This is a genomic window from Staphylococcus sp. Z5-21, from assembly GCF_056529615.1.
In genome coordinates, this window is the sequence record NZ_CP096462.1 from 2,479,304 (window position 1) to 2,594,646 (window position 115,343).

The following is a 115,343-nucleotide window of genomic DNA, read 5'->3' on the forward strand; positions in this document are numbered from 1 at the left end:
GACAAACTCAACCTATATTTCATAAAATATCTCCTTTGTTTTGACCATAGCCATATTAGAAGTGCCACTGTATATTCAAACACCTATATTTTTAGTTTATAATATTATTCAAACATTCACAAAAATTTTTATTATTTTATACTACTTATTATTTTTGGTGATTTCACTATAAATTTATTTTGAAAATTAAAAACCACCATCTTCAAAGATGGTGGCTTCATTATATATCAGTGAACACACTAGATAATATTGCGATTAATGCAATGACTAATACAAATACGAGCAATGCATCAATTCTTTTTTGATTACGACTTTTAGGCGGTTTCCTAAATTCTTTTAATGCCACAATACCTGCTACTATTACAAGCACTAAACAAATCAAGTGGAAGATTAATACAAACGTAGCCATGTTCATCACCCCTAATATGATCAATATAAATTCAAACGCAAGTGTTTATAATTAAGCATTCATGAACTTATTAACTTAAAAGCATAATGAATTTCATCGTATAAAGGTTAGTCTGCGCGTAGTCTTTGTATTAAAATACCCCTTTCATAACAATCAGAAACGAAATTCTAGAATTCACTTAGCATTAGATCATCTTTCTCTTAAGATTGTCTATGGTCTTTTATAACATCTGCCAGTTGTTGCTCAGATTCGTCATCACTTTCAGCTAAATGTTCCACAATCGTTGTGTAATCTTTTTCAGATTTATTCTGACTTAATTTATATGCAGCTTGTATGTCATTCACTTTAATTTTGAAACCAACAATACCCTTGATTTGCTGTTTGGTATTATCCAACAAATTATTCCAAGTTGCACCATCTTCTCGATGTCCCTCGTATTGATCTAATAGTTTTGCTAAATCTGCCTCAAGCGCTTCATGCGTTAATAACTGTCCTTCTCCATAAATATGAACACTTTGATAATCCCAAGTTGGGACATCTTCATTTTCATACCATGTAGATGAGACATAGCCATGTGGTCCTTGGAAAATGACTAAGATTGACTTATTGTTATTCAATGTTCGCCATTGCTGATTACCTTTTGCCAGATGTCCAGAAACATACAGCTGCTTATCATCCTCATAAATATTCACTGGCACATGCGTGGCAACAGGTTGCTCCCCATCAATCGAAACGACTGTCGCAAAATTATACGCATTGATAAAACGTTTAATTTCCTCATAATCTTTCATTTCATAATATTTAGGAATATACATCATTCCCACCCCTTTAATCAGTAAATACAATAATGCAAAATTTATATACTGGCTAAGCCTTGTACATCATGGTGATATGCTTTAGTCAACTCACGACATGAAGTGACTTTACCAGACTCATTAAATTTAAATATCGCATAGACTTCAATATTGCCTTTCGAACTATCTTTTTTCTCTACCCTAACATCATATCTTAAAAATATAGTTTGTTGTTGTTCGTCTATCAACATATCTTTAAATTGCTCTATTGTTAAAGTCTTTACCACTTCTTTTAATTTTTGAAGATGCAACTTAAATTCCGTTAAATTTAACGTATCATGCTCTGTTTCTTGGATATACTCAGCTGCAAAATAATGTTCTATTTTTTCAGTATCCAAATTAATCAGGATATCTTGGTAGAAATTTTCAATTTGTGTTTTTAATAATTGATTATCTAACATATGTCTTATGCCTCCATCTTTTATTATTGAAAACGAATTTTCAAAGCTGTTGTATAGTCGCTATTTTAAAATCTGAAGCGTACTTTAATCCATAACCAAGCGTCCGATCCATACTTATATGCGCGAACCAAATAAGCGCAATTTGGAGTAATATGGGTTATTTTAACAATAAATATAATATCGTTACTAAACTTGGCAACACATACGTAAGTCCAACATTATAGACCGTGCTACCTATCCGTTTATTAAATACATAGCCAATGGCAGTTAAATCTGGCGCTAATAAAAATATTAAAAAGAGCCAAAAAGAAAAATCAAACATAAAATATAAACTAATGACTAGAATTAAAACAAAGACATTTTCCACTTTTATTAAATTGCGCATGTAACATCTCCTAATCATAAAAACTGATACGTATCAATTTATAATTATAGTTTATGGCAACAACTAAAGATATACAACTATGTATAATCTTTAATAAATTTACATAAAATTTATATATGACTTACAATGTTGTCACTTGAGCAATGTATTGTTTATTACATTATTTTTTTGTGTTTTACTTGTTTTATCGGAGGTGAAATATCTTGGATCATGATAACAATCAAAACGTACTTTCATCATTAAATTATTTTAGTGTATTTTTTGCGCCAATCTTATTTCCTATAATTGTTTGGATATTCACTCAAAAACCAGTAACCACACATGCCAAAAAGGCACTATTAAACCATATAGGTGTGGCAATTTTTTATTTTTTAAGTAGTATCGTTTTTATATTTTCTAAAGAAGTCTATGAGAAACCCTTTGATAACCCTATGACGATTTCCTATACCTCTATCACTCTAGGTTTACATTTTGCAATTATCGTCGTTATGCTATTTATCTTTAATTTAATTCGAGGTATCAAGCTTTTATCAAAATAATTACAAAGCATCCAAATAAACATATCAAAAATGAATTTCAGAGGAGTTTCTATTATGACCCGTTCTAAAAAATTCATCATTATGATCACTACAGTCATTGTTATCATTGCATTCATCTTCCTTGCTTTATTTGCTTGGAAAATTTATGCAGAACGCAATTATCATAATACTAATATACGAGAGGCTGCTCAATTCAATCCTTTGATTAGAGAAACGGACTATTATGTACAAGTAAGTGATCCACTTAAGAAAAATGGTAAAAATCAAATCGGAGCATATACTTATATGACTGATGGTTTCGATAAAGATGGAGTAGCTCATACAGTTACTTTTAATGGAATGAAGAAACTAAAAAAAGGAGCTTATTTAAAAGTTTCTTTATTCTTAGGAGAAGCGAAATCATACAATGAAGTATCTAAAGATAAAGTCCCTCATAAGCCATTAAAAAAATTAGAAATGCAACAGTAATAATAGAATGAGGTTATCAATCTTACTTGGGTTTGATATGATTGATAGCCTCATTTTATTAATAGATAAAGTTGCTAAATTTTGTTTTCTACTGGGTATACTATAATATAAGTAAAAAATGCCATATACTTTCAATTGATTAAAAGTGACATTGTACGAAAAGATTCAAAAGTAATTAGAAAAGGACTGATTTACTATGAAATTTATTTGTTTTAATACAATGACTGAAAAGGGATTAAACAAAAAGGTGAATGATTTTTTACAAGAAAATCCATATATTGAAATCGTTCAATTTGATTATCAATTGGGTAGTAGCGGCTGTGGTGTAGGTATTTTATATAGCGAAACGAAAAGACAGTAGTTTATGTCTATATACAAGTAAATAATAACCCTATAGCTAAATAGCTACAGGGTTATTATACTCAATTGATAGAAGCCTATGTTTCTAATTCAATATAATTATTTCAGTTGTGCTCTCGCTTTTTTCGGTATATCAGAGAAGCTGACTTCCTCGAAACTCTTCACTTCTCCTACTTTATATTTTATTTCTAAATAGCGCTCTTGTTTTAATTTTTTAGTAGCCGTATATTCCAGATTTTTCTTTTTTCCATCTTCGTCATATGCTTTTGCTTGATATTTATAAAGCGTACCTTCTCCTAAATCTTTAGCACTTTTAGGTGCACTTGTTTCAACATAATACTTTTCAGATTTAATTAAAGGATTAAAATCAGCTAAATCTCTGACATTTTGACTGTCCGTATGTGATTCGGCGTAAAATTTCCACCCCAATAACGCCAAAAAGATTACTATAATGATCGACAATATCGTATATATGATTTTCATGACTTACCCTCCTTTTGTATGTAATGAAATCATAACACTTCATTGCATACTGTTTCGTTTGATATACATGACATATATCCTAAATCATATGACAAAGTTGTCATCTATAGAAAAAACCCACTATCTAATAGCAAGATAGCAGGCTAATTTAATATTATTTAAAGCCTTTACGCTTAATTTGTCTATAAGTAAAAATTACAAAAACTAAGATAAACAACCCTTGTGTGCATTTGATTAACATTGATCTAAAATCTAATGCATCTACATTAAACATTGCGCCCACAACAGGAATGATGATATTAAATACAAAGAGGATCAACGTTAATCCCAATAAATATTGTTGTGATTTTGGCATAAAAAGCACCTCACCTTTTTATCAGTCACGATTTTTACGTGTAAATTATAATATCAATTACAACGCTCGTTAAATAAACATTATTTGAAATTGTTATTCCTCTTTAAATTCTTTAGACTTATTATTTTTGGAGAAGCAAACCCTAATATAAAGGCAATCATTCCTAATATTACGCCTAAAATAAGTAATCCATTTAATGCTTTATCTTCAAATATATTAATCACATTTAAATTGCCAAAACTACCTCAAAGCCTATTATGACCAAATTGTATCCCTGTATAATTAAAGAAAAGTGCAATGAGTACAACACCAATAAATACAAAAAGTCCATCTTTAAGTCCACTCATTACTCTATATTTCACTGCAAAACGCCCCCTTTGATTATTTTCTATATTTAAAATCAACTAATATTCTTCCAATTATTCATTAGTTTTTCCTTTATTGATTTTATAGATAACAAATATGATTACTACAATTATGGTAAGAAAATCAAAAGAATATGTAAAAGCATCTCCAAAAGATTGACCTTTCCAAAAATAACGTATATTAAATAAAAGGATTGAATGAATGAAAAGTGCAATAAACAGATAAATAACTGATTTATCAAGTATTAAACCGAAAACCAATACAATATAAATAATAATGCCATTATTGTTAGGATTAGCATGATTGTATCAGGATAAAACATACTCGAACTCCATTCATCATCTATTAATTTTTTAAAATGTCAGCAGAAGCCAAAATTATGTATGCATTATTAAAAGATCGTTTTGAATTATCCATCCAAAATGAATGGGTAGATAAAAATAATAACATTTACTTTATTTTCAGTAATAAACATTTGTGCGAGTACTTAGGTTATGCAGAACAAAAAATCATAAAATTGAAAAAAGAATTAGTAAATTTTAATTTACTAACTCAAGAACGTGTAGGCCTTAATAAACCCAATAGATTATATTTATTAAAACCAAATTATGATATTGAAGCCAGTCGTACCAAGGAACTTCCAAATTCACAGTCTAATGATACTGATTTAAATAACACTGATTATATAGAGACTGAGAATAATGATACGCATGATATGAATGATACATATAACAATTCAACAAACCACAATCATTCGAATCATACAAATCATCAACAAACTGAATTTAATAATGATGCACTTAAATTCCAAGTTCTCGAAGAATTGCCACAACAACTTCAAGATTATTTAAATAAATTTGAAATTAGAGAAATCCGAATTATTAAAAGTGTATTACTCAAAGGAAAAAAATCATTTAATAATGCACATGATACCTATTATCGTTTAGAAGATGTTGAATTTGAAATTGTAAGTGTGTTGAAACGTTTTAAAGCGATGCTGCTACAGAAAAATGAAACGATTGAAGCTATGCAGGGTTATTTGATGCAATCGATTAAAGCTGAACTTGAAGAAATACACGCACTTAATATGCGTCGTCAAAACATGAAACAACATAATATCTTTAACCAATAATTCAGATAATCTTATAGCAATCAAAGAAACCTCAAAATATTCGGTTAAGTCATCTTTTTTTAACTGATGATGATGAAAAAAATCAAGAAATCGTGAATGATTTGGAAAAAGGTTTATACTGAAAACGTATGTTGAGTTATGGTGGATTGCTTAAACAAAAATATAAAATTTTAAATTTAGACGATGCCGAAGATGGCAATTTAATTCATACAAGTGACGAAGATAAAACAACAGACGAAGAAGAAAAAGCACATTCAATTACTGCGATTTGGCATTTTGAAAAACAAAATTATTACTTAAATGACTTGAAACGTTAGCTTAAAAGCTAGCGTTTTTTTTATGCTTTTTTGCCCCTGCGGGAACTATATCGTTCAACCTGCATGGTTGACCAGTTTTACTATGCAAATTTTAATTTGCATGTAACTGGGCAGTGTCTTAAAAATCGACACTGGATTTGCTCAAATTTTTGTTTATGAAATGAGAATATATTTATTTGGCTCATATTTGCGTTTTAAGAGCTTATATACGTTTTTAGGCATAAAACTATATGATTTACCTCTAAATCTTTAAAATGACCTTTTAAAATTCAAAATAAAGGTATTTAAATTTTAAATCGTTCTTGTGATAGAGTTTACTTAAAAAGGAGCGTTTTCTATGTCTATTTTAATGTGGATTGGGATTTTTGTTGCAGTTTTTATTGGTGGTATTGGAGTTTTTTTATCTTACTATTTTGGAGAGAAGAAAAATAAATAGAATACACATTTATGCCGAGAAAATTTATTGACCAACTTTGACCTTTATGTTATATATATAGTGAAAATAGTTATATGCTTTATAGGGAGGGGTTGATATGAGTTTAGATAAAAATTCAAAAAAACTAATACCTTTTAAGAATATGTCTAATTTTGATGGTGTATTTGAATTTAGCCCTTTTGTTGAATTCGAATTCAACAGTAATTGGGAAGAGTATTTAAATGATTTGGATTATGTCAAAAATATGAATCAAAAAATAGGTTAAATATGATAAGGAGTGATTGTTATGACTTATGATTTAAAACCATTTGGAAGAGATTATTTTGATATGACACCTAGTGAATTATTTAGAGATTTTGGAAGACAATTTTTTAGTAATTTCCCTGATGAACAAAGTATAAAAACTGATATTAGTGAAAAAGACGATAGATATGAATTAAAAGCAGAGCTTCCAGGATTTTCAAAAGACCAAATAGATATTTCTTATGAAAATGGGATGCTAATAATTTCTGCTGAAAATAATCAGGTAAATGAAGAAAAAGATGATGAAGGTAAAGTCATTCAAAAAGAAAGATCTTATAGTAACGTGAAGAGAATGTATTCACTTAATAATATAGATGAAGATAATATTGAGGCTAAATTTGAAGATGGTATTTTATCTGTAGATTTACCAAAAACAGAAAATAGTCAAAGAAAAGTCATAGATATCAATTAATATAAAAAAAGAGATGTGAAAATATTTTCACATCTCTTTTTTAGGGTTTTAAGCAACGAGTTGAAAACGAGTTTCTTCTTGTATCGATAATCATTGGAGGCGAAATTAATATCATTTTCCCATCTACAGGTATATCTTTACCATGAATGGATTCAATAGATTTAATCTCTCCATATAAACCTTCTTCTTGTAATTTTTAAAATCACTTTGTAAGGTTATTCTACTTTTTCTTTCAGCTCATTATATCCAGAGTCGATTTCAAATCCCAAATCTTCTATCATCTTATAATCTAATTTATTAGGCTGTCCTCCAGTAATTAAGTAGTCTCCTACAAATATTGAATTTGCTGCCTTTAAGGCCAAAGGTTGTAGTGAACGCAAATTAACTTCTCTACCGCCAGCAATTCTAATTTCTTTAGATGGATTGACAATCCTAAATAGAGATATAAGTCGCAAGCACTTCATGGGTGTCAATTCATCCATTTCTCCAAACTTTGTACCTTTAATAGGATGTAAAAAATTAATAGGAATACTATCTGCATCTATTTCTTTTAAGGCAAAAGCCATATCTATGATATCTTGATTTGATTCTCCCATCCCACAAATCACACCAGAACATGGTGAAATATTGTTTTCTTTCATAATTTCTAAAGTGTTTGTTCTGTCCTTATAAGTATGGGTAGTTACAACTTCTTCATGATAGTTTTCACTCGTATTTATATTATGGTTATATCTATCAACGCCAGATGATTTGAGCTTCTTAGCTTGTTCATCATTAGTTAAACCAAGGCACGCACATATTTTCAGTTGAGGATGGTTTGATTTAATTTCTTCTACTGTTCTACTTATATGATCAATTTCCTTGTTACTAGGTCCTCGGCCGCTCATGACAATGCAATATGTACCTATGTTATTCTCGTGAGCTACTTTGGCTCCGCTAACAATTTGTTCTTCTGGCACTAGAGCGTATCTTTGCTTTTGTTTCATATCTCTAGATTGACCGCAATAACCACAGTTCTCCGGACATATACCACTCTTAGCATTTAAAATCATATTTAATTTCACTTTTTTTCCATAATAATGTTTTCTTAATATATAGGCTTCGTTCAATAAATCTAATGTATCTATATTAGGATTTTCATATATTTTCAATAACCTCTCTTTAGTTAAGGTTTCTCCTTTTAAAATCTTTTCAGCTAAATTCATATTAATCATCCTCATCTAATATATTGTGTAGTGCTTTTTCAAAAATATTAACCATTTTTTAAATTTCTTTATTTAATATGCTTAAAATTGGAACAAAAGTAACAATATTTTCTAAAGCAATGGAACATACTATTTGGTTACCGGGGTAAGTATAGCTATGTAAAAATGTATTAACGCTATGATTATCGCTTAAAAATGTTTTATAAATCTATTGAGAATTTAAAGTAGCAGCTAAAGGTAAATCCCCCCGTAATCGTCTTACCTAGACACATGATATCTAGCGCACATTTTCATGATTACAAGCAAACATTTCACCACTCTTTCCTATATCTGTATTAGTACTGATAATAAAACTAAGCGTTCTAAATGTAAACTAAAAAAATAAAAAAGTTTACATTTGAGGTGAAGCACTCCCATTAAATACAAAAATAAATCTGACATTTATCTAAAAAAGAGAGGCCTTAATTACTAATATTCCAAAAAAGTTCCTAGAAACTCTTGAAGTTATCGTCAGACTTCTGGTTTGCATTTAACCCTACGTTTAAATAATGGTATGACCAAGAAGGGAAAATATACTTTATATATACTGTTGATGATTTTAGACAAATTTTAAATTAATGAATAATAATTTACTGACTTAAAGTTAAAAATTGAATTTTCTAAAGGTAGTAAGGTATATCTAATGTTCTTCTTAGCAGTACATTTTCTATACGTTTATTTGCTGTAAACAGCTAAATAAAGTTACTCTTACGTTCTTTTGATCACGTATCGTAACATCTTTTAATTAAAAAGATAAACTTGAGTGATTTGGTACGAAAAGAATGAGTCATTATGATAGCGAAAAAATCATTTTTATTCATTTAACTTTTGTACAAATCATTTATTTTTTATGCTGAAAGCAGAATAAAAAATAAGAGCATAAGGAAATACAATGCCACTGACGTGTCAATCAGCATAGCTGATGTATTTTATTACCATTCTTTCGTCATTTGATATTGCTATAAATACTGTTATAACAGTATTTATAGCACATTTATATTAGACAAAAATGCAGTGAGTATTTTTTATTCTATAAATTACGAATGGCATTGTTAATGTGATTCCCAATCCTATAAATAAAGCCTATTTAAAGGGCTTCAGATACCCTTTTATTCTAATAGAATAAAGAATTTTGAAGTTTTATTCTAATAGAATAAGCCATTTTTGAAAAAATGAAATATCAAAAACGAAATTTAAGTAGTGATAGAAAACGAATTTGTGTTATTCATTGATACTTAAAATTTCAAAAGTAATAAAGGAAACCGCAAATTTTTTATGTTGAATTTTACGTTTTTTAAATTTATAAGGAGCTGTTTCGGTATAAAAAATTAGAAGTTTATTCATTTTTAATTTTTTAATCTCTTCTTTTTTAAAATCATTCTTGATATTTGATGATAAGAAAATGTGTTATAATTTACATAGATTGAAGAAAGAGCAAAGACTCCTCCTTCAGAAATCATTAATTTATGATTTCTTTTATTAAGCGTAATAAAGCTCTTAGCAGATTAATTAGTTCTGTTAAGAATTTTATTTTTCATTTTCAGACAGGCAATCATTGTTTTCATTTAAAGAGATTGATACCAAACCAATTTGGATTTGGTATCTTTTTTTATGAATTATTTACTGTTATAACAGAGAGTATTTATAAAAATAGATAATAAAATCATATTGACTTCCAAAAGTGGAAGTACTGACAAATTGATAATAAATAGTAGAAGGAAAGCTATATTATGTGATGTAATTAGAAATTTTTAGGGGCATTTTCTTATTGTCCTAACTATGTAAAATATCCCTGTAGATATTTATATGGTGACTAGTGGATGAAGGGTTATTTTTTACTTAACATTAACTTTTTCTTTATTGAGTTTTATTGGTTCTGTTGCAAAGTAAAAAATATAGCTAACCACTAATTTATCATGTCAGTGTTCGCTTAACTTGCTAGCATGATGCTAATTTCGTGGCATGGCGAAAATCCGTAGATCTGAAGAGACCTGCGGTTCTTTTTATATAGAGCGTAAATACATTCAATACCTTTTAAAGTATTCTTTGCTGTATTGATAATTTGATACCTTGTCTTTCTTACTTTAATATGACGGTGATCTTGCTCAATGAGGTTATTCAGATATTTCGATGTACAATGACAGTCAGGTTTAAGTTTAAAAGCTTTAATTACTTTAGCCATTGCTACCTTCGTTGAAGGTGCCTGATCTGTAATTACCTTTTGAGGTTTACCAAATTGTTTAATGAGACGTTTGATAAACGCATATGCTGAATGATTATCTCGTTGCTTACGCAACCAAATATCTAATGTATGTCCCTCTGCATCAATGGCACGATATAAATAACTCCATTTTCCTTTTATTTTGATGTACGTCTCATCAATACGCCATTTGTAATAAGCTTTTTTATGCTTTTTCTTCCAAATTTGATATAAAATTGGGGCATATTCTTGAACCCAACGGTAGACCGTTGAATGATGAACGTTTACACCACGTTCCCTTAATATTTCAGATATATCACGATAACTCAATGCATATCTTAGATAGTAGCCAACGGCTACAGTGATAACATCCTTGTTAAATTGTTTATATCTGAAATAGTTCATACAGAAGACTCCTTTTTGTTAAAATTATACTATAAATTCAACTTTGCAACAGAACCATTAAAAACAATATTCATAGATATTAACATAAGCGCTCGTTATCAGAAATTAGTCTAATAAAAAAGGCATGACAATTTTAATAAATTGCCATGCCTTTTTTATTAAAATTAGTTACTAAATAAGAGATTCTAAATTATAAACTTTGGCTACTAGGACGAATGATAAATTCATTTACAGAAGATTCTTCCGGCTCATTAATTGCGTAATTAATAGCTCTAGCAATAGCATCTGGTTTAATTGCATTTTTATATAATTCATCTATATCTTGTTTCATATCTTTGTCACTAATATGATCTGTTAATTCGGTGCTGACAGCCCCCGGAGATAGAATTGTTGTTCTAATATTTGAACCCACTATAGCTTCTTCTTGTCTTAATCCCTCAGTTATCGCTCTCACTGCATATTTGGTACCACAATAAACAGCACTACCTGGGAAAACAACATGTCCCGCCACAGAAGCCAAATTAATAATATGGCCTGATTTTTGTTTTCTCATATAAGGTAATACTGCACCAATGCCGTATAATACACCTTTAATATTCACATCTATCATTTGATTCCATTCATCTTGCTTATTCTTTTCTAAAAAGGATTGAGGCATAAGACCTGCGTTATTAATTAAAACATCTATACGGCCAAAATCATTATAAGCTGTTTCAATTAATGCATTTACTTCATCGGCCTTTGTTACATCAGTTTTTTTAATACTTACACTATCACGACCTACTTTTTGTTGTATTTTTTCTAATCTATCTAAACGTCTCGCACCTAAAACAAGCTTGGCACCATTTTCAGATAACAAATTCACAGTTTCCTCACCAATACCACTAGATGCACCTGTTATCACAACTACTTTATCTTTTACATTATTCATTTTCTTACCTCCTAAATTATCATAATTATATACTTCACTATTTTATCGTTATCGAAACATCATTAATACTTTTTTTTAAAATATTTCAATTTCAATCTAGTATAACGACAAAAAGAGGATTGTGTATTAATCAATTTATATTTCTATACTATTATAAAATGTTCAATATAATAAGCTAGCGTTATGCTCATAATCTATTTTTATTTCAATAAAACACTATACTCAATTAATAATTTACTATGAAATTGTCTATAAAACTTATTCTAGATTATCAAATACCATTAAGTGAATTACAAAACAAACTTCCTAATATCAATCAACGTATGTTAATAAGACAACTCAGAGAATTAGAGCAAGACAAAATCATTGAAAGGACAGCCTACCCGCTAGTACCTCCTAAAGTAGAATATAAGTTGACCAAAATAGGATTAAAGCTTGATAAAGTAGTTTTTTCAATTTGTAATTGGGGAGATGAATTTCTAGATACACTTAAAAATAAGAAGCTAAAATATTAACATAATTACTGATTATCAGATATAGTTTAAATTTAATACTTTACGGGAATTAGACCCAAGGAGGTGTAGTTAATGACGAATCAACTATTTATTAATAATGAATTTGTAGAAAGTACATCTGAAGAAACATTGGATGTGATTAACCCAGCAACGGGAGAAACAATCGATACGATTACATTTGCTACTGAAGAAGAGGTAAACGACGCAATTGATAAATCTAAACGCGCTCAACTTGAATGGGAAAAAATACCGGCTCCTACACGTGCTGAGCGTGCAAAATCATTAATTCCTTTACTTAAACAACATAAAGATGATATCGCTCATTTATACGTCAAAGAACAAGGTAAAATAATAGCACAAGCTAAAGGTGAAATTGATAAATCAATAGAATACATTGATTATATGGCAAGTTTAAGTATGAGTAACAAAGGTGAAGTATTACAAAATACTATAGTAAACGAAACCATTCAACTGACAAAAAAACCAATCGGCGTTACTGCTGGTATTGTACCTTGGAATGCTCCGATTTTGGTGCTTATGCGTAAAGTGATTCCAGCTATTGTAACTGGCTGTTCTGTCGTTATCAAACCAAGTGAAGAAACAACATTATTAACATTAAAAATTGCTGAACTTTTCCGTGATTCAACTATTCCTGCTGGACTCATCCAAATTGTCCCAGGTACTGGCGAAACAGTTGGAACACAATTGGCGACACATAAAGATATTCAGCTTGTTTCACTAACGGGTAGCATGGGAGCAGGTAAAGCTGTATTTAAAAATGCGGCTGATAGCATAAAAAAACTCAACTTAGAACTAGGTGGAAATGCCCCTGTTCTTGTCACACAACACGCTGACTTAGATAAGGCTGTTGATTATATCGTTACTGCACGTATTAATAATGCTGGCCAAGTATGTACATGTCCAGAACGAATCTTTGTTCATGAAGATGTACATGACGACTTTATTAACAAGGTTAAAGATAAAATGGATGCTCTTCAAGTTGGAGATCCATATGATGAAAACACTGACTATGGTGCAATTATGAATCAAAAACAATTAGATAGTATTGATGATAAAGTTCAAGAAGCAATTAAGAATGGAGCAGATTTAGTGTTAGGTGGTCATAAATTAGACCGTGAAGGATTCTTCTATGCACCTACTATTTTAGATCATGTAAAAGCAACTGATAATGCTTTTAAAGAAGAAATTTTCGGTCCTGTTCTTGCTATAACCACATATACAAACTTTGATGACGTTATTGATATGGCAAATGATACTAATGCAGGTCTATCATCTTATATTTTCTCTGAAAGCTTAAAAGAAATTATGACAGCTACTGAATGTTTAAAATTTGGAGAAGTTTATGCGAACTGCGAGGCTGAAGAAGCAATCAATGGTTATCACGCAGGTTGGAGAGAATCTGGTCTTGGTGGTGCAGATGGTATTCATGGTTTTGAAGAATATTACAATACAACTGTAAGTTATATTAGATGGTAAACTAATAATTAAAAAGAGTCAGGGACATAATTACTAGAAAAAGAGTCAGGGACATAATTACTAGAAAAAGAGTCAGGGACATAATTACTAGAAAAAGAGTCAGGGACATAATTACTAGAAAAAGAGTCAGGGACATAATTACTAGAAAAACAGCCAGTAAATGAATTTATTATAAATTCATTTACTGGCTGTTTTATTTACAATACTTCGTATTGTTGGCTCGCTTTCTTAGAGGACAGATTCAGCCTGTAGTCTTCAGCTTATCCCGTTCCTTCAAGTGTCTCGCCAAAACACTCTGTATTTTCTATTAGAAAAATTGCTTAATGATAGTATTCGAATGATATAGCTTTCATAAAACCAAAAACCCTCGATTTTGCAGAAACATTAAATACTTATCGTTTGAAATTCACTATGGTTTATGAATTAAAAGTATCAAAAGTCATTTCATACAAATCTTTATCATCTAAATTAACAAACTCCTCAATATTTACTCTATATGTGATACTGTTTTGCTTTTTAGAGATTTGGCTAAAATATTTTATATTTATATACATATTAGTTGTATAGCCATTATTTTTAATTGTATCTTCAAACTCTTCAAACGCCTTTTTATTAATAGGCATTAAATAAAATTTATTACTAGGCAAAATATTTATATGTTTTTCCTGTAAAACTTTATTTTCATCTTTATCTAAATAAACTTTTATATCAATATTTTTAGCAGTCCCTCCACCTAAATTTTGTAGTTTAAAAGCAGTATTTACATAGTCAGTATCAGATTCAGTTATATTCTTCAATTTCAAACGGTCAGTTTGCTCAATAATAATCTGATCGAAGGCCAAGAATGGTATAAAAGAAATCTTGATTTGTCTTATTTGTACCATTACTGAAACGAAATATAAAATCGCCATAATAAATGTTCCAATTGAACCAATTGCTTGTAAAATACTTAACATTAAATTCCTCCTTATAATAACTTAGTTTTACTCTATCTATATTATACAAGCTATAGTTAATAGTATAAAATAAATGAAGATTATCAATTTTTTCACTTTAACTTTTCCATCTCTTAAATTTATTAGAAGCTATTTTGGTATAAAAAATTAGAAGGTTATTTATGATTTTTCTAATCTTTTCTTTGTATGAATTATTTTCGCTTATCTTTAAACAACCTTGAATATACAAGAATTTGTTTACTCTTAAGTGATTTATAAAAAGCGGCAAAAACATTTTAATTGATAAATAGAAAACGCCAGCAAGATAATTTTCAATTCGAAACTATCTTGCTGGCGTTTTTTGTATTCACGTGCCAGACTCTTTTTTAATATAGATTCCTGTGCTTAGTGTAACAGTTTATTTACCTTTAACTATGACTTCATCATTTTCAAGTACGATATCTACATGTTTTACTTCTGTATGATCTAAGTAGTAATCTGTGATTTTGTCGCGTACTTCTTGTTCAACAACACGACGTAACGGACGCGCACCCATTTCTTTGTCGTAGCCTTTGTCAATCAGCCAATCTTTGACATCTTGTGTAACGTTTATTGTGATTCCCTTTTTATCTAATGTTTTTTGAACATCTTCTAATAATAAGTTCACGATGTCTTGTAATGCATCTTTATCTAAATGTTCGAATTTAACGATACCATTGAAACGGTTGAGGAATTCAGGGCGGAAGAATTTTTTCATTTCATCCATAATATCATTAAATTCTTCATTTCCGTCACCAAAGCCAGCATTAGAAGTACAAATAATAATTGTGTTTTTAAAGTTAATGACATTACCTTGACCATCTGTTAAGTGACCATCATCCATAACTTGTAATAATAAAGTTAAGATTTGTGGATTGGCTTTTTCAATTTCATCAAATAAGATAACTGAATATGGATTACGTCTAACTTTCTCTGTTAATGTGTTTGAATTATCATCATAACCTACATAACCAGCAGTTGTTCCGATCATTTTAGATACGGCAGTTTGGTCACTATATTCACTCATATCTAAGCGAATTAACGTCTCTTTGTTACCGAACAAATCAATCGCTAACTGCTTTGCAAGTTCTGACTTACCTACACCTGTAGGGCCTACGAAAAGGAAGCTACCAATTGGGCGGTTTCCTTCATCGAATCCAGCACGATTACGACGAATTGCACGAGAAACAAGGTCAACAGCTTTATCTTGACCAATAATTTTATCTTTTAAGCGCTTATTGATTTTTTTCAATCTTTCGATATCACTTGCATCCATTTGAGATACAGGAATACCAGTTAAACGTTCTATTGAGTCAGACACGTCTTTTACAGTAGCTTTAGTATTGTTTTTGCCATTGTTGTTTTCTAGTTTATCTTCTAGTTCTTTAATTTCTTTTTGGAATTTGTCAGCTTCTTTATACTCTTCGTTACTCACGGCTTTACTTTTATCATCTTGTAATTGTGTAATGCGGTTTTCAATTTCTACTTTATCTACTGCAGGACTTTGTGCTGACAAGTGAGCTGCAGTAATATCTAGTACGTCAATAGCTTTATCTGGCAATAAACGTTGTGGAATATATTGAATTGATAAATCTACACAAGCTTTTAATACGTCATCTGGTAATTCAACATGGTGGTGTTCTTCAAATTTTTCACGGAGACCTTTTAAAATATTAAAAGTGTCATCAGGACTTGGTTCATTAACAAGTACTTCATTAAAACGACGTGCTAATGCAGCATCTTTTAAAATATTATTCCGATATTCATCTTGTGTAGTTGCACCAATAATTGAAAATTCACCACGGCTTAATGCAGGTTTAATTATATCTGATAACCCTTTACTACCAGAATCACCGCCAGTTGAACCTGAACCAATAATTTGATGAATTTCGTCAAAGAATAATACAACATTTTTCGCTTCTTTAACAGCTTCAACTAATTTTTGGATATTTTCTTCAAAAGCGCCACGATATTGTGTGCCAGCTTCTAAGGAAGAAATATCTACTGAGATGACTTCACTATCTTTAATAGATGCTGGTACGTTACCTTTAACAATGGCTTGTGCTAAACCTTCAACAATAGCTGTTTTACCTACACCAGCTTCACCAACTAAAATAGGGTTGTTTTTAGTACGTCTACTTAAGACTTCAGCAGTTTCTTGAATTTCTTTATCACGACCAATTACTGGATCTAATAAATCATCACGTGCTTCTTGTGTTAAATTGCGCCCAATTTGTTCCAAATAATTACTTTCATCATTTTGTCCTTGAGTGCTAGATTGTTGAAATGCACGCGCACTTTGCTCAGCAAAATTTCCGCCTTGTTGTTGCTGTTGTCGTAATTGGGCTAATTGTTCGGGAGAAACCTCTTTACCATTGATATAATATTTTTTATTACCATTATTAACAGATTCTTGCATATCTTGGAATATTTTTCTGAAAATTGAATCAAAATCATCATTGAAAAATCCATTACTCATACATATCACCTCTAAGAAATTTTAGAAATACTTAAGACAACAATTAAATCATGAATGCTTCGAATCAATAATAAATGAATTAATTAATTAATTTATTATATGTGTAAAGATAATTCTTTAATGCCAATTGCTAATTAAATTTAAATCCCTACATGTATTATTCCGCTTATAGTATATTGTTAAACATATTAAAAAAATTACTTTTTATAACTGTCTAGATTAAAGAATCAAAATTGTTCATTAATGAAACAAAATTTTTAAACCATCTCTTTTTAAAAGAGTTGGTTTTCATAAACAGTGAAAATGAGATGACGAAACCCCCAATCTACAACCATAGATTGGGGGTTTTTAATACTTTTGTTAATTCAAAATTTATTATCTATCCCAATATCTGACTTTTTTAAATGCTTGAATAATAACCTGAGGTTTATCTGAAATGAAAACACCAGGTGCTTCTAAATTTATTTTAGCGTCAGATAGGCCTTTTGCAACAGCTGAATTAACAACTAGAGGTTTACCATGCTTGTAATTGAGTTCCGCGAAAGCCTCGGCATTTGGATTTATATCAGTGCCATCTGACAATACAATTAAACTATCAAATAATGTTGGATGAGCAGTATTATACGTTTCTGTTATACCAAAGTCTTCTGATATTTTTTTAGGATGTTGCCCCACAAATGCGTAGTTTAATTTGTTTTCGATAAATGTTTCAGCATATGCTTTTAACGTATCCTCACTAATATTTCCGTTTATTACAACTGCTACAGAATGCCCTTGTAATGGTATATCATATTTTTCCATTGTCAATTGACTATCTTTAGCTTCAGATGATACTTCTTCATTTTCAGAAGGTACATCTACACCCACATTTTTAGCAACACGTTCAGCTAATGTGCGATCTACTTTGTTTAACTGGTTAACAGCATTTTGTTTAACCATAATTGAATCACACATACCTATTTCAAATGAAAACCCATCAACTGTGTGATTAAACTCATCTTGAGTTAGACTATTTAAATAGAGCTTAGCTTGACTGTAATAATCTTTAAAGCTTTCACTACGTTTTTGAATTTTACGTCCTTCTACTTTTTCTTGGTAATGTTCATAACCGCCTTCTTCTTTCGATGTCGTATGAGGCTCGTTATTATTAAGCCCATTTTTATGATAAGCAACTTGACCTTTGTTAACGTTCATTTGATGCATCGCATCTCTTTGGTTATTGTGTACTTCATTTACAGGTCGGTTAATTGGAATTTGATTAAAGTTTGGACCACCTAATCTAGAAATTTGAGTATCAGTATATGAGAATAAACGACCTTGTAATAATGGATCATTAGAGAAATCAATACCAGGCACAATATGTCCTGGGTGGAATGCAGCTTGTTCGGTTTCATCAAAAACGTTGGTTACATTTTGATTAAGTGTCATTTTACCAACTTTTTTAATTGGAACTTGATCTTCTGGCCAGATTTTAGTTGGATCTAAAATGTCGAAATCAAAATCAAATTCTTGTTCTGGTCGAATGATTTGTAAAGCTAATTCCCATTCAGGATAGTCTCCTTTTTCAATAGATTCATAAAGGTCCTTACGATGGAAGTCAATATCTTTACCATGTAATATTTGCGCTTCATCCCATACTAAGCTTTCTAAGCCTTGAAGTGGTTTCCAATGGAATTTTACAAAATATGATTGTCCTTCACTATTTACTAGACGGAATGTATGAATACCGAAACCTTCAATTTGTCTGAAGTTTTTAGGTATACCTCGATCACTCATTGCCCAGACTGTTGTATGCGTAGATTCAGGGTTCTGTGCGAAAAAGTCCCAAAATGTATCATGTGCTGTACCACCTTGAGGCATTTCGTTATGTGGTTCTGGTTTAACTGCATGAATTAAATCTGGAAATTTAATCGCATCTTGGATAAAGAATACTGGAATGTCATTACCTACTAAATCAAAAATACCATCCTCTGTATAAAATTTAGTCGCAAATCCGCGTACATCTCTTACAGTATCAGGAGAACCTTTTGAACCTTGAACAGTGGAAAATCTAACGAATACGGGAGTTGTTTTTTCGGGATGAGTTAAAAAATCTGCTGAAGTGTATTCTGATAAGTCTTCATATACTTGGAATTCGCCATGTGCACCAAAGCCCCGAGCATGTACAATACGTTCTGGAATACGTTCATGGTCAAAGTGCATTATTTTTTCTCTAAAATGAAAATCTTCTAATAAGCTAGGACCACGCTCCCCAACAGTTAACGTATTTTCGTCTTCACTCACTTTTACCCCGTTATTTGTCGTCATCGCTCTGCCATCATTATCTTTTTTTACTTCATTTAATTGCTCTTGCTTTTTATTACTCAATTTTTATTCCTCCTTAGCCTTACGTTTACTTTTTACCACAAATGAGGAAAATAAAAACTAAGTGTAAAGTTTTTAGAAGTATTCTAACCATACACCTGATATGTAATATCAAAAATTATCAATTGAATAATATGATTTTATATTAAGTAAAATACGCAACTGTGCAGCTATCTATGATTGATGTAATGATGTGAACGAAGATCATAAGCATATTGAGCGCCTACTTCTGTCAAAAATACATAATGCATGTGAAAATACTTGAAAACGTAATGTATGAAGAAATATATAAAGAATAAAAGTCATATATGGGCTCCAAATGAATATAACAATATATTAAAGATAAGGACACATACATCTAATGTATGTGTCCTTGATTACTTTTGTAAAATGTCATGTATTAGATTATTTCTGCAATTTATTGACCAATACGTATATGAGTTAAATAACCATCTTTATCAAAGAAAGCTTTGTAAGCACCGTCATTAGTACTATAAGGTATAAATGTACCACCTTCCTCCGATTCTCCTTCTTCTGTGCTATTATTTGATGCATGCGTTTTTTTAAATTGTGCTTTAGTGACTGTGTGGGATTTAGCATTGAATTCCATTTGGATGGCTTCATCGTTTTCATTAAAATCTATTTTAGAACCATAAGAATCTATAGTATAAGCATGAGTTTGATGAGCTTTTGGATTGGCTTTATAGCCATTGAGCGTAAAATTATCATATTTCATTGCGCGTACAAAATTATAATCTAGGGTAAATGTTGGATCATATGTCGTATATCCTTCATAGTTATACCATGGTTTTTGTGATTGTGAATCTTTTGTACTTTGTGTACTGACGCCGTTCCCACCTTCACCATGACCCCATTTTTGAACTTGTTCTGCTGCTTGTGCATCACTCGTCGTAATGTATGTTGCTGATGATCCTGCAACCAATGTAGATACAACAACTGTTGCTGAAAATATTTTCCCAAATTTACGCATAACCAATCACTCCTTAAATTTTGAACACCTTTGATTAAAGTTGCTTTAAATTCATATCCGGATGTATCAAGCTTTAAACAAGTAACTCAAGTACGATGCGACTACGACAAATGTTAGTAATTATCACTCCTCAAATTTAGCATACGCTATCGGCAAAGTGTATATTTTCACTTTCATCTTACACCAAATCTTTTATATTTCAATTATATGTATAGTTGCTTCACATCGCACAATTGAAAGGATGAATTTATTATCAAGGGAAACTCGACTCTTTTTTCTTGTTCTTTTATTAAAATTTCAATTCAATCATATAATATGAGTTTCGAGACGCTGTGAAAGTCTCTCATTTGCATTGACAATCAATTTATCAAGATAATCCCTTATCATGTTTAATTCTATAAACTGTTTGTCTTGTAATATTAACTTCTTTGGCAATTTTACTAATTGCTCGCCCTTCTTCTAACATTTCCACCACGCGATGATAAATAACACGTTTCTGAGGGTCTTTCGCGTTCGGCGAATAGAGTAAAGGTCGGCCTTTATATATTCCTTTGTCTTTCGCGACTTGAATCCCTTGTGCTTGTCGACGTTTACTTTCATTTCTTTCTTGTTCTGAAACCATTGCTAAAATTTGAAGGATTAAATCTTTCATAAACTTATCCAGTAATGGATTACCAATAACTTCATTCATCATAGGTAAACTTGTAATCATTAACTGAACGTCTTTTTCTTTTAAGTAATTCACAGTTTCAATAATTTCATCATAATTACGTCCTAAACGATCAATTGACTCCACAACGAATCGATCTCCCATTCTTACAAAATTAAGAACTTCTTGAAGTACGGGTCTGTTTTCTATAGATTTCCCAGACTGTTTTTCTGTAAATATTTTTTCAGCACCAAACGTTTTTAAATTTTCCAACTGTCTTTCTAAATTTTGATCTATCGAAGATACTCTCGCATAACCTATAATCATTTATTTTCACTCCATAATTAATATACACCCTAATCATACGTTTTAGTTGCGATAATTTCAACAACTTACTTTGTATGATTAGGGTGTACCTTAAAAATACATAAACACAATTTCTCAATTAATTATCTCATTTTAATTGCTCTATGAGAATTATATTACCTGATAAATTAGACAATTTTAATATTAAAAAATCCTTCTTTTATATAAAGGAAGTATTACATAAAATAATTATTAATATAGAAAACAGGGGCTATTTATTAAAATCTATAACAATTTTACCAAACGCGCCTTCCATTTGATGTTCATATGCTTCTTTTGCTTGGTCAAATGAATAAACCGTATCAATTACAGGATCTATATTTATTTGATCTAAAGCTTTATTGAAATCTTCAAATGCTCTATGGTGTCCTAGATTGATACCTTGGATTCTTGCTTGTTTAGCAAGTAATGCGAATAAATTAACATTTGCTTCCATATTTTCAAGAAATCCAATAACATATATATGCCCTTGAAAAGCTAAAGCATCTATAGATTTAGCAATACTTGACCCACCGACCACTTCTACAATATGTTCTACACCTTTACCATTTGTTAATTTTTGCACTTCTTTTTCCCAATCAGGGTGCGTTTTGTAGTTGATTACTTTAGAAGCGCCAAGTTCTTTGGCTTTTTCTAATTTTTCGTCACTGCTACTTGTTGCAATAACTTCTGCTCCTAATGCTGATGCTATTTGAATTGCAAATATAGAAACGCCACCTGTGCCTTGCACAAGAACTTTATCACCTGCTTTAATATTTCCATACTCAACTAATGAGAACCAATTCACAAATGCTGCTACTGGCAAAGTTGACGATTGATTATCTGTAAGTGTTTCAGGAGAGAATACAGCTGCATTTGCATTCAATACCATGTATTCTGAAAGTCCACCATCTACTGTAGCACCTAAGGCATGTGATTGTTCATCGCTTTTAGGTTTTCCATCTAGCCATTTGGCAAACATATGTGAGGTAACACGGTCACCTTTTTTAAATTTGGTAACTTTTGAGCCGATTTCTACAACTATTCCTGAAGCATCTGAAACAGGAATAAACGGAAATTTTAATAATTCAGGCGTATATATACCTTCGACAATTGCAGTATCTCGATAATTAAGTGATACAGAGTTAACTTTAATTAAAATTTGATCTTCTGTAATTTCGGGTTTCTCTAGTTCAACTTGTTTAAGGTTATCTAAACCAAAATTTTCTAATTGCCATGCTTTCACTATTAAAACTCCTTTTTATTAGTATTATGGAAAAATTTACAAAACACTCAAATCATCATATCGTTAAACGACGATATATAAGTATGAAAAAAGAACTAAATTATATTTCTTTTTTCAATTATTTTACGTATATTTTTAATGACTTGTTCATTCCTCTTTTGAACAATACCCTGAAGCCATAAGTTTTACGCACTATTTTTAAAATCGAAATCAATTAAACAAAAGTATGTGGTTCATTGCAAGTTTTTTAATTGATTAATCGTTTGCGATTGATTATTCTTTAATGAGAATAGGAGTGATTAAATTGATTGATGATGAAATGAAATTGACACATCAGCTATGCTTTTCTGCTTATAATGTTAACAAATTATTCAACAAATTTTATGAAAAGCAATTAAGTCAATTCGGTTTAACTTTTTCTCAATATCTAGTGCTATTAACCTTATGGGAAGAAAACCCTCAAACTTTATTATCCATTGGTAAAAAGTTGAATCTAGCAAGCAATACCCTAAGCCCATTACTAAAAAGACTTGAGCAAGCTGGCTGGGTTCAAAGAAATAGAGATGAAAGCGATAAACGTAACCTTATCATAACTTTAACGATAAAAGGTCTAAATGAGCAAGAAGCAGTACATGAAGCTATTGCTAAATGTGTTTCTTCACAATTTGATGTAGATGAATATATGAAAGCCAAAAGTATTATGGATAATTTAGAAGAAACGTTGAAAACTATTACAAAGGATGATTCAAATGAAACAATATGATGTCGTATTTTTAGGTAGTGGACACGCAGCTTGGCATGGTGCGCTGACTTTAAACAAAGCGGGGAAATCGGTTGCTATTGTCGAAAAAGATCGTATAGCAGGTACTTGTACAAACTATGGGTGCAATGCCAAAATTTTATTGGAAAACCCTTATGAAGTACTAGAGCAAGCTTCACACTATCCCAACATAATAAATACTGAAGCATTATCAGTGAATTGGGAAAACCTTATGTCTTATAAACATAAAATCATTGACCCTATGGCAAATACTTTGAAAGGTTTATTTGAACAACAAGGTATAGATATTATTGAAGGGGCAGGAAAATTATTAGATGAGCATCACCTCTTAGTAGATGGCGAACAATATTATGTTGAAAACATAGTTATTGCAACAGGTCAACACAGCAATAAGTTAGATATTGAAGGGTCTGAATATACGCACGATAGTAGAGACTTCTTATCCTTAAAGCAAATGCCAAATAGTATCACATTTATAGGTGTAGGTATTATTAGTATTGAATTTGCTAGCATAACCATTAAATCTGGTGTAGAAACTCATATGATTCATGTTGACGATGAACCGCTCAAAGGTTTTTATTCAGCACATATTGCTAAATTAATGGACAAATTGGCAGCAGAAGGAGTTCAATTCCATATGAATGAAAATACTACTGTAATTAAAGAGCAAGGTGACAATTATACTGTATCAACAGAATCAGGATTAGAGATTACTACTAACTATGTGTTAGATGCTACTGGACGTAGACCAAATGTCAACGGTATTGGCCTTGAAGAAGCTGGCGTTAATTTCACTACTCGAGGTATACAGGTAGATGAATATTTACGTACAAATATCCCTAATATTTATGCTAGTGGTGATGTGTTAGATAAAGTAATTCCTAAATTAACACCTACTGCAACATTTGAATCTAACTATATTGCTGCGCATATTTTGGGTATGAATAAAAATCCTATTAACTATCCTGCAATACCTTCAGTTTTATATACACTACCAAGATTGTCTAATATTGGAGTTTCTGTAGATGAAGCTAATACTAGTGAGGACTATAAAGTGATAGATATTCCTTTTGGTAAACAAATGGTGTTTGAATACAAAAATGAAACTGAAGCTGAAATGACAATTGTATTAAATAATGATAAACAATTAGTAGGAGCTGCTATATATGCTGATGATGCACCAGATTTAGTTAATTTATTAACTTTCATTGTAAACCAAAAATTAACGGCTCAAGATTTAAATGAAATGATCTTTGCTTTTCCTGGATCATCAAGTGGCGTTATAGATCAATTAAAATTAGCAATGTTATAAAAGGAGTGCTATAAAATAACTAATAATATTTATGGTTCTGTTGCAAAGTAAAAAATATAGCTAACCACTAATTTATCATGTCAGTGTTCGCTTAACTTGCTAGCATGATGCTAATTTCGTGGCATGGCGAAAATCCGTAGATCTGAAGAGACCTGCGGTTCTTTTTATATAGAGCGTAAATACATTCAATACCTTTTAAAGTATTCTTTGCTGTATTGATACTTTGATACCTTGTCTTTCTTACTTTAATATGACGGTGATCTTGCTCAATGAGGTTATTCAGATATTTCGATGTACAATGACAGTCAGGTTTAAGTTTAAAAGCTTTAATTACTTTAGCCATTGCTACCTTCGTTGAAGGTGCCTGATCTGTAATTACCTTTTGAGGTTTACCAAATTGTTTAATGAGATGTTTGATAAACGCATATGCTGAATGATTATCTCGTTGCTTACGCAACCAAATATCTAACGTATGTCCCTCTGCATCAATGGCACGATATAAATAGCTCCATTTTCCTTTTATTTTGATGTACGTCTCATCAATACGCCATTTGTAATAAGCTTTTTTATACTTTTTCTTCCAAATTCGATATAAAATTGGGGCATATTCTTGAACCCAACGGTAGACCGTTGAATGATGAACGTTTACACCACGTTCCCTTAATATTTCAGATATATCACGATAACTCAATGCATATCTTAGATAGTAGCCAACGGCTACAGTGATAACATCCTTGTTAAATTGTTTATATCTGAAATAGTTCATACAGAAGACTCCTTTTTGTTAAAATTATACTATAAATTCAACTTTGCAACAGAACCGAAAATGATAAAGATAAGGTTAAAGTGATGAGATATGTAAGAAGTTTAAAAAATAAATATATTTAGCACTTAAATATGTAATTATAACGGAAATATTCTACATTTAATAGTTCATTATTAATGTAGAAATGATGGATATAATGACTAAATTTAGAAGCAGATTTATTTTTTGAAATTTTATTACTATTAACGCCTATAACTTTATTGTTTTTTAATAAAATGAAAGACAGAGAAGTGGCCAATTTAATGAACTATAAATCTCTTTTTTTCCATTTTTGGGTGGATTAATATATAAATTTAAACTTAGGATTAGTATATGTTGCTTACTACACCCCAATTATTGAGGCTGTTATTAGTTTAATAGGTTTAGGCTTTTTAATTGCTGGAATTTTCAATATTTTAATTGCAACACTTATATCTTTACTATTAATCAATATAATTCAACTTATCTGAAGTTTATGTATATCGTTGGTTAAACAAATATAAAACATTGAATAATCAAAATATTAGTATGTGAATCACATACTTCATAAACTATTATTAAGTTAATAATGTATACTTTAAATACTAAAAAGGAATGATTATTTGAAAATACTATTATTATTATTAAAATTTTGCTACCCTTTGTTTGCTATATTCCAAATTTCTAATTTTTCTATAAAAAATAACGAAGAAAAATACGAACGTTTAGAAAAAAATAAATATATTATTAATAGTCTGTTTCTTCCTTTAATATGGATAATAGTTAATATGATTTCGAGTGTTACTCTTACACTTTCACATTCATACTATAAAAAAAATTTCTTTTTAGCTTATAATGCCCAATTAATAGCACAGAGCTTTTGGTATTTAATCTTTTTCAAACATCAATCCTTTTTTCTTTCACTTGTAATAAAAATAGTTCAATTTCTAGTTATGATAGTGAGTATTAAGTCAGTCATCAAAAAGAAAAATTTTATCCGTTTACTTTTAGGAATACATTTATCTTGGATTATCTATGAAATATATTTAAATATATATTTTTGGTTATTAAATAAAAGACTATATAAAGGGTGATTATATGAAAAAATTCGTTCTAGCTGTAGCTATTTTTACTACAATCTATTCATTTAAAAAAAAGAAAAAAGAAAAATGTAATACTATTGTGAAAAGGAATGGCGCATATTATGTGAATAATCATATTATTGTAAATAGAGATTATAAAGTTTGTCCATTTTATATACCTTTTCCAAAATTAAAGGCAAAAAACGCTTTGAAATTTATGATTAAAGACGCACGAAAACAAGGGTTTCAACTAATTATTATTAGTGGTTTTCGATCATATTTAAAACAAATACGGTTATTCAATATGTACGTTCGTCGTGATGGTTTGAAAAAAGCGAAAACTTATAGCGCTGAGCCAGGATATTCTGAACATCAAACCGGTTTAGCTTTTGACGTTGCCTCTCCCGGATTAGATGAGTCAATAAAAGAACAGTTTCAATTTACAAAAGAAAGCAAGTGGCTTCATGATAACGCACATTTCTATGGGTTTATTATCCGATACCCTGAAGGTAAAGAAGACATTACAAAATTTATGTATGAACCTTGGCATTTAAGATATGTAGGTAAAGAAGATGCCATGAAAATAGTAAATGAAAATCTTACATTTGAAGAATATTTTAATTTAGTTTAAAGCAATTTTTATATGGGAACTTAAGTTGACCTGAAAACAGTATTTGTGAAATTAAAGATTTTAAGTATCACTGTATATTTTTATATCAATGATAGGATGACTTAAAAAGTATAAAGTTAATTTTTTTTTATTAAAAGTGAACTTAACAATGAAAAAATACGTATGTTTTAATGAGTAGCAACAAAAAGGGGGATTTGTTCAAATCTATATTAAATGTATTTTGTAAGATTAAAAGAATCTAATTGTGTTTTGAGCTTAATCTTTAACGAAATTCAGGCAACGCGAATGATTTATAAAAATATTAAAAAGGGGCGAAGATTTATGAATAACAAATTATTAGTATTTTCATCATCAGTATTAGCTACAGGTGTACTATTAGGAGCAAGTAATGGATCAGGTGGATATAACACAGCACATGCCGATACTATAAATAACAACATGAATAATATGAATCAAAAAGATATGTCTATGAATCATAATATGGACAATATGAATGGTAATATGAACCAAAAAGATATGTCTATGAATCATAATATGGACAATATGAATGGTAATATGAACCAAAAAGATATGTCTATGAATCATAATATGGACAATATGAATGGTAATATGAACCAAAAAGATATGTCTATGAACCATAATATGGACAACATGAATGGTAATATGAACCAAAAAGATATGTCTATGAACCATAATATGGATAACATGAATGGTAATATGAACCAAAAAGATATGTCTATGAACCATAATATGGATAACATGAATGGTAATATGAACCAAAAAGATATGTCTATGAACCATAATATGGATAACATGAACCAACAAGCAATGATGCCTTATTATAATTATACGGGTTATACAACATATGATGGTGATTTCACTCAAGATTATAATTTTGTAAGAGCATTAAAACACGATAATGTTATGATTGATGGATACAAAGTTAACACAGCAGCTGCGGATAAAGACGTTGCTACAAGTAAAAAATTGGATGACACAATGGTGGATATGAACAAAGATGGACAAGTCGTTCATATCACTTTCGATACTAAGAAACATGTAGTAAGTAAAGATATGTTCAAGAAAGAGCATATGTCTAATCACACGTCTGATGAAGGTCAAATAGAAAACGGATCATATATGACTTACGAAACAAACAACGGTATGTACAAAGCCTTTTTCGATAAGCAAGGTTATTTAATGAAAGTAATGATTAGTTAATATTCAATAACATCATAAAAAAGGACCTCAACTGAGGTCCTTTTTTATGATGTTTAATAATTAAAATAAAGTCGATGCTAATTTAAAAATATATTATAGAAGCAAGTCTCTCATCTTTTTATATAATCATAATGTTTCAAGATTTATCTGTTTGCAATAATGTTTTAATGTAGATCTGATCATCGTGATCATATTTTTTCCCTTTATAGTTTTGTGGCTCATTAATACCCGTAAGTAAAATCACTTCATTATTTTTATCAGTTGCATTCAGAAGTCCTCTTATTCCTTCTTTTCGTGAGTAAGACTTTAAAACACTATGCTTCTTATAACTACGGGGTAAATGTCCAATCATAAATTCAGTTATTTCTTTAGGATCTTCATAACCCACTTGCTCAGCAGCAAGCATCAACTTATGAACACCTTGAGGTAACTCGGCTACAGTCATTCCTATTTTGTCAAAACCTCTTAAACCTATTCCCGTGACCATTGTATTTAGCTTTTTACCTATACTTTCAGTATACTGCAAAGCATTATTAATCGACTCTTTAATGGCTAAAGCTGTATGTGCAAAATCTAATATAATCGTATAATCCTCTATTTCAATAATTTGAAAACGATGTAATGGCGAGCCAATAACAGTCGAAGCTTTAATAATTTCTTTAATATCAAAACCTAATTTATGCAAACTAAAAATACTTGTAGCTAAATTAATATAGTTATGCCCTCCTTTAAATTTAGGCTTAATACAAAACCTATCTTTATCAATTGTCATATCAATATGACTATCACCGATATTATATTGATAATAGGCTTGCTGTTTATTCGAAAAATGCCATTTATCTTTCACAATAGAGTTATATTCAGTTGTGTCTAAATTAACTAAATTTAATTGGCTCAAATCATTTAATCTCAATTTAGCTTTTAAATAATTATTCATAGTACCATGGTATTCGAGATGTTCAGGACTAAAATTAGTGAATACTGCTAAAGCATTCGGAATAAAATCTGTACGTTGTTGGTCTAAAGCTATCGATGTTGCTTCGTATACAATATAGTCATAATTTTTGTAATAAAAATATTCTATAATTTCACCCATTTCAAAATACATTGGCGTGGTTTGAGTCGTGTGATTAAATTTCATCTTTTCATAATTACAGTCAAACACCCCTAACGTTCCAATAATAGCAACCTTTTTACCCAACTGTGTTAATAAATTCCCAATCATATGACTCGTCGTTGTCTTACCATTGGTCCCTGTAACCGCAATAAAGTTTAGTCCATCAATGGCTGTTCTGTAGAATAATTTTACTAGATTGTTGGCTACGCTAGGAAAATCATTTATATATACAATAGGAACGTTAAATTCTAGGTGATTAAGTTTAGTTGGAGAGGAGTTGGTAATCATAACCAAAGGTTTCATTTCATTAGCACATTGAGCATAATAAGCCGCATTTTCTGAGTCTTTCAACATAAAAATAGTATTTTGTTGTATATCTTGATACATTGATGTAATCTTTTGACAAATTTTATCCATATTAAAATTAATACACTTAGTATTTGTAATTGTGTTTTTTTCAATTGATAATAGAATATCTTTAATAGTAATTTGCATTAATTTTCACCCAACATCTTCAGTTATTTTGTAATATTAGTTAAAACTTCAATTTACTTATCAAAAAGTAATTACAAAATATACGTATAAATATAAAAAAAGGATCACATGAATTTGTGATCCTTTTCAATAAATTTAAAAACATCATAATAATAAGATTAAATCTCACTACTCGCCATAACCATTTGTCCTTTAGGTTCAGTATTATTAGGAGAAGGTTCCAATGTAAGAGCGATTTTATCATTCTTATCAATGTCTATATTACTCAAGTCAAAAACAACCATCCCTTTATTGTTTTCACTAGAAAACGCGCCTGCTGGGTAAGTTTTATTATCTTTTAATACCCAGACTTGGTACACTTGGTTGCCTTTTGTAGTTTCAATATCTTTGGCTTCAACTATTAATTTTCTATCTGTTTTATTATTCGTATTCGAAAGGTAGGCTTGACCTTGCGTTTTGTCATTACCCATAGATTTTAGGTTGATGACTTTAGCGTCGCCGGTGTTTATCATTGAAGTAGATTGATTTTTTGATTCTTTATTCCCCCAAAATTGGACGCCATTGCCTATAAGAGATAACAACAACATCGCCGCTATAATACCTACATAAAAACGCTTAATAACAGCACTTTTATGATTTTTATTATTCTGTGTTGATACATTTATATGTTGTTGGAATTGGTTATTGGTTTTTGAATTAGTAGAATTAAAATCCTCTTCTTGATTTTCACTTTTTATATCTTTACCTGAAGTTTTGTCTTCATTTAAAACTGATTCTAAAATTCTTTGTTTCATTCCTATCGGAGCTTCAACCTGCTTATTTTTATAAGGAAGTGTATCATGAAGAATTTCGATATCTTTCAAAGTCTTATAGCTTTCAGGTGCAAAATCTAATTCTTCTTCAACGCGCTCTTTTTCGCTTTCGCTCAATTTATCATTGAAATAATCATATATTTCATCAACTTTGCTATCTCTCATTTTCTTCATCCTCCCTTCTTAAAGTTTTTTTAAAGTAGTTATTCAAATGTTGGATTGAAAGTCTCATACGGCTTTTTACAGTCCCTAAAGGTATATTTAAATTACTTGCAATTTCTTGCTGACTCAATCCTTTATAATAAAACAGAGAAATAATTTTTTGTTGATCTTTATTTAAAAGTGAAATCCTTTTATTGATTTCTTCTGAGACTTCTTTACTTAACAAATCATATTCAGGTAGACTATCAGATTGTATACCTTGAAAATCCTCATCAAATTGACTCTCTATAATTTTTTTCTTTCTTATAGCATCAATAGATCTATTACGACATAACGTAATAAGCCAAGTTGATAATTTCCCCTTTTCAGGGTTGAAAATTGCCTTTTTATTCCATATTTTCATAAAAACATCCTGTAAAACTTCTTCACTAGATTGCACATCTTGTGTTATTTTATAAGCCAAATTGAATAATAACGACTCGTACCGATCATATAGTATTTCTAGACTTTTACTATCATTTGTTTCTACTATCATTTTATATAAATCATTTTCATCTACCATTTTGTCCCCTCCTTGTTTTAAAATGAAACAATTAGAGACACCCAGTCGATATGCATTTTATTAGCTTTCAATAAATATACGTAATTTAAATATAAAAAGTTCATATAATGTATAAAAGTGGATAAATTTTTTATATTTAGGTGTACTCTAAAAAATAAAATTGATACTCGCTCTATTAAGCATGAACTTAATGAGTATTTTATCATTAACAGGAATATGTAGCTATTTCAATTAAACATTTATAATGTATGAGAGTCTTATTCAAAAATATAAAATAAGTAGTCTAAAAATGAAAATATTATTTTAAGTATTTTAATTGTAGACATTTATAGTGAAAATATTAACTATGTTTTGATAACGATAATATAGGGAAACTTATATTTTCATTAAACAAGGAGGCAAAATAATGAATAATGTAAAAGATAAAGTGGTCGTGATAACTGGTGCGTCTAGTGGCATTGGTGAGGAAACAGTGAGTTTACTATCTGAAAATGGAGCTAAACTTGTTTTAGGAGCTAGACGTTTAAATCGCTTGGAAGAAATTCAAAAGAATATAGGTAATAATATTTGCATCCAAAAGACAGACGTAACTAATGCCAATGAAGTAAACGCATTAATAGAAACAGCGTATAATGAATTTGGACGCGTAGACGTTTTAATTAATAATGCTGGTCTTATGCCTCAATCATTTTTAGAAAAGAATAAACAAGATGAATGGAATCAAATGATTGATGTTAATATTAAGGGCGTATTATATGGTATCGGTGCAGTATTACCTTATATGAGAGAACAAAAATCAGGTCATATTATTAATTTAGCTTCTGTAGCAGGACATGTTGTTTTCCCAGGTAGCGCTGTTTATAGTGGGACTAAATATGCAGTAAGAGCGATAACTGAAGGATTAAGACAAGAAGAAGCTGCAGTGGGTTCAAATATTAGAACAACAATTCTTTCTCCAGGTGCTATTGATACTGAATTAACAGACCATATTAGCGATAAAGAGATGAAAAAAGGAATAGATGAAGTATACAAAGATGCAATTAAACCAGATGCTATTGCAAGAGCTATTAATTATGCAATTAACGAACCCGAAGAATCATCTGTAAATGAATTTATAATTCGTCCTAGTAGTCAAAATCTATAATTGGGAAGTGATAAATTATGAAAAATATTCTTGATAATTATAATTATAGCGAATCACAAAAAGTTAAAATATTCAGTATACTAACGTATTACGATAATAAAATAAAATCAAATGTTAGTGATTTTAGTGTTACTAATATTGTTGCCGTATTGAAAGAAGAGCAAATTGAGATAACTGATAAAAATATTTTTGATATTGTAGATAAATATAATGACGAAGAGCAATTTACAAACTTATATCTTTATTTAAATTAAATAGTTTTCTTATTATGATATTTAAATTAGTTTAAGTGTAGAGTGTACATGAAGTATATCTTTTTCTGTACACTCTATTTTTATTGAATACAGTTAATCTTATTATACTTAGCTTTTACATAATTTCACTTATCGGAAGTGAATATGCTTATGTATTTACAAATGATATAATAATAGAGTCGCCTATCTCTGGCGTCAATTTGACGTAGAGAGGAGGTGCATACGCAATGACCGACATCTTTGTAAACATCATGACCACAGCAGCAAGTGGTTGCATCGTTGCTTTATTTGCGAACTGGCTACGCAAACGCAATGATAAATAGGCGACTAGTCACACCAAAAAATCCCCTAACTACTGGCATAGTTAGGGGATTTGGTGCATACATGCACGACATCTTTGTTAATTGCATTATAACATCATAGTGGTTAGGAATGCAAAATCATTAAATTGATATACTATTAAAGGTTCTGTTGCAAAGTTGAATTTATAGTATAATTTTAACAAAAAGGAGTCTTCTGTATGAACTATTTCAGATATAAACAATTTAACAAGGATGTTATCACTGTAGCCGTTGGCTACTATCTAAGATATGCATTGAGTTATCGTGATATATCTGAAATATTAAGGGAACGTGGTGTAAACGTTCATCATTCAACGGTCTACCGTTGGGTTCAAGAATATGCCCCAATTTTATATCGAATTTGGAAGAAAAAGCATAAAAAAGCTTATTACAAATGGCGTATTGATGAGACGTACATCAAAATAAAAGGAAAATGGAGCTATTTATATCGTGCCATTGATGCAGAGGGACATACATTAGATATTTGGTTGCGTAAGCAACGAGATAATCATTCAGCATATGCGTTTATCAAACGTCTCATTAAACAATTTGGTAAACCTCAAAAGGTAATTACAGATCAGGCACCTTCAACGAAGGTAGCAATGGCTAAAGTAATTAAAGCTTTTAAACTTAAACCTGACTGTCATTGTACATCGAAATATCTGAATAACCTCATTGAGCAAGATCACCGTCATATTAAAGTAAGAAAGACAAGGTATCAAAGTATCAATACAGCAAAGAATACTTTAAAAGGTATTGAATGTATTTACGCTCTATATAAAAAGAACCGCAGGTCTCTTCAGATCTACGGATTTTCGCCATGCCACGAAATTAGCATCATGCTAGCAAGTTAAGCGAACACTGACATGATAAATTAGTGGTTAGCTATATTTTTTACTTTGCAACAGAACCTTTTTAATTGTATCTAGAAAATCATCTCCCCAACTAAAAATTGAAGAAACTACTTTATCAAGGTGTAATCCTAATTCACTAAATTTACATTTTACTTTAGGGGACTACTGGGGAGACAATTCTTTCAATGATTTTGTTTTGCTCTAATTTTTGAAGTTTTTTAATAAAATACGCTGAGTAGTTTATTTTATAATTCACTTAATCTTAAACGATTAATTTGCAAAAGATAGAAGATAAAAGTGATTTTCATCTTCTACCAATTATAGAAAAGCTAAATATTGGGGTATATAAAATTCTTTATTATTATATTTAATTAACAACACAACGTCTTTAATTTATATAGTGACAAAAATGTCAGTATTGTTATTTGTCGCAAATAATACCATAATGAATAATATAATATATAGGAGGTAGTAACATATGGAATTACAATTAGCAATTGATTTATTAAATAAAGAGGATGCTGCAGAATTAGCAAATAAAGTTAAAGATCATGTAGATATCGTAGAAATTGGAACACCAATTGTTATAAATGAAGGATTACCAGCTGTACAACATTTAAATGATAATGTTGATGGTGTAAAAGTATTAGCAGATTTAAAAATTATGGATGCTGCCGATTACGAAGTAAGCCAAGCAGTTAAATTTGGTGCAGACATAGTAACAATTTTAGGCGTTGCAGAAGATGCATCAATTAAAGCAGCAGTTGATGAAGCACATAAACATGGCAAACAGTTATTAGTAGATATGATTGCAGTACAAGATTTAGAAAAACGTGCGAAAGATTTAGATGATTTAGGCGCAGATTATATCGCTGTTCATACTGGTTATGACTTACAAGCTGAAGGTCAATCTCCTTTAGAAAGTTTACGTAAAGTTAAATCTGTAATTAGTAATTCTAAAGTAGCAGTTGCAGGTGGTATTAAACCAGATACAATTAAAGATATTGTTGTAGAAAATCCTGATTTAATTATTGTTGGTGGGGGCATTGCAAATGCTGATGACCCTGTAGAAGCTGCTAAACAATGTAGAGCTGCGATTGAAGGAAAATAATGATGACAGAAATCACAAATTATCGTTTAATACTAGATGAAATAGACAACACATTATCACATGTGAAAGACAGTGAAGCCGAAACGTTTTTAAAGCAAATTATTAAAGCAGAGCACGTTTTTGTATCTGGAAAAGGACGTTCGGGTTTTGTAGCAAATAGTTTTGCGATGAGATTGAATCAGCTTGGGAAAGGTGCACATGTAGTTGGTGAGTCAACTACACCTTCCATTACCGAAAAAGATTTGTTTGTTATCCTTTCTGGCTCAGGTTCGACAGAGCATTTAAGATTATTAGCAGATAAAGCTAAAGCTGTAGGTTCAGAAGTTGTATTATTGTCAACAAATCCAACGTCAAAGATTGGTGAACTTGCAAATGCAGTGATTGAATTACCGGCAGGAACGAAATATGATGTTGAAGGTTCAGCACAACCTCTAGGTAGCTTATTTGAACAAGCATCACAGGTGTTTTTAGATAGTATTGTTTTAGATTTAATGACTGAGATAAACGTTGATGAAGAAACAATGCAGCAAAATCATGCTAATCTGGAATAAAACCTACAAAAGATAATTCACTTTAATACCCCACATTTATTTGTGGGGTATTTTTAATTTAAAGAAACGCCCTGAGATATTTCATAGTAGTTATAAAAATTAATTAGTATTGAATATCACTACTACATTTTTAAAAAGTGATGCAGATTTATAGCCATAATTTTTAGATTTACATTGACGATACTGCATCGAAAGGCACACTTACACACCTAAAAAACGTCGTGCTAAAAACAAATTTACATGTGGTAATCCAACATCCTTATTATACATTTTAACAGTTGGTTTAAAGCAAACTTTAAAAATATATAATTTCCAACCTATTTAATTACATTTGTTTCTTAAAACGCATATATGAGCCAGAATAGAAAATAGTTGCATTAAAGATCAAAGATTGCTTAAGAATCAGCAAGTTTTGACGTTAGAGAGTAATAAAAAATATTCAAAAATCAATTAGAGGAAAAGAGGCTGCTTAATTATTCCTTTGATACACCTACTACATTTCAACAAACAATAGATTTAATTAATGAAGGTAATTTAAAAGTTAAAGATGTTATCACTGATGAGATAGAGCTAGATGATATTGTGGAGTCAGGATTTGAACAACTCCTAAATGATAAATCACAAGCAAAAATTCTCGTTAAGTTATAAAAGAGCCTCCCTAATATAGGGGGCTCTTTTATTAACTAAAACATAGTTTCATTTAGTCAAGTATTTGTGAGTTTTTACAATTCGTTAATCTAAGGATATTTAACAATACAATTATTTAATGATTGTATTGTTAAATACAAAACTAGGTTCGGCACCTAAAATAATAAGAAATATTTGTGAATACTTCACATTTTGGAATTTTAACATCATATCTTTAAAAAATATAAAATCTCTATCATTTTTAACTTTTTCAACTTCTTGTTCATATAATTTTAAAACAGATTCTCTTATTAAAGTTGGTCTCTCATTTTGAATAGTTTTAGGGTTATCTGAAAACATGAGTAATCCTAAATATTTATAGTGGATACTTAATTGTCGTGTCAAACTAGCTATATATTCTAACTTTTCATACATACTAGGAAACTCGTTTCTTAGTTTTTTCAAATCTAACTTAGCTTGGTTTAATTCTTCCATTTCAGTAAACATTTTATCACTACTCCAATTCCCATGGCTTATTGATATCAAGAGACTCAATTATATTTTTACTTCGCGATCTTTTAATTTTTCTCATTTTAGCTCTTTCTTCGCCGTCCATAAATAATAATTTTTCTTCTTTGGACTGAGGAGAGATTTTGGGTATTTTAATTGGTTTTTTCTTTTCATCTAAAGCTACAAAAGTAAGAAAAGCTAAAGCAGCAATTTTTCTTTCTGCAGTAATCATATCTTCTGAAATGACTTTACAAAATACTTCCATAGATTTTTCTCCTGTATAAACTACATAAGATTCTATACAAACTGAATCAGATTGCGTGATTGGATATAAAAATTCTACTGAATCGGTAGAAGCTGTAACACATTCTTTAACTCTTGCATGTCTTCTAGCTGATAGCGTTGCGTTATTATCAATTTTTTTCATCAACACCCCTCCAAATAGGGTATTATAATTGTTTAAATCATTAATTAATACTTGATCCGTACTGACAATTTTACTATCACTAGGAAATTTATAATTTTCCATAAAAAACTCCCGTTTCTATAATTTTTTACCTTCTAATTATAGAGCGAGAGTATATAAGTATAAAATATCTTTTTTTTATACAGCCATAAATTTCTCAAATGCCTTTATATTTAATAGTTAATTAAGAAGTTTTCTTGAAGAAATTTAATCCAATTTTTTGTTAAAGAATCAACTATAATATCTTTTCTCCAAACAATGGCAAGTTCCCATTTCATAGAAGGTTCATTAATATCGATGGCTTTTAAATTATTATCTAATAATTCTAGTATTCCTTCGGGTAATATACATACTCCCAGATTATTTAATAACATTTCTTCTATGAAACTCCATTGGGTGGTTTCAAAAATCATATTAGGATTAAAGCCATAATTTCTACACGTATTTTTGATTTTATCGTTTAAATAGAAGTCAGAATTAAATAAAATAAATTCTTGTTCTTTTAAATCGTCAATATTAATCGTTTTTCTCTTAGATAATTTATGATTTTTATGAACAACCAATTTTAATTTTTCTTCTAAAAAAGAGAATGTATTAAAGTTTTTATTATTTGTAGGCAGCACGGTAATTCCCATGTCTAAATCACCATAATATATATCGTTTTCAATTTTTTTACTACCATTTTCAAAAAGTTGAAAAGTTATATTAGGATACATTTCATGAAATTGCGAAATTAATTTAATTAATATTCTTATATTAATAATAGTAGGTATTCCAATTTTTAAACGTCCAGTTTTTAATTCTAATAAATTACTTAATTCATTAGGGATATTATCATACATTTTAAGCATTTCTTTACATTGAGAAAAGAAAGCTTCTCCTGCGTCAGTTAAGTATATTTGATTTTTATATCTATTAAATAAGATTACTTCTAATTCTTCTTCTAATAATTTAATTGTATTACTAATTGTAGGTTGTGTAATAAAAAGACTAGCTGCTGCTTTGGTCATACTTTTTTGTTTTACAACTTCTACAAAATACTGCATATGTTTAAGTTCCAATAAATTTCCTCCTTTTTATTATTCTATATAACGATGAACGACTAACACCTGTCTGTTCGGCAAATCTCTTCGCCTGTAATCTTTGTTAATCATATAGAATTTTGATTTCTCTTTTCTTGTGCTCAGGTAATGAAGCTTCTAATCCTTTTTTAATACTTTCACTTAGTAAATTAGCTTCGAATTCAACAAATGCGCTCATCGTAGTAAATAATATCTTGCCCATCGCATCTTTCGTTAATACATTCATATATATAATATGTAAATAAATGCTGTTTTTAGCGAATCATTAAGATAACTCAATTAATTCTTCCGTTGTACGTCCTAAACAATCTAATTTATAGAGAACTATAATATTGCCTCCTCGTAAATAAAAAAACTTATCAAGTTCCAATCTTTTCATTTTACGATTACTTGCTTTCTTGCTAAAAATACATTCACAACCATATTTCTCAAGTGTATCAATTTATGCATCAAGACTTTGATTTTTTATTGACACACGTGAATAACCAATTTTTGCCATTTGAATACCGCCTCTTTTAAACTTTTTCGGGTAAAACTATTAATGAAATCTAATTCTCGATGCAAATAAAAACGTCTCTTAGCGTCCTAAAAACCAAGTTATTAAAAATTCTCCATATTTAATTATTAATAGTTTCAAACGTCAGTTCATATAAATCTTTATCATCTAAATTAATGAACTTCCCCAATATTCACTCGATACCGGTTATTTATTTTGTTTCTTAGAGATTTGATTATAATAGTTTATATTAATATGTATATTGGTTGTATAACTATTACTTTGATTGTGTCTTTAAATTCTTCAAACGTTTTTTATTAATTGGCATTAAATAATAATTCTCATTAGGTAAAACATTAGTGTGTTTTTCTTATATAACTTCGTTTCCATTTAAATAAGCTTTTATATCTATATTTTTAACAGTTCCACCGCCTAAATTTTGTAGTTAAAAAGCAGTAGTTACATAGTCAGAATAAGTTTCAGTTAGATTTTTTAATTTTAAACCTTTTCTTCCTTGTTCGATAATAACTTAATCGAAGGCTAAGAATGGAATAAAAGAAATTTTAATTTGTCTGATTTGTATAATTACTGAAATGATATATAAAATTGTCATAATAAATATTCCAATTCAACCAATTGCTTGTAAATATTTCTCAACCAATTCTCGTTTTGAAATAAGTAATAATTTAATTCTACTCTATCTCAACAATACAATCTATATTCGTTAATACATTTAATAGTATTTGATAACCTGGAATAAGTTTTAAAGACTATTTCATAGTAAATTACTAATTAAGAAAGGGGTACTTAAGTAAAGAGATTATGAGCATAACGTTCATTTATCATAGTATAAAGTCACAAAATTACTTACTGTTGATTATATATAATACTTAGGTTTTAAAATATAATTGAAAGGTATGTTGTATTATGACTAAAAAAGTAGCAATCATTTTAGCAGATGAATTTGAAGATATAGAATTGACTAGTCCAAAAGAAGCATTAGAAAATGCTGGATTTGAGACTGAAGTTATTGGAGATACAGCAAAACATGAACTTGTTGGCAAACATGGGGAGAAAGTAACTGTAGATGTTAGCATTGCAGATGCGAAACCAGAAAATTATGATGCATTATTAATTCCTGGCGGATTCTCACCCGATCATTTACGTGGTGATGAAGAAGGTCGCTATGGTACATTTACTAAGTATTTTACTCAAAATGATGTGCCTACATTTGCGATTTGTCATGGTCCACTTTTACTAGTTGATACTGATGATTTAAATGGCCGCACAATAACTGGAGTTATCAATGTACGTAAAGATTTATCTAATGCTGGTGCACACGTTGTTGATGAATCAGTTGTAATAGATAACAATATTGTAACGAGTCGTGTCCCAGATGACTTAGATGATTTCAATAGAGAAATTATTAAAAAATTAAAAGCATAATTTGTAATATCAATCAGTATTTATTATCTAAGAGACTAACAGTTTCATCTTTATCGCTAGCACTCTAATAAGAACAGTTCAAAATCGAAGCCTAAAGCGATTATACTATTTTAATAATCTATTTAGTGATTGTTGAATCGGTAGTAACGAGTTTCCTATATATTTTTTTAAATCATCAGATTCAATATCTAAACTTCCACTTTTTATAATTTCTTGTGCTGAAGCAAGAAAATCAGCTAAATCTTTAGGATATTCTGCGCTTTCCTGTAAGAATTTTGAAGCCGTGTTAACATCTGTATCAATAATCTCAAGACTTTTACCTGAAATTTTTTCTAACTCTTCTGCTATTGACGATATGTGATCAAATTTCCACCAATTTCAATAATATTAGGAAATTCATATTCCCCTGATACTGCATAAGCAGCTATTTGAGCATATTCTTCTTTCAATGCCCAACCGACTTTGCCGTCTCCACCTGAATGAACAAATTTTCCGCTTTTTAAAGCAGCTGTAATTAACCCGTATTCATTTTCTAAATACCAGTTATTACGCAAAAATGTATAATTTATACCAGAATCTAAAATTAATTTTTCGGTATATTTATGATCCTCTGCTAACGGACTACTAGAAATATTAGCATTTCCAAAGCTTGTATAAGCAATATAAGAAACACTATTTGCTTTAGCTGCTTCTACAACATTTTTATGTTGCTTTTGACGTTGCCCAACTTTATTCCCTGAGATAAATAAAAGACGATCTATATCTTTAAAAGCTTTTGATAACGCTTCAAAATCATCATAATTTCCAAACCTTATATTAAATCCTTTTTCTTCCAATTGACTTGCTTTTTCTTTATTTCTTACTAAAGCGAAAACTTCATCTTGGGGAACTAATTTTTTCAAAAATTCAAGAGCATAATTACCCATACCACCTGTAGCACCTGTTATTAAAATAGTATTTTTAAGTAATAGTTTTATTAAGTGATTAAAAAGTATAATGTCAAAACTTAGCATTTTCAAGCAATTTTTATCTTTCCTGGAACTATTTTCTATTCTGGCTCATATATGCGTTTTAAGAAACAAATGTAATTAAATAGGTTGGAAATTATATATTTTTAAAGTTTGCTTTAAACCAACTGTTAAAATGTATAATAAGGATATTGGATTACCACATGTAAATTTGTTTTTAGCACGACGTTTTTTAGGTGTGTAAGTATGCCTTTAGGTATAAAAATAAAAATCAACCTAGAAAAAGTAGATTGGATTTTTATTTCGATGCAGTATCGTCAATGTAAATCCAAAAATTATGGTTGTAAATCTACAACACTTTTTAAAAATGTAATAGCAATATTCAAGGCAAATTAATTTTTATAACTGCTCGGAATATCACGAGCAATTTCTTTAACTTTAAAATAAAAAAATCGACGAAGGTCGATTATGGTTTTTGCACCGTTTGGAACAAACGTGTAAACGCCCCCTTGCGGGATTTAACTAAATTATAACGATGAATTTTAGACCTATAATGCAATAATAATTGGGTCTACCGGATTTACAATTTTAGTTAAGTGTTCCAAGGCTCAACGTCAATAAAGCAATTAGTTATTTTTAACTATCCCATTTGGAACGTAAAATACATGAGCAAAAGTTATTTTGTGGGTATTCTGGTTCGAAATATTTAATTACATCTGATTTTATATTTCCAAAAGTCGTTTCGGGTTTATGCTTAAAACCGTCATAAAAAGATTTAATTACATCATGTTTAAAATTGCCTCTTGGGAATTTAGTAACGATTGCTTTTCTGATTTCATCAGAATATTGATCCCAATTATCGCCCATTACGTCTGTTCCTACACCATGAAATAATAAGGCTACATTATTTTCTTTGTGTTCAGCTACACCTAGTGTTGTATGTAACGCAATAGAATCCCAGGCAAGTTGTAAATCGCGTTCGTTATAATTATAATTTTTTAAAAATTGTCTAACTGCATTAGCGCCATCTACTTCGAACCTTAAATCATCGCTACTGTATGTTTGGGTTAAACCTAAATCATGGAATAAAGAAGTGATATAAAGTAATTCTTTATCGTATTGTAATTTATCTTGCATGCCTTTGACTTCGCCAAATAAATAAACTCTGTTTGAGTGATTCCATATTAATTCATTTCCGTATTCTTGTACGATTTTTTGGGCATCTTGAACAATTTTACTATCTGGAACTTTTATTTCATCTATGCTATTAATCATAAAAAACTCCCCTTTGTTAAATATAGAATTAGTGTTAATATTCCCTTTAAAAAATAAGTAAAACTTTCTTTATATTAGATAAAGAAAACAAATAAATAAAGAAGTAAATACATTTATTTAAACATTAGATAAACACTTTTTTATTCTAGTACCGTTAATGTATAAACATAAGTTACTACATAAAAATGATTTCAAAGGTTAATTTAAGACGAATAAATTATATAAATATTACATGTTAAGCATTTTATAAACAGGTGTGAATTTAAATAAAATACATAACAGACTCCTTTAGGGAGTCTATAAAGACTCTAAAGAGTCCTGGTTTTGAACAGTCTTATGAAATTTTAGAACAACTATTAGCACAAGATACACCGTCAATAAATAATGAAATTTCGTTTGTTGACGGTAATAAAGTACAAATGATGCCACAAACAGATAAAAGAATTCCCGTATTTCCTACGGGTTTTGCGCAAAGTTCAATTTCTTGGATAGCCCAACATGGTGATGGTTGGGTTCAATATCCAAAACCGCCTCAAGACCAAGCACAGCTAATTAATGATTATAGAAATTTAATTACAAAAAATAATAATGAACAATTTAAACCCTTTACCCAAATGCTTTACGTTGATTTAAACGAAGACCCTAATCAATTACCTGAACCCATACCACTTGAATTTAGATTAGGGAAAAATCGTTTAAGAGAATTGTTGTACCAGTATAAAGAAATTGAAGTAAATCATTTAGCTTTTGTTGCTTATTTTGCTAGAATACCTGTCGAAGACATTGTTCCATATTTTCCAACACACAAAGTGAACTAATTAGGAGGTTATATTGATGAGAGCATTTGCAATAGAATCATATGGAGAAGCTAATGTATTACAAGAATTTAATTTACCACTACCTGAGATAACAGATGAAGAAGTATTAATTGAAGTTGAAAATACAGGTGTTAGCCCATACGATTGGCATGTTAGACGAGGTGAACAAGAAGGGAAAATTGATTACCCTATACCGCTCATTTTAGGATGGGATATATCAGGCGTTATACGTAAAGTCGGCTCAAAAGTAACAGATTTAACAGTAGGTACACCAGTTATTGCAACACAACAACTTGATAAAAACGGTGGTTATGCAGAATTTGTGGCCATTAATCAAAACACAGTTGTTAAAAAACCTGAATCATTATCTTTTGAAGAAGGTGCGACAATTCCAATTAATGGTTTGACTGTCTATCAAGCGTTAATAAAATACGGTGAAATGCAACACGGCGATAAAGTATTAATACATGGTGGCGCAGGTGCAGTAGGTATATTTGGCATTCAATTAGCTAAAGCTAAAGGTGCCTATGTAGCAACTACTGCAAGTACACACAACCATGAATTTTTAAAATCAATTGGGGCAGATGTTGCCATTGACTACAATACAGAACGTTTTGAAGATTATGTACATGATTATGACATCGTCCTTGATACACAAGCAGGAGACACACTTGAACGTAGTTATGATGTATTGAAACCTGGAGGCCGACTAATATCTATACGCGGGCAAGTTAATAAAAAGAAAGCAGAAAGTAAAGGAATTACAGCATATTTCACATGGACAGAATTAAATCGTCAAGATTTAATAGAAGTTGTTAATTTATATGGATATGGTGTTGTCAAAGCTTACTTTGAAGCTATTTTCCCACTATCTTTTGTTCGAGAGGCTCATAAATTAAGTGAAAATGGTCATTCTAGAGGGAAAATTGTAATAAATAATAAATCATAATATATGATTTATTATTTAAATTAACATAACCGATGATTCTCAGAAGTTCTCACTATATAAAAGGCACTAAAAGTTTATAACTTTTAGTGCCTAATTAATTATATTAGCTACCAAACAAACGACTCCAAAACCCCTTTTTAGGTGGTTCTACTTCCCTATCCTCAGGCCCATTCCCTATTTCTTCAGATGGTTTATCATCTTTCGCTAATAAGTCTTCGTTTGGACTGTCATCCTTTTTCTCTTCAGTTATATCCTCATGATTTACTTCTGCTTCTATTGGTTGGGTTTTCTTTTGTTGTTGGTTGATATTTTGAGATTCTTCAGTAAAAGTTGCTTCTTGCGGATTAACGCTTTGTCTATCATTAGTCGCTGTATCAAAAGAATAATTAAGATGTCTTTCTTCTTCTAATTGGTTTTCTAGTTTTTGAATCTTTTTATTACTTTCTAAAGCTAATATTTGTTGATTTTCCAACAGTTTATTTAATGTATTAACATTGCTATTTTGTTGATCTAGTTGTTTAGTTAAATTCTCAATATATTTTTCATCATTTTTAGCTCTAATTTCAAAGATTTCTATTTGCTTTTCTAATTCATTCGCTTTTGTTTTTAATGTCTCAAAACTATTTGAATTATTATATATATGCTTTTCAACCTCTGCAGTATTTTCATCAAATCTTTCTTTTTTTATTGATTCTTTATTTGGCGTTGTACTTTCTTTCTTAGTGATTTTTTCTATAATTTTCAAACAATCATTATCATTAATATAATTAATTCCATTTTCTTTTTCAAAAGATATATTTAAGCTTTTAGCATTATTAACAATAGTTTGTTTAGTTACATTCAATTCATCTGCAACCATTTTAATAGTTTTTATAGCATCCACCCTTAGGTACCTAATTTAGCACTTAAATTTTACCACCTAACAAATTTTTTCACCTTTTAACCTCTAAATTTACCACCTATTTTACTACCTAAATACCTAATTATCTACCTACCTAAGGTTTTTAGTACCTAATTAGGCACTAAATTAGTAAATTTTACTATTTTGAAGTTGTAATGTGATTTTAACTACACTAAAAACGCTTTATATACGATCCTAAAAGTGTTAATATTACTTTATGAATATTAACAAAGCCGATGCTATTGGCGTAGCATCGGCTCTCGGTAATAAAACGATTCGCATTCGTTTGTTTATATATTTTTTTGATACTTGTATTATATATATCTAATCATCTAAGTGCAAGCACAAAACATATAACTTACGTAAAAATTGTTTTATTACCTCAATCCAAAAAAGTGGAAATGAGGTTTTTATTATGCCCAATTTTGAGAAATACAATTTATCACAAGTAAAAACTGAAAGATTTTATCAACTGCCTAAATATTTATTTGAAGATACATATTTTAAGAAAATGTCAGCAGAATTATATCTAAAAACCCTTACGCTTAACCTGTCTATAGACAAATATAGTGCTTAAAATCAAAGTGATCATATCGAATATTTTCACATATATCGAACTAAACTTTAATATTTCAATATTAAATCCTTCGCCGATAATAGGTATGAAAAAATCGAACACAATAAATATTAATAATATGCCTAATAATATTTGTTGGCTCTTAGGCATAGTACCACCTCATATAGCAAATTTTAGTTATTCGGATTTACTTGTTTACATTTTTATTGTTTAAATTAAATTTGAAAAAGCAATTACTATACAAAAGCACGTGCTTATTATCGAAAGCCAAATTATAATCATAAAATCAATTGCCTTTTTTCACATCTTTATCTTCATCTTTTTTATAAAAAATTTTATTTAAAAATGTAATGTCTGCTAGATAACTTAAAAAACTACCACCAATGACATCTACAATAAATGATGTAATCGTCGCAAATATTTTCCTAATAATTCTCATATGAAATCCCCCTTGCTTGAATTTATTATTCAAATTAACCCATCTATTATTGAATTAAAAAATTATCCAAAAAAGATGTATACCAGTACTATGATAAAAAGAATGTTATATATGATTTTCTTAATATTTTTTTCTAAGATATATAGTACCGAATCTATTATCAAACTCAGTACAATGAGTACGCCAGAAAATTTAACGATATAATCTAAGAACTGCCAATCAAATATGATAGCTAGTACTAATGAACCTAATGTTAAGACTAAAGCTACTATCCCTGCTGTATTGGCAATAGATGCTAATGTTTTATATCGTTCCTGTTCATTATCTTTAGTCATACTATCTCCCCTTAAAAACATAGTTAACAACTTAATTATATGTTAACATAAATTCTATTGAACATGTATTGTGTATAAAAACACCCATCAACACTTAGAGTTAATGGGTCATATTTATACTATTTGTCTTTTTTGAAATTTTCTACAAAAGCTTTTTAATATCCTCAATCAATGATCTGCTACCGATTAAATTAGATATGACGCTCATAATAAAGGTTATTATTTTTCCAATGATATCCATATAGCACGCTCCCTTACTATATAAATACCATATTATCCACAATATAATCATATTTACATAATAGATTTTAAAAACATAATTATATTCTTTGAGATATTGCTATATAGATAAAAAGTATTACTTTTCATCTCGTTCACAATAAATAGTTTTTATGCTACGCTTACAAAAAAGGAGCTTTGCTATGAGTTTACCAGTCGCTATTGTCCTAGGTATCATGTTTGTACCTATCTACGCTTGTTTTTGGGCGTTTATATTCCGATGGGAAAATAACAGAAGAGTTAAACGTAACAATTTCGAACCAATGACTAAGAAATCATTCTATGTTCTTTTGTTAGTTCATGCAGTATCCGCTATTCTTATGGTGATTTCTGCAATTTATATAAGTTATTTTAGTTAAATTAAAATGACATACATAAAAAGGAGTTTTAATGTGGATATACTCATCGGATTACTTATTAAAATAATAGATATCATTGTGAGCATAGTTAGCATTTTCGAACGAAAAACAGCAAAGCTATTGAGTAAATTGTCTAAAAGTAAAGATAAGACAAAGGGGTAAAATTTAAGAAGGGTTTAAAATGAATAAAGCAATGATTGCCCATCACACGCTTAATATTTTATTAATGATCATTCTAATAATAGTAAATCATTTTAATGTTTTAAGCTTACCAGTTTCAATTATACTAGCCATTTCAATTACAATTAATGCCGCTTTATTAATCAGAGCAAACAGAAAGAAAATTGAAAATGATGGCGTTACTATAGATGACTATAAGAAAAAATAATATAACTTAGATTGGAGAGATATCATGAAACATAAAAGTACTATGCCGAATTCTAAATTGATGACAACTACATTCCCAATTACCGTTTTATTACATTTATTCTTCATTGTTCTATCGATTTATAATATATTCATTAAAGATAGTACAATCGCTATATCACTCTCTATATTTAGTTTAATCATTTTCACTTCTATGTTAACACTTACAATTAATGCATATATAAACTACAAAAGACAAAATAATTAGATTGGAGAAATCACTTGAAGGTTGGTAGTTACAAAATTGATGAGTTTTATCTAATCATGATTGGTGGATTTTTAGTAACTCCTATTTTTGTAACATTCATGCTAATTTCAGTAGTCATAATGGTTATTATTGGGTTAGAGAAAGAAGAAGATTAATAGTTAAAAATTGTTTTCATTTAAATTCTTGCCATCATATTTTTCATACCTTTCCCAATTCTCAAACCACAAAAATAACCCCGTAGGTATATGCCTACGGGGTTTTCAGATACAATATCTATTATTGTTCTTCTTTAATATGCTGCTATTTTATGAATAATCATTAGTATTCAAAACGCTGTTAAATCAACGTTTTATAGTGCACATTTCCATTTTAAAAGTCTATGAACATGCACAATATTTCTCTACTTTGCGAACTTTTTGCGAACATATTCTCCTTGCCCTTATAATCAAAATTATGCCCTTTTTTTGCCCTTTCTATATAGTTTTATACTCAGTATTTAATTTCTTTATATATTCCACAACTTCAGTATAATGCAAACTTAAATCATTCATGTAATCATCTAATATTCGAGGTATACTTCTATAATTTAAACTTTTGCAGTATTCTATTTTGTAGCAGTTTATATCCAAACATTCTAAAGGACGTAAGTAATCCTTATCTAATTTTCTCACTAATTTTTCTTCATTCATATCAACACCAATGAATAAAGTCTTTAACTCGTTATATTTAAATACTAGTCTATCATAGCTTAATTCCATTTGACCGGCTATACTATCAGGATTTTCAAAATCTGTTTCTACTAGATATTTATCATTTTTGTAAAATTGCATTTCGGATAATTTTTCTCCAGCATTAACATATAACTTTCCGAAGTTTTCATAATAGTTCACTAATTTTTCTAAATAAAGATTTGTATGTTTAATAGTTTGGTCTATTTTTTCTAATTTAATAAATCTATCATTCTCATTTTTTTGCATTTGTATTTGACTATTCAACACTTGGTTTTGTGAATCTATTTGTTGTTCTAATATCTTTACTTGTTGTATATTTTGAAGGTGAGCTACATATAAAACTCCTATTGTACCAATCACTCCTCCTAGATAACTTCCCCAGAATCCTAACCATCCATTAGTATCACCATTTGCTTTGCCGACTAACGGCAAAATAGTTACACAAACCCCTAATAGTGCTGGCAATAATATCAAAACAGTAAATAGGCTAATTAAAGTCTTTTTATTAAAAAAAGAATGCATACTCTTATTATCTTCCTTTGATTTTTGTTTCATTTCAGAATAATTCCTTTCTATTATTCAATTAAAAACCTTTCTTTAAACATGATCTTTACATCATTCATAAGCGAATCTAATTTGTCATATATTTCTTGAATTTCTTTCTCATCAAGTGACTTTTCTTCTGGATTTAATCCCATTTCTCTTAATGAAAACATTGTTTCGTTTGAAAGTATTAGAAAGTGTTTAATCAAGTTATGTTCAATTTCTGAATATAATATTTCATTTTTCATATTCACTTCTCTTAAATCTATAATATAATCAGATAACTGTTGTAAGGTAAGTTGCCAATTTATTTTATAGACATAATCACTATCTTCACCATACATGTATTTACTATATGATTCTTCATCCAAATTCAATATTTTTTTAGCATTTTCGTTACTAAACTTAAAAGTATATTCACACTTTTTAAATCTTTCTATACAGAACAACACTTCATACATTAACGCGTATGTTCGTTGGTATATTGGGAAGAAATTACTATAGTATTTTTGTTTCATCTCTATTTTTTCCCGATAATCTTCGATATTTTTATCTTTATTTTCAGAATATTTACTTTCTATTTTTTTATATAAGACAGGTGATATTAACCCTATTAAATAAATTAGTATTCCTATAAAAGCACTCATTAGTTCGACTCTCCTTTACATAATAATAAATTACTTCTCTCAATAAAGGTAGTTATTTTTTCATGTCATCGACCTCTATTTAATAAAAAAACACCCACCAACACTTATGCTGATGGATGTCCTTATAATTATTCGTCAAAGCTCCCGATATCATCAATAATCATCAAACTATTTGGATATTTTTCATCAATTTCCTTAAACGCTTCTTGCTGTTCTTCTTGACTACTTCCTGTTACATCAATGAATAAGGGCACCGGTGCATTTATATCCACTTTATCCGTAAATATCTTGTGATACTTACCTAATAAATCTCTAGCTTTCAAACGATCACTTGCTTTTATTGGTACTTCTACCATCTCTACATGTTCACTATACACTAACATCTTACGTCCTGTATCTGGATTCTCGACAAATTCACCTTGTTTAACTACTACTTCTTTAGTTTCTGTTTCATCACCAGTAGCAGCATTAGTAAGTATATGTAACAGCTCTTTAGCAGTTAATACACTTTCATCCATATACTCTTCTTTTTGCTTTTGTATATATTTAGACACCTTTTCATTCTTTAACAGTCTACTGCCCTGTACATGTGCGCTCTGTGGACTGTAACCAGCCTTTATAGCCGATTGCGTTACATTTAATGTCTTTAGGTATTCAGATACAAACTTCTCTTGTCTAGGGTTTAATTCACTCATTTAATCACCTCTATTTAAAAAGGCTAGGCATAAGCCCAGCCCTATTTTAATATTATTTAATCTTTCTGTTTTTCTTAGCAAGTTCAAGTATTTTGTCGCCTGAACTCTTTTCATTTTTAGGCAAGTTCGATTTAATGTCTGCTACTACTGCTTGTTTGAAAACATCAATTATTTCAGCATCAAGATTAAGTGGTTCCTTCATTTTATTTAAAACATGCTCTGTATTATTTAATTTATATTGCGTATCTTCCATATTATTTAGCTCCTTTTAGTTTCAATTTTTTGTTGTATATAAACGGTAATTCACCAGTACTTATGAAATCACTGTATAAGGTTTCCCGAAAGTTATTTATTAACTCTCCTCTAATTGATTTATCATTTTGAGATTTCTTAAATATATCTTCACTCTGATATACATCTACAAAACGTGCATGTTCATCGGCGAAATCATCGTTTACAGCTTCTATTTTTTCAATAACTGAATTGTATTGATTCATGATGACTTTCAATTCCTCTAGCAATTCACCTTTTTCATTAGCATATAAATATGGTAATTCCTTTTGATGTTTCAGTAATTCTATCGTTTTCTTATCTCTTGCTTCCTGTGAGACTTCTTTTTTCGTATCAAGACGTTTATTGATTGCTTTAAGTTTATTATCATCTTCAGCAATAACAGTAAACAATTCATCAGCCTTTTCATCTTCACCACTAGCGATGAGTTCTTTATATTTAGACTGGTTATCTTTATTCTTAGCTTCCAAATCTTTTTTCTGTTGAGTTAAATCTAAAATACTTCGTTTTTGATTATCAATATAATCATTATATTCATCGAATAAATGTTGTGTTTTCATTTCGTCACTCCTTAGCTATCCATTAATTTTTGTAAATCTTCTCGTACCTTTTTAGTGAAATTCTGATAAACGGGGAACATGAACGTTTCTGGCTCCATAAAGCGTGTACCATATTCTATAAAACTTGAATATCCAGCCTTAGAAGTAATTTCATATTGTAAATTACCTGTTTTAGCTGCCTTTACCATTCTTGCTAAGTTACCTGTCCAGTAGCCCTTATTCATAACACTTTTGGCACTTGCTACTGTTTCATTAGCAAATTCGTTAGCGTTTCCCTTTAATACTTGATCTACTTCATCATCAATATTATTTTCCATCTTGTCGAATGCAGCGATTAAATCATCAAGTGAATCAGTCATAAATCCCTCTCTTCTCCAATATTTATTTGTCGAGCTCGTAAATCTTCATTAACAATCGCATCTCTATAAATATCTTTTTCTGGTAAATTTATCGTTTCACCATTCTGCTTTTTTCTTTCCATTTGAACGTTATTACATATTTTATTTATTGCATTTTCATATTCTGCTAATGATTCAAAACTAGATTCGTTAGATAATCCAGCTCCTATATGACTTTCTCCAATCACCTTGCCACCCCTCCTTCTAAACCCTCATTCTTCTTAAAAGATCTGTCTTGTTGTTTATTTTGTTTCACAAACGCTTGCTTCTTCAACTCTCGTTGACGTTTATATTCATCTTTGCGTTGATCACGTTGATTCTGTGAAGCTTTATATAATTGTTGCTTTAAGATATCTACAATATCTGGATTATAGGCTCCATGAGACTTCATAAAACGCTTAATATCGTTCTGTTCATTAATCGAATACTTATTTATCACTTTATAGAACATCTTCAATTCTCGTCGACTCTTGCGTGTATATGCTTCTAGCTTTTCTTTTTGTTCTATTATCTCTATTGCTAATGTCTCCAATGGGAAACTCTCATAATATATCTGTTGCAGAAATTCATCGCTCGCTAAATGAGGATATGTACGCTCGTACATCATTTCAATGTCATTTTCGACTGCGCTTATCTTTTCAGAAATAAAATAAGGATTAAATCTTGTTAGCAATTCATAATCACTAACTTCTTCTTTAATTTCATATATCACTGGTGGCTCATATGTGCCATATTCCAACACTGGTTGATTATCAATAATAATAGTCACCTACTATACTTCTAGTTTCTTAATAGCTTCATAACGTCTTACACTGCCATCTATAAGTCTTTGTATACTGTACATAGCTTGTTGCTGTTCTTCTTTATTACTAATCATATAATAGCCACGTTGCCCCTTTTTATAACTACATCCTATAGGGTATTCATGTCGTTCAATCAAGTTACTTATCACTGATCTAATCCAACGTTCGTTCGTACTATTAATTTGATAACCTAATTGATTTAATATCTTCTCTTTAGTAATATATTTACTTGGAGCATTTCTTATCACGTTGAGTACCTGCAAGTGGTCATCGGGTAAGGTTTGCTTCTTTTTTTCTTTCACTAATGTCATTATTTTTTCACCTCGATTCAATTTACTTTATACAGTAATTATACCATTTTTACACGTTTTAAACAAACAAATGTTCGTTTTACGATGATATTTAACAAGAGCTTAACATTCTTATAAACGTTAATTTAGCGGTCTTTATTATACAATCCCATATAATGTCATAGATAACCAATAAAGAACTAATGTTCGTTTTTATTGTAATACTTCCACATATGTCCACCCTATGTAATTCAACACTTCATCCTTTCTCATCATGAAGGAATGGAACGTGCCCCCTTATTCACATAGAACCTTAGTATTTCTTAGTATTTTTAAACGGTAATCAATTCATCTAGTGTTAACTTCTCAAATTGACTAAAAGCTACCGTAACGATTCGTTACCCCATCTATAGCGCTCAAAATGTCAACATTTGTTAACACTCCCCCTACTTATTCAAAATCTTCAACAAATCTCAACAAAATAAGCAATTAATATAAAGGGGGTCGTGAAACACGACGTCATAAAAGGACTAAATGAATCGTCCTCCTCTTAATTCAATCTATAGCTCTATCTATCTAACCTGTGCCTTAAATTAGGGCAGTGATACACTCACATTTTCCAACAATTAGAGAAGTTTTATGCCTACATTTGCCAACATATAAAGCTATCATTTGCTCATATTTACAAATACTTTTAATCGATCAGATACGCTCTTATACTACAATAATCACTATTCTCTCTTTTATGGCTGCCGAAAATGCCGATTATTCTCTTTTATGGACTCGAAAAACTCGACTTTTCTTTTTTATGGCCTCCATAAATTCCCTTTTTATCTAGTATTTTCTAATAAATGCTAGGATTTGCTATGTTGTATATCCTTATAACAACAGTGTTTCATCCCAACAAAAACCAACATTTTCTAGCAAAAAGGGAGCACCTAAATAGGTACCCCCATCTAATTTCATACTTTAGCTTCATTCTGATTACCGTTAATGATATTAAACTGAACCGGTAACCAACACATTTTATCTTTAGCATCACTTTCTTTTGATGCAACTGGAAACTTCATTACTTTACCAAATGCTAAATAATTAACTAACTCACATGTATCCATTAAAATAACTTTATCTTCTCTTAGTTCATTTATTATGTTAAAGGCTTCTTCAGTCCATCCAGCCCAAAACACGATATTTTCATTTTCTTTACTTAAATATGCAACATTTCCACAATATTCATAACCAAATGCATCAAATATTTGTTCTATTTCGACGAAAGATACACTAGAATTATCTTTTAAATACTTCAATATTTCATTTTTTAAATCTACCATATTCAATTCTCCTTTTTGATTTAAAATTTAGTTCAAAAGAATTACATTCAATTTATTAATCTGTAACCGAAAACCAAAAATCTCGGTTACACTTATAAGCCTTGATATTAAAGGGTTAAACATAAATTTGTAACTGTAACCGAAATATTTACTTACTTTTATATTTTTGTTAAATACCATTTTTATTTTTTATACAGTAACTCATCTTTTTTCGGTTACTCGGTTACAAAACCTCTATAAACATTGATATATCAAGTTAAATTGATGTAACCGAAAACAATTTTTATAGTTGCATTGGGTTACATCAGTTGCATTTAACTAACTATTGCTAAATTTTCATTTATATATACTTTTTCATTTTTATTTTTTGCAGGGAAATCTATATACGTCCCTCTCATTTGATTTAAGTCTCCGATTTCATCAATCAATTCATCCCATGTAACTCGAGCTTGCCCATCTGTTTTCCAATAGTTAGGAAGTAGCTTTTTAAATTCTGAATGGAAAGACCTATTTGAAACTGGCTTGTACCCGTTTTCGTCACAGAATTTTTTGTAGAAACCATAAACTATATATTTAGGTACGATACGTAATCGCCAATTATCAAAGACATTTATCTTAAAGTCATAAATTGGATTAATATCTTGCTTATACTCATCTAACATACGTTTCGAAATATCTGGTATATCAAATTTCTCAAAGTCCATATTAATAGCCTTGTTCAAAATATATTCAAGAACTTGGGGATCTTTTATATATTCATCTTTGATTTTTCTGTTCTCATTAACCCCCTTAAAATTAGCATTGAAAGGAACTATCACGAATCTTTTGAACACTGCATCAGTTTTGTCTTTAAATCTAGGCATTCCATTAGATGATTGTATTACAGTACATCTAAATTGAACTGAATATGGTTGTTGGTTTTTAAACTCAATTAATACATAGTCACCAGTTATGACACTTTTGAAATTAGAACCATCATCAATGTAGACACCTACAGGCACATCATCACCTATTACAGCAGTCTTACCTTCAAGCAAACTCAATTTAAATCTTTGGTCAAATTCATTCACTTTTAATGCTGCAATATTTCTTTTCCCAATTAAGTTTATTAACATTTCTTGAAAAGTACCTTTAGCATTATTCCCGTCACCTACCATGAAAATGGCTTGCTTTCTGGTATAGTTACCATTCAAAGAATCGCTAACAACTTGCCATAATAAATGTGAAACTTGTCCATTTTGACATGCAATTTCATCAAACCATTCATCTACATCCCAGTTATCAAATGTTGGCTTAACAGGATTATGGACATAATCTGTGTCAATTTTAGTAGTGAAAACATATTCTGGTGTAAATCTCTCTAAACGTTTTGTATTCTGGTTAAATATTCCATTTTTAACTGGAATTAGATGTGGCGCATTTGTTTTTGGTCTAATTTGAGCCTTATTTTTAATATGATAAATTACATCGTCAGCTTTACGACTATTAAATTTCGGTTCAATATACGATATTAATTTTTTGATCGTAAAAACATTTTGTGTGTAAATACCCTCATCTTCTAAATACACCGATAGTTTAGTATTTTCTTCATTATCGAACAAAAGAAAATTAAGTTCTTGCCTTAGTAGATATGCACATCTATTGGGTTCGATTGTATTTGGTTTACGTCCTTTTTTACCTTCTGCTTCCCATACTTTTTCCATATCTTGTCTTTCTTGGAAACCGATATTTTCTAATCTTTGCTGAATGCTTTCATCTTTTTGATTTTTTTCAATTTCTTCGAAAACTGTTACACTTGAAATCTCTTTCGTCATACAAAGCTCCTTTCTAGCTGTGATTGTGCTTCTTATAAATTGAGGTAAATGTTCGATTTACTTCCCCTTGATCTATAGGTGGATTACATGTTTTAGCCCACGCTGATACCAAACCATATACAAGGTTAGCATCTACATATCTGCGCAATAAATAACCACTAATCGAAGCAAGTGATTGATTGCGTTCTCCTTCACTTACTCCAAAGGCTAAATCACGCCAGTAAGATGCATCACGTTTACTAAAACTTGGTGCATTATTTTTAGTCTTATAACCAATCTCTCGATACCATTTATCTAAAGTTGATTTATCAATAATAGGCGCATCATTGTATCGATATAAGTACATACGGTCTTTACTTGGTTTAACAGGCAATGCCATACAACGACTAGGTTGAAAGCTACCTTCATCTACTTTATGGCCTATCTTATTAGCAACCACTTTAGAATAAATTCTATAATCACCTGCACTTACAGGCTCATTAAGAGGTATTAAGAGCCGTATTCTAGGCGCATCTGTTACGTGACTGAAAGTAGTATGCCAAAACCATGCAACGTTGTTCAATCGCTCTGTAATTGTGTTGTGTAGCGCTCTAAAATCTGCTATCTCGTCATAATCTAATACAATAATGTTTCGATGAATGACATTTTTATCTTCACGATATTTTTCTTTATGATTACCACATTTATCTACACCATCTGATACATCTCCATAGATTGCAGTATTACGACTATACTTATTCTGACTTATCTTAGGTACTTGCAATCGGTTAACTAATTCATTCCATGTACATTCAGTAAATTGTGTGAATGATCCTGCATCTAAATTTTCGTACTCAACAACTGAGACATCAGCATCGTGTTCAAGTTGAATCTTCTCAAATACCAATATTTTCCACCTACCTCTGTAAATACTTGTTCAAATTTGGTAGAATGTATGTGAATTGATTTACACAATCATTCTATTGTTGTGCGTTATCTGGTAAGTTTGCCGACTGTTCAGATAGCGCTATTTCTATGCTCTTGTTAACTTCTTTTATTGTGCATTCCAATTCATCTACTAACATTTTCAATGTCGATGAAACGATGAAGTTAAAATCTTGAAATTCTCGTGATTGATTAGCTAGGAAGTAGTCTTTACCTTTTTCAAATATTTTCTCGGCTTCTTCATCCTCTGTTATTCTGTCACAAACTAAATTCAAAACTGTTTGTAATTTTCTTTCTAAATTCCCATTGTTTAAATCATCTTTGATATTGATTAATTCATTCATTTTCCTACCCCTTTATCTATTAAAGTGTATAATCTTATCATCTTTACCTAATTGAATATTTATACCGTAAAATGCACAAACGTTTTTAAGTCGTTTCGCTTTTTGTTCGAATATTTCCATAGCTTTGTGAAATTTTTCAAATAAATCATCAAGTTCTGATCTAACATCATCAATCAATATGACACTAATTGCATTAGCACCCTCATAGTCGCCTACTTCTCTGTAAGTTTTAACCTTTTCACTTAATACGCCTGATAACTCTGAAAGTCTATCTATTTCACCACTTATAGTACACACTGTATTAGATGAACTTGCCATTTCTTCAATAGCAGTTAAAATTTCTTTAATCATTTACTTTACCTCCATATTTCCAACAAAACTTTCCATTTCTTCAATAGCTGTTTTTAATTCTTCTATATCATCTTTAGTAATAAATTTACTTACATTCGATTCTGAATAATTAGTAGAAAAATCTGTGAAAATTTCTGTGGCCTGCACAAGTTCTTTATAATTTCTATAATCCTCAAGAATTTCTGAAATCTCGTCGTCATTCAAATTAGGACATTCCTTATTTATAACTGATACATCTTTGTCGTAACGTTTTTGCAATAGTTCCATCATTTTTTTAGTGTATTTTTCATCTTTAAAAATACGGTCGTAACTTACTACCTTTTCAATATTTTTATAATCCTGTTTAGTTAATTTATTCATTTTAATTATCTCCTTTTAATTTGTATTGGTCTGCTACTGGTATGGCTATAATGCTTAATAAGCCAAAAATGACTATTGCTAGATAAATATCCTTAAATATGAGTGCAATTAAAACTGTAATTGTAATAATAAACATCATAAATATTGAGTACAATCCCATCATAACCACTCTCCGTTTTTCAATTTTAACCATTCTTCAAACTTTTCTATTTTAATAACTACTAAAGTACTGCTGAGACTTAGGTACATATCTTTTACGCCTCTGTCATTTTCTTTGTACTCATTCAACAACCTTGATGTTGTTGATCTACTGAAACCGAATAACTCTCCAATGCTCTTAGGTGCACAGTAAATTGGATGTGCTTTTACTTGCTCTGGCTCTAGTACCGTATTTTCTTTTGTTGGCTCTTCATTTAATTTGTATGCTCCCATTATTTGACCTCCTCATTTTCAGAAATTCCAAAAAATTCATTTGGTGTTACATTAAAGTATTCACATAACTTCATAACTGTTTTTGTATCTGGATTCTCCGTGCGTTCGTGATACAAGCCATAAATAGACGACCTAGAAATACCAGTGATTTTATGCAACTTCAATGCGCTGATACGATGTTTACCCATTAATAAACTCAAATTGTTATTCATAAATACCCCTCCTTCTTTTGATCAGTTTAAAAAAAGTTATCGATAACTATGTACTTGTTAACAGTACAATAAAACTTTATCATCCGTCTTTAAAGCTGTCAATAGCTTTTCATTTTATTGTTAATAGTAAAAATGGTTTGTATTGTAATACATTATCTTTTATACTAGTTTTGAGGTGAAAAATATGAAATTTTCAGAAATTCTAAAGGCTTACCGATTAAGCAAAAATATTTCTGTAAATAATCTGGCAAAACTCTCTGGAGTATCAAATGCATATATTAGTAAACTAGAAAATAACAAAAGAAAATTCCCTACAATCAGAACTATTTACTTATTACTATTAGGTGTAGAAAACTATTTAAAAACTAATGAGATTATTAGTGATGAAGAGATTAGAAAGTCTGTAATTCAGTTATTAAATTCTTTTATAGACGCTGAAGATAGTAACTTAAAAGATGAAAGTAGCGAAGAGATTACTTCTAATTACGAAGAATTTTATAATGATATGCAAAACAAAGCAGACACTGCCCAAGATATAAACAGACATAAAAACGAACTTATTTGGCTCGATAAAAATAATAGTGAACAACAATCAAAATTTGATATAGCTATAAATGATTTCTACTACCACTTAAACGATGCACATAATGAAAAGTTTTTTAGAGGGGTTCGTCTTGATAACTTCGACAAGCAAATAATAAGAGACATAATTAATACTTATCTACTAAATAAATTAGAACAAGAAACTGAAAATTTAGGCTCCGATATAGATCAGTTAAAAACTAAACTATCAGATTTTAATAGAACTTCCTTATTAAATAAAAAAGAAGTTCAATTGTATTCGAATCATAATAATATTCAAACTCTTAAACAAAAATACGATAAATAATACCTATTACTTATACAAAGGAGCATTACTGCGGAGTACATATTAAGCGCACTAATTAAAATTATAGACTTCATATTAAGTGTGTTTCCAGATAGTTATTTGTATATAAAGAAGATGTTTATACGTAATAATAAAAAGAACAAATAATTTCACCTACTACGTGTCCTAGCACACGTACGCCTATTTTAAGGTTGTGGGTTATATAATACATTAAATAATTAATTATCCTGCTGATCATAAATTAATTATTCATATATAAGGGGAGTTTTTAAATGACAAACTTAACTACTAAGGAAGCCTTTGTATCAGGTTCAATTAAAGGGAAATTAAACAAAGAAGATAGAGAAAAATGGAAAATACTAGATATTAACGCACAAAAAGAATTAATAGCATTATATAAACAAGATAAGACAATGTTTAATAATCGTTTTAAAGAATTAACTTCTCAGATAAATATTAATGACAATAATGACTTTTCTAAAATGGGTTTAAATAATTTTAGTGACAATACAAAAATGATTGCTAATTATTTAAAGCAGCACCAAATGTACGGACATGGTAATAAGTGGCTAAACACAATTTTGAATTCTGGTAGAAATTCTCCAGAAATATATATGGTTAGTTTTTTGAATGATATCGTAGATCAAAATTATGCTATGTTACACGAAATTGACCAACAAAAGCAAAATCAAGAGAAAATCATTAATCAAAACGAACAAATAATTGAATTACTAACTAAAATTGCTGATAAGTAAATCGGAGGGATATCATGGATTATATAGGTTTTGCAGATGCTAAAGAATTTGTAAAAGTAAGTGGTATTTCGAAAGATGATTTAGAAGAAAAAGTTTTTTCTAACATGTCATTCCAAGAAGAATGTATGTATAGATTTGGTAGAGGGCACAAGCGCTATATCAAGATAAGACCAGCAATTGATTTTATAGAACAACACATTTTCATTAGAGAAAGCGATTTATAAGAGTATTAACGGAGGGATTTTATGAAGTTCGGTAAGTACAAGATTGATAAACTCAGTCTATTCTTGCTAATATCTTGCTTAATTATGGGGATTTTTATGCCTATTATTTTAGCACCAGTTTTGCTCGTTTTAGTTTTAGGCTTAAAGAAGGTAGAATAAAATAAAATGATTAGGAGAACACTATTTAATGGCCAAGAATATCAATAAAGCAAATAGTAAATTAAATGCATCAAACAACAAACTAAAACATGCTTATTCAAAATCACATAGTAAAAACATGAAAGTTATATACATGCCTCATTGGCTAGATTTTTACTCAAGTGCTATACATAGCGATGTTACAAGCAATAAGAAGAGGTTTTATAAATCGTATAGTAGAGGCACAGTTGTATATGTAAAATTAGGGAGTAATATTGGTAGTGAGTTTTCTGGTAACCACTTCTGTGTAATATTAGATAACAAAGATAATAAGGGAAAAGAAACCGTTACAATCGTTCCACTCTCTTCCAAAGGTAATAAAAATTATTTGAAGTTAAAAAATTCGGTTTTAAATTTAACAGCAACTGATTTAAAAAATCAAATTATTAACACCAGTAGTAAAGTACAAACGTTAGCTGAAAAATATATTGGTACTGAAAATAAATTTACTCCCGAAGATAAAAAACTCTTGTCTGACTTAAACCAAAAAGCTAGTGAACTAGAAACAGTGGTAGGTATTTATTCTAATCATAAAGGAAAAGACACATACGCCAACATCTCAGCTATTACAACGATAAGCAAAAGACGTATAAGTAAAATAAATGATTCTGACCCTACTGGAACAATAATAATTTTAGAAGACGATATGAATGAAATCGAAAATCAATTAAAGATAAAGTTCTTTTCTAATTGAATAGCAACATTACATCTGATATAATTAATTTACAAATTCCCGGTAACCATTCCGGCTTCATTCTCTTGAAGAATGACATATTCTCAGCATTTTAGCTGAAGGTCAGATGATACGTCATCTGGCCTCTTTTTTTTATTTAAATATCTTTTAAGGAGGGATAACAAATGTGGGTGCGTGAAATTACGAAAAACAACAGTACAGCCTATCGCTATTTAGAGCGCTATACAGACCCTTTAACTGGTAAGTATAAAACAGTATCAGTTACACGTAACAAGAACAATGTACGCAGTCAGAAGGATGCTCAATTAGAGTTAAATAAAATAATTGAGCAACGTCTTAAACATAATAGTACGAAACAACTTGAAAACTTAACGTTTCACGATGCGTGCAATGAATGGTTAGAGCATTACATGACACATTCAGGCTCAAAGCCAACGACTATTAAAGAAAAGACAAGTAATGTTAATACAGTCAAAAGTGCTATTGATAGTAAAGTACTCATCAGTAAGATTACGCACGCCTACTTACAAGACATCATTAATGAATGGGCTAAATTACATAGCATTGGCCATGTTCAATCTCTTGTTATTGTTATTCGTTCCGTTTTCAAATATGCGTTTAAATATTATGATCTGCACGATATTAGTATTTTAGATAAAATAGATATACCTAAGAAAGCAAAAACTAGAAATGAACTACAAGCTAAACGCAATAACTACTTAGAAGATAGTGAAGTAAAGGAATTACTAGAGTGCTTCGACTATCTAATTAAACATAAGAGCCACGCTACACGTAAACGTAATTATGAAATGGTAAAAGCATTAGTAGAGTTTCAAATTAACAATGGCATGCGCATTGGCGAGTTACTTGCAATCAAGACAGACAATGTAGACGTAGAGAATAAAACACTAGAGATTGATGGCACAATAAATTGGGTTACTGATGCAGAAACTGGAGCATTTGGCGTAAAAGAAACAACTAAGACAAGTAAGAGTTATCGAACAATCGGGCTCACAACCCATAGTATTAATTTACTTAAAACACTCATGTTAGAAAATAAAAAAGAGAATCAGTGGAATGATAAATTTATAGATAGAGGTTATATATTCACTAATACTGCTGGTAGCCCTATTGACTTAAACAAGGTGAACAATATAATTAAAGAAGCAACTGATATTAGTTCGATTAACAAGCGTGTCACAACGCACACATTACGTCATACACACATATCTACACTTGCGCAGTTAGGGATAAACCTAAAAGCTATACAAGATAGAGTTGGTCACAGTGACTACAAAACCACGCTAGAGATATACACCCATGTTACAGATCAGATGGCTAAAGATATGATGAACAAACTAGAAAATATTGATATAATATAAAATAAGAAACGAGATAAAAGTAGGTAAAAATTATGATGCATAAGACTTTTTATGGCGATGAATCAGGTTCAATTTCCCAATCTAATTACTTTAGGTGTAAATATTTTATCATCGGTATGATATCAACATCGCAAAAAAAGAAAGTAAAAAGGGTGTTTAGAAAAGCAAAGCAAGATTATTTAAAACACAATAATCTAAACTTAGATATCAAAAGTGAGATCAAGGGTTCTGAAATGCCGATAGACATGAAGCAACACATTTTCAAACAATTGGTAGATAAAACGGACATCACATTCCACTATACAGTGGTTGACAACCACTATTTAACAGAACGTCTTAGAAGTAATCCACACGTAACATACAACTATTTAATTGGTATCTTTTTTAAAGATAACTATCCAGATGGATTAGATTCTATATGTTTAATGTTAGACGAACGAAACAAATCGGTCAAAAAACTAAAAGATTTACAAAACTATCTAGATACCGAATTATTTGCAGAAACGCGCATAAATACTATTGATGTACAGTATGTTAATTCTGAAAACAGTGATTTAGTTCAAGTTGCAGATGTCTTTAATAATCTTATATATAGTTACGCAACTAACTATATGAATGCAAACAAAACTCACACTCTCGAAGTGAAATCAAAGTATCTAGACCTATTCAAAATTTTAAAAGAAAGAATTATAAATACTACAAACTTTCCACGCTCTAAATCGGAATACAGAAGACCCCACTAATAAACATTTTGGTTGTTAAATGTATAGTATCATGATATTATATATACAAGGTATTACTCATAATTCTCTATTATGTGTGGTTTAGCCGTAAAATGACGGCCTTCATAAGCTATCTGTAAGATAGCCACAGTAGAGTTGAGGATACCAATTATACATAAGAATCTATGAGGTTAACTGTTACGACAGTTGCCTCTTTTTTATGCTCAAAATTCCATAAATTCTCACACTCTGCGAATTTTTTGCGAACTTTCCCAATTTCAAACACACAAAAATAACCCCGTAGGTATATGCCTACGGGGTTTTCAGATACAATATCTATTATTGTTCTTCTTTAACATATGGTAATAATGCCATATGACGAGAACGTTTAATAGCTAATGTCAACATACGTTGATATTTAGCTGAAGTACCTGTTACACGACGTGGTAAAATTTTACCACGTTCTGAGATAAAACGTTTTAATAATTCTGTATCTTTATAGTCGATGTGTGTAATTCCGTTTGCTGTGAAATAACAAACTTTTTTACGACGACGTCCGCCTCTTCTTGGGCCACCTGCCATGGTAACTGCCTCCTTTTAAGAAATTTTCATTTTTATATGTTCTATATAATTAGAATGGTAAGTCATCATCACTAATATCAATTGGTCCGTTTGCATTTGCAAATGGGTTATCAGATTGATTATTGTTTGATGAGTTATTGTTGTTATTACTTTGATAAGATGACGTATTTTGTCCTGATTGTTGTCCGCCAAAGTTTTGGAAATTATTGTTATTTCCTTCTTGACCATGACGTTGGTTTTGATTTTTAGGTTCAAGGAATTGAACACTATCACAAACCACTTCAGTCACAAATATACGACGACCTTCTTGGTTTTCATAGCTACGTGATTGAATGCGACCGTCAACGCCAGCTAAACTACCTTTAAATAAGTAGTTGTTAACATTCTCTGCTTGTTTTCTAAAAACGACACAGTTAATGAAATCCGCTTCGCGTTCCCCTTGCGCATTTGTAAACGTACGATTTACTGCTAGAGTAAAAGTCGCAACACTCACGCCTGAGGGTGTTGTTCTATATTCTGGATCTTTAGTTAAACGACCGACTAAAACAACTCTATTTATCATTTAAGCGACCCCCATCTATTATTTTCTAGTTTTATCTTCGTCTTCACGAATTACGATATAACGGATTACATCGTCAGAAATTTTAGCTAAACGTTGGAATTCGTCAGTAGCTTCATTATCAGCTGTTTGGATACGTACGATATTGTAGTAACCTTCACTGAAATCGTTAATTTCATAAGCTAAACGGCGTTTGCCCCAGTCTTTAGCTTCTAAAACTTCTGAACCGTGAGAAGCTAAAATTCCGTTGAAACGTTCAACGACTGCTTTTTTAGCATCTTCTTCGATATTCGGACGAACGATGTACATAACTTCATATGTTCTCATTGTATAATTGCACCTCCTTGTGGTCTATGCGGCTCATCATCAAATGTGATAAGCAAGGAATAATTTTCATTACTCACAATCAAGAATTATAGCACATGCCTTTACATTTTACAATGGGTTTACCACGTTATAGCACGTTAAATTTCATAGTTGTTTCATATGAAACATTATGAAATTTAATCATTCACGATATCTATCAAAGCATTCAAGTTAAATAAACATGACATCTTTTACGATTATATTTTCAAATTAAATCATTATTCAAATACTAATTAATATCAATAAAATTTAAATATCTTTTAAGGTAAGGTTGAAAAGTATATTTAATTCTAATAGCATATCAACTATATTATTTTTTGATGTCATATTTACTATTTTTCAAAATAAATTTCAATAATCTACATAGATAAAGGGGATGCTTATGTTTTCAAAATTCAAAAAAGGCTTACTTGCAGGAAGTGTATTTTTTGCATCAACGGTCATTATCAATACAACTTACGCCTCCGATAACCCTTCTAACCAAAAAGGTACAATGGGTTATGGCTATCAACAATATTTAGAAAAGCATCCAGATAAAGCGTCTCAACAAAAACAAGAAAGTGGCTCTAAATCCATGCAAGCCGAATCTGGAACAACGCAATCTGGTGAACGTGTGTTGGATATATCTGAATGGCAAGGTGAGTTAACGACACAAGAAGTCAAAGACTTAAAAGAAAATTACGATTTCATTATTATAAGAGCACAATATGGTTCAGAAAAAGTGGATGCTGCATTAGAGCACAATTCTGCTTTATTAGATAAAAACGGTTTAGACTTTGGTGTATATTCCTATAGTATGTATGAAAATCCTGACGACGCAAGATACGAAGCGCAGACACTTTACAATCGCGCTCCAAAAGCGAGTTTCTATATCAACGATTTTGAAGAAAATACTGTAACTTCTGGTACGCCTGAAGAAAGCACAGACGCTTGGTATGATGAAATGAAAGGATTAGCTGGCGATAAAAAAGTATTATTTTATTCTTATGAAAATTTCATGGTAGAAAATGCTTCTAATTCTGTAGGTCAATATGATGGTTACTGGTTGGCAAATTATAATCCAGGTCAACCTACACGTGAACACGTCCTCTGGCAATATACAGATAGCTATGCATCTCCTGAATTAAATCAAGATGTTGATGCAAATTATGTAGGACCTGGTGTCGAAACATCTTGGTTCACTTCGTAAAAATTTTAACCTTGATGTTATTTTAAAAGTGCGTTTTCTTTATCAACGCTGTACTTCTAATTTTAACACCTCAAATTGAAGCACACCGCATGTCACTCACATAAATATACAGATTAGCAAAACCCCTCATTACTCGTTGTAATGAGGGGTTGCTTTGTATCTTATACATTAAATCTAAAGTGTACAATGTCTCCGTCTTTCATAATATATTCTTTACCTTCTAGACGTTGTTTTCCTGCTTCTTTAGCGCCATTTTCACCATCGAATGCCACGTAATCGTCATAGCTCGTTACTTCGGCACGAATAAAACCTCGCTCAAAGTCTGTATGAATAATACCCGCGCATTGTGGTGCTGTCATTCCTTTAATAAACGTCCAAGCGCGCACTTCTTGTACACCGGCTGTAAAGTATGTTGCCAAACCTAGCAAGTCATAAGTTGTACGAATTAAACGATCTAAACCTGGCTCTTCAATGCCTAAGTCTTCTAAGAACATTTCGCGATCTTCATCTTCTAAGACAGCAATCTCTTCTTCAATTTTTGCGCTAATGACAATCACTTCTGAATCTTCTTTTGCTGCATATTCACGAATAAGTTTTACTTTTTCATTATCGTCATCGCCGATTTCATCTTCACCTACGTTAGCAATATAAAGCATTTTTTTAGATGTTAACAACTGTGCTTGGTCGATAAATTTTTGATCTTCTTCTGTGAATTCCAGACTTCTTACTGGATTGCCTTCTTCTAAAGCTTCTTTAATTCTTGATAAAATACGTGTTTCATTAACCGCATCTTTATCTTTTTGGCGTGCCATTTTCTCCACTTTTGGTAAACGTTTGTCTACAGATTCTAAATCCGCTAACACCAATTCCATGTTAATGACTTCAATGTCATCAATTGGATCTACACGACCTGAAACATGCGTTACATTATCATCATCAAATGCACGAACGACTTGGCAAATCGCATCTACTTCACGAATGTGAGATAAGAATTTGTTACCTAGTCCTTCACCTTTTGAAGCGCCTTTAACAATACCTGCAATATCAGTGAATTCAAATGTTGTTGGAATTGTCTTTTTAGGTTGTACCATCTTCGTTAAAACATCTAATCTGCTATCTGGTACTTCGACAATCCCTACGTTCGGATCTATCGTAGCGAACGGATAGTTTGCTGCTAAAGCACCTGCTTTTGTAATTGCATTGAAAAGTGTCGATTTACCTACGTTGGGCAATCCAACAATACCTGCTGTTAAAGCCATTATTCATTCTCCTTATTATCAGTATCTTGTTGGGATACTAGTATTTTTTTTATTTTTTTATTAAAAGTTTGTCTTGGAATCATGATACTTCTTTGACAATTTTCACATTTTATTCGGATGTCAGCACCTACACGAATGATTTTAAAACGATTCGTGCCACATGCGTGTTGTTTTTTCATTTCTACAATATCATTTAAACCGTAATTGGATGTCATTCTGTAACACCTCCGACCGTCTTAATCATTATTTTTGCTGGTTCGCATCGTACTGTACCATCGTTGGCTGTGGTGTTTTAATTTCTTTAAGTTTAAATAATTTCAAGATTTCTTTTCTTAAAATACGCGCACCTGACGCACCTTCGCCTGGAATTGTCTCTGCAGACACACTCAATACGATTTCGTTATTTGTAATCGAATTAACACCTACTACTTCTGGTGTCGAGATAAATAAGTAATATTTAGATCTAATAGATTCAAAATATGTCGTCAGTACTTCTTCCACATAATCAATGTCTTCTGAAATAGATACTGGAATTTCAACAATTGCCTCACCATTTATAACTGAGTAATTGGTAATTTCCCCAACACTCCCATTCGGTAGCGTTGTTAATTCACCTGTAATGGTATTAATGCGCATTGATCTTAAACCAATCGATTTCACTGTGCCTTCTGCCACGGGAGAACCACTATTACTAATTTTAACATAATCCCCAACATCAAACTGATTTTCGAAAATAATGAAGAAACCTGTAATAATATCTTTAACAATAGTTTGAGCACCAAAACCTACTGCAAGACCAACGACACCCGCACTGGCAATAATGCCACCTACGCTTATACCGAATTTACTTAAAATGGTCGTCAGTACTATAAACCATACCACATAAGATACTACATTTTGAACTAATGATATCAAAGTTTTCGAACGCTTTTTATTCCCACTTTTGCCTTTATTTTGAATTTTAAAGAACTGCGCAATGGCTTTATTCACAAAACGCAAAATAATCCATGCCGCGACAACGTATACAATAATCATAATCAGATTAGATAGTAAAGCTTGATACGTTTCCGGCTTTGTTAAAGGTTCTATAATTGAATATAGGATACTTTTAATTTGACCCAACCATATTCCCTCCTAATATAAGTCTCTTTATCACTGTATTATACTCATTTTAGCAATGAAACAAATCCAACTTGCGCTTTAGTTTACAAAAATGAACAAGGGGACGCATTGCTTATGCATATATAAAGTTTAACCTTTTCTAGTTTATTAAAAATATAGGCTTTAGCAAAGTATTTTAGCAATGCTAGATACATTTTTTAATATTTATACTTAAAAAAAGACAAAAGAAAAAGAACCATAATTAAAAATTATGATTCTTTAACACCCAATTAGTGATATTACTATATTAAACCTATATAATTCAAGTCTTTTTAATTAATTTATAACTCCTATAAGATTTAAACGCATTCATTCAAATATCCTGAGGACTATATTAATTTTATTATATTTAATGACCCACACTCATGAACTTAAATAATCAAATTAAATATAATTGGATTTTAATAAATATATAATATTAACATTCTAACATTATTTTTATACATCTAGGCATTTTGCTACAAAAAAATATTAAATTGTTATAATATTCAAATAAAGGAGGTGGGTCGTATACTAGCTAACTTAGTAGAACAAATTCTTTTTTTAATCCTAGACCAAATTGAATAACGCACAAGTTGTTACGTACAATTTATGAAGAAGGGGTTTGAATGATTGAAAACATTATTGAACTCATTTTCAAGTCGCTTTTAAAATAATTTGAGCACTGCTTTACATGAATCCTTTCGTTGTCGTTGTTGTGCACCAAACCCAAACTACATACATGATGAGCGTCCTTTACGCATGTTAAGAACACAAACTCAAACTGTATTTAGTTTACAATCTAATAATTGATTTTGAGCACGATTTGAGCACGATTGTTATATCTTAATAAAAGAATCTTAATTAAAGATTATGAAGCTTTAACACCCAAATTTATATGATAAGTTATTACTTTAATGTATTGCACTTTCTAACATTTATGAGTAATGAACCAAGCGCACATACTGTCCCTTACAACGGTATGTGCGTGTTTTGTATCTTATATTACTTATACTGTCTCTGCAGCCCTTTAAAATTAAAACTACTGATAATACAAATGCCTTTGCTGATTACCCGACGCCATGCGCATTCCATGTAAAAAACACACATCATTTATCCTCATATTTCAATAAATGACATGTGTATTTTCGGTTTCATGTTTGTTTCCATTATTCAATAATTTGTTTTTCTAAATCGTTATGCAATTTAAAAATGATAATTCTTTCACCTGTTCTAGAACTTAAATCTGTATGAAAACTTTTCACTTTTTCGCCTGTTATAGACAGCACGATTTCATCAAGCGCTTCAATACCAGATTCAACCAGTTTAGAACGTGTTTTTTTTTATAGTTAACAAACCTTCATTCGTTTCACACACTTTGTACTCTGCTTGAGTCAATACGCCATGTAAACTCACAATAATCATGTTACGTAATATATCCGTTTTAACTGACAGAGAGCCCCGGCCAAGGAAGTCTTTTTCCCATTGGGTAATTGCTTTGCTGATTTCAGACTCATAGCGACCTTTGGTCATTTTCATAAAATATGCATCTCCTGTAGAACTAAAATTAGAAATTCATTTTAACAAAGATAACAGTACCATTTTTTAATCACTTTCTCCATAGTTCTGTCATATTCCCTAGGAAATAACATTGGTTGTCATACGTTAACAAATGCTATGATCCATCATGTTCAATTTGCTTTAACTAAGCTTTTTTAACCGCGTTTGACCATTCATGCCAGTGATTGTCTTCGTCAACACTTGCTAAACGAACCCAACCATGCATGACTTTCTGCTTAAATGTTTCATCATTTTCTAATAACCGACTAATAAAGGCTTGTGGTGCTTGGATTACAACAACTAATCTAATCGGTGAATGATACATCTTATTATCTGCTGACATCACGGATTGCCATGGTAAACCGGTCAATAAATCACTTGCATTACCTTGCATCACGCCGATACCTGCAGTCACTGATTGCGTTGTTTTACTACCACTTCCGTAATAGTGCGGCGCAACCGTAGATGCGTAATATTGTAAGTTAATCCATTGCGCTACAAGTGCTGGACCCGCAATAATATTTTCTAAAATAGTGCCATTTTCATCGTTTTTCCAATTATAATTATGCAAAAATGCTCTTCCTGCTAAATCACTCTGTTTAGTTAATTCACGCTGACCAATGATAAACGCTGCATTTTTAGCTAGACCCCATTCAGGTCTAATTTCACTCCAATCATTCGTTAATCGATACACTTCATGATTCGGATTGCGATCAGTTAAATTATTATTCGGCAATTGAGAGAGGCGTTTTTTATTTGCTTGATAACTAATTTTAGGCATTGCCGCTTCAATATTTTCATATGCATTACGTGCCGCTTCTGTAAGTTCAGGTACGTAAATCCATGTCAATGTATCAATAGAAGTTTGATGTTCTGCAGCAGCGAAGATTGTCGTCTCAGGAATAGCTACACCTTCTTGCAACAAACCTTGTCTCACTTCTGGCAAATTACATAACTGCGCCAATACTTTTGCATTAAAACCACTCGCCGCACCACCACATGCACCACAATCTAATGACGCTGCATAGGGATTATTGGCACTCTGACTTCCATGTCCACACATGACAACTAACGGTGCGAAATCGTCTGTTAAGTCCATCAACTTGAGCGCTTGTAGAGCGTAGTTCACTTTTTCTTCATCTGTAAAACCAACCGGCAAATCATCTTCCAAATGTATGTGGCGATGATTGTGCTGATGTTGTGGTTCATAATTTAAAGTCAATGCAGTATCATTGGGTTTCTTTAACCAACTTGTATAAAATTTTCGAATAACACTGCCAACACTTTTCGGTATAAAACTACGTGTAAACATTTGTAGCGATAACCACGGACCACTTAATTCTGGTAATAGTAAGCTAGGCAAGACATTTTGTTTCATTTTTTTAAATGTATACGTCACTGATTCTAATGCATGTTTACGTTGTTGGAATGCATTAGGCTCGTGCTCATGAGTATATTCTTTAATTTTATGCTGTGGCTGGTTCATTACAGGTAATGATGGATGACTATACTTTTTACCCAGTTCCGCTTTTTCGATTGGTAAACCGAAAAATCCAGCTATACCAATAGTTTCAAATGGACCATTAGCTTCAATGTGCTTCCTAAACGGTTCAGAACGCACATCAATACAAAATGCCATTTGTACTAATGTTTGTGATTGTTGTTCAGCCTCAACGCTTGATTTCGGTCCGATCATTGCTTTCAATTGTTGATTATAAGTCGCTTCCCAAGCGTCTAACCATAATTTTCTACAAAATTGTTCATTGAATCGATACGCAAATTGAATATGTGCTTGTTGTGCTTCGATAGATAGAGCTTTCCAAGATTGCATTGAAAAATTGCCCCACTGGATCCATGATGCAATCAGCTCTTCTTTATTCATATCATTTAAATCTTCAGGCTGTGATACAGGCAAATATGGCTCAACAATTGCCCATTCCATAGCAATACGGATAGCAAGATAAGAAAAAAGTAAGTCATGCACTTTGTGATTATGTTCATCTTGCCATAGCATCATGCCAGCCCAACCAGGTAAAGATAGTAAGTGATTTTCTAAATATGTTTGCGCGTCTGCCTCTGAGATATTTAAATAGCTTAATGCTTGTTGCATTAAATCCTCTGCCTCATTAGGTAATGATTTTAAACGTGCGCGTTGATCTTTGGTTAACGCAGGATCATACGCTACTAATCTACGCCAAGCATAGAATAATCCCTTGTCACGATTTGGCATTGTCCATCCAGATTGTGCATCATCAATATATAATTTACACCACTTAATCGTATGGTAATCCACCGTATCAATCAGTCGTTCATTTTTTTCATCTAAAATGTATGTACTCTTTAACGGTACAGTATTTTCAGATTCAAATTTGACCTGTTCATTTAAATCACTAGCTAACGCTTCTAGCTGCGATTTAATATCCGTAGGTGTTTCCAACGTCTCCAATTTCAATGCGTTACGGCCATATTGTGCTGCATTTTCTCTTGGAATCTTTAATGCGGTATCATTTAACCATTGTTGAAAAAATTGTTCTACATACGCATCATCAATTTCGCCTTTTTGATTGGCTTCCAAAATGGTCATTCGTGCAGGATACATATCTACTTTGCGCGTTTCTTTTAGCCAATGGGCAATTTCATCAAATGATTTATGTTCTAGCCTTGCCCACGGACTTCTAGCAGCGAACACTGAAATAGGTGACAATGGTACGATTACGTTACTCGCACGTGTAACTTTATCATGTATATCATCAATATATGTCGACGCTTGCGTTGATTCTATCTTTGATACGCCCATTTTAATGCCCTCCTTTAGATAAATATGATTTCAAATAGTTAGGGTGTCGTTCTACCGATTCAAGTTTCGCATCACCTAATCGTACAATCCACACGTATAATATCGAGAATGCTTTAGACGAACGATTACGTGCTACCCAAGTACTCATCAAACTACCAAATAGCAATAATACTGCAACTATCACTACTGCAAACATTGGTGGTTGTGCGCTATGGAATGTGATTGTATGTAAAGCGCCACTGAAAAAGTGATGTACAATATAATAGACTGCACCAACCACAATGAGTACAAACAAGCCCATCATACGACCAAATCGACCTTCTCCAAACGCAACAAGTTGTGTCCATGATACTGATAACGACCATGCTAAAATCAAACCACTTAATAGTCGATAACCCTGTTCTGGCGCTGATAACCAAAAGCCTAACCCGATTGCGATTGCAAGACCTCGACCAATTAGAATCCATAGATAAGACATGCGTTCATTAACTCGGCTTGGAACGTTAAAATGATGCACGGCTGAACCAGAACGTAAGAATAACGTCGCTTTAAACAAACCGTGCAATATTAAGTGAATGATTGCAGGAATGTAGGCACCTAATGCACACTGAATTAACATAAAGCCCATTTGACCAATCGTTGATCCAACAAGTAATCGTTTATAATCAACATGCACTAAACTAATACCCGCACCAATTAAAACAGATACACTTGCAAACACAAGTAAGACCATCGTTGCGATGTCACCATTAAATAATGGTGAAAAACGTGTCAGCATAATACCACCCGCATTAACAATCCCCGCATGCATGATTGCTGATACTGGTGTAGGTGCTGCTACAGATTCAATCAACCATCTTTGGAATGGCCACTGTGCAGCTGGTACCATAACCGCTAATATAATTAATATATTGATTCCAAATTTTGACCAAGCATTGATCTGCGCTAAATTACTCTCTGTAAATATAGCAGTGTAATGCCATTCTCCTGTTACTAAGCCGATCCAAACAACAGCGATTGCTAAAGCTATCCAACCTAAGAAGAACAACTTACCTGTCACAATTGCTGCGGCTCTTGTAACTCTCCAAGCACTCGTCAAACTAATTAAAAGTGTTAGCCCTATTAAAGTACAACCCCAGCTTATAACCATTATGCGGATGTCACCAGTTAACCATGCCATTGCCGCAAAACTTGTCGTCAATGTAAATAACATGAAATATTTTCGATAGCTTCTATCTCCAGCTAAATATCGTATACAATAGCGTTGAATAATTAATCCGATAAATAAAACAAAAAACGCCATTAACCACGCTAAAATATCTAAATACCATAAACCAGCTTCAACCTGATTTGAAGCAAATAGGAGTCCGATAAATGCTAGCAACGGTGGTAAAGCAACGATACAAATATGTATGCGCACATAAGCAACTGGAATACGTTTATTTAAAAATATAATTCCGCTCAGTGCAGCAATAATAATAGTGATGAAAAAGATAGTTAACAGTATAGATGCATTAAACGATGTAAGCATTTCAGATTCTCCTTTGTAAGATATAATATAGTGCAGACTACTTAATTACATGATAGGTTGCGTAGTACACCACAAAAAAGCCGACAATATATAATAAACCCTGAACGATTCATTACCATTGTCGGCTTCATAACAACGCACTTCTTTTAAATCTATAGTGATTTGTTTTGCTACCTAATATATAATTCCATTTTTTAATTTTAACTATAAAAGTTTTACTTCACGCAATATGTCGTATGATTTGAACTTTTAACTCTTATTCGTCCACCTTTTCAATTTGCCAATATTTCTATTAACATCTTGCTAAAGCCGTAATATCAATTAAAGCGCGTCCTTCAACGACTATATTTATTTTTATTTAATATTACTACTATATAATCATTATTCGTCATTGTCAAGAATAGCTATATTCATTCATACTGATAATAAGTGGAAAATACATAAAATAATAGAAACAAATAATTTTTTTAATATAATCAATATATATTTATCCGATTATTATTATCGACTATTCTTGTATTACGAATGATAACTTTACCTATGACGCATTTGGAGGTGTAAACATGGAGCATGCTCAAGATAAAATCACTATGCGTGTGATTTTACTTGCAGGGAAAATATTATTATCTTCAGGCGCGGAGATTTCTCGTATAGAAGATACAATGAAACGAATCGCACAATGTATGGGCTACCATAATAGTCAGGGTTATGTGATTAATATTTTCATCAATTTTTCCCTAAGTGAAAATCATGATACACGCATTATCAGGATCAACAAAAATACCACAAACTTGTTAAAAATATTTCAAGTCAATTCTATTTCTCGTCAGTTAGCCAGTAATCAAATTTCAATTACCCAGGCCTTCGATCGTCTAAATCATATTGAACAAGCGACGCTTAGTATTAAATTTTGGAAGAAGTGTTTAGCTGCAGGTGTGATATCACTCAGTTTTTTATATTTACAGGGCGGGAATTTTCAAAATATTGTGATTACATTTATTGCTGGGTTACTTGGTTTTCTAATCGTTGAATGTATGCAAAGTAAATCTACGACCATGTTCATACCAGAATTCGTTGCATCTTTCGTTATTGGCGTCATTGTCCTACTAGGTAGTCAAATATTCAACATTCATCAAACGATAGGACCATCCTTGATTGCTTCTATTATGCCGATTGTGCCAGGTGTCTTAATTACCACAGCCATTCAAGACTTATTTAGCAGACACATGTTAATATTTACAGCCAAATTTTTAGAAGCGCTCGTTATCGCATTCGCTATAGGATCTGGCATTTCTATTGCTTATTTACTATTTTAGGAGGCGTATATCATGACCTTAATCTATGCATTCTTGTTTAGCTTTACTGCCTCTTACTTTTTTGCAGTAATATACGATGCACCTAAAAAATTATTCTTTGCTGCTGGATTAGCAGGTGCATCAGGATATCTTATTAGTTTTATATTAAATGACCTATTACAAATTGATAGTATCTATTCTAGTTTGCTTGGCAGTTTAACTTTAGGTGTGATGAGTCATATCATGAGTCGAATCCTTAAATCTCCTGTGGTCATTTTTATGATTCCCGGTATTATCCCTTTAGTTCCTGGTAGTTTAGCCTATAAAGCGATGCAACAATTGGTAACATTAAACTTTACTGAAGCTAACAATACGTTTATTAGAACTATCCTTATCGCAGGGTCCATCGCCTTAGGCTTACTGCTGTCTGATCAATTATCAAAAACATTGAATATTAAAAAATACTGGAAAGTAAAACGTAATCGTTTATAATACGTGAAAAATCCCCTTGCTATTTGAAATAGCAAGGGGCAAAACGTATGACGGTATAATTGATAATGTTGCATTGTAATTTTTCTATATTTAGTTAAAAATTCAAGTTATACTATTCGTTCTGACTATCATATGTCTTTTTAAATCCTGATTATTCTAAACCTGGCTATCAATGCAGATCGCAATAAAGTTTAAAATAATATGAGCGTAAGGTATAAACCGACAAGTGTTACAAATAATACTGGAATCGTAATTATAATACCTGTTTTAAAATACGTTCCCCATGAAATTTTGACCCCTTTTTGAGTCAATACATGCAACCAAAGCAATGTTGCCAACGAACCGATTGGTGTGATTTTAGGACCTAAATCTGACCCAATCACATTGGCGTAGATCATACCTTCTTTAATTATCCCTGTTACATTGGACTGGCCAATCGCAATAGCATCAATAAGTACGGTCGGTAAATTATTCATGACTGATGATAGAACTGCGGCTATAAAGCCCATGCCTAGAACGCTACTAAACAGGCCATAGTTTGAAATATTAGATAAAGTATCAGCTAAAATGGTTGTAATACCCACATTCTTCAATCCAAATACTACTAAATACATACCAATAGAAAATAACACGATATTCCATGGTGCGCCTTTAATAACTTGCTTCGTATGTACAGCATGTGATTTGCGAGCCAACAATACGGCGTATAAACAAAAAGATATTTTATTCCATTTAATTACAAACAATATAAAAATTACGCATTAGGATTTGCTTACCTAATACGTAAAATTATTTTGATCTAGAAGACTTCCAAGTATCTTTTATATTACGACATGATGTTTTTAAAGAGTTTAATGAGCCCGACTACAATATTTAAAAATATATCCATTATAATAGAAAATATGCTCTCTTTACTTTCTTTATCGCATTTACGCTTTTTCTTGTTGTTGAACATCATAAAAACCTCTTTCAGTAATTGAATTTTGTGATACTAACGTTTCATGCTTCGTATCACTTTCAATGCTTACGTGAAACAAACGACATCATAAAATGCTATTCAACTGCTTTAGGGTTTACACCATATTTATTTGTTTCTTTTTGACCGCTTGTACAACAAACTGCTAATGAAATAATTAAAATCACAATGTACACGACTCCAAAAATAACAGCAATAACTGTTAATGCAGAATTATCGAGTATTGGAATATCTGAATTTATAAATTCACTAAAATCATTAATAACCGCAATTAGAAAAATGATAATGGGTATTAGCATCGTCATACCAACATCGTGAAACCTTCTAACTGTAACAGTGAACATAGCGACTAGGATTAATATATACACAATCCAACCAACAGTATCTTCTATTATTGCTGGAATTGGTAATAAGAAAAAAATGATTTCAAGCATTATATTAATTAGGATATTCATTAAAAAAGGATACCAAAATTCCTTACGCCTCGCTCTACCTTTGATATTAAGTGCATTGATCCAAAATAATTTGTAATAATGTATCATCCCATTGCTCCCTTAATTATGATTTGAATAAATAAACTGACTACTTGCTTCACTTAAACCATAACATGATAACACAATAAAAAACATAATTAATCTCATGTTTTTATTAATTAATTTATTATAATTACATATGACAAGCCGCTTTTACTATAGTCCTATATTTTCTTTTTCATCTTTATTATTATATATTAATTATTCAAAAATACTTATTCTAGTATTTTAAAATATTGTGACACATGTTATGCTTTTGAAAACGCTATAAATAGGAGGCACTATACATATGGAATCATCTAATTTACCTTTAGCGCAACATTTTTCTAGTTTACGTGAAAAACCAACATGGGGTTTAAAACTTATTATTGCAATCGTTATCATCGCGTTATCAGCTACGATTGTTGCATTAACTACGGACTTCAAACAAAATTTTGAAGATGCTGGATTAAGTGGACAACAGCTTGACCAATCACTTGAATTCGCAAAAATTATCAGTGTTGTTAGTGGTGTGATTGGCTCTATCCTTACGATTGGTGTTACTTTTGTAATCATTTTAATTATCTCTAAAATCATGAAATCAGATGCTAGTGCTAAATCTATTTTTTCTGCAACTTTAAGTTATACGATTATTACCAGTACCATCGCACTCATTGTTGTCCTTATCCAATGGATTGCAGGACTATCAGTCACAGATTATTCGATTACAAGTCTTAATATCTTTGATAAGGGGAATCCTATACTTCGTGTGTTTGACTTACAAACGCTTATTAGTGCTTATGTTTTAGGAATCTTGTTTTTTGCAACAAGTCGTTTCTCTAAGAAATCGGCCATTATTTGGTCTATTGCTTACCTTGTCGTAGTTGTTGGTTTCGGATTAATAGGTGCTGCCTTTCAATAATTTTTAATCAGAAAAACAATAATCCCCTCACTACCATTGTAGTGAAGGAATTTTTTAGTATCATAGACTATTTATTTTGCTCTGCTTCTCTTAATTCAATACGTCTAATTTTACCTGAGTTTGTCTTAGGTAAGTCTTCAACAAATTCGATAGCACGTGGATATTTATAAGGTGCTACATCTTGTTTCACATAATTTTGTAATGTCTTAACCGTTTCATCCGTTGCTGGCACATCATCTTGTAAAATCACGAATGCTTTGACGATATTACCTCTGATTTCATGTGGACTCGCAACGACTGCGCATTCTTTCACATATTCGTGTTTTGTCAGAGAATCTTCCACTTCGAATGGCCCAATCGTATAACCAGAACTGATGATAATATCATCTTTACGTCCCTCAAACCAGAAGTAACCATCTGCATCTAATTTAGCTAAGTCACCTGTAATATAATATTCACCTTTTCTAGGTTCCGCTGTACGTTCCGGATCTTTATAGTAACCTTTGAACAGTGCAGGTAAGTCTAACGGCACTGCAATATTACCTACTTCACCTACTTCGGCAAGTTCACCTTCATCATTGATTACTGTAACATGACTGCCAGGAATTGCTTTGCCCATAGAACCAGGACGACTTTCTGTATCTTTTAAGAACCCAATTAATAATGTACTTTCTGTTTGTCCATAACCATCTCTTACTGTAAGGTTGAAATGATCTTGGAATTTTTCAACAACTTCTCTATTAAGTGGTTCTCCTGCTGACACTGCGCTATGCAAATGTTCTAAATTATAATCAGTCAGATTAGGTAACTTCGCCATCAAGCGATATTCTGTTGGTGTACAGCAAAGTACATTAATTTGATAATTTTGCAGTAATTCTAAATATTTTTCTGCATTAAACTTGCCGTTATAAACAAAAGCCGTTGCACCTGAACCCATAATAGATAAGAAAGGACTCCATACCCATTTTTGCCAGCCTGGGGCAGCAGTTGCCCAAACCACATCATCTTCTTTAATACTTAACCAATGTTTCGGCGCCATTTGCATATGTGCATAGCCCCAACCGTGTGAATGAACAACCGCTTTAGGATTACCTGTAGTTCCAGAAGTATATGACAGTAACGCGATATCATCTCTAGACGTCTCAACAGTGTTTAATTGATCTGAAACTGCTGTCTTTTCATCTTCAACAGCATACCAATCCGCTTCTTGACCACCGACAATAAATTTCGTAAGCGATGCGTATTCTTTTACCGCTTTAAATTCATCTATACTATCTGAAGTTACGACGATGGCCTTCACTTCGCCATGCGTAATTCTATATTGTAAGTCTTTAGTACGTAACATTTCTGAACTTGGAATAATAACGAGGCCTAATTTCAATGCTGCGAGATAAATTTCATATGTTTCAATGCAACGCGGCATCATCACTAAGACTTTGTCACCTTTTTGTAGTCCATGTTTTAAAAACATATTTCCGACTTTATTAGCGTGCTTAATTAATTGTTTATATGTGATTTCTTTTGTTTCGCCACTCGCGTCTTCAAAAATCACTGCTTTCTTCATTGCATCAGTCGCAAATTTTTCAATTTCGCTGACAATATTATATTGCTCAGGGGCGATTAAATCTTTTTTATCCATTGTCTATTAACTCTCCCTCAGTTCTATATCTATATTGATTAAAAACTCCTAATATTTCATTTAAATATTCTAGTCCATTGTCATCATAATTTTATTATCTTTGCATGTAAAAAAATATGATTACGGCTACTCAGTAATGAATACTTTCCTATTATAATACAACTACAACGCATTTTGAAAATATTCTGAATTTTAAAAGTAATGTCTTGCCTGATGTGCCAACTAAAATCTCTGAATGATAACTTTGACATTTGCCTCACATCTCATGTAGTATTTTTAACATACAGTTGTAAAATGTTATTGTGCATTTTCTAATCATTATTCACACAAATATTAATCATTACTTACCTAAAGAACTATCTTTTAAACCGCCTTTTTAAAAACTATTTCATTGCTGTCTCGTTCTGTCTGACTACAAATTTAATTTTTCCAGTTTAACTTTTAGATTTAAATTATGTATAGTGCTATAATATAAAATTGTGTAATTTTTATGAAAGAAGTGAGTTAATTGAGTGCAAACGATACTTTCCATGTCGAAAAAAGAATCCCCTTATTTATCGTACTACTATCAGGGGCCTTTATTACTATTTTAAACCAAACGTTACTTGGTACGGCTTTACCGCCAATTATGAAAGATCTTCAAGTATCTGAAAGTACCGTACAATGGTTACAATCCATATTTATGTTAGTAAACGGAATAATGATTCCTATTACAGCATTTTTAATTGAACGTTATACATCGAGGCAGTTATTCTTAACTGCAATGAGTATTTTTGCTTTAGGTACATTGCTTTGTGCAGTGGGCGTAGATTTTTCAATGCTTCTGATTGGTCGTGTCCTACAAGCAGCAGGTGCTGGTATTATGATGCCACTTATGCAAACAATCTTATTCCTAACTTTCCCTAAAGAAAAACGTGGGACTGCTATGGGTCTCTTCGGACTCGTCATCGCATTTGCGCCAGCAATTGGACCAACATTATCTGGTGTTTTAGTTGAACACCTTACTTGGAGAAGTGTCTTCTACGTTGTGTTCCCTATCGCAATAATTATAATTATTGCTTCATTATTCCTATTGAAGAACGTTACCGAAACATCACATCCAAAACTGGATATCACATCTGTAATTCTATCTACATTAGGTTTCGGTGGACTCCTTTACAGCTTTAGTTCAGTCGGCGAAGCTGGATGGGGCAGTGTTCAATTCATTGCACCACTCATCATTGGCATTGTTTCATTAGTTGTTTTCATTCGTCGTCAATTGAAACTAAAAGAACCTATGCTTGAGTTTAGAGTCTTTAGTTATAATATTTACACTTTAGGTACAGCATTAAGTATGTTTGTCTTTGGTGTATTAATCGCATCTAACATTATCTTGCCGTTATATATGCAGAATATGTTACAGTTCTCTGCTTTAGAGTCTGGTCTCGTATTATTGCCTGGCGCTATTATTATGGGTATCATGAACCCAATTACAGGTTATTTATTCGATAAGTTCGGAGGTAAATGGCTTGCACGTATTGGACTACTCATTTTAGTTCTATCCACATTACCATTTACAGTATTAACGGCGCACACGTCGTTTACTTATCTTGCTACATCGAATGCCGTTCGTATGGTGTCGCTCGCTATGGTAATGATGCCGATGACAACTTTAGCAATCAATCAATTGCCAAATCACCTTATCGCACATGGTACTGCAATGAACAATACATTTAGACAAATGGCTGGGGCAATTGGTACAGCATTATTTATTACATTAATGTCTGTTTCATCAAACCCTAGTGATGGTATTGAAGGTATCATCCATGGTGTTAACGTTACATTTATGGTTGCAGCAGCAATTTCATTTGTAGCATTGATATTATCAGCCAAATTATCCGATGATAGCAAACCTTCACGCAGAACAATGTAGTCTATGTGTTCAATTAAAGGTTAATAAAAAATTAAAAAAAGCACTTACGATGCATTCATGCATTTCGTAAGTGCTTTTTTATTTATCACAATTCTTAATCACTGCTTATTTATTAAAATCAATCAGTAGCTGTCAGTCTATTAATTGCTATTTCCCCAAGCGATTTGGCTGCTACAATTAATGCATCCTCATTTACTTCAAATTTCGGATGATGATTCATATATGGTGACGTCACCTGTTCTGGTTTACAACCAACTATATAGAAGGTACCCGGAATCTCTTTTAAATAATATGCAAAGTCCTCTGATCCCGATACAGCAGGAATTTCTACAAGCTGTTCAAAATAATCACCTTTACTTGCAGATAATATATCAACAACATGATTGGTTTGTGTTGGATGATTATAAAGTACAGGATATCCAAATTGGTAATCCAAATCATATGTGATATCAAATCCGACAGCGACACTTTGAGCAACTTTCTCAATTTCTTCATACATAAATTGTTCTAAATCATCATTTAGATAACGTGCAGTCCCTTTAATTGTAACTTTATCTTGAATGACGTTCGCACCACCTGGCGCTTCAAAAGCTCCTACCGTTATGACTCCCATTTCTGATGGATCTATACGTCTTGATACGATTGTTTGTAGCGTATTTACAAAGTTTGTCCCCGCAACTAATGCATCATGTGTCTTGTGAGGGCTAGCAGCATGACCACCCAATCCTTTGATTGTTAGTGTGAAAGTGGAACTACCCGCAAATGCATTGCCTTTATTGAAACCAATCACTTCTGGTCCTGCCACGGGCACAACATGAATACCATAAATTTCATCCACATCATTGAGTGCACCAGATGCCATGATTTGTTGCGCCCCTCCTGGAGGCATTTCCTCTGCATGTTGGTGAATGATTTTGATTGTGCCTGAAAGTTGGTCTTTGATGTCAATCAGCGCATCCGCTAATCCTAATAAATAGGCAGTATGTGCGTCATGTCCACATGCGTGCATCACGCCTTGGTTTAACGATTTGAATGGGACGTCCGCTTCTTCTTCAATTGGTAACGCATCAAAATCAGCACGCAACCCAATTGTCTTACCCGGATATTGGCCTGTTATCTCAACAATAATTGCATTACTACCCTCAACGGGTTGTGTTATTGTGACATCTTTATTTTTGTAAAAATCTTGAATATAAGCAGCGGTTTCCGTTTCTTGAAAAGATAATTCTGGATGTTGATGTAAATAACGACGATGCTGCACCATTTCCTCTTTTTTTGCTTCTAATTTTTCAAATAAACTTTCTTTTACATTCATAAACATTCACTTCTCTCAATTAAATTTAAAACATATCACTCTACAACAATTTTAAATTTAATAGTAAATTAATTCAAATATAAATTGAAATTTTAAAAACTTTACATTTTTTATGAATATTTTTCAAAATGAATTATCAATGCATCTTAGCATTACGCTATATTCAATTCTGTTGATTTTTCATTTTTATAAACCATATACATCATTGCACTCGCAATCAATACCATCGCGAAACCAAAATAAGGCGTCATAGTAATTGAAAAATGATTAAGTACGTAACCACCAATGACAGAACCCAAAGTAATACCTATATTAAATGATGCAATATTTAAACTAGACGCAAAATTCGTAGTCGCTTTATTTTTACGTTCTGCAAAAAGTACAACGATTAACTGCAGACCTGGTACATTTATAAAAGCAAACAGTCCCATAATTAAAATAGCGATTGTACCTAAAATTTGATGTGATACCGTCACACCAACAATTAACAATACAATGGCTTGAATTAAAAATATACCGATTAACACTTGCATTGGACGGTTATTCGTTAATTTACCACCAAGCGTATTACCAATGGCTACCATCACACCATAAATCACTAACAATATAACAACTGCATCATCACTATAATGTAAAGTATCAGTCAGTAGTGTTGTTAAGTAAGTGTACACAACAAAAGTGCCACCATAACCAAGTGCAGTGATTAAATATACCATCATCAATGATTTATTTTTAAAAACGGTTAACTGTTCTAACATAGATGCTTGTTCGTATTCATTTAAATCGTTCGGTACAGATATGATATTAATTACTAAACTTAAAAAGCCAATAATCGCAATTGTTATAAATGAAGCTTCCCAACCCAATTGTTGACCTATCCAAGTTCCAAGTGGCACACCTGTGATTGTCGCAACCGTTAAACCTGTAAACATCATGGCAATGGCACTTGAACGTTTATCAGGTGACACTAGATCACTAGCAATGGCTGTAGCGATAGACATAAAGACACCATGCATTAATGCCGAAAGGACGCGCATAGCAAGTAACATACTGAATGTCGTTGAAAATGCTGCTAATGTATTAGCGATAATAAAAATCAGCATAATCCCTATCAGCAAATGCTTACGTTTTATTTTATTTGTCAGTGGCGTTAACAATGGCGCACCAATCGTTACACCAACGGCATAAAGTGAAACCGTTAATCCTGCTAGTGAAATCGTCGTATTAAATGAATCTTTGATTAATGGTAATAAACCTACACTTATAAATTCAGTCATGCCTATAGCAAATGCAGACATGGCTAATGCTAAGATTGCAAATTTATTTTTTCTCATAATTTTTTCGCTCCTTATTTTTTGTTGATTGTGTTACTATAATTCACACATATAAAAATAGGAAGTACGCACTTTAAAGTACTATAGGTACTTTTTAGTGCCTATAAAGGAGCTAATGAAATGAGTAAAACATATAATATTGGTGTCGAAGCGACCATAGATGTTATTGGAGGCAAATGGAAACCGGTCATGCTCTGCCATTTACAAAATAATGGCCGCATGCGTACGTCTGCATTAAAACGTGCCATACCAACAATCACTCAAAAGATGCTCACACAACAATTACGAGAACTAGAAAAAGATGGCATTATTAATCGCATCGTTTACGATCAAGTGCCTCCAAAAGTTGAATACGAACTTTCAGAATACGGTCAAACACTGGGTAAAATTCTTTCATCACTTTGCTATTGGGGAGAATTTCATGTAGAAAAAATGTATAAGCAAGGCGAATCCGTTACTTTAAATCAACAAGACTTTGTAGATATTCCTCGTCCTAGCTAATGATTTATTAAGCTATGGTAAAAATCGAAAACTTTTATTAATTATTTAAATTACATTATTATCCGTCTAATTTTTAGTTATTAAAAGCTATAAAAATACTCCCGTTCAAGTTGTCATTTTTAAATGTTTACTTTAAACGGGAGCATTGCTTTTATTTAGTATAACTTTATTCTTTTCTGTGTTTCTTTTATTTAACGCTTTCTATATAATCATGAAGACAGTGCATTTTCAATTTAATACACAAAGGAGTTATCCATATGAGTACCTTGTCTTTCATATTAACTTTATTCGTTGCTATAGAATTTTTATACATTCTCGTTTTGCAAACCTTTTTAACAACTTCGAAAAAAACGAGTCAACTTTTCAAAATCGAACAGCAAGTGCTTCAACAAGACAAATTAAAAACGCTTATGAAAAACCAAGGTGTTTATAATGGGCTTTTAGGAATATTATTGTTATATGGTTTGTTTTTTTCTGACCACCCTAGAGAGCTTATTATTAGCATATTGATTTATATGATCCTTGTAGCATTATATGGTGCAATCACAAGTCAAAAAACCATCCTGCTTAAGCAAGGCGGTCTCCCTATACTAGCACTTATCTCGTTTATTTTTTAAATTTATTTCTTATACCGTAGCTATTAGCTAGTTGTCTTGAGCCATATCTAATCTATAGACAAATAATGTTCCAACAAATAAGCCCAGCAACGATTGCGTGTTGTTGGGCTTGTTTCATGATACTTATTTAATTTTTGCTGGATCCACACCCGTGGTTCTTTCTCTTAAGTCATATTCAATCTCTTCTAAACTACGACCTCGTGTTTCTGGTAAGTATTTAATTACAAAATACATTGCCAAGATGCCGATAAATGCAAATATTAAGAATACCCATTCTGTACTTAGGGCACTATTCAATACTGGGAATAATTGTGCCACAATCAGCGTTCCAAAATTCAATACGAGTGTTGCTAAACCAGTAGCAGCACCACGTGCACGCATTGGGAACATTTCTGGTAACATAACCCAAAGAATAGGTCCCCATGTTAAGCCAAAGAACACAATAAATAGTGATAAACATACGATAATAATAACGGCCGAAGATTCAATACCTATCGTCCAAATCAGGATAGCCATTACAAGGAGTGACACGACCATACCGATGTTCCCTGTGATAAGTAGCTTTTTACGATCAATTTTATCTGCAATAAATACTGCGACAATCGTCACAAGTACATTAATCGTACCTATACCCACAGTACCTAGAATAGATGTCGCTTCACCTAGACCCGCTTTACTAAAAATAGTTGGCGCATAAAATATAATCGCATTAATGCCGATGATTTGTTGGAACAGTGCAAATACACAACCAATCACTAACGTAGGTCTTAACCAAGGTGATTTTAAGATAGACCACGTTGATTCTGAAATGGCTGCAATTTCTTTCATTTCTTTAATTTCTGTATTTATTTCTTTGTCGTCATTAAACGTAATTTTCATAACGTCTCGCGCAGCTTTTTCACTTTTATGCTCTAGCAACCATCTAGGACTCTCAGGCATAAATGCAATACCAATTAATAGAATAACGGATGGTACGACAGCTAATCCGAGCATCCAACGCCATCCTTCCATATCTGCAAAAGCATAATTCACTAAATATGCTGCTAAAATACCTATTGTAATCATTAATTGGTTCAATGACCCTAGCGAGCCACGATAAGCCGTAGGTGCCATTTCGGATAAGTAAACCGGAACAGTTGCCATGGAGCCACCGACTGCTAAACCTATAACCAATCTACCGACTACAAGCATCGGCATATTTTGTGCAACGGCCAATATTAATGAACCGACAATATAAACAATGGCTATAATTAATACTAAACGTCTTCTACCAATCCTATCAGACAGCGGTCCACTCCCTCCTGAACCAATAATAGCACCAACAAGCATGGATGCTACAACCAAGCCTTCTGTAAAACTATTCAATGGAATATCATCATTGATAAAAAGCAATGCCCCTGAAATAACCCCATTGTCATAACCATATAACAAACCACCAAGTGCCCCTAATATGAAAATCAAACTCTTATTTACATTCAAATTTAACATCCCCTTTAAAATTAATTACAGTATATCCCTATTATGTAAGCGTTTCAAATATTAAATTAATTTCTCTTAAAATTTTTTGAAATAAATATATTTTAAATCTACGTTATATTATTATTTGATAAGTAATTTTACTGTCTAAGTTATATAAATTAACTTTTCTAACACGCTTAAACTCTACAACTTTATTCATACCATTTAAAAAACCCTTGAAATTGAAGTTTGAAGTTCAACTTTAAGGGTTCAATAGATATTATCTTAGCAGTTTTGCTTTATTTTTATTTTGCTGTATAGCTTTTACTTGAAATTTTACCAGCATCCACAATAACATCTTTGTCTTGGAAAGGTTCGTTATTGAAAAAACGCGTTAAGATATCTTTGACGCCTTCTTCAATACGCGCTTGTGCTTCTAAAGTCATACCTGAATAATGCACTGTCATACCATTTCTAGGCATCGTTCTCCATGGGTGATCTGCTGGTGCTGGTTGTGGATACCAAACATCACCTGCGTAACCTTGAATATGTTTCGCATTTAAGAGTTCCACTAAATCGTTTGTATTTACAATTTTACCACGTGCAGTATTTACTAAATAGCTGCCAACTTTCATACGGCTTAACACATCATAATCAAATAAGTTATCTGTTTCAGGTGTTAAAGGCGCATGGATTGTAACCGCATCACTTGTTGATACTAATTCATCAAAATTAACAAAAGTAGAATGCTCATTATCTTTTTGATTGATTGGGTCATAGTGTTGGATTGTTACATTAAATGGCGCCAATCTTTCGGCTACAAGTTGGCCAATTCTACCGAAACCAAAGATACCAATTGTTTTATTTTGTAATTCATGCGCATGGTTACCAACTTTTGATAAGTTCCATTCGCCATCTTTAGCTTGTCTATGACCTTCTTCGTAATTTCTCAATAAGATGAGTAAGTCCATAACTGCATGTTCTGCAACACTGATTGTATTACTACCAGTGACTTCTACTACACCAATATTGTGTTCACTTGCCGCTTGTAAATCGACGTGGTCTGAACCTACTCCTGCAGTGATTGCTAATTTTAAATTAGGTGCTTTTTCAATACGTTCTTTCGTCATATATGCTGGATAAAATGGCGCACTAATAACGATATCCATATCTGCTAAATGTTTATCTAAATCAGCTTCATTATCTGTTAATATAACGAATTCGTGTCCTTTTTCTTCTAAAAATGGTTTCAAACCAATTGCTCTTTCAGTATTTAATAATTGATTATCTTCGCCTGCTACGGATTCTGGGAATAATGCTACGATTTTCATGCTTATCTCTCCTAATAATTTATTTTTAAAACTGTGCAATGTTACTGAACTTATGTGCATCTTCGAAGCAAAAAAATACTCGATACGATTTGCACATACCACCTCCTTGAATGAATCATTCAAAACGTAGTTAGCAAACAGCACCGAGTACCTTACACCATTCCGTATTTATTCAATTGATTTATCGAATACAAATATTGATACAACCTCATCATCGGCTAAATCAATATCTGTAAATAATTTAACAAATTTAGCTCCAACGAGCGTTTCCATTTCATCTAATTTAATATCGCTGTATAACTGTTTTATCTTTTCAGTGCGGTTATAGTGAAGCATGACTTCATTTTGTTTATCGCCTAAATAAAACTGTTCAACTTTACTTAACGCGCCCGTCATATAGGCAATAGCCCAGTTTCCTTTAAAGGAAACTTGTACTTTCTCAGGCCCTTTACCTACATGTTGTTTACGATAAGAACGAATTAAATTTGAAAATTGTTGTTCTTTTTTATGTGATTCTATTTAACTCACCTTCTTCACAAAGTAATGAGTTATAGCTTTCATTTACTTATAATTCTATTATATATCAAGCAATTTAAAATTCAAGTGTTATTACTTTTTTTAAAAATCACACTAAAAATACCTTTAGTTTCAAATTCAATATATAGTGTTTGTATTAATATATACAATACACATAAACTAGCTATCGTATCTGTGAAATAATGTGCTTGTAAATAAATTCTAGATATCATAATTGATAAGATTAATATCGCGCCTATAAAGATGACAGCCTTATGTTTCACTAATAATACAATCAAACTAACTAAGATACATACACTTAACACATGCATACTAGGAAAACTATAACCATCGATGGCCGCACTCGGTCTTGGACGTTGGATAGCATATTTTAAAAAAGTTCCAATAGCAAAGACACTAAAACACCAAAATCCATACCAAACACATTTAAATCTATCATAAATCAGTAAACCTAGTAATATGATTAACACCATACATAAACAGGCTATAGGTGAAAATATTGTTGAAATCATTGTTAAATATTGAACGATTATCTCTGAAGACATCGTACGATGTAGTAATTGATATATGCTGGCATCCATATTTTCCGTTAAATTAAACGCAATGCATATAATTAGCATGATGAGACACAGACTGCCTACCGTCATTTTTAAATAATTATTCACGTTGACTGTTCCTTCCATTACACATTCTTCTATATATAATAGTAAACCAAGTATTTTAAATTTACTCAATCCTACTTTAGGCTTATAAATGTTAATATGATAAAATCATAAGATTTATAATGTATATGATTTTGAATAAAACGATTTGTATCCTTGCATGGTCTTATGCTAAAATCAATTAAAGACTTAATGTATCTATAATAACCATTAAATACTAAAGGAGTTTTACCTTGAATAAAGACCAGTTTGAACAAATGGCTCACAAGTATGACCACCCTGACAGAATTCACCTAGCACAAATCATTGCCCAAGCAACAAATCAATTGCTCAATCATACAACTTACCATTCGTTATTAGATTACGGTGGTGGCACTGGACTCGTAACATTAAATATAGATCATCACTTTGAACAAGTCACACTTATGGATGCCTCAACTCAAATGGTAAATATTTTTGATGAAAAAATATCAGCATTAGAAAAGACTTCTATTCAAACACTTGTCGGCGATATTTTGGCTGATGATCATCCATTAAACCAATCAACCTATGATGCCATTTTCTTATCTTTAGTCTTACTTCATAGTGGTGACTATAAAGCTTTATTGCATAAACTTTACACGCACCTCAATCCAGGAGGCATGCTGATTTTAGTTGATTTTGATAAAAATGAAAATGTTCAGCATCCAAAAGTTTACAATGGCTTTAAGCAATCTGATATTCTAGAAACCTTTGCTCAAATAGGTTTATCACAAACACAGGCTTATACATTTTATGCTGGTGATCATCTTTTTATGAATCAACATGCTAGTATATTTATTGCTTCGGGTTTTAAATAATTTTTACATTTTTAAGTGTAACTGCTTTCTCTCTTCGTCACTTAAAAATGCATAGTCTACTGCTCTTTCATTAATATATTGAACTTGTTCTAATGTGATCATTTCATTTTCTATAAGTAAAGTATATTCTTCATTTAATGATGTCTGTGTAACGGTTCTATTATCTGTATTAATTAAAAAAGGTATATCTTGTTCTAGCAAATAAGGTAAATTTAATGCTTCTAACCCTGTAATGGCTTTGGTTTGAATATTACTTTTTGGACACATCTCTAAGAGTACGTCATTTTCTTTAACAAACTGCAATGATTGTTTATCTTGATTTATAGCAACACCATGTCCAATACGTTTCGAGCCTAATTTAATACCTTCTATCACATTATGCATACAACCGCACTCTCCAGCGTGTAGCGTAAGATTGAAACCTTTATCTAAGCCATATTTTATTGTATCTTCAATCGCTACAGTAGGAAATCCTACTTCAGGACCTGCAAAGTCAATGCCGCAAATTGCTTCATGATGATGTTGATGAATAAAATCAAAAAGTGCTTGGTTTTGTTCAGTATGATGTTGGCGCATCGCACATATTAACAAATTAACGCCTATCCCTAATGTATTAACCGCTTCATTAACACCTAACTCTACTGCTTCCAACACCTCTGTCATCGTTAACCCTTGATCCATATGAAATAATGGTGCGAAACGAATTTCAATATATTTCACATTATCGTTATATGCTTGCTTGGCAACATCTACAACCGCACGTTTCAAACTATCTTTTGTCTGAAGTACTTTTAATATTTCATCGAAACACTGTAAATAGTCATCTAAACTATCACACTGACTACTGACAAATAATTTTGATTCATCTAAGTTAACGCCTTGTTCATCTGCAAGTTGTCTAATCAATTCAACACTTGTTGAACCGTCTAGGTGACAATGTAATTCAACCTTGGCAATTTCTTCTATGGACTTATTCATGCTTAGAACCTACCTCTACCTACATTTGATTATGTTTAAAATTTATCTATTTACTATATCATGATGCATTTAACTTTGCTACGACTCAAATTACATGTCGACATAACGTTGAGCCATCATTTTTAATCAACTCATTTTAAGTTAAGTATAACCAAAAAGCAGTGTCTGATGATGTATAGTCATATAAATACAATGTATTTTGGGCGAGACGCTTGAAGGAACAGGACAAGCTAAAGACCTCAGACTGAAGCTGGATCCTTAGAAAGTGAGCCAACCATACGAAAAATTAAATAAAGAAGAAGCGCTCAGATCCATTGAATTAAATCACCTGAGCGCTTCTTTTTCTGGGGTTGATGTATCACTCCCCCATTATTATACAATAAACATTATCTACATAGCTTGATAACATTGATTAAAAATAGACATCATATTTCACCTAAGTAACCTAATATGACTAGGGAAATACCTAAACCAACATAACTCATAATGAGTAGCGTGACAATAATTTTCAATTCAGTCAAAAAATATTTTCTATCTTGTCCTTTATTTACAAGCCAAACACCTAAAACCACGACGAGTACAAAAATTATAATCAAACAATATGCAATTATATTTAAAATGCCCATATCAATGCCCCTTTGCGTACGATTCACATGTTGACCTTCTGTATGCATCAGTTATTTCGCACATCTCTATCACGTTCTCCCAAACATCAATGCTTAACCTATACTGGTTTCACATCAAGATAGTCATGTACTTTTAAATAGTCAATAATTTGATTAACAGCTGTTTCAATACTGTCTTGCTCTGTATCTATAATAATTTCTGGATTATTAGGCTCTTCATAAGGCGCATTGATTCCAGTAAATCCTTTAATTTCTCCGTTTCTTGCTTTTTGATACAGTCCTTTAGGATCTCTAGATTCACACGTTTCTATACTACAAGACGTGTATATTTCGATAAATTCTTTGTCGTCTAATAAGTTTCGTACTTCATCTCGGTCAGCTTGATAGGGCGATATAAACGCTGTAATCGTAATTAATCCTGCATCGACCATGAGTTTACTTACTTCGCCAATACGACGTATATTCTCTTTTCGATCTTCCGGACTAAAGCCAAGATTGTTATTTAAGCCATGTCTGACATTATCTCCATCTAGTCGGTACGTATGTACTTGTTGTTGATATAATGCTTTTTCTAATGCTACTGATATCGTAGATTTACCAGAACCTGATAAACCCGTAAACCAGATGACAACACTGCGATGTTGATTACGTTGTTGTCTTTCTACTTTCGTAACTGCTGATTCATGCCATGTAATATGATTTGAAGTGGCCATGTTCAAACTCCTTTGATCTTATTTTTCTTGTAATCCTTTGATAAGTACATCCGCTACCTCTGGTCTTGAAAAAGCTTTCGGCAAGGACTCTCCGTTTTTTAATTTTTCACGAACTTTCGTGCCACTCAAATGTAAATGTTCTGAAGCATCGTGTGGACATGTTTTGGCTGTTGCCATATTTTCACAAACATTGCAGTAAAAAGCATGTTCAAATTTCAAAATTTGTATGCCCAATTCATCTTCATATTGTGCGATGAGTGTTTGCGCATCGTAAGTTCCATAATAATCACCGACACCCGCGTGATCACGTCCTACAATAAAATGCGTGCAACCATAATTTTTTCGTACTGTGGCATGTAATATCGCTTCACGTGGACCTGCATAACGCATCGCAGCTGGATAAATAACTAATCTCGTTCTATTTTCCGGGTAATAATTTTTTAATATCACTTCATAACTTTCCATGCGAACGGCTGCAGGAATATCATCTGATTTTGTTTCACCTACTAAAGGATTCAGTAATAAACCATCTACAGATTCTAAAGCTGCTTTTTGAATATATTCATGTGCACGGTGTACAGGATTACGCGTTTGAAACCCAACAACCGTTTTCCAATTTAAGTCATAAAACAATTGTCTCGTCTCAGATGGGTCCAAATGATAATCGACAAATTCATCATGTTTCGGTCGATCTACTAGGTGAATGGGTCCAGCAAGATAGACACTGCCTTTTTCATATACCTTCAATACACCTGGATGTTCAATATCCGTAGTACCATAAACGAATGCTGCTTCTTTCTCCTTGTCATAGGTATATTTTTCCTCAAGTTCAAGCACACCATATAAATGATTATCTTCACCATATAACGCAATGCTTTCACCGATTTCAAGCTCATTTGCTTTATCTTCCGTAACCGGCAACGTAATCGGTATACTCCACACTAGACCGTTTTTCAAATGGAGATTTTCGACGACTTCATTATAATCCGCTTCATTCATAAAACCTGTAAGTGGACTAAAACCACCAATGCCAATCAGTTCTAAATCTGATAAACTCCAAGGATTCAGTGTAATGGCTGGCATGGAATGCGATACTTCCAACATTGTTTCCTTAAGCTCAGCGTTAACTTCTCTATTAATTAATGTACCACCATGTGGTTGAATCGTATTTTCAATAATTTCTTCTGTTAATGCCATATTGATTCACTCCTTTTAATCTATCTCATTTGCGTTAACATTCACTTTCTTTTTAGAAAAATCTATAGGTAGCTTCTTATTTTGATATAAAGCGAAAATAATTAAGCCTATCCAAAGCAGTATGACTGCAATTTTTATCACTATGGAAGTTGTTGCATTTAATTGAAAAACACTAATTAGTGAACTGCTATTTGTAAAAATAATCAGCCCACCAACACAGACTGCTAATATATTCATCGGCAAAATTTTAACTAACCATGCTGCAAAAGGTGCAGCAATCAAACCACCAATACTTAGCGCAATCACTAACCCCCAGTTAATCTGGCTCCATCCCAAGAAGATAATGAAACTGATGGATGCTGAAATAGTGACAAAAAATTCACTTGCAGATACTGTACCTATGGCATATCTCGGTTCTAGCTTTTTCTGTGCTAATAATAAAGGTGTGTTGACTGGACCCCAGCCGCCACCACCAATGGCATCTAAAAATCCTGCAACTGCACCTTGGGGGATCATGGCGTAACGCCCGATCGTCGAAGGATCTTTAACAACTGTTTGATTACGTTTATATAAAAATTGATATAAAATATAAATGCCCATTGTTAATAGAAATATTGCTATAAAAGGTTTAATCAAGTCACTATGTATATGACTTAAAAACGCTGCGCCAATAAATGATGTAATCGCACCTGGTATTGCTAACTTAATCATGGTAGGTTTATGTACATTTTCAAATTTCAGATGTGAGGTACCAGAAGCAGCCGTTGTTGCAATTTCTGAAAAATGTATTGTCGCGGATGCAATTGCTGGTGCGATACCAAATGTGAGTAATATTGATGATGATGAAGCACCAAAACCCATACCTAGTGATCCATCAATGAGCTGAGCAAGGAATCCTGCAAGTGCAAAGATAAATAATTTATGCATTTGTCGTGCCCCTTCCGACTTTAGTTTAGTGATTCAAGTTTCTTTATCATTTTGATTTGTTTATTTTTATCTCTATAGGATGGATCTAACACATGTTTCAAAAAATCTTGTTTTTCTTGTGTCGTTAAATTACTTCGTTTGATACGCTGTCTGCATTCATATAAAAAATCCACATACGCTTCATAACTGAGATCGAAGCGCGCTTTAAACTCTTCTAAAATTTGTGCAGTGAGCGTTGGACTTGCACCATTTGTAGAAATACTCAGCGTTAATCGGCCTCTTCTTAATATGCTTGGAAATACAACATCACCAGCATGTGCTTTAGTCGTCATGTTTAGTAATGCGTGTTGCGGTTTAGAAGCAGCGATTTGTTGATTTACGCGATTATCATTCGTGGCAGCAATGATTAAATCTGCTTCCGCGATATCAGTTACTTCAAATGATTTAGCACACCAACTCATCTCACCCTGTTCGTAGCGATGATATAGTGCAACCGTAAGCGAAGGACTAATGACTTTAATATGGGTTGTATAGTTAACTAATGTGCCAATACGACGTTCAGCAACCTGTCCACCGCCCACAATCACGACGCGTTTATTAGAAATATCTATCATAAGTGGTATGAATGGCATACCATCACTTCCTTGTTAAAATGAATTACTGTGTCACATATTCAAAAGTCTCTTCAACACGTGCTTTCAATGCATCTTGTAAATGTTGATGTTTACCCAATCGTTTACACAATATAATCTCTTTATCATTTTGATATTCTGTAACCGTATCAATGATTTGTTGATCTAAAATACCTGTAAACCATAAATAAGGCACAATATATATTTGGGAACATTCCGTTTGTACTGCGCTGTGTAGTGCATCTTTGAATGCAGGCTTACAAGCTGCTAAGTAGCAAGTCTCGATATCTTCAATTTCAGTTTGTTCATACAACTGTGTCTTGATTGTAGAAATATCTTTTTGTGTTTGGGGATTATAGCTGCCTCTACCGATAATGAGCACTTTTGCATCCGAATTAGGCGTCACGCCAGATTCTTCAATTCTCTGCTTTAATATCTCAGTCAGTCTCGGTTGTACGCCTAACGGTCTGCCATAGGACACATGTACATTAGGGTATCTTTGCTGACTATGTTCAATTTCTGCTGGAATATCTTTGTAGTAATGCCCTGCACTTAATAACAACACTGGCACGACTGAAATCTCTGTCGCACCTTTATCTACTAGACGCTGAAATCCTTGTGCCAAATTCGGGCTGGTTAATTCTAAAAAACATGTTTCCTGTAATGGCACATTGACCTGCGCTTTGACTAAATCAATAAAGTCTGTCGCTTCGTTCACTGCATCTGGAACCCTACTACCATGACTCACATATAAGATACCTCGCATAGTTACCCCTCCTTATTTATAGCGATAAACTCACCTATTTTACTTTCTATTGATATGTTAATTTCGCTACTGCTGATTCAACAGGCATTTCTTCAAACCAACTAATACGTTCTCTTAGTTTGACTACTTCTCCGACAACAATCATCGCTGGATTTTCAATATCCTTTGCTACTTCGACGATGTTTGACAATGTGCCTACCACAGTTTTTTGAAATTCAGATGTTCCCAGATGAATTAAAGCGACAGGTGTCTCAGATGAACGACCATGTTTCATCAATAATTCACTAATTTCAGGTAATTTTTTAACACCCATATAAATACATAACGTTTCCGGTCCAAGTGCAAGATGTTTCCAGTAACTTTCTTTATCTATGTTTTTATTAATCACACCTGTTACAAACGCAACAGATGAACTATAGTCACGATGTGTCACTGGAATACCTGCATATGCTGGTGCTGCAACACCTGAAGTGATGCCAGGAACGATTTCGAATGGTATATGATGTTCGGCTAATATTTCTGCTTCTTCTCCACCTCTACCAAAGATAAATGGATCTCCACCCTTTAATCTTGTGATGGTTTGTCCTTTCTTTGCTAGATTGACGAGTAATTTATTCGTATCTTCTTGTGGTAATGAATGACGATTCGGATCTTTCCCACAATACATAAATTTCGCTGAAGGCGATGCATGATTTAACAACGCCTTGTTCACCAATCGGTCATACAAGATGACATCTGCTTGTTCAATTGCTTTTAACCCTTTAACTGTAATTAGATCAGGGTCTCCAGGCCCTGCGCCTACTAAAAATACTTTCCCCATCCTGTCACCACTTTCTCAATTTTTAACTATGGAATGTTTGCCCATCTCTGACTTCTTCAACGATGCCAGCACGTACAACGAAATCACCAAAATGTTCGCCTTCTGTTCTTTCTTTTGCATACTGTAATAAAATAGGTCTTAAACTTTCTAAAATTTCTGCTTCACCGATATTTTCTTTGTAGATTTTGTTTAATCTATCACCTATAAAGCCACCGCCTAAATACATATTGTATTTACCTGGGCCTTTTCCAATAAATGCAACTTCTGCTAACGCTGGTCTTGCACAGCCATTTGGACAACCTGTCATTCTGATCGTAATTTCTTCTTCTTTTAGACCTGCTTCATCAAGTAAATCTTCAATCTTCGTAATCAACGATGGTAAATATCTCTCTGACTCTGCCATCGCCAGTCCGCATGTTGGGAAAGCAACACAAGCCATAGAATTACGTCTTAAACCTGTATAATGTTGACCATCTGTAATACCAAAATCTGTGATAATTTTTTCAATTTCATTCTTTTTATGTGCAGCTACATTCGCAATCACAAGGTTTTGATTCGGTGTTAACCTAAAATCACCTGTGTGAACTTCTGCAATCGTTCTTAATGCTGTTTTTAATTTATAATCTTCCGTATCTTTTACACGTCCGTTTTGAACAAAGAGTGTATAGTGCCATTTACCACTACCTTCAGTCCACCCATAGCGATCACCATTATGTTCAAAATGATAAGGACGCTTGTTTTCTAATTGCCAACCTAAGCGATTGTTGATTTCATTTCTAATCCAATCAACGCCAAGTCTATCTACTGTATATTTAAAGCGTGCATTCGTACGGTCTTCACGATTACCATAATCTCTTTGAACCGTTAAAATCTTTTCACATACATCGACGACTTCTTCCTTAGGAATGTAACCAATCAATCTGCCAACTTGTGGATAGGTTGCTGTATTACCATGTTTCATACCCATACCGCCACCTACAGCGACATTAAAGCCAACAAGTTGTTCATTTTCTAAAATAGCGATTAATCCAATATCTTGAGAATAAACATCTATATCATTGGACGGGGGTACTGCGATACCAATCTTAAATTTACGCGGAAGATATGTTTTGCCATAAATTGGCTCTGGTTCTTCATCGCTGGTATCTAAGACTTTTTCTCCGTCTAACCAAATCTCATGATAGGCTTGCGTTTTCGGTGATAAATGTCTACTAATATCACTAGCAATTTGATTGATTTCACTGTGCACATCGGATTGATATGGATTAGGGTTACACATAACGTTACGATTCACATCACCACAAGCCGCAAGTGTATCTAATAAGGACTGGTTAATATCTTTCATCGTTTGTTTTAAATTGCGTTTTAAAATACCGTGAAATTGAAATGCCTGTCTTGTAGTTAGTTTGATTGTGCCGTTCGCATATGTATTAGCAATATCATCCATCGCTATCCATTGCTCTGCTGTTGATGCACCTCCTGGCGCACGCACTCTAATCATGAAGCTATACGCAGGTTCTAGCTTTTGTCTTCTACGTTCATCACGTATATCTCTATCATCTTGCATGTAACTACCATGGAATTTTAAAAGTTTTGTATCTTCTTCTGCGATAGCGCCTGTTACTCTATCTGCCAAACCTTGAACAATCGATCCTCGAAGATAATCACTATGTGCTTTGATACGTTCCATTTCATCCAGTTTGTCTGAAAAATTGACTTTTGTTTCAGCCATGTAATCATTCCTTTCTTAGTAAACATCTCTTTGGTAACGTTTTTCTTGTTTCATTTGAGTAAGATAAGCTTCTGCATCTGCTTCTGACATGTCACCTTCTTGCTCTATAACACTACGAATGGTGTCATGCACATCTTTTGCCATGTGTTTTTCATCACCACAAACATATATTGCTGCACCATCTTGTAGCCATTCATAAAATAGCTCACTTTGTTGGGCAATACGATGCTGAACATAAATTTTTTCTTCTGTATCTCGTGAAAAAGCGAGATCCAGTTTAGCTAATGTTTCATCTTTCAGCCATGCCTGCCATTCTGTTTGATATAAAAAGTCTGTAGTAAAATATTGTTCTCCGAAAAACAACCACGTATTGCCAGATAACCCAAGCTCTTCACGTTCTTGCATATAAGACCTAAATGGTGCTACGCCTGTGCCTGGCCCTATCATAATGACTGGCGTTTCTTCATCAAATGGAAACTTAAAGTTTGGATTTTTTTTAAGGTAAATCGGTAATGTGTCTCCAGGTTGAATCCGTTCTGCTAGTTGGACAGAGCACACACCTTTACGCGTGCGTTCGTGCGCTTCATATCTAACGGCGCCAACGGTTATATGCACTTCATCTGGTGTGGCCTCATAACTACTAGCGATAGAATATTCTCTTGCTGGCAATTTCCTTAGTAATTTATAAAATGTTTCTGGCTTCAGTTCTGAAGTTGGAAATTCTGTTAATAAATCTATGACATCGCGACCATCAACATATTGTTGTATCCATTCTGCATTGTCTATTTGACTAAGTAACTCCGTATTGCCAAATAACTCCGCTGCTTTTTGAAGTAATGGTTTCGTCAGCTTAGTAATCTCAAAGTGTTCAGTTAACGCTTTTTCCAATGGCAATGTATCGCCATCATCATTGATTGGAATTTCAATATCTTTATCCCAACCCAGTGTCTCAATCAGTAGTGTCACAATTTCTGGTTCATTTTGAGGTAAGACTACCACGCAGTCTCCAGGTTCAAATGATTCACCGTAATTATCTAATAGCAATTCAACATGTCTAACTTCTTTGTTAGAACCTCGACCATTCAAATTGATATTCTCTAATACTTCGGCTTGGTAGGGATTCGATTTTGAGTAACGTTTTTCTTTGGCAGATTGTACTGTTTCGGTAGAAGTCACCGTTGAACCATGACCTGTAGATTGATTTAGAATTTCAATATTCTTATTCATCCACTTTTCAGCTAAATCATCAAAATCTAAATCACAATCTTGTCTATCCGCAAGGCGTTCAGCACCTAATTCTAATAATTTTGCATCGAAGTCTTTACCTGTTTGGCAGAAATACTCGTATGACTCGTCTCCTAATGCAAGCACGGAGAACCTTACATTTTCTAATTTTGGTGCCTTACGACTATGTATAAATTCATGAAATGTAAGTGCGTTGTCCGGTGGATCACCTTCACCATGCGTGGCAGTAATGACAAATAAATCCTCTACTTTTTTAAATTCCTTTTGTTTAATTTCATCCATCGCCGTTAACTTTACAGTGTAATTATGTTCAACCAGTCGATCTGCAAATATTTCAGCTAAACTTTGTGCATTGCCTGTTTCCGAACCATAAACCACGGTAATGTGACGATCGTTGTTTGTTTGGCTTTCGGATTCATTATTTAAAACATATTCTGCCACCTGTTGTGGCGCCTCTGCTGTTTGTGTTACAGACCCTTGTTGCGCTGTAAGGTAACCGGTTAACCATATTTGTTGTTCAGCAGTTAACGTCTGAAAAATTTGATTTAACTGTGCTGCTTGTTCTTGGTCAAAAGGACTATTTGATACTGATAAATTCACAATGCATTCACCCCGATATTTATTTGATAAATTATAATTATTGTCTAAGTAGGTTTAATCAATTTTATTTCTTGCCATATCAACGATATAGCAATCGAATTTTATATCTTCTACAACATTCATTATATTTCCGATACGAATACTAGGTTATTAGTGTAAAAAAAAGAATCTACTTAATTTATGGTTTATTCGTCGTATGTAGACCACATTCCGTCTTAGTAGAATTCGTCCATCTACCTGCTCTTGAATCACCATTACCAGAAACGGCCTCAGTACATGGAATACAACCAATACTTGGAAAATTGAAATCATGTAGTTCGTTATAATGTAAATCATGCGCTTTAATATAATCCCACACATCATCCCAAGTCCAATGAATCAGAGGACACACTTTTACTGATTTGAATCGTTCATCTTTATTAATAAAATTAGTTGCCTGTCGACTCGGTGATTGTTCTCTTCTTAAACCTGAAACCCAAGCTGTCGCCCCAGATAACACTTCTTCAAGCGGTTTAATTTTACGAATATAACAACATTGATTTGGATCTTGTTTCCATAAAGCTGGCGCAACTTGATCCGCTTGTTCTTCTAAAGTAAGACTCGGTTGTTTAAGCTTAATGTTTAATTCCGGATAACGTGCTTTAACACGGTCTATCAAATCGTATGTCTCTTGAAAGTGGAGATTCGTATCTAAAAATACAATTTCCGCATCTTTCTTCACACTAGAAATTAAATCAATTAAAATCATGCCTTCTGCACCGAAACTACATGAATAAATAATAGAATCACCATATACATCGTAAGCCCATCTAATCACTTCACGTGCACCTTTAGTTTCATCAGTGATATCCAGTGTTTCAAAAGCGTGTGGATTGAAATCATCATACGTAATTTTTGTTTCTGACATTAACGGGTCCACCCCTTTTCTTCTAATGTACGCTTACTTAAATTCAAGTTATACTACGTTTTTTGAATTATTTGAAAATAATTATGCTACACACTTTACTCATTGAAATTTTTTATGTCAAGTTTGTGTTTATTAAAATAAATATATTAATTTTTTGACAAAATACACCTTTGAAACCGCTTTAAAAAGCGAAGTTAAAACGTTTTATAATAATTATTTTCACAAAATAGTCATAATAATCTAGTTACTTTCAAATCGCCCTAAAGCCTATGGTTATCATGTTTTAAATTTTTTTAAAAATTTTTTAAATTTTAATAATAATTCTAATCTAGAAACAAAAAGCGCAGGTATATAACATCAAATTAAATATTTGATGTTATATACCTGCGCTGCAAAAATGATTAAATCTCTAATACCTTAAATCTTTAATCCTTTTATATTATACTGAAAAACTGAGTCTTGGTATAAATGTTTCAAAATGAACATGATTCATAGAAATACCTAATGTTTGTAATTCAGCAATCATTGCTTTTAAGAATGAGTTACCGCCACACACATAGATCTCCGTCTCATTGTCCACATATTGACGCAGTTGTTCTGATTCGATAAAACCATCTTCATCACGAAAATGAATATCAAACTGGGCATGGTCTGATTGATTTGCAATTGTAGTTAATTTTGCTTCAAAAGCAACATTTTGTGCGTTAGATGTTGATTGTAAGAAAATAGCTGGTGTACCTATGTTAACGGCTTCATTAAACATTGAGACAAGCGGTGTAACCCCTACACCTGAACCCAAAAATAATTGTTTGTTTTCTGTATTTTCTAATTTAAATCCACCTACTGGTGCAGATATATTTAAAATGTCACCTTCAGTTACTTCATCGTGTAACACAGTAGAAACTTCACCTTCGTGCGCTTCAGTAACATCTCTTCTTACACCAAATGTTAAGTAACTTTCATCTCCATCAACAATGGAATAGTGTCTTTTTGCGCGATAAGGTAATTTTTCACTAGAAATATCTACAGTTATATATTGTCCTGGTATAAATTGACTTAAATCAATGCGATTTGATGTGACAGTAAATGATTTAATAAGTTCTGTCTCCTCAGTGATATTTGTAACTTCAAATGGTTTAAAACCTTCCCATGCCATTTGTTTATAAATATCTTTTGCTAAGCCAATAAAGGCATCAGCGATAGCTCCATAAGCTTTTATCCATGTTTGAATAATAGGATCATTATTTTCTAAACCTGTCACTTCTTGGATTGCCCAAATTAAATTTTCTCCAACAATATCATAATGTTCCGGTTGCACTTGTAAAGCACAATGTTTATAAACTACAGGCATTATTGCTGGTACGATAGGTGTTAAATCTTCAATGTTTTCCGCTGCTGCCAGTACTGCCATAGCAAGTGCTGATGATTGCAGTCCCTTTTTTTGATTTGTTTGGTTAAATACATTTTTTAATTCTGGATGCACTTCAAATAACCTTTTATAGAAAATTTCCGTAATAGTTTGTCCTTTTTCTTTAAGTAATGGCACTGTATCTCTAATTGTTTGAATTTCTCTTTCTGTTAACATATTATACCTCCTAATTACTTCTCACCACTATTATTGTACGAAATAATATAACTTACAATCATTAACAATTAATCCAAACATTTTCTAAATGCATAGTTCACAAAATGTTAACTAATTAAAAAAATATAAATTCAAATTCTTTGGTATGTATTGATTTGCTCACATTTTATAAATTGAAATCGTATATTGTATGATCTAAAACTTTAATCCACTATGATTAGTCAACTAAAACCACGCTAAAAAGTCTCTGCTTCACTACTTTTTAGCGTGGTTTTATTCTTATTTTTCACTTAAGTATAAATCTTCTATGACTGTTGCTACGGATTCAGCATTATTTTGAATATACACATCATAAGCCTCAGAGTAGCCTGATGTACTAGTCACATAAAAAGATTGTTGGGCATGGTTTAATAATTGCGTATCGTTCACCTCATTTCCAAAAGCAATATAGTTTTGTGCACCAATCATGTGCTTCAAGGTCGAGTACTTATTAATGTTTTTGGCTGTAATATCTATGCTATGATCCACTTCGTGTATATGGATTGATAACACATTCTCGTAACTTTGAAACCATTGTTTAAGTGCTTTAAATGTTTTTCCTTCAGTCGCGAATAGAATCACCTTAATTGGATGTTGAATATGAGCAACCTTCACATTCTTTGCTAAACCATCTGGATTTAATTGTCTATAAATTGGATGGCTTTCACTTACGTTAGCAGCATAGTCAAAATCTCCATCGATAATATATTTTAAATCATAATCGCTGATTAACTTCACAATCTTTTCAAATAAATCATTCGGGATATAAGCCATGGTTTGAATTTCTCCATCTTTTGAAATTATAGAGCCATTTCCACCAATGAGCCAATGATTACTGTAATCTCTAACAACTGGTAACAAATCACGTATAGGTCGTGCTGACGCAAATATGATATCGTGTTGCCGATTCAATTGCTGTATCACTTGATTTAACCGTGATTCTATAAATTTGCCATTAAAACAAATTGTGCCATCTATATCAAAAACAAATATCATAGTCATACCTCTTTTAAATTTTTATTCGTCATGCTGATATTTAGCATTTAACTGATGAATTAATCGTTTAAATTCATCCTCTGATTTAAATTCAAACGTAATTTGGCCTTTTTTATTTTTAGTGGAAATAGCTACATTTGCACCATATTGCGCTTTAAGTTGACGTTCTTGTTGTCTAATAAACTTTGGTTTTGTTGCCTTTTGTGTAGCCTCTACTTTATCTTTATTATCACTATAATGTGTAGTGACATAATGTTCTAATTCTCTTACACTCCATGCCTCACGGGAAGCTTGTTTGGCAATTTGTTGCATTTTTTGTTTGTCCTTAACACTTAATAATGTGCGGCCATGAGCACTTGATAACGCACCATCTCTCACCATATTTGAAACAGTCTGTGGCAAGTTTAATAAACGCAACATATTCGCAATGTAAGGTCTAGATTTACTTAGACGTTGCGCAACATCTTGCTGCGTTAAATTTAAGTCATCCATCAATTTACGATAACTTTCCGCTTCTTCAATTGCATTTAAATCCTCACGCTGTAAATTTTCAATGATTGCAAGTTCCATCATATCTTCATCCGTAAGTGATTTAACAATCGCAGGTATTTCAGTCAATCCCGCAATTGTTGCAGCACGAAATCGCCTTTCGCCGACAACGATATGATAGCCAGAAATCGTTTTTCTCAAAACGATGGGTTGTAATATGCCGTGAAGTTTAATTGATTTAGCAAGATCATTTAATCGTTCCTCATCAAATGTTTTACGTGGTTGATATGGATTTGCCTTCACGGTAGTCGTAGATATTTTTTGAATATTTTCGTTATCTTCTATGGTTAATCGCTCATCTTGATGATTTTCGATTGTCAAACACCTACTTTCTATTTTCTCTAGCTCGTTTAATTTGATTTATTATTAGATGTGCCTATTATATCATCACTCATCTACCAAAGAATATAGGACAAATAATTAGTTTAATCGAAATTTTCAGATAAGTTGTTGACAAAAGTAATTTTAATGTGTAATCTTGGGTATATCAAATTCGAAATAACAGAAACACAGTAACAAGGAAAGTAGAACTTACACTGCTGACACAGAGAGTCTTCGTAACGCTGAAAGAAGATACAGAAAGAAAGTTTGAAAATGGCCTTTGAGTGTTGATGCCAATATGAGGTATCAACGGGCGCGCCCGTTATAGCGCTACAGTATTAACATTTTGTTAAATGGCGTACTGGATTATTCCACACGTTATCTTCTCGTTAATACTCATTTTATTTATAGAATGGGTTTTTTATTTACGAAAAATGATAGCACGATTCAGTCAACGTTACATATACAACAATTTAGCGTACTGGATAAGGTTACTTTAGTGATAATGTAACAAACAAAGGTGGTACCGCGAGCTAAGCTTTCGTCCTTTACATCCGAATTTTCGGGTTTAAAGGACGGGAGCTTTTTTTATTTTTACAAGGAGGTTAACAATTATGAAAAATACTGAACTAGCACAAATCGCATTGTCACATGATCATACAGGCGCCATAGCCAATCCAATTTACTTATCAACAGCATATCAACACCCACATCTCGGTGAGTCAACAGGATATGATTACACACGAACTAAGAACCCAACACGCTCAGCATTTGAGGAGGCATTTGCCAAATTGGAACACGGCACAGCTTCATTTGCAACATCAAGTGGCATGTCTGCTATTCAATTAATATGTAATCTGTTCAAATCTGGTGACGAAATATTGGTATCTTTCGATTTATATGGTGGTACCTTTAGACTTTTCGATTTTTATGAACAACAGTATGGTATCCATTTCAAATATGTTGACTTCCTCAATTATGAAGAAGTGGAACAAAGTATTACAGAACATACTAAAGCATTGTTCATTGAACCAATCTCAAACCCACAAATGATTGAAGTAGATGTAGACCCGTTCTATATCTTAAGCAAAAAATTTAATTTATTGACTATTATAGATAATACATTTTTAACACCATACCTTTCTACGCCATTAGAAGATGGTGCAGATATCGTCTTACATTCAGCTACAAAATATATTGGCGGACATAACGACGTACTTGCTGGTGTGGTAACCGTTAAAGATAATCAACTTGCAGAACAATTAGGACAGTTACACAACATGATTGGTGCTACTTTGTCACCATTCGATAGCTACCTACTCCAACGTGGTTTAAAGACACTCCATTTGAGAATGGATCGTTCAGAATATAATGCGAAATTACTCTCAGAACGATGTAGTGACTTAGAGGCCATCGATAAAGTGCTTTATAGCGGACGTACAGGTATGTTGAGTTTACGTTTAAATAAAGATTATAAAGTGGATAAATTCTTAGAACATTTAAACGTCTGTATTTTTGCAGAAAGTCTTGGCGGTACAGAAACATTTATCACATTTCCATATACACAAACACATGTAGATATGCCAGACGCAGAGAAAGACAAACGGGGCATCGATGAATATTTGATTAGGTTATCCATCGGTATCGAAGACTATGAAGATATCGAACAAGACATTATTCAAGCATTAGAAAAATCTAAACAAGGAGTGATTTCATGAGTTTATCAAAAGAAACTGAAGTAATATTCGATTCACATAGAGGTGTAGATTACGATTCTGCAAATCCTCCTTTATATGATTCTTCAACTTTCCATCAAAAAACGCTTGGCGGCGGTGCACAATATGATTATGCCAGAAGTGGTAATCCAAACCGTGCCTTATTAGAAGAAAAATTAGCTAAATTGGAAGGCGGAAGTCATGCCTTTGCATACGCATCAGGTATCGCAGCCATTTCAGCTGTGTTATTAACTTTAAATGCAGGTGATCATGTCATCTTACCTGATGATGTTTATGGAGGTACGTTTAGATTAACAGAACAAATTCTAACTCGTTTTAATATACAATTTTCAACTATTGATACGACGCATTTAAATGAAATTGAAGAGGCTATTCAAGATAATACTAAACTGATATATATTGAAACACCTTCTAATCCATTGTTTAAAATTACAGACATTAGAGGCGCAGCCGATATTGCTAAAAAACATCATCTCAAACTCGCCGTAGACAATACGTTTATGACACCACTAGGACAATCACCCTTAGCTCTCGGCGCTGATATTGTCGTGCATAGTGCTACCAAATTCTTAAGTGGACATACTGATATTATTGCAGGCGTAGCAATAACAAACGATCAAACGATTGCCGATGCATTATATTTATTACAAAACGGTACAGGTACTGCCCTATCTGCTCAAGATAGTTGGACACTGGCTAAACACTTAAAAACATTACCTGTACGTTTTAATCAATCAGTTGAAAACACTAAAAAACTTTATGAGTATCTAGCACAACGTGATGAAATTGCAGAAGTCTATTACCCAGGAAATAGCGATTTACATTTATCTCAAGCAAGTCATGGCGGTGCTGTATTAGGTTTCCGCTTAAAAGATGAGACAAAGGCGCAAGATTTTGTAGATGCCCTTTCCTTACCTTTAGTTTCCGTCAGCCTAGGTGGTGTTGAAACAATACTTTCACACCCTGCTACGATGTCACATGCAGCTGTACCTAAAGAAGTAAGAGAAGCCAGAAATATCACTTTTGGATTATTTAGATTAAGCGTTGGATTAGAAACTGCAGATGAATTAATCTCTGATCTAAATTATGCATTTAAGGAGGCCTTCAATGAGTCAACTACTCGACAAACTAAAGCACAATATATTAGTAGCTGATGGTGCGATTGGAACCATTCTATATTCAGAAGGTCTAGATACATGCCCAGAAGCCTATAATATTACACATCCAGATAAAGTGGCGCGCATTCATCGTTCTTATATAGACGCTGGTGCCGATATTATTCAAACCAATACGTATGGTGCTAATTTTGAAAAGTTAAAACCTTTTGGTCTTGAGCATAAAGTTAAAGACATTCACTACGCAGCAGTAGAAATTGCTAAACAAGCTGCAAACGACGACACCTTTATTTTAGGCACAGTAGGTGGATTCAGGGGTATCAAACAAGAAGATTTAGAATTATCATCGATTCAATATCATACAGAAATACAAATTGAGACATTAATCGATGCAGGTGTTGATGGCATTCTATTTGAAACATATTACGATTTAGAAGAGCTTACAACCATTATCAAAGCTACTAAACGTAAATATGATATTCCGATTATTGCTCAACTCACGGCTTTAAATACAAACTATTTAAGAAATGGTACTGAAATCAATACAGCCTTGCAACAAGTTGTTAAGAGCGGTGCTGATATTGTTGGACTGAATTGTCATCACGGTCCCCACCATATGCAACAATCGTTTTCACATATTGAACTGCCCGATGGTGCTTATCTATCATGTTATCCAAACGCAAGCTTATTAGATATTGAAAATAGTCAATTTAAATATAGTGATAATGCAGCTTATTTTGGAAAAGTAGCTGAGCAACTCATCAATGAAGGCGTTCGTTTAATTGGCGGCTGTTGTGGCACGACACCTGAGCATATTCAATACATCAAATCATCGGTCTCAGATTTAAAACCGGTAAACCAAAAAAATGTCATTCCTATCGCTAAATATACGGGTCATTCGGAGAAACCAACACAAAAACAAAATCTAACATCAAAGGTTAAACACAGACCTACAATTATCGTTGAACTAGATACACCGAAACATCTTGACACAGACTTATTTTTCAGAAATATCAAAAAACTCGACGATGCCAAGATTGATGCCGTAACCTTAGCTGATAATTCGTTAGCCACAGTAAGAATCAGTAATGTTGCCGCAGCGAGTATCATTAAACAACAATATGACATCGAACCTTTAGTCCATATCACTTGTCGTGATCGCAATTTGATTGGCTTACAATCACATTTACTTGGCCTATCACTCTTAGGTATTAATGAAATTTTGACCATTACAGGTGACCCTTCAAAGATTGGGCACCTTCCAGGCGCAACCAATGTATACGATGTGAATTCTAAAGGGTTAACTGAAATTGCTTTACGCTTCAACCAAGGTATTAACACGGACGGTGATGCGCTGAAGACGCAGACGAACTTCAACATCGCAGGGGCATTTGATCCAAATGTAAGAAAATTAGACGGGGCTGTACGACGGTTAGAGAAAAAATTAGAAAGTGGTACCCACTACTTTATAACCCAACCGGTCTATAGCAAAGAGAAAATTAAAGAAGTCTATGAAGCAACCAAACATTTAGATGTGCCATTGTTTATTGGCATTATGCCTGTCACTAGTTATAACAACGCATTATTTTTACACAATGAAGTACCAGGCATTAAATTGTCAGAAGCCATTCTCGAACAATTTGAAGCTGTTAAAGATGATAGAGCAAAAACAAAATCATTGAGCATTGAATTATCAAAAGCATTGATCGACACAGTGCATGAATATTTTAATGGCTTGTATTTAATTACACCATTCCAAAAGGTCGATTATACACTGGAACTTGCAAATTATTCAAAATCAATTACTTCAACTAAACAGGAGGCAATATTATGACAATTCAAACATCAAACTTAGGTTTTCCGAGATTAGGTAGAAAGAGAGAATGGAAAAAAGCCATCGAGGGCTACTGGGCAAATAAATATGATTTAGAAACATTACATCAACAATTAACAGATTTGCACAAAGAGAATTTATTACTACAAAAAAATTATAATTTATCTAGTATTCCGGTTGGCGATTTTTCTTTATATGACCATATTCTTGATACATCATTACTTTTCAATATCATTCCTGAACGTTTCCAAGGTAGAGATATCGATGATGACTTACTATTTGATATTGCCAGAGGTAACAAAGAACATGTTGCAAGTGCCTTAATTAAATGGTTCAACACAAATTATCATTATATTGTACCTGAATGGGACAATGCTGAACCAAAATTAAATAAAAATGTATTATTAGAACGCTTTAACTATGCAAAATCATTAAACGTCAACGCACACCCTGTGATCGTTGGTCCAATTACGTTTGTTAAGTTATCTAAAGGTGGCGACCAATCATTTGAAGAAAAAGTACAAACATTATTGCCATTATATAAAGAAGTCTTACAATCACTTGTTGATGCAGGCGCAGAGTATATTCAAATTGATGAACCTGCACTTGTTACGGACGATAGCGCAGATTACGAAGACATCACAAAAACGGCATATAATTATTTTTCTGAAGCAAACTTAGGTGATTACCTAGTCGTTCAAACTTACTTTGAACGCGTAAACTTATCATTCTTAAACAGCCTACCAATCAGAGGTATCGGTCTAGATTTCGTACACGACCACGGCTTTAATCTTAAACAAATTGAAGACGGCCAATTTGATCGTACGAAGACACTCTATGCAGGTATTATTGATGGTCGTAATGTATGGGCTGCTGATATAGAAGCTAAAAAAGAGCTTATCGAAACATTACAAAATTATACAGATGACCTTGTCATTCAACCTTCATCTTCATTATTACACGTTCCAGTATCACTTGATGATGAAACACTTGATACTTCTATTGCAGAAGGATTAAGTTTTGCTACTGAAAAACTAGATGAACTCGATGCGTTAAAACGTTTATTCAACAACGACGATGATCAAAAATACAATGAATTGAAAGCCCGCTATGAACGCTTTCAAAACCAATCATTTAAAAATCTTGAATACGACTTTGATAGCGTCAGAACTTCTAGACAATCAGCATTTAAAGAACGTAAAAAAGCACAAGACGCACGCCTAAATTTACCTGATTTACCAACAACTACGATCGGTTCATTCCCACAATCTCAAGAAGTACGTAAATACCGTGCTGATTGGAAAAATAACCGTATCACTGATGAAGCATATAAAACATTTCTAAAAAATGAAATTGCACGTTGGATAAAAATTCAAGAAGATATCGGTTTAGATGTTCTGGTACATGGTGAATTTGAACGTAACGACATGGTAGAGTTCTTTGGTGAAAAACTTCAAGGTTTCCTAGTTACAAAATATGGCTGGGTACAATCATACGGTTCACGTGCGGTTAAACCACCTGTTATTTATGGTGATGTTAAATGGACAGAGCCACTTACTGTCAAAGAAACATTATACGCACAAAGTTTAACTGATAAACCAGTTAAAGGTATGCTTACTGGTCCTGTCACTATTTTAAACTGGTCATTTGAACGTGTTGACTTACCACGTGAAGAGGTTCAAGACCAAATTGCATTAGCAATTAATGAAGAAGTATTAGCGCTTGAAAGTCAAGGTATTCAAATCATACAAGTTGATGAGCCAGCATTAAGAGAAGGCTTACCACTTCGTTCAGAATACCATGCAGACTATCTAGATAAAGCCGTTCGTTCATTCAAACTCTCAACATCTTCAGTCGCTGATGAAACACAAATTCACACGCATATGTGCTATTCTCAATTCGGTCAAATTATTCATGCAATCTATGATTTAGATGCGGATGTTATTTCTATTGAAACTTCTCGTAGCCATGGTGATTTGATTCAAGATTTTGAAGATATTACTTATGATTTAGGTATTGGTTTAGGTGTATACGATATTCACAGTCCAAGAATTCCAACTGAATCAGAAATTACAGCTGCAATTAACAGAGCATTACAAGAAATAGATCGTTCATTATTCTGGGTAAATCCAGATTGCGGTTTGAAGACGCGTAAAGAAGATGAAGTTAAAGAAGCCTTAAGTGTGTTAGTTAATTCTGTCGATAAATTACGTAAATCAACAAATCCAGCAACTGTTTAAAATTAACTTAAATAGGTGATGCGTATGCGTTATCCTTTATGGAAGCAATTAGAAGAATTAAAATCAGCAACGTGGGTCGATTTGACCCACACTTTTGATGAAACCATACCGTGTTTTAGCGAATTTGAACGGCCCCAAGTGTCGACACTATTCAATGTCGCAGACGACGGATTCTATGTTCAAAATTGGAATGTTGTGAGTCAGTATGGTACCCATATTGATGCACCGATTCATTTTGTGGAACATACGCGCTATTTACATGAATTAAATTTAAAAGAACTTGCCCTACCACTCGTTGTTTTAGATTTTTCACAAAGCGTTAAAGCAAATTCGGATTTCATCTTAACACGTCGACACATTGAACAATGGGAAGCTGATAACGGCCCTATTGAGCAAGGCACCTTTGTTGCATTTAGAAGTGATTGGTCTAAACGTTGGCCCAACATTGAAGCTTTCGAGAATAAAGATGATGCTGGTGCGCTCCATTTACCTGGATGGGGACTAGACGCATTAAAGTATCTATTTGAAGAGCGCCATGTGAAAGCCATCGGTCATGAAACATTTGATACCGATGCCTCTATCGATGTCGCAAAAAACGGTGACATTATTGGTGAGCGTTATGTATTAGGTCAAGATACTTTCCAAGCAGAACTACTGACAAATCTTGATCAACTCCCAAGTCGAGGGGCAATTATTTACACAATCAGTCCTAAGCCTAAAGATGCGCCAGGTTTCCCTGTACGCGCATTTGCTATAAAACCTTAAACAAATATTCGCATATGACAACATCGTATTTCGTTTATTACTATTAAAACCTAGCCATTATATTAAAAATTAAGAACTTGAGCACTTCTTAATTTACGATTCTCCTTTAAAATATATAACATGCCCGCATCATTATCGATATGATGTGGGCATATTTAAGTTTACTGGATATATGAGCTGTATAGGTCATTAGTTTGATTTTCAAATAAATGATAATTCCTATCATTTAAAATGATTCAATCAATGTTATAATTCAATAAAATTCAATATAGTTTATCATAGGGCAAATGCACCTATTTTCTATATAAATATAATCAATAGAGGTGACATCCGTGCAACTGAACCAAACCAACACCCCTTTTAATGAGGAACAATTGGCACTTATCAATCAACTACTACCTATGTTAACACCTGAACAACAACATTGGTTAAGTGGTTATCTACTCAATCCAGCAACAACTTCAGTGTCAGATAACAAAACGGACATACAAGAAAATGAGGCTGGTATTACCGAAACTGAAACTAGCACTTCTACTGACCAGTCCGTGTCAGAACCTGTATCAGCTTCAACAGAACCACTAGACGTGCATGTACTATATGGTACTGAAACTGGTAATGCTGAAGAAATTGCTGAAACATTTGAAACAAAACTCAAATCCCAGAACTTAAATGTCCATCTCTGGGATATGGATGATTTTCCGAGAGATTCATTACCTGAGGTTGAACACCTTTTTATTATTTGTTCAACACAAGGCGTTGGCGAACCACCTATCAATGCGTTAGATTTATATGATTACCTTCACGGTGATGATGCGCCACAATTAGATCAAGTCAACTTTGCGGTACTAGCACTTGGTGACCAAGATTTTCCTGATTTTTGCCAAGCTGGTAAAGACTTTGATCATATCTTAGGTCAACTCGGTGCGAATAGAGTGGCAGATAGAGTGGATTGCGACTTTGATTATGAAGAGACAGCTGAACAATGGATTACCAACATGCTTGAGCTATTAACACAAGCCTCATCCAATACAAATGAAGAGACGCCTAGCGTTGAAAATGAGGACGTCACAATAGAAGAACCTCAAGCACCTTATTCAAAATCTAATCCTTTTCAAGCAGAAGTACTGAAAAATACCATTCTTACACAACCAGAAGCTTCTCGAGAAGTAAGACACCTTGAAATATCACTTGAAGGTTATCGTGAGGCCTATGAACCCGGTGATAGCTTAGTCGTTATCCCACAAAACGATCCTGTACTCGTGAACCAACTCATCGATGCACTTAATTGGGATGCTGAAACACCTATTCAAATGAACGACAGTGATTCAATGCGTTCGCTTAAAGAGGCTTTAACACATGATTTTGAAATTGCAAAATTAACGCCTGTTCTGATGAAAAATGCTGCAGAATTATTAGGTAATCCCATGTTAAATGCTAATATTCAAAAATCGGAATGGGTCCAAAACTATATTTACGGTAAAGATGTCATTGATTTAATTAGAGATTTTACGCCTGTTGCGCTTGAACCCAACATGCTACCACAACTGTTAAGAAAATTACCGCCACGAGAATATTCAATTGCAAGTAGTAACAAGATAAATCCTAATAGTGTACACATTACTGTACGTGTTGTGAAATACGAAGCACATCGTCGTGAACGCTTTGGTGTT

The 115,343-nt window shown here is 32.2% G+C and carries 119 protein-coding genes, 12 pseudogenes and 1 other annotated feature (2 of these 132 running past the window's edge); of the genes and pseudogenes, 50 read left to right on the forward strand and 81 right to left on the reverse strand.

The genetic code is table 11. The annotated features are described in order from the left end of the window. From M1D64_RS12415 to M1D64_RS12435, 5 genes and pseudogenes are all read right to left on the reverse strand, one after another. Positions 1–23: the start of a peptidoglycan recognition protein family protein gene (locus M1D64_RS12415; protein ID WP_480977505.1), read on the reverse strand. The gene continues 1,276 nt to the left of window position 1, outside the view; 23 of the gene's 1,299 nt are visible here — the first part of the coding sequence; its start codon is at positions 21–23; its stop codon lies beyond the left edge, outside the window. 197 nt (positions 24–220) lie between these two features. Further along, positions 221–409 carry a hypothetical protein gene (locus tag M1D64_RS12420; RefSeq protein ID WP_037539147.1) on the reverse strand — a complete coding sequence of 63 codons (189 nt, stop codon included), beginning with the start codon at positions 407–409 and terminating at the stop codon, positions 221–223. 200 nt (positions 410–609) lie between these two features. Then, positions 610–1,224 (reverse strand): FMN-binding negative transcriptional regulator, encoded by a 615-nt coding sequence (locus M1D64_RS12425; RefSeq protein WP_069826210.1) that lies wholly within the window; start codon positions 1,222–1,224, stop codon positions 610–612. Between the two features lie 41 nt (positions 1,225–1,265). Beyond that, on the reverse strand, positions 1,266–1,664 hold the full coding sequence (locus M1D64_RS12430; protein ID WP_041079828.1) for a hypothetical protein: 399 nt from the start codon (positions 1,662–1,664) through the stop codon (positions 1,266–1,268). A 40-nt stretch (positions 1,665–1,704) separates the two neighbouring features. Then, positions 1,705–2,049 (reverse strand): annotated as a pseudogene (locus tag M1D64_RS12435) (DUF4260 domain-containing protein). A 203-nt stretch (positions 2,050–2,252) separates the two neighbouring features. Here M1D64_RS12435 and M1D64_RS12440 point away from each other — a divergent pair. The 3 genes from M1D64_RS12440 (at position 2,253) to M1D64_RS12450 (ending at position 3,417) form a co-directional block, all read left to right on the forward strand. Then, the gene (locus tag M1D64_RS12440) at positions 2,253–2,588 is read left to right on the forward strand and encodes a magnetosome magnetite crystal formation protein family (RefSeq protein WP_052463671.1); all 336 of its coding nucleotides are present in this window, start codon (positions 2,253–2,255) and stop codon (positions 2,586–2,588) included. 54 nt (positions 2,589–2,642) lie between these two features. Then, positions 2,643–3,056: a YxeA family protein gene (locus M1D64_RS12445; protein ID WP_069821902.1), complete on the forward strand. Its 414-nt coding sequence runs from the start codon at positions 2,643–2,645 to the stop codon at positions 3,054–3,056. 220 nt (positions 3,057–3,276) lie between these two features. Continuing rightward, on the forward strand, positions 3,277–3,417 hold the full coding sequence (locus M1D64_RS12450) for a hypothetical protein (RefSeq protein WP_002484302.1): 141 nt from the start codon (positions 3,277–3,279) through the stop codon (positions 3,415–3,417). A 98-nt stretch (positions 3,418–3,515) separates the two neighbouring features. On the opposite strand, the gene M1D64_RS12455 is transcribed toward M1D64_RS12450, so the two are convergent. Next, positions 3,516–3,899: a YxeA family protein gene (locus tag M1D64_RS12455; protein WP_480977506.1), complete on the reverse strand. Its 384-nt coding sequence runs from the start codon at positions 3,897–3,899 to the stop codon at positions 3,516–3,518. A gap of 154 nt (positions 3,900–4,053) precedes the next feature. Continuing rightward, complete coding sequence (locus M1D64_RS12460) at positions 4,054–4,254, reverse strand: hypothetical protein (protein WP_041079823.1); 201 nt, start codon at positions 4,252–4,254, stop codon at positions 4,054–4,056. Positions 4,255–4,969: 715 nt separating this feature from the next. Here M1D64_RS12460 and M1D64_RS12465 point away from each other — a divergent pair. The 4 genes and pseudogenes from M1D64_RS12465 to M1D64_RS12480 form a co-directional block, all read left to right on the forward strand. Further along, positions 4,970–5,752, forward strand: a pseudogene (locus tag M1D64_RS12465) (replication initiator protein A); the annotation flags it as partial. A 10-nt stretch (positions 5,753–5,762) separates the two neighbouring features. After that, positions 5,763–6,069: pseudogene (locus tag M1D64_RS12470) on the forward strand (protein rep); the annotation flags it as partial. A gap of 533 nt (positions 6,070–6,602) precedes the next feature. After that, a complete protein-coding gene (locus M1D64_RS12475; RefSeq protein ID WP_164972256.1) occupies positions 6,603–6,770 on the forward strand; it encodes a hypothetical protein in 168 nt (55 codons plus the stop codon). Positions 6,771–6,791: 21 nt separating this feature from the next. Then, a complete protein-coding gene (locus tag M1D64_RS12480) occupies positions 6,792–7,220 on the forward strand; it encodes an Hsp20/alpha crystallin family protein (RefSeq protein ID WP_063489141.1) in 429 nt (142 codons plus the stop codon). A 215-nt stretch (positions 7,221–7,435) separates the two neighbouring features. Here M1D64_RS12480 and bioB read toward each other — a convergent pair whose 3' ends face one another. From bioB to M1D64_RS12500, 4 genes and pseudogenes are all read right to left on the reverse strand, one after another. Then, positions 7,436–8,425, reverse strand: coding sequence for a biotin synthase BioB (gene bioB / locus M1D64_RS12485; protein WP_041080315.1), 990 nt, complete (start codon positions 8,423–8,425; stop codon positions 7,436–7,438). Between the two features lie 58 nt (positions 8,426–8,483). After that, a pseudogene (locus M1D64_RS12490) lies at positions 8,484–8,750 on the reverse strand (aminotransferase class III-fold pyridoxal phosphate-dependent enzyme); the annotation flags it as partial. Positions 8,751–10,394: 1,644 nt separating this feature from the next. Next, positions 10,395–11,069 carry an IS6-like element IS257 family transposase gene (locus tag M1D64_RS12495; RefSeq protein WP_480977507.1) on the reverse strand — a complete coding sequence of 225 codons (675 nt, stop codon included), beginning with the start codon at positions 11,067–11,069 and terminating at the stop codon, positions 10,395–10,397. Positions 11,070–11,259: 190 nt separating this feature from the next. Beyond that, positions 11,260–12,000, reverse strand: a complete 741-nt coding sequence (locus M1D64_RS12500) for an SDR family oxidoreductase (RefSeq protein ID WP_002483573.1) — start codon at positions 11,998–12,000, stop codon at positions 11,260–11,262. A 278-nt stretch (positions 12,001–12,278) separates the two neighbouring features. On the opposite strand from M1D64_RS12500, the pseudogene M1D64_RS12505 reads away from it, so the two are divergent. Beyond that, positions 12,279–12,515: pseudogene (locus M1D64_RS12505) on the forward strand (winged helix-turn-helix transcriptional regulator); the annotation flags it as partial. A 72-nt stretch (positions 12,516–12,587) separates the two neighbouring features. Next, positions 12,588–14,012 carry an aldehyde dehydrogenase gene (aldA, locus tag M1D64_RS12510; protein ID WP_069821682.1) on the forward strand — a complete coding sequence of 475 codons (1,425 nt, stop codon included), beginning with the start codon at positions 12,588–12,590 and terminating at the stop codon, positions 14,010–14,012. A 416-nt stretch (positions 14,013–14,428) separates the two neighbouring features. Here aldA and M1D64_RS12515 read toward each other — a convergent pair whose 3' ends face one another. The 7 genes and pseudogenes from M1D64_RS12515 to M1D64_RS12545 all read right to left on the reverse strand — a co-directional run bounded on the left by M1D64_RS12515 (position 14,429) and on the right by M1D64_RS12545 (position 23,060). Continuing rightward, a complete protein-coding gene (locus M1D64_RS12515; RefSeq protein WP_069821681.1) occupies positions 14,429–14,968 on the reverse strand; it encodes a hypothetical protein in 540 nt (179 codons plus the stop codon). A gap of 194 nt (positions 14,969–15,162) precedes the next feature. Continuing rightward, a pseudogene (locus M1D64_RS12520) lies at positions 15,163–15,240 on the reverse strand (replication initiation protein); the annotation flags it as partial. A 125-nt stretch (positions 15,241–15,365) separates the two neighbouring features. Then, positions 15,366–17,465, reverse strand: coding sequence for an AAA family ATPase (locus M1D64_RS12525; protein WP_069821680.1), 2,100 nt, complete (start codon positions 17,463–17,465; stop codon positions 15,366–15,368). 375 nt (positions 17,466–17,840) lie between these two features. Beyond that, positions 17,841–19,832 (reverse strand): catalase, encoded by a 1,992-nt coding sequence (locus M1D64_RS12530; RefSeq protein ID WP_041080871.1) that lies wholly within the window; start codon positions 19,830–19,832, stop codon positions 17,841–17,843. A 415-nt stretch (positions 19,833–20,247) separates the two neighbouring features. After that, positions 20,248–20,820, reverse strand: a complete 573-nt coding sequence (gene isaB / locus M1D64_RS12535) for an immunodominant staphylococcal antigen IsaB family protein (RefSeq protein ID WP_069821679.1) — start codon at positions 20,818–20,820, stop codon at positions 20,248–20,250. Between the two features lie 367 nt (positions 20,821–21,187). Then, positions 21,188–21,796, reverse strand: a complete 609-nt coding sequence (locus tag M1D64_RS12540) for a recombinase family protein (protein WP_002484385.1) — start codon at positions 21,794–21,796, stop codon at positions 21,188–21,190. Between the two features lie 250 nt (positions 21,797–22,046). Then, positions 22,047–23,060, reverse strand: a complete 1,014-nt coding sequence (locus M1D64_RS12545; RefSeq protein WP_069821678.1) for a zinc-dependent alcohol dehydrogenase family protein — start codon at positions 23,058–23,060, stop codon at positions 22,047–22,049. A gap of 304 nt (positions 23,061–23,364) precedes the next feature. Here M1D64_RS12545 and M1D64_RS12550 point away from each other — a divergent pair, with 304 nt between their 5' ends. Together M1D64_RS12550 and M1D64_RS12555 are read left to right on the forward strand one after the other, a co-directional pair. After that, complete coding sequence (locus tag M1D64_RS12550; RefSeq protein ID WP_041080868.1) at positions 23,365–23,823, forward strand: MarR family winged helix-turn-helix transcriptional regulator; 459 nt, start codon at positions 23,365–23,367, stop codon at positions 23,821–23,823. Beyond that, positions 23,810–25,153, forward strand: a complete 1,344-nt coding sequence (locus M1D64_RS12555) for a dihydrolipoyl dehydrogenase family protein (RefSeq protein WP_041080866.1) — start codon at positions 23,810–23,812, stop codon at positions 25,151–25,153. Before M1D64_RS12550 ends, M1D64_RS12555 begins: the two co-directional genes overlap by 14 nt. 91 nt (positions 25,154–25,244) lie before the next feature. Here M1D64_RS12555 and M1D64_RS12560 read toward each other — a convergent pair whose 3' ends face one another. After that, on the reverse strand, positions 25,245–25,919 hold the full coding sequence (locus tag M1D64_RS12560; protein WP_115338737.1) for an IS6-like element IS257 family transposase: 675 nt from the start codon (positions 25,917–25,919) through the stop codon (positions 25,245–25,247). 680 nt (positions 25,920–26,599) lie between these two features. Between M1D64_RS12560 and M1D64_RS12565 the strand changes: the two genes are divergently transcribed. From M1D64_RS12565 to isaB (M1D64_RS12575), 3 genes are all read left to right on the forward strand, one after another. Continuing rightward, positions 26,600–27,031: a tryptophan-rich sensory protein gene (locus M1D64_RS12565; RefSeq protein WP_181711034.1), complete on the forward strand. Its 432-nt coding sequence runs from the start codon at positions 26,600–26,602 to the stop codon at positions 27,029–27,031. A gap of 4 nt (positions 27,032–27,035) precedes the next feature. Continuing rightward, entirely contained in the window at positions 27,036–27,650 is a 615-nt protein-coding gene (locus M1D64_RS12570; protein ID WP_069821790.1) for a M15 family metallopeptidase, read from the forward strand. 321 nt (positions 27,651–27,971) lie between these two features. Next, entirely contained in the window at positions 27,972–28,871 is a 900-nt protein-coding gene (gene isaB, locus M1D64_RS12575; protein ID WP_480977508.1) for an immunodominant staphylococcal antigen IsaB family protein, read from the forward strand. Positions 28,872–29,007: 136 nt separating this feature from the next. On the opposite strand, the gene M1D64_RS12580 is transcribed toward isaB (M1D64_RS12575), so the two are convergent. From M1D64_RS12580 to M1D64_RS12590, 3 genes are all read right to left on the reverse strand, one after another. Further along, the gene (locus M1D64_RS12580; protein WP_069821793.1) at positions 29,008–30,483 is read right to left on the reverse strand and encodes a Mur ligase family protein; all 1,476 of its coding nucleotides are present in this window, start codon (positions 30,481–30,483) and stop codon (positions 29,008–29,010) included. Between the two features lie 158 nt (positions 30,484–30,641). Next, the gene (locus tag M1D64_RS12585; protein WP_041080859.1) at positions 30,642–31,460 is read right to left on the reverse strand and encodes an anti-sigma factor; all 819 of its coding nucleotides are present in this window, start codon (positions 31,458–31,460) and stop codon (positions 30,642–30,644) included. Then, the gene (locus tag M1D64_RS12590; protein ID WP_041080858.1) at positions 31,450–32,019 is read right to left on the reverse strand and encodes an RNA polymerase sigma factor; all 570 of its coding nucleotides are present in this window, start codon (positions 32,017–32,019) and stop codon (positions 31,450–31,452) included. The genes M1D64_RS12585 and M1D64_RS12590 overlap by 11 nt, the downstream gene beginning before the upstream one ends. A gap of 406 nt (positions 32,020–32,425) precedes the next feature. Here M1D64_RS12590 and M1D64_RS12595 point away from each other — a divergent pair, with 406 nt between their 5' ends. From M1D64_RS12595 to M1D64_RS12630, 8 genes and pseudogenes are all read left to right on the forward strand, one after another. Beyond that, a complete protein-coding gene (locus M1D64_RS12595) occupies positions 32,426–33,163 on the forward strand; it encodes an SDR family oxidoreductase (protein ID WP_040138587.1) in 738 nt (245 codons plus the stop codon). Positions 33,164–33,180: 17 nt separating this feature from the next. Continuing rightward, entirely contained in the window at positions 33,181–33,417 is a 237-nt protein-coding gene (locus tag M1D64_RS12600) for a hypothetical protein (RefSeq protein WP_040138588.1), read from the forward strand. A gap of 227 nt (positions 33,418–33,644) precedes the next feature. Next, a complete protein-coding gene (locus M1D64_RS12605; RefSeq protein ID WP_002510758.1) occupies positions 33,645–33,740 on the forward strand; it encodes a type I toxin-antitoxin system Fst family toxin in 96 nt (31 codons plus the stop codon). 197 nt (positions 33,741–33,937) lie between these two features. Continuing rightward, a complete protein-coding gene (locus M1D64_RS12610) occupies positions 33,938–34,612 on the forward strand; it encodes an IS6-like element IS257 family transposase (RefSeq protein WP_001105999.1) in 675 nt (224 codons plus the stop codon). 478 nt (positions 34,613–35,090) lie between these two features. After that, positions 35,091–35,723: a 3-hexulose-6-phosphate synthase gene (hxlA, locus tag M1D64_RS12615; protein ID WP_069821667.1), complete on the forward strand. Its 633-nt coding sequence runs from the start codon at positions 35,091–35,093 to the stop codon at positions 35,721–35,723. A gap of 2 nt (positions 35,724–35,725) precedes the next feature. Continuing rightward, the gene (gene hxlB, locus M1D64_RS12620) at positions 35,726–36,274 is read left to right on the forward strand and encodes a 6-phospho-3-hexuloisomerase (RefSeq protein ID WP_041080925.1); all 549 of its coding nucleotides are present in this window, start codon (positions 35,726–35,728) and stop codon (positions 36,272–36,274) included. Positions 36,275–36,650: 376 nt separating this feature from the next. Then, positions 36,651–36,728: a DUF536 domain-containing protein gene (locus M1D64_RS12625; protein ID WP_369078123.1), complete on the forward strand. Its 78-nt coding sequence runs from the start codon at positions 36,651–36,653 to the stop codon at positions 36,726–36,728. A 32-nt stretch (positions 36,729–36,760) separates the two neighbouring features. Beyond that, positions 36,761–36,922, forward strand: a pseudogene (locus tag M1D64_RS12630) (butanediol dehydrogenase); the annotation flags it as partial. 111 nt (positions 36,923–37,033) lie between these two features. Here the strand turns inward: M1D64_RS12630 and M1D64_RS12635 are convergent. The 4 genes and pseudogenes from M1D64_RS12635 to M1D64_RS12650 all read right to left on the reverse strand — a co-directional run bounded on the left by M1D64_RS12635 (position 37,034) and on the right by M1D64_RS12650 (position 39,401). Next, positions 37,034–37,408, reverse strand: coding sequence for a hypothetical protein (locus M1D64_RS12635; protein ID WP_002483566.1), 375 nt, complete (start codon positions 37,406–37,408; stop codon positions 37,034–37,036). Positions 37,409–37,415: 7 nt separating this feature from the next. Next, positions 37,416–37,940: an acyl-CoA thioesterase gene (locus M1D64_RS12640; RefSeq protein WP_002483565.1), complete on the reverse strand. Its 525-nt coding sequence runs from the start codon at positions 37,938–37,940 to the stop codon at positions 37,416–37,418. Positions 37,941–38,050: 110 nt separating this feature from the next. Next, positions 38,051–38,938: a cidABC operon transcriptional activator CidR gene (cidR, locus tag M1D64_RS12645; RefSeq protein ID WP_041080908.1), complete on the reverse strand. Its 888-nt coding sequence runs from the start codon at positions 38,936–38,938 to the stop codon at positions 38,051–38,053. Between the two features lie 85 nt (positions 38,939–39,023). Continuing rightward, positions 39,024–39,401, reverse strand: a pseudogene (locus M1D64_RS12650) (recombinase family protein). A gap of 981 nt (positions 39,402–40,382) precedes the next feature. Between M1D64_RS12650 and M1D64_RS12655 the strand changes: the two are divergent. Further along, entirely contained in the window at positions 40,383–40,901 is a 519-nt protein-coding gene (locus tag M1D64_RS12655; RefSeq protein WP_002483572.1) for a type 1 glutamine amidotransferase domain-containing protein, read from the forward strand. A 105-nt stretch (positions 40,902–41,006) separates the two neighbouring features. Here M1D64_RS12655 and M1D64_RS12660 read toward each other — a convergent pair. Together M1D64_RS12660 and M1D64_RS12665 are read right to left on the reverse strand one after the other, a co-directional pair. Continuing rightward, positions 41,007–41,914: pseudogene (locus tag M1D64_RS12660) on the reverse strand (SDR family oxidoreductase). Positions 41,915–42,505: 591 nt separating this feature from the next. Continuing rightward, positions 42,506–43,144, reverse strand: a complete 639-nt coding sequence (locus tag M1D64_RS12665; RefSeq protein WP_041080753.1) for an HD domain-containing protein — start codon at positions 43,142–43,144, stop codon at positions 42,506–42,508. Between the two features lie 419 nt (positions 43,145–43,563). On the opposite strand from M1D64_RS12665, the gene M1D64_RS12670 reads away from it, so the two are divergent. Together M1D64_RS12670 and M1D64_RS12675 are read left to right on the forward strand one after the other, a co-directional pair. After that, the gene (locus tag M1D64_RS12670) at positions 43,564–43,962 is read left to right on the forward strand and encodes an LLM class oxidoreductase (RefSeq protein WP_075340105.1); all 399 of its coding nucleotides are present in this window, start codon (positions 43,564–43,566) and stop codon (positions 43,960–43,962) included. Between the two features lie 16 nt (positions 43,963–43,978). After that, the gene (locus M1D64_RS12675) at positions 43,979–44,911 is read left to right on the forward strand and encodes an NADP-dependent oxidoreductase (protein WP_041080751.1); all 933 of its coding nucleotides are present in this window, start codon (positions 43,979–43,981) and stop codon (positions 44,909–44,911) included. Between the two features lie 103 nt (positions 44,912–45,014). On the opposite strand, the gene M1D64_RS12680 is transcribed toward M1D64_RS12675, so the two are convergent. After that, on the reverse strand, positions 45,015–45,770 hold the full coding sequence (locus M1D64_RS12680; RefSeq protein ID WP_174544283.1) for a DUF536 domain-containing protein: 756 nt from the start codon (positions 45,768–45,770) through the stop codon (positions 45,015–45,017). Positions 45,771–46,227: 457 nt separating this feature from the next. Here M1D64_RS12680 and M1D64_RS12685 point away from each other — a divergent pair. After that, a pseudogene (locus M1D64_RS12685) lies at positions 46,228–46,335 on the forward strand (replication initiator protein A); the annotation flags it as partial. A gap of 340 nt (positions 46,336–46,675) precedes the next feature. On the opposite strand, the gene M1D64_RS12690 reads toward M1D64_RS12685, so the two are convergent. Both M1D64_RS12690 and M1D64_RS12695 read right to left on the reverse strand, forming a co-directional pair. After that, entirely contained in the window at positions 46,676–46,828 is a 153-nt protein-coding gene (locus M1D64_RS12690; RefSeq protein WP_002484305.1) for a hypothetical protein, read from the reverse strand. 62 nt (positions 46,829–46,890) lie between these two features. Beyond that, a complete protein-coding gene (locus M1D64_RS12695; protein ID WP_037539154.1) occupies positions 46,891–47,163 on the reverse strand; it encodes a hypothetical protein in 273 nt (90 codons plus the stop codon). Between the two features lie 422 nt (positions 47,164–47,585). Between M1D64_RS12695 and M1D64_RS12700 the strand changes: the two genes are divergently transcribed. The 4 genes from M1D64_RS12700 (at position 47,586) to M1D64_RS12715 (ending at position 48,590) form a co-directional block, all read left to right on the forward strand. After that, entirely contained in the window at positions 47,586–47,801 is a 216-nt protein-coding gene (locus tag M1D64_RS12700; protein WP_037539155.1) for a hypothetical protein, read from the forward strand. A 181-nt stretch (positions 47,802–47,982) separates the two neighbouring features. Continuing rightward, entirely contained in the window at positions 47,983–48,189 is a 207-nt protein-coding gene (locus M1D64_RS12705; RefSeq protein ID WP_037539156.1) for a hypothetical protein, read from the forward strand. A 24-nt stretch (positions 48,190–48,213) separates the two neighbouring features. After that, a complete protein-coding gene (locus tag M1D64_RS12710; protein WP_011303964.1) occupies positions 48,214–48,435 on the forward strand; it encodes a hypothetical protein in 222 nt (73 codons plus the stop codon). 14 nt (positions 48,436–48,449) lie between these two features. Continuing rightward, on the forward strand, positions 48,450–48,590 hold the full coding sequence (locus tag M1D64_RS12715) for a hypothetical protein (RefSeq protein WP_174544248.1): 141 nt from the start codon (positions 48,450–48,452) through the stop codon (positions 48,588–48,590). Between the two features lie 318 nt (positions 48,591–48,908). On the opposite strand, the gene M1D64_RS12720 is transcribed toward M1D64_RS12715, so the two are convergent. The 18 genes from M1D64_RS12720 to M1D64_RS12805 all read right to left on the reverse strand — a co-directional run bounded on the left by M1D64_RS12720 (position 48,909) and on the right by M1D64_RS12805 (position 59,161). Beyond that, on the reverse strand, positions 48,909–49,721 hold the full coding sequence (locus M1D64_RS12720) for a hypothetical protein (protein ID WP_326024613.1): 813 nt from the start codon (positions 49,719–49,721) through the stop codon (positions 48,909–48,911). Between the two features lie 20 nt (positions 49,722–49,741). Next, positions 49,742–50,356: a hypothetical protein gene (locus tag M1D64_RS12725; protein WP_326024612.1), complete on the reverse strand. Its 615-nt coding sequence runs from the start codon at positions 50,354–50,356 to the stop codon at positions 49,742–49,744. A gap of 128 nt (positions 50,357–50,484) precedes the next feature. Continuing rightward, positions 50,485–51,051: a terminase small subunit gene (locus tag M1D64_RS12730; protein WP_480977509.1), complete on the reverse strand. Its 567-nt coding sequence runs from the start codon at positions 51,049–51,051 to the stop codon at positions 50,485–50,487. A 52-nt stretch (positions 51,052–51,103) separates the two neighbouring features. After that, positions 51,104–51,304, reverse strand: coding sequence for a hypothetical protein (locus M1D64_RS12735; protein WP_480977510.1), 201 nt, complete (start codon positions 51,302–51,304; stop codon positions 51,104–51,106). Position 51,305: 1 nt separating this feature from the next. Continuing rightward, entirely contained in the window at positions 51,306–51,902 is a 597-nt protein-coding gene (locus M1D64_RS12740; protein WP_480977511.1) for a pathogenicity island protein, read from the reverse strand. A gap of 11 nt (positions 51,903–51,913) precedes the next feature. Beyond that, entirely contained in the window at positions 51,914–52,261 is a 348-nt protein-coding gene (locus M1D64_RS12745) for an HK97-gp10 family putative phage morphogenesis protein (RefSeq protein WP_480977512.1), read from the reverse strand. After that, the gene (locus M1D64_RS12750) at positions 52,258–52,488 is read right to left on the reverse strand and encodes a hypothetical protein (protein WP_480977513.1); all 231 of its coding nucleotides are present in this window, start codon (positions 52,486–52,488) and stop codon (positions 52,258–52,260) included. Before M1D64_RS12750 ends, M1D64_RS12745 begins: the two co-directional genes overlap by 4 nt. After that, positions 52,485–53,069: a hypothetical protein gene (locus tag M1D64_RS12755; RefSeq protein WP_129531123.1), complete on the reverse strand. Its 585-nt coding sequence runs from the start codon at positions 53,067–53,069 to the stop codon at positions 52,485–52,487. Before M1D64_RS12755 ends, M1D64_RS12750 begins: the two co-directional genes overlap by 4 nt. A gap of 3 nt (positions 53,070–53,072) precedes the next feature. Beyond that, entirely contained in the window at positions 53,073–53,414 is a 342-nt protein-coding gene (locus M1D64_RS12760; RefSeq protein ID WP_129531124.1) for a pathogenicity island protein, read from the reverse strand. Between the two features lie 941 nt (positions 53,415–54,355). Continuing rightward, positions 54,356–54,724, reverse strand: a complete 369-nt coding sequence (locus M1D64_RS12765; protein WP_129531125.1) for a pathogenicity island protein — start codon at positions 54,722–54,724, stop codon at positions 54,356–54,358. 314 nt (positions 54,725–55,038) lie between these two features. After that, positions 55,039–56,538 (reverse strand): DNA primase family protein, encoded by a 1,500-nt coding sequence (locus M1D64_RS12770; RefSeq protein WP_129531126.1) that lies wholly within the window; start codon positions 56,536–56,538, stop codon positions 55,039–55,041. A gap of 13 nt (positions 56,539–56,551) precedes the next feature. Beyond that, on the reverse strand, positions 56,552–57,424 hold the full coding sequence (locus M1D64_RS12775) for a primase alpha helix C-terminal domain-containing protein (protein ID WP_129531127.1): 873 nt from the start codon (positions 57,422–57,424) through the stop codon (positions 56,552–56,554). Positions 57,425–57,497: 73 nt separating this feature from the next. Further along, positions 57,498–57,806 carry a hypothetical protein gene (locus M1D64_RS12780; RefSeq protein WP_480977514.1) on the reverse strand — a complete coding sequence of 103 codons (309 nt, stop codon included), beginning with the start codon at positions 57,804–57,806 and terminating at the stop codon, positions 57,498–57,500. Positions 57,807–57,818: 12 nt separating this feature from the next. Beyond that, complete coding sequence (locus tag M1D64_RS12785; protein WP_129531129.1) at positions 57,819–58,157, reverse strand: hypothetical protein; 339 nt, start codon at positions 58,155–58,157, stop codon at positions 57,819–57,821. Beyond that, positions 58,158–58,517, reverse strand: coding sequence for a pathogenicity island protein (locus M1D64_RS12790; protein ID WP_129531130.1), 360 nt, complete (start codon positions 58,515–58,517; stop codon positions 58,158–58,160). 1 nt (position 58,518) lies between these two features. Beyond that, complete coding sequence (locus M1D64_RS12795) at positions 58,519–58,680, reverse strand: hypothetical protein (RefSeq protein WP_164972279.1); 162 nt, start codon at positions 58,678–58,680, stop codon at positions 58,519–58,521. Next, on the reverse strand, positions 58,677–58,949 hold the full coding sequence (locus M1D64_RS12800; RefSeq protein ID WP_129531131.1) for a helix-turn-helix domain-containing protein: 273 nt from the start codon (positions 58,947–58,949) through the stop codon (positions 58,677–58,679). Before M1D64_RS12800 ends, M1D64_RS12795 begins: the two co-directional genes overlap by 4 nt. Then, the gene (locus M1D64_RS12805) at positions 58,949–59,161 is read right to left on the reverse strand and encodes a helix-turn-helix domain-containing protein (RefSeq protein ID WP_129531132.1); all 213 of its coding nucleotides are present in this window, start codon (positions 59,159–59,161) and stop codon (positions 58,949–58,951) included. Before M1D64_RS12805 ends, M1D64_RS12800 begins: the two co-directional genes overlap by 1 nt. Before the next feature lie 184 nt (positions 59,162–59,345). Here M1D64_RS12805 and M1D64_RS12810 point away from each other — a divergent pair, with 184 nt between their 5' ends. The 6 genes from M1D64_RS12810 to M1D64_RS12835 all read left to right on the forward strand — a co-directional run bounded on the left by M1D64_RS12810 (position 59,346) and on the right by M1D64_RS12835 (position 64,046). Next, the gene (locus tag M1D64_RS12810) at positions 59,346–60,050 is read left to right on the forward strand and encodes a helix-turn-helix domain-containing protein (protein WP_129531133.1); all 705 of its coding nucleotides are present in this window, start codon (positions 59,346–59,348) and stop codon (positions 60,048–60,050) included. Between the two features lie 272 nt (positions 60,051–60,322). Further along, entirely contained in the window at positions 60,323–60,805 is a 483-nt protein-coding gene (locus M1D64_RS12815) for a hypothetical protein (RefSeq protein WP_129531134.1), read from the forward strand. 14 nt (positions 60,806–60,819) lie between these two features. Next, complete coding sequence (locus M1D64_RS12820; RefSeq protein WP_129531135.1) at positions 60,820–61,029, forward strand: hypothetical protein; 210 nt, start codon at positions 60,820–60,822, stop codon at positions 61,027–61,029. 187 nt (positions 61,030–61,216) lie between these two features. Then, positions 61,217–61,921 carry a type II toxin-antitoxin system PemK/MazF family toxin gene (locus M1D64_RS12825; protein WP_129531136.1) on the forward strand — a complete coding sequence of 235 codons (705 nt, stop codon included), beginning with the start codon at positions 61,217–61,219 and terminating at the stop codon, positions 61,919–61,921. A gap of 164 nt (positions 61,922–62,085) precedes the next feature. Next, positions 62,086–63,303 carry a tyrosine-type recombinase/integrase gene (locus tag M1D64_RS12830; RefSeq protein WP_326024596.1) on the forward strand — a complete coding sequence of 406 codons (1,218 nt, stop codon included), beginning with the start codon at positions 62,086–62,088 and terminating at the stop codon, positions 63,301–63,303. A 32-nt stretch (positions 63,304–63,335) separates the two neighbouring features. Then, complete coding sequence (locus tag M1D64_RS12835) at positions 63,336–64,046, forward strand: DUF3800 domain-containing protein (RefSeq protein ID WP_326024595.1); 711 nt, start codon at positions 63,336–63,338, stop codon at positions 64,044–64,046. Between the two features lie 318 nt (positions 64,047–64,364). On the opposite strand, the gene rpsR is transcribed toward M1D64_RS12835, so the two are convergent. The 3 genes from rpsR to rpsF are packed head-to-tail and all read right to left on the reverse strand — an operon-like array spanning position 64,365 to position 65,493. Further along, the gene (gene rpsR, locus M1D64_RS12840; protein ID WP_002484306.1) at positions 64,365–64,607 is read right to left on the reverse strand and encodes a 30S ribosomal protein S18; all 243 of its coding nucleotides are present in this window, start codon (positions 64,605–64,607) and stop codon (positions 64,365–64,367) included. Between the two features lie 49 nt (positions 64,608–64,656). Beyond that, entirely contained in the window at positions 64,657–65,169 is a 513-nt protein-coding gene (gene ssb / locus M1D64_RS12845) for a single-stranded DNA-binding protein (protein ID WP_002484307.1), read from the reverse strand. A gap of 18 nt (positions 65,170–65,187) precedes the next feature. Continuing rightward, complete coding sequence (rpsF, locus tag M1D64_RS12850; RefSeq protein ID WP_002484308.1) at positions 65,188–65,493, reverse strand: 30S ribosomal protein S6; 306 nt, start codon at positions 65,491–65,493, stop codon at positions 65,188–65,190. A 421-nt stretch (positions 65,494–65,914) separates the two neighbouring features. On the opposite strand from rpsF, the gene M1D64_RS12855 reads away from it, so the two are divergent. Further along, positions 65,915–66,721, forward strand: a complete 807-nt coding sequence (locus M1D64_RS12855) for a GH25 family lysozyme (protein ID WP_002484309.1) — start codon at positions 65,915–65,917, stop codon at positions 66,719–66,721. A 161-nt stretch (positions 66,722–66,882) separates the two neighbouring features. On the opposite strand, the gene ychF is transcribed toward M1D64_RS12855, so the two are convergent. The 6 genes and pseudogenes from ychF to M1D64_RS12885 form a co-directional block, all read right to left on the reverse strand. Further along, positions 66,883–67,980 (reverse strand): redox-regulated ATPase YchF, encoded by a 1,098-nt coding sequence (gene ychF, locus M1D64_RS12860; RefSeq protein ID WP_002484310.1) that lies wholly within the window; start codon positions 67,978–67,980, stop codon positions 66,883–66,885. Continuing rightward, the gene (locus tag M1D64_RS12865) at positions 67,980–68,195 is read right to left on the reverse strand and encodes a DUF951 domain-containing protein (protein ID WP_002484311.1); all 216 of its coding nucleotides are present in this window, start codon (positions 68,193–68,195) and stop codon (positions 67,980–67,982) included. Before M1D64_RS12865 ends, ychF begins: the two co-directional genes overlap by 1 nt. Before the next feature lie 28 nt (positions 68,196–68,223). Next, a complete protein-coding gene (locus M1D64_RS12870) occupies positions 68,224–69,102 on the reverse strand; it encodes a mechanosensitive ion channel family protein (protein ID WP_037539157.1) in 879 nt (292 codons plus the stop codon). A 1,187-nt stretch (positions 69,103–70,289) separates the two neighbouring features. After that, positions 70,290–70,659 (reverse strand): annotated as a pseudogene (locus M1D64_RS12875) (Na-translocating system protein MpsC family protein). Between the two features lie 166 nt (positions 70,660–70,825). Continuing rightward, positions 70,826–73,477 (reverse strand): DUF2309 domain-containing protein, encoded by a 2,652-nt coding sequence (locus M1D64_RS12880; RefSeq protein ID WP_002484314.1) that lies wholly within the window; start codon positions 73,475–73,477, stop codon positions 70,826–70,828. Between the two features lies 1 nt (position 73,478). Next, positions 73,479–75,008: an NADH dehydrogenase subunit 5 gene (locus M1D64_RS12885; RefSeq protein ID WP_069822153.1), complete on the reverse strand. Its 1,530-nt coding sequence runs from the start codon at positions 75,006–75,008 to the stop codon at positions 73,479–73,481. 563 nt (positions 75,009–75,571) lie between these two features. Between M1D64_RS12885 and M1D64_RS12890 the strand changes: the two genes are divergently transcribed. Both M1D64_RS12890 and M1D64_RS12895 read left to right on the forward strand, forming a co-directional pair. Next, positions 75,572–76,324, forward strand: coding sequence for a threonine/serine exporter family protein (locus tag M1D64_RS12890; protein WP_041080742.1), 753 nt, complete (start codon positions 75,572–75,574; stop codon positions 76,322–76,324). 12 nt (positions 76,325–76,336) lie between these two features. Then, positions 76,337–76,795 carry a threonine/serine exporter family protein gene (locus M1D64_RS12895; protein WP_002484317.1) on the forward strand — a complete coding sequence of 153 codons (459 nt, stop codon included), beginning with the start codon at positions 76,337–76,339 and terminating at the stop codon, positions 76,793–76,795. A 191-nt stretch (positions 76,796–76,986) separates the two neighbouring features. Here the strand turns inward: M1D64_RS12895 and M1D64_RS12900 are convergent. After that, positions 76,987–77,553, reverse strand: a pseudogene (locus tag M1D64_RS12900) (ArsB/NhaD family transporter); the annotation flags it as partial. Positions 77,554–77,848: 295 nt separating this feature from the next. Continuing rightward, positions 77,849–78,313, reverse strand: a complete 465-nt coding sequence (locus M1D64_RS12905; protein ID WP_480977515.1) for a DUF805 domain-containing protein — start codon at positions 78,311–78,313, stop codon at positions 77,849–77,851. 280 nt (positions 78,314–78,593) lie between these two features. Here M1D64_RS12905 and M1D64_RS12910 point away from each other — a divergent pair, with 280 nt between their 5' ends. Then, a complete protein-coding gene (locus M1D64_RS12910) occupies positions 78,594–79,205 on the forward strand; it encodes a YIP1 family protein (protein ID WP_210140787.1) in 612 nt (203 codons plus the stop codon). A gap of 67 nt (positions 79,206–79,272) precedes the next feature. Here the strand turns inward: M1D64_RS12910 and mbcS are convergent, their stop codons facing one another. After that, complete coding sequence (gene mbcS / locus M1D64_RS12915) at positions 79,273–80,844, reverse strand: acyl-CoA synthetase MbcS (protein ID WP_480977516.1); 1,572 nt, start codon at positions 80,842–80,844, stop codon at positions 79,273–79,275. 508 nt (positions 80,845–81,352) lie between these two features. On the opposite strand from mbcS, the gene M1D64_RS12920 reads away from it, so the two are divergent. Then, complete coding sequence (locus M1D64_RS12920) at positions 81,353–82,756, forward strand: MDR family MFS transporter (protein ID WP_037539159.1); 1,404 nt, start codon at positions 81,353–81,355, stop codon at positions 82,754–82,756. A gap of 118 nt (positions 82,757–82,874) precedes the next feature. Here M1D64_RS12920 and M1D64_RS12925 read toward each other — a convergent pair whose 3' ends face one another. Together M1D64_RS12925 and M1D64_RS12930 are read right to left on the reverse strand one after the other, a co-directional pair. Next, complete coding sequence (locus M1D64_RS12925) at positions 82,875–84,071, reverse strand: amidohydrolase (RefSeq protein WP_069822151.1); 1,197 nt, start codon at positions 84,069–84,071, stop codon at positions 82,875–82,877. Positions 84,072–84,223: 152 nt separating this feature from the next. Further along, positions 84,224–85,405, reverse strand: a complete 1,182-nt coding sequence (locus M1D64_RS12930; protein ID WP_480977517.1) for an MFS transporter — start codon at positions 85,403–85,405, stop codon at positions 84,224–84,226. Positions 85,406–85,525: 120 nt separating this feature from the next. Between M1D64_RS12930 and M1D64_RS12935 the strand changes: the two genes are divergently transcribed. After that, complete coding sequence (locus M1D64_RS12935) at positions 85,526–85,906, forward strand: winged helix-turn-helix transcriptional regulator (protein ID WP_002484325.1); 381 nt, start codon at positions 85,526–85,528, stop codon at positions 85,904–85,906. Between the two features lie 257 nt (positions 85,907–86,163). Continuing rightward, complete coding sequence (locus tag M1D64_RS12940; protein WP_037539160.1) at positions 86,164–86,523, forward strand: DUF1304 domain-containing protein; 360 nt, start codon at positions 86,164–86,166, stop codon at positions 86,521–86,523. A gap of 123 nt (positions 86,524–86,646) precedes the next feature. On the opposite strand, the gene glcP is transcribed toward M1D64_RS12940, so the two are convergent. From glcP to M1D64_RS12960, 4 genes are all read right to left on the reverse strand, one after another. After that, the gene (gene glcP, locus M1D64_RS12945; protein WP_164971919.1) at positions 86,647–88,002 is read right to left on the reverse strand and encodes a glucose transporter GlcP; all 1,356 of its coding nucleotides are present in this window, start codon (positions 88,000–88,002) and stop codon (positions 86,647–86,649) included. 284 nt (positions 88,003–88,286) lie between these two features. Beyond that, complete coding sequence (locus M1D64_RS12950; RefSeq protein ID WP_069822149.1) at positions 88,287–89,312, reverse strand: NAD-dependent formate dehydrogenase; 1,026 nt, start codon at positions 89,310–89,312, stop codon at positions 88,287–88,289. 168 nt (positions 89,313–89,480) lie between these two features. Continuing rightward, the gene (locus tag M1D64_RS12955; RefSeq protein WP_037539162.1) at positions 89,481–89,831 is read right to left on the reverse strand and encodes a Na-translocating system protein MpsC family protein; all 351 of its coding nucleotides are present in this window, start codon (positions 89,829–89,831) and stop codon (positions 89,481–89,483) included. An 80-nt stretch (positions 89,832–89,911) separates the two neighbouring features. Further along, positions 89,912–90,532 carry a phosphatase PAP2 family protein gene (locus M1D64_RS12960; RefSeq protein ID WP_069822148.1) on the reverse strand — a complete coding sequence of 207 codons (621 nt, stop codon included), beginning with the start codon at positions 90,530–90,532 and terminating at the stop codon, positions 89,912–89,914. 212 nt (positions 90,533–90,744) lie between these two features. On the opposite strand from M1D64_RS12960, the gene M1D64_RS12965 reads away from it, so the two are divergent. Continuing rightward, positions 90,745–91,350 carry a class I SAM-dependent methyltransferase gene (locus tag M1D64_RS12965; RefSeq protein WP_129303671.1) on the forward strand — a complete coding sequence of 202 codons (606 nt, stop codon included), beginning with the start codon at positions 90,745–90,747 and terminating at the stop codon, positions 91,348–91,350. Positions 91,351–91,353: 3 nt separating this feature from the next. Here the strand turns inward: M1D64_RS12965 and add are convergent, their stop codons facing one another. The 14 genes from add to M1D64_RS13035 all read right to left on the reverse strand — a co-directional run bounded on the left by add (position 91,354) and on the right by M1D64_RS13035 (position 105,983). Then, a complete protein-coding gene (gene add / locus M1D64_RS12970) occupies positions 91,354–92,328 on the reverse strand; it encodes an adenosine deaminase (protein ID WP_002484331.1) in 975 nt (324 codons plus the stop codon). A gap of 425 nt (positions 92,329–92,753) precedes the next feature. Beyond that, a complete protein-coding gene (locus M1D64_RS12975; RefSeq protein WP_241091775.1) occupies positions 92,754–93,002 on the reverse strand; it encodes a hypothetical protein in 249 nt (82 codons plus the stop codon). Positions 93,003–93,052: 50 nt separating this feature from the next. Next, complete coding sequence (gene cysC / locus M1D64_RS12980; protein ID WP_011303992.1) at positions 93,053–93,667, reverse strand: adenylyl-sulfate kinase; 615 nt, start codon at positions 93,665–93,667, stop codon at positions 93,053–93,055. An 18-nt stretch (positions 93,668–93,685) separates the two neighbouring features. Continuing rightward, positions 93,686–94,864 carry a sulfate adenylyltransferase gene (sat, locus tag M1D64_RS12985; protein WP_002484335.1) on the reverse strand — a complete coding sequence of 393 codons (1,179 nt, stop codon included), beginning with the start codon at positions 94,862–94,864 and terminating at the stop codon, positions 93,686–93,688. A gap of 15 nt (positions 94,865–94,879) precedes the next feature. Then, positions 94,880–95,791, reverse strand: a complete 912-nt coding sequence (locus M1D64_RS12990; protein WP_037539163.1) for a sulfite exporter TauE/SafE family protein — start codon at positions 95,789–95,791, stop codon at positions 94,880–94,882. Positions 95,792–95,811: 20 nt separating this feature from the next. Next, positions 95,812–96,423 (reverse strand): NAD(P)-binding protein, encoded by a 612-nt coding sequence (locus M1D64_RS12995; RefSeq protein WP_037539164.1) that lies wholly within the window; start codon positions 96,421–96,423, stop codon positions 95,812–95,814. Positions 96,424–96,448: 25 nt separating this feature from the next. Then, the gene (locus M1D64_RS13000; RefSeq protein WP_115347593.1) at positions 96,449–97,189 is read right to left on the reverse strand and encodes a sirohydrochlorin chelatase; all 741 of its coding nucleotides are present in this window, start codon (positions 97,187–97,189) and stop codon (positions 96,449–96,451) included. A 46-nt stretch (positions 97,190–97,235) separates the two neighbouring features. Beyond that, positions 97,236–98,009, reverse strand: coding sequence for a uroporphyrinogen-III C-methyltransferase (gene cobA, locus M1D64_RS13005; RefSeq protein ID WP_002484340.1), 774 nt, complete (start codon positions 98,007–98,009; stop codon positions 97,236–97,238). A 22-nt stretch (positions 98,010–98,031) separates the two neighbouring features. Continuing rightward, a complete protein-coding gene (locus M1D64_RS13010; protein ID WP_002484341.1) occupies positions 98,032–99,741 on the reverse strand; it encodes an NADPH-dependent assimilatory sulfite reductase hemoprotein subunit in 1,710 nt (569 codons plus the stop codon). A 15-nt stretch (positions 99,742–99,756) separates the two neighbouring features. After that, a complete protein-coding gene (locus tag M1D64_RS13015) occupies positions 99,757–101,586 on the reverse strand; it encodes an assimilatory sulfite reductase (NADPH) flavoprotein subunit (RefSeq protein ID WP_409328243.1) in 1,830 nt (609 codons plus the stop codon). A 178-nt stretch (positions 101,587–101,764) separates the two neighbouring features. Beyond that, positions 101,765–102,493: a phosphoadenylyl-sulfate reductase gene (locus tag M1D64_RS13020; RefSeq protein WP_002484343.1), complete on the reverse strand. Its 729-nt coding sequence runs from the start codon at positions 102,491–102,493 to the stop codon at positions 101,765–101,767. A gap of 439 nt (positions 102,494–102,932) precedes the next feature. Continuing rightward, on the reverse strand, positions 102,933–104,078 hold the full coding sequence (locus tag M1D64_RS13025) for a globin domain-containing protein (RefSeq protein WP_480977518.1): 1,146 nt from the start codon (positions 104,076–104,078) through the stop codon (positions 102,933–102,935). Between the two features lie 279 nt (positions 104,079–104,357). After that, positions 104,358–105,113 (reverse strand): HAD hydrolase family protein, encoded by a 756-nt coding sequence (locus M1D64_RS13030; protein ID WP_115353144.1) that lies wholly within the window; start codon positions 105,111–105,113, stop codon positions 104,358–104,360. A 21-nt stretch (positions 105,114–105,134) separates the two neighbouring features. Continuing rightward, complete coding sequence (locus M1D64_RS13035) at positions 105,135–105,983, reverse strand: ParB/RepB/Spo0J family partition protein (protein ID WP_115353145.1); 849 nt, start codon at positions 105,981–105,983, stop codon at positions 105,135–105,137. A gap of 182 nt (positions 105,984–106,165) precedes the next feature. Beyond that, positions 106,166–106,535: a binding site (T-box leader), on the forward strand. Between the two features lie 62 nt (positions 106,536–106,597). On the opposite strand from M1D64_RS13035, the gene M1D64_RS13040 reads away from it, so the two are divergent. The 6 genes from M1D64_RS13040 to M1D64_RS13065 all read left to right on the forward strand — a co-directional run. Continuing rightward, on the forward strand, positions 106,598–107,701 hold the full coding sequence (locus tag M1D64_RS13040; protein WP_002484347.1) for a PLP-dependent transferase: 1,104 nt from the start codon (positions 106,598–106,600) through the stop codon (positions 107,699–107,701). Continuing rightward, positions 107,698–108,873 carry a cystathionine beta-lyase MetC gene (gene metC / locus M1D64_RS13045; RefSeq protein ID WP_129334931.1) on the forward strand — a complete coding sequence of 392 codons (1,176 nt, stop codon included), beginning with the start codon at positions 107,698–107,700 and terminating at the stop codon, positions 108,871–108,873. Before M1D64_RS13040 ends, metC begins: the two co-directional genes overlap by 4 nt. Next, complete coding sequence (locus M1D64_RS13050; protein WP_002484349.1) at positions 108,827–110,668, forward strand: bifunctional homocysteine S-methyltransferase/methylenetetrahydrofolate reductase; 1,842 nt, start codon at positions 108,827–108,829, stop codon at positions 110,666–110,668. Before metC ends, M1D64_RS13050 begins: the two co-directional genes overlap by 47 nt. Next, positions 110,662–112,908, forward strand: a complete 2,247-nt coding sequence (gene metE, locus M1D64_RS13055; protein ID WP_115347596.1) for a 5-methyltetrahydropteroyltriglutamate--homocysteine S-methyltransferase — start codon at positions 110,662–110,664, stop codon at positions 112,906–112,908. The genes M1D64_RS13050 and metE overlap by 7 nt, the downstream gene beginning before the upstream one ends. A 24-nt stretch (positions 112,909–112,932) precedes the next feature. Then, positions 112,933–113,673 carry a cyclase family protein gene (locus tag M1D64_RS13060; RefSeq protein ID WP_115347597.1) on the forward strand — a complete coding sequence of 247 codons (741 nt, stop codon included), beginning with the start codon at positions 112,933–112,935 and terminating at the stop codon, positions 113,671–113,673. 332 nt (positions 113,674–114,005) lie between these two features. Next, a protein-coding gene (locus M1D64_RS13065) for an assimilatory sulfite reductase (NADPH) flavoprotein subunit (RefSeq protein ID WP_115347598.1) crosses the window boundary here: on the forward strand, positions 114,006–115,343 show its 5' portion. The gene runs 540 nt beyond the window's last position; only the first 1,338 of its 1,878 coding nucleotides appear in the window; its start codon is at positions 114,006–114,008; its stop codon lies off the right edge, out of view.

What these genes read in the sequence shown, in the direction of transcription:
- M1D64_RS12655 (WP_002483572.1), top strand. Translation starts at nt 40,383, where the DNA reads ATGACTAAAAAAGTAGCAATCATTTTAGCAGATGAATTTGAAGATATA.
- M1D64_RS12570 (WP_069821790.1), top strand. Translation starts at nt 27,036, where the DNA reads ATGAAAAAATTCGTTCTAGCTGTAGCTATTTTTACTACAATCTATTCA.
- M1D64_RS12785 (WP_129531129.1), bottom strand. Translation starts at nt 58,157, where the DNA reads ATGATTAAAGAAATTTTAACTGCTATTGAAGAAATGGCAAGTTCATCT.
- M1D64_RS12460 (WP_041079823.1), bottom strand. Translation starts at nt 4,254, where the DNA reads ATGCCAAAATCACAACAATATTTATTGGGATTAACGTTGATCCTCTTT.
- M1D64_RS12935 (WP_002484325.1), top strand. Translation starts at nt 85,526, where the DNA reads ATGAGTAAAACATATAATATTGGTGTCGAAGCGACCATAGATGTTATT.
- M1D64_RS12665 (WP_041080753.1), bottom strand. Translation starts at nt 43,144, where the DNA reads ATGATTAATAGCATAGATGAAATAAAAGTTCCAGATAGTAAAATTGTT.
- ychF (WP_002484310.1), bottom strand. Translation starts at nt 67,980, where the DNA reads ATGGCTTTAACAGCAGGTATTGTTGGATTGCCCAACGTAGGTAAATCG.
- M1D64_RS12695 (WP_037539154.1), bottom strand. Translation starts at nt 47,163, where the DNA reads ATGACTAAAGATAATGAACAGGAACGATATAAAACATTAGCATCTATT.
- M1D64_RS12925 (WP_069822151.1), bottom strand. Translation starts at nt 84,071, where the DNA reads ATGAATGTAAAAGAAAGTTTATTTGAAAAATTAGAAGCAAAAAAAGAG.
- M1D64_RS12745 (WP_480977512.1), bottom strand. Translation starts at nt 52,261, where the DNA reads ATGACTGATTCACTTGATGATTTAATCGCTGCATTCGACAAGATGGAA.
- rpsR (WP_002484306.1), bottom strand. Translation starts at nt 64,607, where the DNA reads ATGGCAGGTGGCCCAAGAAGAGGCGGACGTCGTCGTAAAAAAGTTTGT.
- mbcS (WP_480977516.1), bottom strand. Translation starts at nt 80,844, where the DNA reads ATGGATAAAAAAGATTTAATCGCCCCTGAGCAATATAATATTGTCAGC.
- M1D64_RS12600 (WP_040138588.1), top strand. Translation starts at nt 33,181, where the DNA reads ATGAAAAATATTCTTGATAATTATAATTATAGCGAATCACAAAAAGTT.
- M1D64_RS12790 (WP_129531130.1), bottom strand. Translation starts at nt 58,517, where the DNA reads ATGAATAAATTAACTAAACAGGATTATAAAAATATTGAAAAGGTAGTA.
- M1D64_RS12735 (WP_480977510.1), bottom strand. Translation starts at nt 51,304, where the DNA reads ATGGAAGATACGCAATATAAATTAAATAATACAGAGCATGTTTTAAAT.
- isaB (WP_069821679.1), bottom strand. Translation starts at nt 20,820, where the DNA reads ATGCGTAAATTTGGGAAAATATTTTCAGCAACAGTTGTTGTATCTACA.
- M1D64_RS12720 (WP_326024613.1), bottom strand. Translation starts at nt 49,721, where the DNA reads ATGAAACAAAAATCAAAGGAAGATAATAAGAGTATGCATTCTTTTTTT.
- M1D64_RS12515 (WP_069821681.1), bottom strand. Translation starts at nt 14,968, where the DNA reads ATGTTAAGTATTTTACAAGCAATTGGTTCAATTGGAACATTTATTATG.
- M1D64_RS12950 (WP_069822149.1), bottom strand. Translation starts at nt 89,312, where the DNA reads ATGAAAATCGTAGCATTATTCCCAGAATCCGTAGCAGGCGAAGATAAT.
- M1D64_RS13040 (WP_002484347.1), top strand. Translation starts at nt 106,598, where the DNA reads ATGAAAAATACTGAACTAGCACAAATCGCATTGTCACATGATCATACA.
- M1D64_RS12910 (WP_210140787.1), top strand. Translation starts at nt 78,594, where the DNA reads ATGGAATCATCTAATTTACCTTTAGCGCAACATTTTTCTAGTTTACGT.
- M1D64_RS12500 (WP_002483573.1), bottom strand. Translation starts at nt 12,000, where the DNA reads ATGAATAATGTAAAAGATAAAGTAGTTGTGATAACAGGTGCATCTAGT.
- M1D64_RS13010 (WP_002484341.1), bottom strand. Translation starts at nt 99,741, where the DNA reads ATGGCTGAAACAAAAGTCAATTTTTCAGACAAACTGGATGAAATGGAA.
- M1D64_RS12610 (WP_001105999.1), top strand. Translation starts at nt 33,938, where the DNA reads ATGAACTATTTCAGATATAAACAATTTAACAAGGATGTTATCACTGTA.
- M1D64_RS12680 (WP_174544283.1), bottom strand. Translation starts at nt 45,770, where the DNA reads ATGGTTGCAGATGAATTGAATGTAACTAAACAAACTATTGTTAATAAT.
- M1D64_RS12800 (WP_129531131.1), bottom strand. Translation starts at nt 58,949, where the DNA reads ATGGGAGCATACAAATTAAATGAAGAGCCAACAAAAGAAAATACGGTA.
- M1D64_RS12810 (WP_129531133.1), top strand. Translation starts at nt 59,346, where the DNA reads ATGAAATTTTCAGAAATTCTAAAGGCTTACCGATTAAGCAAAAATATT.
- M1D64_RS12905 (WP_480977515.1), bottom strand. Translation starts at nt 78,313, where the DNA reads ATGATACATTATTACAAATTATTTTGGATCAATGCACTTAATATCAAA.
- M1D64_RS13000 (WP_115347593.1), bottom strand. Translation starts at nt 97,189, where the DNA reads ATGCGAGGTATCTTATATGTGAGTCATGGTAGTAGGGTTCCAGATGCA.
- add (WP_002484331.1), bottom strand. Translation starts at nt 92,328, where the DNA reads ATGAATAAGTCCATAGAAGAAATTGCCAAGGTTGAATTACATTGTCAC.
- metC (WP_129334931.1), top strand. Translation starts at nt 107,698, where the DNA reads ATGAGTTTATCAAAAGAAACTGAAGTAATATTCGATTCACATAGAGGT.
- M1D64_RS12480 (WP_063489141.1), top strand. Translation starts at nt 6,792, where the DNA reads ATGACTTATGATTTAAAACCATTTGGAAGAGATTATTTTGATATGACA.
- M1D64_RS12880 (WP_002484314.1), bottom strand. Translation starts at nt 73,477, where the DNA reads ATGGGCGTATCAAAGATAGAATCAACGCAAGCGTCGACATATATTGAT.
- M1D64_RS12705 (WP_037539156.1), top strand. Translation starts at nt 47,983, where the DNA reads ATGAATAAAGCAATGATTGCCCATCACACGCTTAATATTTTATTAATG.
- M1D64_RS12795 (WP_164972279.1), bottom strand. Translation starts at nt 58,680, where the DNA reads ATGATGGGATTGTACTCAATATTTATGATGTTTATTATTACAATTACA.
- M1D64_RS12930 (WP_480977517.1), bottom strand. Translation starts at nt 85,405, where the DNA reads ATGAGAAAAAATAAATTTGCAATCTTAGCATTAGCCATGTCTGCATTT.
- cobA (WP_002484340.1), bottom strand. Translation starts at nt 98,009, where the DNA reads ATGGGGAAAGTATTTTTAGTAGGCGCAGGGCCTGGAGACCCTGATCTA.
- M1D64_RS12690 (WP_002484305.1), bottom strand. Translation starts at nt 46,828, where the DNA reads ATGAGAATTATTAGGAAAATATTTGCGACGATTACATCATTTATTGTA.
- bioB (WP_041080315.1), bottom strand. Translation starts at nt 8,425, where the DNA reads ATGAATTTAGCTGAAAAGATTTTAAAAGGAGAAACCTTAACTAAAGAG.
- M1D64_RS12525 (WP_069821680.1), bottom strand. Translation starts at nt 17,465, where the DNA reads ATGAGTAATGGATTTTTCAATGATGATTTTGATTCAATTTTCAGAAAA.
- M1D64_RS12455 (WP_480977506.1), bottom strand. Translation starts at nt 3,899, where the DNA reads ATGAAAATCATATATACGATATTGTCGATCATTATAGTAATCTTTTTG.
- M1D64_RS12580 (WP_069821793.1), bottom strand. Translation starts at nt 30,483, where the DNA reads ATGCAAATTACTATTAAAGATATTCTATTATCAATTGAAAAAAACACA.
- M1D64_RS12805 (WP_129531132.1), bottom strand. Translation starts at nt 59,161, where the DNA reads ATGAATAACAATTTGAGTTTATTAATGGGTAAACATCGTATCAGCGCA.
- M1D64_RS12605 (WP_002510758.1), top strand. Translation starts at nt 33,645, where the DNA reads ATGACCGACATCTTTGTAAACATCATGACCACAGCAGCAAGTGGTTGC.
- M1D64_RS12770 (WP_129531126.1), bottom strand. Translation starts at nt 56,538, where the DNA reads ATGACGAAAGAGATTTCAAGTGTAACAGTTTTCGAAGAAATTGAAAAA.
- M1D64_RS13030 (WP_115353144.1), bottom strand. Translation starts at nt 105,113, where the DNA reads ATGATATTTGTTTTTGATATAGATGGCACAATTTGTTTTAATGGCAAA.
- M1D64_RS12895 (WP_002484317.1), top strand. Translation starts at nt 76,337, where the DNA reads ATGACCTTAATCTATGCATTCTTGTTTAGCTTTACTGCCTCTTACTTT.
- M1D64_RS12635 (WP_002483566.1), bottom strand. Translation starts at nt 37,408, where the DNA reads ATGTTTACTGAAATGGAAGAATTAAACCAAGCTAAGTTAGATTTGAAA.
- M1D64_RS12420 (WP_037539147.1), bottom strand. Translation starts at nt 409, where the DNA reads ATGGCTACGTTTGTATTAATCTTCCACTTGATTTGTTTAGTGCTTGTA.
- rpsF (WP_002484308.1), bottom strand. Translation starts at nt 65,493, where the DNA reads ATGAGAACATATGAAGTTATGTACATCGTTCGTCCGAATATCGAAGAA.
- hxlA (WP_069821667.1), top strand. Translation starts at nt 35,091, where the DNA reads ATGGAATTACAATTAGCAATTGATTTATTAAATAAAGAGGATGCTGCA.
- M1D64_RS13050 (WP_002484349.1), top strand. Translation starts at nt 108,827, where the DNA reads ATGAGTCAACTACTCGACAAACTAAAGCACAATATATTAGTAGCTGAT.
- M1D64_RS12760 (WP_129531124.1), bottom strand. Translation starts at nt 53,414, where the DNA reads ATGACATTAGTGAAAGAAAAAAAGAAGCAAACCTTACCCGATGACCAC.
- M1D64_RS12725 (WP_326024612.1), bottom strand. Translation starts at nt 50,356, where the DNA reads ATGAGTGCTTTTATAGGAATACTAATTTATTTAATAGGGTTAATATCA.
- cysC (WP_011303992.1), bottom strand. Translation starts at nt 93,667, where the DNA reads ATGGCCACTTCAAATCATATTACATGGCATGAATCAGCAGTTACGAAA.
- ssb (WP_002484307.1), bottom strand. Translation starts at nt 65,169, where the DNA reads ATGATAAATAGAGTTGTTTTAGTCGGTCGTTTAACTAAAGATCCAGAA.
- hxlB (WP_041080925.1), top strand. Translation starts at nt 35,726, where the DNA reads ATGACAGAAATCACAAATTATCGTTTAATACTAGATGAAATAGACAAC.
- M1D64_RS12430 (WP_041079828.1), bottom strand. Translation starts at nt 1,664, where the DNA reads ATGTTAGATAATCAATTATTAAAAACACAAATTGAAAATTTCTACCAA.
- M1D64_RS13060 (WP_115347597.1), top strand. Translation starts at nt 112,933, where the DNA reads ATGCGTTATCCTTTATGGAAGCAATTAGAAGAATTAAAATCAGCAACG.
- M1D64_RS12710 (WP_011303964.1), top strand. Translation starts at nt 48,214, where the DNA reads ATGAAACATAAAAGTACTATGCCGAATTCTAAATTGATGACAACTACA.
- M1D64_RS12820 (WP_129531135.1), top strand. Translation starts at nt 60,820, where the DNA reads ATGGATTATATAGGTTTTGCAGATGCTAAAGAATTTGTAAAAGTAAGT.
- M1D64_RS12995 (WP_037539164.1), bottom strand. Translation starts at nt 96,423, where the DNA reads ATGCCATTCATACCACTTATGATAGATATTTCTAATAAACGCGTCGTG.
- M1D64_RS12740 (WP_480977511.1), bottom strand. Translation starts at nt 51,902, where the DNA reads ATGAAAACACAACATTTATTCGATGAATATAATGATTATATTGATAAT.
- M1D64_RS12830 (WP_326024596.1), top strand. Translation starts at nt 62,086, where the DNA reads ATGTGGGTGCGTGAAATTACGAAAAACAACAGTACAGCCTATCGCTAT.
- M1D64_RS12890 (WP_041080742.1), top strand. Translation starts at nt 75,572, where the DNA reads ATGGAGCATGCTCAAGATAAAATCACTATGCGTGTGATTTTACTTGCA.
- M1D64_RS12960 (WP_069822148.1), bottom strand. Translation starts at nt 90,532, where the DNA reads ATGGAAGGAACAGTCAACGTGAATAATTATTTAAAAATGACGGTAGGC.
- M1D64_RS12825 (WP_129531136.1), top strand. Translation starts at nt 61,217, where the DNA reads ATGGCCAAGAATATCAATAAAGCAAATAGTAAATTAAATGCATCAAAC.
- M1D64_RS12865 (WP_002484311.1), bottom strand. Translation starts at nt 68,195, where the DNA reads ATGACATCCAATTACGGTTTAAATGATATTGTAGAAATGAAAAAACAA.
- M1D64_RS12765 (WP_129531125.1), bottom strand. Translation starts at nt 54,724, where the DNA reads ATGGTAGATTTAAAAAATGAAATATTGAAGTATTTAAAAGATAATTCT.
- M1D64_RS12730 (WP_480977509.1), bottom strand. Translation starts at nt 51,051, where the DNA reads ATGAGTGAATTAAACCCTAGACAAGAGAAGTTTGTATCTGAATACCTA.
- M1D64_RS12560 (WP_115338737.1), bottom strand. Translation starts at nt 25,919, where the DNA reads ATGAACTATTTCAGATATAAACAATTTAACAAGGATGTTATCACTGTA.
- M1D64_RS12675 (WP_041080751.1), top strand. Translation starts at nt 43,979, where the DNA reads ATGAGAGCATTTGCAATAGAATCATATGGAGAAGCTAATGTATTACAA.
- M1D64_RS12495 (WP_480977507.1), bottom strand. Translation starts at nt 11,069, where the DNA reads ATGAACTATTTCAGATATAAACAATTTAACAAGGATGTTATCACTGTA.
- isaB (WP_480977508.1), top strand. Translation starts at nt 27,972, where the DNA reads ATGAATAACAAATTATTAGTATTTTCATCATCAGTATTAGCTACAGGT.
- M1D64_RS12640 (WP_002483565.1), bottom strand. Translation starts at nt 37,940, where the DNA reads ATGGAAAATTATAAATTTCCTAGTGATAGTAAAATTGTCAGTACGGAT.
- M1D64_RS12835 (WP_326024595.1), top strand. Translation starts at nt 63,336, where the DNA reads ATGATGCATAAGACTTTTTATGGCGATGAATCAGGTTCAATTTCCCAA.
- M1D64_RS12590 (WP_041080858.1), bottom strand. Translation starts at nt 32,019, where the DNA reads ATGGTAGATGAAAATGATTTATATAAAATGATAGTAGAAACAAATGAT.
- M1D64_RS12585 (WP_041080859.1), bottom strand. Translation starts at nt 31,460, where the DNA reads ATGAGAGATAGCAAAGTTGATGAAATATATGATTATTTCAATGATAAA.
- M1D64_RS12855 (WP_002484309.1), top strand. Translation starts at nt 65,915, where the DNA reads ATGTTTTCAAAATTCAAAAAAGGCTTACTTGCAGGAAGTGTATTTTTT.
- M1D64_RS12940 (WP_037539160.1), top strand. Translation starts at nt 86,164, where the DNA reads ATGAGTACCTTGTCTTTCATATTAACTTTATTCGTTGCTATAGAATTT.
- M1D64_RS12595 (WP_040138587.1), top strand. Translation starts at nt 32,426, where the DNA reads ATGAATAATGTAAAAGATAAAGTGGTCGTGATAACTGGTGCGTCTAGT.
- M1D64_RS12555 (WP_041080866.1), top strand. Translation starts at nt 23,810, where the DNA reads ATGAAACAATATGATGTCGTATTTTTAGGTAGTGGACACGCAGCTTGG.
- M1D64_RS13025 (WP_480977518.1), bottom strand. Translation starts at nt 104,078, where the DNA reads ATGTTAACAGAAAGAGAAATTCAAACAATTAGAGATACAGTGCCATTA.
- M1D64_RS12475 (WP_164972256.1), top strand. Translation starts at nt 6,603, where the DNA reads ATGAGTTTAGATAAAAATTCAAAAAAACTAATACCTTTTAAGAATATG.
- M1D64_RS12425 (WP_069826210.1), bottom strand. Translation starts at nt 1,224, where the DNA reads ATGTATATTCCTAAATATTATGAAATGAAAGATTATGAGGAAATTAAA.
- M1D64_RS12540 (WP_002484385.1), bottom strand. Translation starts at nt 21,796, where the DNA reads ATGATTATAGGTTATGCGAGAGTATCTTCGATAGATCAAAATTTAGAA.
- M1D64_RS13020 (WP_002484343.1), bottom strand. Translation starts at nt 102,493, where the DNA reads ATGTCAGAAACAAAAATTACGTATGATGATTTCAATCCACACGCTTTT.
- aldA (WP_069821682.1), top strand. Translation starts at nt 12,588, where the DNA reads ATGACGAATCAACTATTTATTAATAATGAATTTGTAGAAAGTACATCT.
- M1D64_RS12445 (WP_069821902.1), top strand. Translation starts at nt 2,643, where the DNA reads ATGACCCGTTCTAAAAAATTCATCATTATGATCACTACAGTCATTGTT.
- M1D64_RS12670 (WP_075340105.1), top strand. Translation starts at nt 43,564, where the DNA reads ATGATGCCACAAACAGATAAAAGAATTCCCGTATTTCCTACGGGTTTT.
- M1D64_RS12990 (WP_037539163.1), bottom strand. Translation starts at nt 95,791, where the DNA reads ATGCATAAATTATTTATCTTTGCACTTGCAGGATTCCTTGCTCAGCTC.
- M1D64_RS12450 (WP_002484302.1), top strand. Translation starts at nt 3,277, where the DNA reads ATGACTGAAAAGGGATTAAACAAAAAGGTGAATGATTTTTTACAAGAA.
- sat (WP_002484335.1), bottom strand. Translation starts at nt 94,864, where the DNA reads ATGGCATTAACAGAAGAAATTATTGAAAATACGATTCAACCACATGGT.
- M1D64_RS12700 (WP_037539155.1), top strand. Translation starts at nt 47,586, where the DNA reads ATGAGTTTACCAGTCGCTATTGTCCTAGGTATCATGTTTGTACCTATC.
- M1D64_RS12885 (WP_069822153.1), bottom strand. Translation starts at nt 75,008, where the DNA reads ATGCTTACATCGTTTAATGCATCTATACTGTTAACTATCTTTTTCATC.
- M1D64_RS12975 (WP_241091775.1), bottom strand. Translation starts at nt 93,002, where the DNA reads ATGCATACAGAAGGTCAACATGTGAATCGTACGCAAAGGGGCATTGAT.
- M1D64_RS12815 (WP_129531134.1), top strand. Translation starts at nt 60,323, where the DNA reads ATGACAAACTTAACTACTAAGGAAGCCTTTGTATCAGGTTCAATTAAA.
- M1D64_RS12780 (WP_480977514.1), bottom strand. Translation starts at nt 57,806, where the DNA reads ATGAATGAATTAATCAATATCAAAGATGATTTAAACAATGGGAATTTA.